Genomic DNA, 115,343 nt, shown 5'->3' on the forward strand with positions numbered 1-115,343 from the left:
CTGACGGCCTGACGGCCTGACGGCCTGACGGCCTGACGGCCTGACGGCCTGACGGCCTGACGGCCTGACGGCCTGACGGCCTGACGGCCTGACGGCCTGACGGTCAGACGGTCAGCGGCCTGTCCGCGGGCTGGGCCGGCTGGGCCGAATGGGTCGCCTGGGAGGGCTGCGGGGCCTGCGGTTCGTGGGTCGGCTGCGTGCCGCCGACGGCGTCCGGCACGGCCGGCACGGGAGCGGGGAGCTCCAGGTCCGCGCGCTGCAGCGCCGAGTGGGGACGTACCGCGCGCGGTCCGGAGACCACCGCGTAGTCCTGGCCGAGGAACGGCGGGACGAGATCGCCCGGCTCCTCGCCCAGCGCCAGCCGCACGGCGGCCCACGGCGCGTTGATCCCGCACTGCGAGAGCTGGTGCAGGCCGCCCGCCGGACGTGTGTTGACGTCCATCAGGACCGGCTCGTCACCGAGCATGCGGAACTGGATGTTCGTCAGGTAGTGCAGCCCGAAGCCCTCGGCGAGGACCCGCGCCGGCTCGATCCACGACGGGTCGAGCGTGAAGCCGCGCCGCCGCCCGTTCTTCGTGCGGCCCACGGCCATCCGGACCCGCCCGTCCGGGCCGGTGAGGCAGTCCACGGACACCTCCGGTTCGCCCAGAAGGGGCATGACCAGCCAGTCCACCGGCTCGTCGGCACCCCGCAGCGCCTGCAGGACCAGGTCAAGGGGCATGTACGGGCTGGGGAAGCCGCTCAGGTGCATGAGCGAGAACGGGGTGCGCGTGATGATGCGGAAGCCGACGCCTCCGGCTCCCGAGGCCGGCTTGAAGCACGCCTTGTGACCCGCCGCCTCCAGCTCGTCGACCGCCGCGATCAGCTCGTCCGCGGTACGGACCCGCCACCACGGCGGCACCGGCACGCCCAGCTTCTCGACGGCCTCGTACGCGACGACCTTGTCCTGGAACGTGTGGACGGCCTCGGCGGGCGGCGCGAGCAGCGCGGTACCGGCCGCGGCGAACTCCTCGCGGTGCCCGGCGAGGGCCGTCTGGTGCAGGACGGGCACGAAGACGTCGATGGCGTGCCGGGCGCACTGGTCGAGCGCGTACTCGACGTAGGCGGCCGGGGACAGTCCTTCCGGCTCCATCGCGGCGGTGTCCGCGGCGGCCAGGATGGGAGAGTCGGGATCACCGTGGGTCGCGTGGATCTCGACCGCGCGGCCACACGGATTTCGCCGCAGCTGATCCATGAAGAACACGTTCTCCGCATACGTGCGATTGAGCCAGACGCGTACGCGAGAGACCATGCAGGCCGCCTTTCAGGGTTCGCGGACACGGCGAAGCAGGCCGTGCCCGGCCAGGAGGGTTGGTGGGTACACAAAACCGCCGTTCGAAAACGGGAGTTCGTGGCGGTTGTGTATGGCCGATCATAAGGCTTCCTGAGCGATGCTGCTGCTACGGGCGTGTTACGACTTCGCCGGACGGGCCCGCCACGGCTCCCGGGGCACGCCGGGGCCCAGGCGTCCCGCGGCCCCGACCGCCCCCTAACGGAGGCGGCAGACCTTGTACCGTGGAGCGCGCATGTGTTCTGGTGTTCTCATCCGGACGGCCGTATGGCGTCCCGGGCTGTCGAGGGGGCGTGAGGGTGACGACGGCTGACCGTCAGGGCCGGCTGCTGGCCATCAGCGACCTGCACATCGGATATACGGAGAATCGCGCCCTCGTCGAGGAGATGCGCCCCGAGACCGACGACGACTGGCTCCTGGTGGCCGGGGACGTCGCGGAGACGGTGGCCGACATCCGGTGGGCCCTGGAGATCCTCGCCGGCCGCTTCCGCAAGGTGATCTGGGCACCCGGCAACCACGAGCTGTGGACCCACCCCTCGGACAGCGTCACGCTGCGCGGGGTCGCCCGCTACGAGCACCTCGTGGCGCTCTGCCGCGAACTGGGCGTGATCACCCCGGAGGACCCGTACCCCGTGTGGGAGGGCCCCGGCGGACCGGTCGCGGTGGCCCCGCTCTTCCTCGGCTACGACTACTCCTTCCTGCCCGCGGGCTGCTCCACCAAGGAAGAGGGCCTCGCGTACGCCCACGGGACCGGCGTGGTCTGCTCGGACGAGCACGTGCTGCACCCCGACCCGTACCCCAGCCGCGAGGCGTGGTGCCGGGCCCGGGTGGCCGAGACCGAGCGCAGGCTCGCGGAGATCCCCGCCGAGCTGCCCACGGTGCTCGTCAACCACTACCCGCTGGACCGGCACCCCACGGAAGTCCTCTGGTACCCGGAGTTCGCCATGTGGTGCGGCACCCGGCTCACCGCGGACTGGCACCGCACCTACCGGGTGGCCGTCATGGTCTACGGCCACCTGCACATTCCCCGCACCACCTGGCTCGACGGCGTCCGCTTCGAAGAGGTGTCGGTGGGTTACCCCCGCGAGTGGCGCAGGCGTTCGGAACCGCCGGGCAAGCTGCGCCGCATTCTGCCGATGGAGGTCGGACCCGGTGATCGAGGAGCTGCTCCCGGAGTCGGTCGTGGCCGTGGAGGCACACGATGACGAACGCGCCGAGGGCACCCAGGGCACGGCGCCGTATCCCGAGCTGTACCCCGAGGAAGAGGCGCTGATCGCGCGCGCCGTCGAGAAACGGCGCCGTGAGTTCGCCCTCGTACGCGGCTGTGCGCGGCAGGCCATGGAGAAGCTCGGCGTGCCTCCGCAGGCCGTCCTGCCCGGCGACCGGGGAGCCCCGCAGTGGCCCACCGGGCTGATCGGCAGCATGACGCACTGCGAGGGCTATGCCGGCGCCGCCCTGGCCCGCGCCACCGACCTCGCCTCGCTCGGTATCGACGCGGAGCCGCACCGGCAGCTTCCCGACGGCGTGCTGTCGTCGGTGGCGCTGCCCGACGAGGACCGGCGGCTGCGCGTCCTCGCCGGGCGGTACCCCGCGATCCACTGGGACCGGCTCCTGTTCAGCGCCAAGGAGTCGGTCTACAAGGCGTGGTTCCCCCTGACCGGGAAGTGGCTCGACTTCTCCGAGGCGGACATCGAGGTCTTCATGGATCCCGGGCACACCACGTCCGGCAGTCTGCGCGCCGCCCTCCTGGTGCCCGGGCCGGTGGTGGACGGCCGTCGCATCGGCAGCTTCGACGGACGCTGGACGGTGAGCCGGGGACTCGTGGCGACCTCGATGACCGTCCCGCACGGGCAGGGCTGACCGCGGCCGGGGCGTTTCCCGCACCCGGGGAGCGGCGGCCGGCGGAGAGCCGGCCCGCCGCGAGCCGTGCGATGGTTCCGCTCCCGTGTGCGATCGTTCGGTTCCCGTGGGAGAAGTGACGGTGGCTCATCACGTCTGCGGGCACCAGGTGTGCAGCAGCCGGAAGAACGCCTCCTCGTTGCCCTCGAGGCCCGCCGCGGCCAGTGCGCGCTCCGCCTCCGCGAGGGCGGCGGGCGGCACGACGGGTGGCCGGCCCGAACCGGGCGGGGCGTCCAGGGCGGCCCGTACGGTCTGCAGCAGACGCAGATATGCCTGCACGGCGGTGCGTTCGTGATCGGTCAGTACGGCGGTCGGCATCGGACGGCTCTCCCGGTTCGGCTCGGCTACGGCTCTTCGGTCGTGCACACGCCACCGCACAGCGGTGGCGCTGGGTCCAGCTTGCCGTCCGCCACTGACAATGCCCTTTCCGCGCGCTTTCGTTCGCCCGGTCGGCCGAGAGGAAGCCGCGCGGAACCCGGCGGGAGACCACACCGAAACCCCTGGTCACGCACGGGAATTACGCCGGAACCGGCCCGTCGGCCGGGGGAGACGTGCGGGGATGCACGGTGTCGCGGGTCCGCCCTCCGGGCGGACGACGGGACTTCGCGGACACGACCTAGCCGGTCCGCTCCTGGCCGGTCCGCTCCGGGAACTCGCTCCGCGGCCCGGCCGCGGACAGACCCTGGGCGGCCGCGACGACGGGCGAGCGCCGCAGGGCGAGGGACATCCGCACGAGGTCGCGCGGCCCCTCGACGCCCACGGCGGGGGACGCCGGCGGGGGTGGGACGGGCGGGACGGGCGAAGGGGCCGCGGGGGCGGGGGAGTCCGGGGAGCTCACGGAGCCGGGGAACTGCGGGGACCGCGGGGAGTTCGCCGCGGCGGTCGCCTCCACGGCGACCCCCGTACGCGTTTCTGTCCCCGTCTCCGTCTCTGTCCCCGTCCTCGCTCCCGTCTGGGTCATCGCGAAGTCGATGAGTCTGCCCTCCGGGTCGGCGGCACGCGCCCGCACCGCCGCCGCAACCATCGCCGCGTCGGCCTCGGCCCGGGCGTCGGCGGGTCCCGAGCCCGCCGCGAGCGCCGCGTCGTGGGCCCGCGCCCGCAGGTCCGCGTCGAAGTAGGGATACAGGCTGAGCATGCCGTCGTGGATGTCCGACTGCCGCCGGGTGACCCGCAGTTCGACGGGCGACCACCAGGACATCCGCACCGCGCGGCCCGCGTACGGCGAGACGGGCCGCAGTTCGCGCCACAGCGGCCCCAGGCGGCGGTACGTCGACCAGGTCGACCAGGTGTCCCCGGCCCGCTGACAGGCCAGCGGGAAGCAGAAGCCGACCGCGCTGATCTGCGCCCCGGCCGCGGCGAGGCCGGGGGCCACGTCGGAGCTGAGGTGGTCGAGGTTCCCGCCGTTCCAGCGCGCGACCACCGCGGTGAACTTGGTCGTCAGATAGGCGATGTTGCACACATGGCCCGCCACGATGATCAGGAGCCCGGCCCGCAGCCGGCCCTGCACCTGAAGGGCCCAGCGACCGCACATCACGTTCATCGCGACGCCCGCCACGGCCAGCGCCCCGAGGTAGAGCACGATCATCTCGCGGACGTACGGTTCACGCGCGTAGTACGTGTCGAAGTCCCGCAGCCGCTCGACCGGCGCGTCGCCGAGGGCGAACAGCACGACGAGGGCCACGATCACCACGCCGTACCCGGAGATCCAGCGCCGCGACATCCGGCGGGTCAGCTCGGGCGGCCCGCCACGCCAGTTGACGATCAGTACCAGACAGGCCGCGCTGAACGCGCTCAGCAGACAGTAGACGAGCGGCGCCGAGACGTTCGTGACGCCGAGGATGTCGTTGACCTCGGCGATGGTCGGCGGCGCCGCGAAGAAGAAGACCAGCGCCGTCAGCGCCAGCACCGAGCACACGGACCGCAGCAGCGGATCACGCCAGGAGCGCAGCAGCGAGGGGCCCTTGACGGCGAGCACGGCCGTCATGGCGACAGCGGGAAGGTAGTAGCTCGACCCGTCCATGGTGTGCCGCTGCCTCAGCCCTGCGGCCCGCGGTAGCCCAGGGACGCCTCGATCCGGCCCGCAAGCCCCTCCCGCCGTACGGGCCCGCGCGGCGCCGAACCGGCCAGCCACCCCCGGCACCTGCTCGCCAGCAACAGCCCGAAGCCCTCGGCGTCCTTCTCGTCGGCCAGGTCGAACCGGGTGCGCGCGGCCACCTTCAGGACGGTCGCCCGCAGGTCGGCGTCGTCCGACAGCAGCCGGGCGGCGACGGCCGCGCCCGCCACGTGATGGCCGCGGTGTCCCGCGCTCATGTGCCACAGCTCATGGCCGAGAATCACCAGTTGGTGATCGGGCGCGGTGCGCTCCTCGATGACCACGAGGTCCTGTTCCGCCATGTCGAGCCAGAGCCCGCTGGCGGTGCCCGGCGGGAAGGCCGCCGTACGGAAGCGGACCGGCCGGCCGCGCCGCCTGCTCATGCCCTCGCACAGGGCCGCGTACAGGTCCCCCGGCTCCGCGGGGGCCGGCAGCGAGAGTTCGTCCACCAGCTCGCCGCACAGGCGGCGCATGTGCCTTCCGATGCCCATCGCAGTCCCCCGGATCACGACTCGGGCCGCTTGACGCTCTCCAGGAGCATGTCCAGCCACTCGGCGACCTTGTCCCGGTGCTGGTCGGTGGGCAGCTGCGCGGCCCGCCAGGCGATGCCGCGCACCCCGTGGTCCTGCAGCAGCCGCTCCAGCGGGTCGTCCGCAGCCGCCGGGTCCGCCCGGCGCTCGCGGTCGGCGAGCCGCTGCAGCAGATCCTGCTCGGTGCGCTGCAGGGCGCCGGCCAGCGCCTCGGGGTCCTCGGCGGTCAGGAAGCCGGCGTGCACGCGGAAGAAGCGCTGGATCGCGTCGCAGTGCTCCATCGTCGGGCGCCGGTCGCCGTTGATGAGCGCGCCCGCCTGCTGGCGTGACATGCCCGCCCCGTCGGCGATCTCCTGCTGGGTGTACCGACGGCCGTTGGGCTTCAGCCGGGTACGGCGCAGCAGGTCGAGACGCTGCAGGAAACGGGCCTGCAGGTCGGGCTCGCCCGCGGGCCGCCCGCTCAGCAGGGACCGCACCACGACCTCGGGGACCCCCGACGCGGCGGACAGCCGGCGCACGTCGAACACCTCGCTGTGCGGTGCGCCGAGCCGGTCCGCCAGACCCGCGACCCGGGCCACGACGGCCGGCAGCGGACCCGTCGCCGCGGCGCCCGGAACCTCGAAGCCATCCGTCACCGACAGTTCTCCTACGTCTCTATCGACCGACCGCTGAGGGGGAACCGGATCCCTCGGAGGTGAAGTCCCTGTGCGGATCCGTGATGTGCAGCGTGAACTGCCCGAAGACCGGAGAGTAGCCCTTGGTCGAACTCCCATCCAGGTGTCGCCACAACTGTGGCGTGATTCAGCCGTCAACCGGCGCCGAATGCCACGATAGTTGACACCGCTCCAACCGGGGTAGCAGGATCACGACGCCGCGTGAAGGCCGCATAGGCAAGAGGGGTGGACCTCCCGATGGCATACCAGGCAGAAGGGCCCCGGCCGAGGCCGCGGCCCGTCCCCGTGAGTCTCGAGGCCCAGGCGTATCTCCAGGACTACGCAGCACTGCTGGACGCCGTTCCCTTCCCGTCCGTCGTCGTCGACCACCGCTGGGACGTCGTCCTCGCCAACGGTGCGTTCGAGACACTTTTCCGCGCGGTCGGCCCCCACCCCACCGCCATGCCGGGCGACAACTTCCTGCGCTTCGTGCTGTTCCACCCGGACGCGGGTTCGGTCCTGGCCGAGCACGAGTCGAGCTGGTGCCTGCCGATGCTGGCGAACTTCGCCGCCGCCGTGGAGCGGCACGGCCACGACCACGGACTCCAGTCGATCCTGCGGGACATCGCCCAGGACCCCATCATGGACGCCGCCTACCGGCACGGCCTGCCGCACTGGATCCGCTCGGTCGGCCCGCAGGCCGTCGAGCACGACGGCGCGGTGCGGCCGCTGCTGCACCCCGACCCGCGGTGGGGGAGCACGTGCCGGATCGTCGGCGAGACCCCCGACACCCTGCGGGACCTGGGCTACACGCGGCTGACGCTGGTCCTGCGCGAGGCCCGCCGCCCGACGCCCGCGACCCGCCGGACGAGCCGGACCGGCCGCGTACGGCGCACGGCGGGTCACCTCAGCGTGGTGCCGGCCGCCGAGGCGTGAGGCGGCCGACGACGTGAGGCCGCCCTGGGGCGGCCAACCGCACGGGGCCCGCTCAGGGCGCCGGTGTGTCCGGTGTGCGGTCCTTGACCAGGCGGTCGACGGGCGCCCCGCGTTTCGCCGCCTGGATCTGTTCGTACACATGGGTGCGCAGTTCGGCGAAGCGCGGCGCCACCCGGGTGTGCAACTGGTCCCGGTCGGCGGGCAGGTCGATCTTCACCTGCTCCTGCACGACGGTCGGCGAGGACGAGAGGATCAGCACCCGTTCACCGAGGTAGACGGCCTCGTCGATGTCGTGCGTCACGAAGAGGATCGTGATGCCCCGCTGCCGCCACAGCCCTCGCACCAGGTCCTCCAGATCGGCCCTGGTCTGCGCGTCGACCGCCGCGAACGGCTCGTCCATCAGCAGCACTTCGGGCTCGTACGCCAGGGCGCGGGCGATCGCCACCCGCTGCTGCATGCCGCCGGAGAGCTGCCACGGGTACGCGCCCGCGGCGTCCGTGAGGCCGACGGACTCCAGGGCGTCGGCGACCAGCTCCCGCCGCCGGGCACCGCTCAGCTTCTTCTGCCGCAGCGGCAGTTCGACGTTCTCGCGCACCCGCATCCACGGGAACAGGCTGCGCCCGTACTCCTGGAAGACGACGGCCATGTCCGGCGGCGGCCCGGTCACCCGGCGCCCGCCCACCAGCACCTCGCCCGCCGTGGGCGTGAGCAGCCCGCCGACGCACTTCAGGAGGGTCGTCTTGCCGCAGCCCGAAGGCCCGACCAGGCACACCAGTTCGCCGGCCGCCACCGTGAAGGTGAGGTCGCGCACCGCCTCCACCCGCCGGCCCGAACCCTCGTAGACCTTCTTCAGGCCGCTGACGTCGAGCATGGACCGCCCTTTCGCGAGGTTCACGACGACCGCCGGGAGGCGTCGCGCAGACCGTGGTACCAGCCGAGCGCGCGCCGCTCGACCAGCCGGAAGACGACCGACAGGACGAACCCGAGCAGACCGAGCAGCAGGATCCCGGTCCACATGTCGGGGATGGCGAAGCCGCGCTGGAACTGGACGATGGTGAAGCCGAGCCCGTTGCTGGCGGCGAACATCTCACTGATGACCATCAGGATGATGCCGATGGACAGGGCCTGGCGCAGCCCCGCGAAGATCTGCGGGCTCGCCGCGCGCAGCACCAGGTGCCGCAGGCGCGCGGCGCCCGTGATGCCGTACGAGCGGGCCGTCTCGGACATCACGGAGTCGACGGCCCGTACGCCCTCGACGGTGTTGAGCAGGATCGGCCAGACGCAGCCGCTCGCGATCACCGCGATCTTCATCGTGTCGCCGATGCCCGCGAACAGCATGATGACCGGCACGAGCACGGGCGGCGGCACCGCGCGCAGGAACTCGAGCACCGGTTCGCACACCGCCCGCACCCGCCGGTACGAGCCGATCACGGTGCCCAGCGCCACGCCCGCGACGGCGGCGCAGGCGTATCCGGCCGTCAGCCGCAGCAGGCTGGGCACGACGTCCTCGCGCAGCCGCTCACCGGTCCACACGTCCGGGAACGTGCTGAGGATCGTACGCAGTGGCGGCCAGTAGACGTCGGTGCTGTCGTCCGACGCGAACCACCACACCACGACGAGCACGGCCGGCAGCGCCACGACGAGGAGCACCCGCGACAGGACACGTTCCGGGCCGCTCACACCGCCACCTCCCCGCGCACGGACTGGTGCCAGGCCAGCGCCCGCCGCTCGACGGTCCGCGCGCCCACGTTGATCAGCAGCCCGAGCAGACCGGTGACCACCACCAGCGCGTACATCTCCGGCACCGCCTGCGAGGTCTGGGCGACCGCGATCCGCGCGCCCAACCCCGGTGCGCCGATGACGAGTTCGGCGGTCACGGCGAGGATCAGCGCCACCGCCGCGGCCAGCCGCACCCCCGTCATGACGTACGGGAGGGCCGTGGGCCACAGCACGTGGCGGACCCGCGCCCAGGTGCCCAGGCCGTACGAGCGGGCGGTCTCCTCGGCGACCGGGTCGACGTCCTGGACGCCGTACATGACCTGGACGAGGACCTGCCAGAACGACGCGTAGACGACCAGCAGGAGCACCGAGCGCAGTTCGGTGCCGTACAGCAGCACGGCGAGCGGGATCAGCGCGACCGACGGGATCGGACGCAGGAACTCGATCGTCGACGCGGTCGCCTCGCGCAGGTACGGCGTGACGGAGATCAGCACTCCCGCGAGGATGCCCGCGGCCACGGCGACGGCCAGCCCGATCGCCCAGCCGGTGAGGGTGTCCCCGAGCGCGGTCCAGAACGCCTCGTCGCCGAGCTCGGTGACGAGCGCGCCGGCGATACGGCTGGTCGGCGGGAAGTAGTCCTCGTCGACGAGGCCGAGCCGCGGCACCGCCTCACCGAGGGCGAGGAACGCCGCGAGCCCGGCCGCGCCCAGGAGGACGCTCTCGCCCCTCACGGCAGCAGCTTGTCCAGGTCCGGCGCCTGCTCGAACAGGCCGTCCTGCTCGCCCAGTTCGGCCAGCCGCTCGATGGAGGAGCGGTCCGGCTCGGCCGGCCACCGGGGCAGCGTGAGCGTCTCCACGAGGGGCCCAGGGATCTTCGTGTACGTGGTGATGATCTCGCGGACCTCCTCCGGGTGGCTGTCGGCGTACTCCAGGGACTCGGCGGTCGCCTCCTGGAACTTCCGCACCGTCTCCGGCTCCTGCTGGGCGTACTTCTGGGAGGTGAAGTACATGGCGACGGTGAGGTCGGGCGACACGTCGAAGAAGAGCGACGCGATGGAGGTGCCGCCCTTGGCCTTGATACCGGCGAGCGCGGGTTCCACGACACAGGCCGCGTCCACCCGGCCGCCGTCGAGCGCCGCCTGCATCTGGTCGAACGGCATCTCCACGAAGTCGACCTTCGACGGGTCGCCGCCGTCCTTGCGGACCGACTCCCTGGTCGAGGTGTCGCAGATGTTGTTGAGCGTGTTGGCGGCGACCTTCTTGCCCTCGACGTCCTTGGCGGACTTGAGCGGGCTGCCCTTCTTCACGGCGAGTTCCGCGAAGTCGGCGCCCTCCTTGCCGGTGGACGCGACGCCGTTGACCACGGCCTTGACCGGCACGTTCTTGGACTGGGCGGTGAGCAGGGACGTCATGTTGCTGAAGCCGAAGTCGAACTGGCCCGAGACGACACCGGGCACGATGGCCGCTCCGCCCTGCGCGCTGGTCAGCGACAGCTCGATGCCCCGCTCGCGGTAGAAGCCCTTCTTCTGGCCCAGGTACAGGGGGGCGACGTCGATGATGGGGATGACGCCGACCTTGACCGTGGTGGTGCCCCCGGACGCCTTGTCCGGTCCGGCGGAGTCCGGCTCCGGGTCGTCGGACGAACCGCAGGCCGTCGCGGCGACGAACATGGCGCCGGTCACGAGGCCGATGAGCAGACGACGCATGACTCCCCCTACTGGGACAGTTCTTCGACAGGCTGTGCGCAGAACGCACAGAAGTGCTCAGCGGGAACGTAGAACGTGGCCGGGGAACAGGTCAATGCCCTTGACGTGTAAGGTCGTTGACAGTCGCCGAAGTGTGCTCCTAGCGTGCGCAGGGCGCACCCCCGTGCGTCCCGTGCGTGCGTCCCGTGGAGGCGATGATGCCTGCTGGAGCCCGCGAACCGCATTTCGTGCGTTCCTTCGAGCGCGGCCTCGCGGTCATCCGCGCCTTCGACGCCGACCATCCGGAGCTCACGCTCAGCGAGGTGGCGCGGGTCAGCGACCTGACCCGCGCGGCGGCCCGCCGCTTCCTGCTGACCCTCTTCGACCTGGGGTACGTGCAGACGGACGGCCGGATGTTCCGGCTCACCCCGCGCGTCCTCGAACTCGGCTACTCGTACCTGTCCAGTTTCACCCTGCCCGAGATCGCCGAGCCGCATCTCGAACAACTCGTCGCGCAGATACGGGAGTCGTCGTCCCTGTGTGTCCTCGACGGCGACGACATCGTGTACGTCGCGCGCGTACCGACGCACCGCATCATGACCGCGACGATCACGGTCGGCACCCGCTTCCCCGCCCAGGTGACCTCGGTGGGACGGGTGCTGCTCGCGCAGCTGTCCGACGAGGAGATCGACACCCGGCTGGCGCGCGCGGAGCTGCGGCCCCTGACGGCCCGCACGATCCGCTCGGCCGAGCTGCTCCGCACCGAGCTGCGCCGGGTGCGCCGGCAGGGGTACGCGATCGTCGACCAGGAGCTGGAGGAGGGGCTGCGCTCGGTCGCCGTCCCGGTGCGCGACCGGGACGGCGAGGTGGTGGCGGCGGCCAACATCCCCGTACACGCCAGCCGCAACTCGGTGGAGTCCGTACGCCGTGACCTGCTGCCGCATCTGCTGGCCACGGTCGCCCGGATCGAGGCGGACCTGCGGATCACAGGTCGAGCACGAGGCGCTTCCCGCGGCACCGGGACACACAGATGAACATCAGGTCACCGGTCTCCCGCTCCTCGTCCGTGAGCACCGAGTCGCGGTGGTCCGGGGTGCCTTCCAGGACCTGCGTCTCGCAGGTCCCGCAGGTGCCCTCGGTGCAGGAGTAGAGCGCGTCGACGCCGGCCTCCAGCACGGTGTCGAGCACGGAGGCGTCCGCGGGGACGGTGAGGGTGCGGCCCGAGCGCCGCAGCACGACCTCGAACTCCGTGTCGCCGCCCGCCTCCTGGGCCTCGGCCTCCTTGGGCTGAAAGCGCTCGACGTGCAGCGAACCCGCCGGCCAGCCCGCGCACCGCTCCTCCACGGCGTCCAGCAGCGAACCGGGACCGCAGCAGTAGACGAGCGTGTCCGGCTCGGGGGTGCCCAGCACGGAGGCGAGGTCGAGCAGCCCGCTCTCGTCCTGCGGGGCGAGGCGCACCCTGTCCCCGTACCGCTCCAGCTCCCCGGTGAACGCCATGGAGCCGCGCGTCCGTCCGCCGTACAACAGGGTCCAGTCCGCGCCCGCCGCCTCGGCCGCGGCCAGCATCGGCAGAATGGGGGTGATGCCGATACCGCCCGCGACGAAGCGGTAGCGGGGCGACGGCCGCAGGGCGAAGTGGTTGCGCGGGCCGCGCACGCGGACCTTGCGGCCCGCCTGCACCTGCTCGTGCACGTGCGCGGATCCGCCGCGCCCGTCGGTCTCGCGCAGGACCGCGACGCGCCACTCGTGCCGGTCGGCGGGATCACCGCACAGCGAGTACTGGCGCTCCAGGTCCGGGCCCAGGACCACGTCGATGTGGGCACCCGGCTCCCAGGCCGGCAGTGCCTCGCCCAGCGGATGGCGGAGAGTGAGGACGAGTACGCCGTCGGCCGCCAACTCGCGGCGCTCGACGACGAGTTGGGCTTCGTACGAAATCATGGGCCGATCCTACGGGGTGTGTGTCCCTCGGGGTGGGCGAGCATCCACTCCCACATCTCGACCGGGTCCTCGGCGGTGTGCTCGGCCCCGCAGTGGCAGGTGCCGTGCAGCACGTCCGTACCGGGCAGCCAGTCGACACGGTAGATCTCACCCGTCGGGCTGGTCACAGGACCTTCTCCACGGGCTTCTCGCCCTCCTCGACCAGCCGGGCCAGGATGCGGCGGGCGGCCAGACCACCGGTGTCGATGTTGATGCTCAGCTCCTGGTAGCCGGTCCGCTCGGTGCCGAGCGTGCGCTGCAGCAGGTTGAGCGCGTCGACGTCCTGCATCACCACGGTGTGGTTGTTGCCCCGCAGGAACTCCGTGACCTCGGGGTCGTCCGTCGCCCAGTCGCGCGAGACCATCCAGAAGTCGTACACCGTGCCGTCGCCGGACGGCGTGATGGCGTACGTGATCTCCGTGTGGAAGCCGTCCGGGTCGCTGCCGTCCGGTTCGGGCACGACACCCACCGGGGCGATCCGGCTGTGCAGCAGGTACAGACACGGCGCGTGGTACTCGATGTCCTGCCAGCGGGTGATCCGCCCCTCGATGCCGGTCGACCTGGCGTAGAAGGGCGGACACTCGGCGTCGTCCATGTGCCGGCTCACCCGCACGATACCGGCGCCCTCGTCCACCTCGGTGGTGATCGGCGTCTCGGCGACCTCGGGGGTGCCGATGTAACCGCCGTGCAGATACGTCTCGTGGGACAGGTCGAGGAGGTTGTCGACCAGGAGGCCGTAGTCGGCGTCGATCGGCTCCATCCCGCTGACGGTGACCCAGCCGGGGGAGTCGAGGTGCCGGGCCCGCGGAATGGTCCCCGGGTCGGCGAGGGCCGGGTCGCCGATCCACACCCAGACCAGGGCGTCCTGCTCGACGACGGGGTAGGACGCGACGCGGGCGGTGCGCGGGATGCGTTGCTGGCCCGGCACGTACACGCAGGCACCGGTGGTGTCGTACGTGAAGCCGTGGTAGCCGCAGACGATCCGGTCACCGTCGAGCCCGCCGGCGGAGAGCGGGTAACGCCGGTGCACGCAACGGTCGTGCAGGGCGACGGGCCGGCCGTCCTCCTCGGTGCGGCAGAGAACGAGCGGTTCCCCGAGAACGGTCCGCCCGAGCAACTCCCGCCCGACCTCCCGGGCGTAGGCGACGACGTACCACTGGTTCCTGGCGAAGGCGGTGGCGTGCGGCATCTTTGCGGCTCCCGTCTGTCTGCGGCGAGGCCATCGTCCGGAAAGGCGGTACGGCACCGCAATACCCCTTCCGCCACCCGGAAGGGGAAGCGCGGTCCCTCACCGCGGGCGGTGCCTGTCCCGTTCGGTCCCCTTCAGTCCTCGACCGCGACCCGTACGCTCCTGACCTCGCTGTCCGCGGCGTCCGGCACGACCATGCCGGCGTCGACGCCCGTGCGCAGATAGCGCAGCACCGCGGAGTCGAGGCGTTCGCCGGGGAGCGCGGCCGGGATGCCGGGCGGGTACGGAGTGAGCATCTCCGCGGTGACGCGGCCGACCGCCTTCTCCCAGGGGACCTGTTCGGTCGGTCCGAAGTACGCGTCGCGCGGCAGCATGACCTGTTCCAGTTCGAGCTGTTCGGGGTCCGGGACCTCGACCTGCTCCGCGGGCCGCAGTTCGTCCGCGTGCCGGGCGACGTCCCGCAGGGCCGAGACGAGAACCCGCGCGGACTCCTCGTCGTCCGCGTGGGTGAGCTGGGCACTGATGCGGCGGTGGTCCGACAGATGGAGGTTGATCCGGTGGTGCTCGCGCAGCCAGTCCGCCGCCCGGTAGCCGCTCGTGCCGAGCGCGGTGATGTCGACGATGACCTGCAGGGGGTCCATGTCGGCCGCGAGGCCGGTCCCGCAGAAGTCGCCCCGCCCGTGTACGTGCATGCCCTCGATGCCGGCGATCCGGTCCCGTACGGAGGCGGCGACGGCCAGCGCGTCGTCGTAGAGGGCCTTGCCGTGCTCGGCCATCTGCCGGCGCCAGCCGTCCAGGGCCGCGTAGACGAGGACGGAGGGGCTGGTCGTGCCGAGGAGGTCCGCGCGGCTCTTCAGCACCTCGGGATCGATGAGCTCGCCCTGGAGGTGGAAGACCGAACTCTGTTCGAGACCCGAGCCCATCTTGTGCACGGAGGTGACACAGACGTCGGCCCCGGCGTCCATGGCCCACGTGGGCAGGTCCGGGTGGAACGGCAGGTGGGCCCCCCACGCCTCGTCCACGATGAGGGGCCTGCCCCGCTCGTGGCAGACCCGCGCGATGGCCGACAGGTCCGAACAGGTGCCGTACGGCGTGGGCGTCGTGACGAGCGCGCCCTTCGCGTCCGGGTGTGCCTCGAAGGCCGCCTCGAACGCCGCCGCGGACGGCGGGTGCGCCAGATGCAGCCGGGAGTCCCACTGCGGCGTGACCCAGACGGGGCGGACACCCGAGAGGATCAGTCCCGAGACCACGGCCTTGTGGGCGTCGCGCCCCACGAGGAGCTTCTCGTGCGGCCCCGCCACCGACAGCATGGCGGCCTTGACCGACAGCGAACTGCCGCAGGTGGAGAAGAAGGTGTGCTCGGCGCCGACGGCGTCCGCCATGAGGGCGTGCGCCTGTTCCAGGACGCCTGCGGAGGACGTCCGGTCGTCCAGCCCCGCGGTCGCCAGCACGTCCGAACGGAAGACCGCGTCCCCGAGGACCGCACGGACCCGGGGGTCGGCGCCGCGTCCCTGTTTGTGGCCCGGCGGGGTGAAGGGGGTCTGCCCCTCGGCGTGATAGGCCGCCAGAGCTTCGAGTACCGGCGCTTTCGAATGGTCCATGTGCTGCGACTGCCCTTGCCTCGTGCGGGGGAAACGGTGCGTCGTCGCAGTTGCGGCCGTGCGGGTGAACGTGCGGAAGAGCGGCTCCGCGGTTCTACAGACCCGCGGCGGACTTCTCCCGCAGACTCCGCCAGGCACGTTCCGCGATCTCCGGCGTGAGCAGCACGTCCGCCGCGGTACAGGCCAGCGCCTCGGCCGAGGCGAGCATGGCGTCCCGCGCCCGCTCACCGGCGGCGGCCTCGGCGAACTCCGGGGTGTGGTCGCTGCCGGACTCGTCCATGATCGCGACGAAGGGGTGGATGGCGGGTACCCGCGTGCTGACGTTGCCGATGTCGGACGAGCCGAGATGCACCCCCGGTACGGGCTCCCGTGCGGGGATGCCGGCCCGTGCGAGGTGTGCCGCGAAGCGCCCGGACAGCACCTCGTTGTTCCGGAAGTGCTCGTACCCGGCCGTCACCCGGGCCGCGTCGACCGTCGTCCCGGTGGAGTGCGCGACGCCCTCGGCACACCGCACCAGGTCGGCCACCAGCTCGTCGAGGGCCGCCGTGGTGGCGCCCCGCAGCCCGAACAGGCCCTCGGCGAAGGCCGGCACGATGTTCGTGGCCCTGCCGCCCTCGGTCACGATGCCCTGGACGTGCGATCCCGCGGGCAGCCGCCGCCCCAGCACGGCCAGGGTGTTGAACAGCTGGACGAGTGCCGCCAGGGCGTCGACGCCCTCGGTCGGGTTACCCGTCGGATGTGCCGCACGGCCGTGGAACCCCACGCGTACCTGGCACTGCGCGGTCAACGGCGCCCACGTCCAGGTGTGCACGCCCGGATGGAACATCAGCGCCGCGTCGACACCGTCGAAGACCCCCGCGTCGGTCAGGGTCACCTTGCCGCCGCCGCCCTCCTCGGCGGGGGTGCCGATCGCGAGGACCGTGCCGCCCACCGGCTCCAGCGCGGCCCGCAGCGCCAGTGCCGCTCCCAGTCCCGCCGCGGCGATCAGGTTGTGCCCGCAGGCGTGCCCGATCTCCGGCAGGGCGTCGTACTCCAGCAGCAACGCGACGCGCGGCCCGTCCCCGTCACCCGTGCGGGCGGCGAACGCCGTGGGCAGCCCGGCCACGTCCCGCTCGACGTGGAAGCCCTCCCGTTCGAGGTGCCCGGTCAGCACCTGCACCGCCCGGTGCTCCTGGAAGGCCAGCTCCGGCGTGCGGTGCAGCTCCAGAGCGACCTCCCAGAGCCGGTCCGCCCGCGCCGCCACCTCCTGCCGGACACGGGCGTAGGCGACGTCGGGCGTGACGCCGGACGTGACCGCCATGCTTCCTCCCCAGATCCGGGCGTCCGGGCACCCGGACCCGCGGGCGCCGTCCGTCAGTTGTCAGTTGCCGGGCTCACCGGACCCCGGCTCGGCCATCCTGCGGTGTGCCTGGGCCTTGGCCTTGTCGGGCAGCACCTTGTTCGCCAGACCCTGGGCCTTGGTCTTGACGGAACCGGCGACGAGCTTGTCCTTGCCGGCGAAGAGGGCGTCGAGACCCTGCCGGGCGACCTGGGCGGGGTCGTCCTTGTCCTGCCGTCCGACCTTCGTGTCGTCCATGTCGGCGCGGTGGAAGAAGTCGGTCCCGGTCGGCCCGGGCATCAGCGATGTCAGGGTGATCCCGGTGTCCTTGAGCTCGTTCTGCAGCGCCTCGGCGAAGGACTGCAGGAACGACTTGGAGGCGTTGTAGACCGCCTGGAAGGAGCCGGGCATCGTCGAGGCGATCGAGGAGGTGATGAGGACGCGGCCCGCGTCGCGGACGGCCATGTCCCGTACGACGCGCTTGGCCAGGTGCACCGTCGACCGGACGTTGAGGTCGATGATCTCCAGCTCGTCCGCCAGATCGGTGTCGGTGAAGGCGCCGCCCCGGCCCACGCCGGCGTTCAGGGCGACGACCTCCAGCGGCCGGCCCAGCGTCGTGGCCGTCGCGAAGAGGGCCTCGGTCTCCTCGGGGACGCGCAGGTCGGCCCGGACCACCTCGACCCGCGCCCCGGCGGCTCGGATCAGCTGGGCGGCCTCCTGGAGCCGCGCGGTGTCCTCGGCGTTGATCACGAGGTCGTAGCCGCGCTCGGCCAACTGTTTGGCCAGCTCGAACCCGATGCCGCTGGAGGCGCCCGTGACGAGGGCCAGGGGCTTGTCGTCGCTCATGTGCAGTCTCTTTTCCGGTGCGGCTCGGTTCTCCGTGGCCAGGTCTCCCGACGCGGGTCGGTTGTCCCCCGAGGTGCGCCGAGGTCTCTTCGTGGCCCGAGGTCTCTTCGTGCGGCCGGATCCCTCGGCGCGGTTCTGCCCGGTGGCGCTGTCCTCAGCGGCCGAGTGCCTTGCTCAGTTGCTGCTTCGTCATCGAGGACCGGCCCTCGATGTTCTTCTTCTTCGCCTCCGCGTACAGCTGGTCCTTGGTCGGTCCCCCGGAACCGCTGTGCGAGCGCTGACCGCCCCGCTGGGACGCGGACTTCGGGTCGCGGGTGGACGTCCTGCTCGCGGTCTCCGACTCTCCCGAGCGGGCCCGCTCCTTGTTGACGGTGCGGGCGGCGATCTCCTTCGCCCGCTTCTCGGAGGTGCCGCGCTTCTCGGCACCCTCCTTGATGTGCTCGTACTGGCGCTCACGCTTCGGGCTGGATCCTGCGGGCACGGCACTCTCCTTCTCGTCGGCGGGCCCACGGGCCACCACGGCCCGCGGTACCTACGGAGTACCCCCACCTCACTCGCAAAACCGGCGCTCCGCCACGCGAGAGCGTCCGGTCGGCGGCCCCGCGAGCGCCACGGCCGGGCGAAGAGCGCCGCGGCGGGGCGGCGGGGGCGCCGGCACCTCACGTACCGCCGTCTTTCACACAGGAGCCACGCGACCCTTCCCTGACGTTTGTTGCTCTTGGAAGACTCCGTTGGCGCACGTTCCCGCATGCCTGGTCATGCCCTGGTCCGTCCGTGTGTCGCCCCGTACCCGTCAGCACGAGAGGTCCCCCCGTCATGACCGAAGTGAATCGGCGCCGTTTCCTGCAACTCGCGGGTGGCACCGCGGCGTTCACCGCGCTGTCGGAGAGCATCGCCAAGGCCGCCGCGATCCCCGCGGGATACCACCGCGGCACCATCGAGGACGTCGAGCACGTCGTCGTCCTCATGCAGGAGAACCGTTCCTTCGACCACTACTTCGGCGCGCTCAGAGGCGTCCGCGGTTTCGGTGACCCGCACCCGGTCGCGCTCGACAACGGCAAGTCCGTGTGGCACCAGTCGGACGGCACCAAGGACCTGCTGCCCTTCCACCCGGAGGCCGACGACCTCGGCATGCAGTTCCTGGAGGGCCTGCCGCACAGCTGGCCCGACGGGCACGCCGCCTACAACGGGGGCAAGTACGACAAATGGGTCCCCGCGAAGGGCGCCACGACCATGGCGTACCTGACCCGCGAGGACATCCCGTTCCACTACGCGCTCGCCGACACGTTCACCGTCTGCGACGCGTACCACTGCTCGTTCATCGGGTCCACCGACCCGAACCGCTACTACATGTGGACGGGCTACACCGGGAACGACGGCAAGGGCGGCGGCCCGGTCCTCGGCAACGACGAGGTCGGCTACGACTGGACGACCTACCCGGAGCGCCTGGAGGAGGCCGGGATCTCCTGGAAGATCTACCAGGACATCGGCAACGGTCTGGACGCGGCCGGCTCCTGGGGCTGGATATCGGACGCGTACCGCGGCAACTACGGCGACAACTCGCTGCTCTACTTCAACAAGTACCGCAACGCGAAGGCCGGCGACCCGCTCTACGACAAGGCCCGCACCGGCACCGACGCACGCAAGGGCGAGGGCTACTTCGACCGGCTCCGGGCCGACGTCCTCGGCGGCAAGCTGCCGCAGGTCTCCTGGATCGCGGCTCCCGAGGCGTTCTCCGAGCACTCCAACTGGCCCTCGAACTACGGCGCCTGGTACATCTCCCAGGTCCTGGACGCGCTCACCGCGGACCCGAAGGTGTGGGCCAAGACAGCCCTGTTCATCACCTACGACGAGAACGACGGCTTCTTCGACCACCTCGTCCCGCCGCTGCCGCCGCGCGACGCCGACCGGGGCAGGTCCACCGTCGACGTCGGCCCGGACCTCTTCGCGGGGAGCGCGACCCATGTCGCCGGCCCGTACGGTCTCGGCCCGCGCGTGCCGATGCTCGTCGTCTCGCCCTGGAGCAAGGGCGGCTACGTCTGCTCCGAGACCCTCGACCACACCTCGATCGTCCGGTTCCTGGAGCGCCGCTTCGGTGTCGAGGAGCCCAACATCTCGCCGTGGCGCCGGGCCATCTGCGGTGACCTGACCTCCGCGTTCGACTTCTCGCGCAAGGACAGCAGGCCGGCCGACCTGCCGGACACCGACGCGTACGAGCCGCAGGACAACGACCGGCACCCGGACTACAGGCCGACCCCGCCGGCCGACCCGAAGCTGCCGAGGCAGGAGCGCGGCCTCCGGCTCGCCCGCCCGCTCCGGTACGCGCCCTGGATCGACGGCTCGGCGGACGCGAAGGCCGGGAGGTTCACCCTGACCTTCGCCTCGGGCAAGAAGGCCGGCGCCTCCTTCCACGTGACCTCGCAGAGCCGCACCGACGGCCCCTGGACCTACACCACCGAAGCGGGGAAGACCGTCTCGGACACCTGGAACTCCGCGTACTCGAACGGCTCGTACGACCTGACCGTGCACGGGCCCAACGGTTTCCTGCGCGTCTTCAAGGGCCCGGGGAAGACGGCCGGGCCCGAGGTCACCGCCCGGCACGACGGCGAGGACATCGAGCTGACGTTCACCAACAAGGGCGCCCGCACGGTGAACCTGGAACTCACCGACGGCTACGGCGGCAGGCCCAGGTCGTTCAAGGTGCGGCCCGGCGCGACCGTGCGGCACACCGTGGACCTGCGCGTGAGCAGGCGCTGGTACGACCTCACCGTCCGGTCCGACGCGGACGGCTCGTTCCTGCGCCGCTTCGGCGGGCACGTCGAGAACGGCCGGGTGGGCGTCAGCGACCCGGCGATCGCCACGGTCTAGCGCGGCCGGACGGTAGCTCCGCCGGAGCCCGGCGGAGCCCCGTGGTGGCGACGGCGCTCACCGTCGGCACGGCGTCGAGGCCGGGCTCGCGGGGCCCCGGCCGACCCGCCGGCCGCCCCGCGCCGAGGTGCGGTGCCCCGGCTTCGGCTGCCGCGGCAGCAGCGAGGGCTCGTACGCGGCCGGCTCGGACCCCAGGGCGAGCACCGCGGCCACGGGATGCTGCTCCGGCCCCACCGCCGAGGACGCAGGCACCGCCAAGGACGCGGGCACCGCCGAGGGCGCAGGCACCGCCAAGGACGCGGGCACCGCCGAGGGCACGGGCACGGGCGGGAGCACCGGTGAAGGCAGGGGCACGGGCGACGGCGTGGCGCGCGACAGGGTCACCACACCCCAGGCCGCGACCGCCGCCCCGGCCCCGGCGAGGAGCAGCCCGGCCGCCCCGCCCTGCAGCCGTTCGCCGAGGAGCGCGAGGCCGATCACCGCGGCGGCGACCGGGTTGGCCAGCGTCACCACCGCCAGGGGCGCGCCGAGTCCGCCCTTGTAGGCGACCTGCGACAGCAGGAGCCCGCCCGCGGCGAAGGCCGCGACCAGCACGGCCACCGCGATCACCTGCCCGCTGAACAGGGGACCCGAGCGGTCCGTCGCGGCGACCGTGACGGTCTGGGTGAGCGCCGAGGCGACCCCCGAGGCGAAGCCGGACGCGGTCGCGTGCCGGAGCCCGGGACGGGTGCCGGGCCGGGCCAGTACGCCGATGAGGGCCGCGGTGGCGCCGGTCACGGCCAGCGCCTGCGGGACGCTCAGCACGTCGTCCGGCGCGGGCCCGGACGCGGTGACGAGCACGGCGCAGAGCCCGGCCAGCGTCAGCGCCGTACCGCGCCACTCGACCGCGGTGACCCGGCGCCCGGCGAGGCGTGCGCCCAGCGGCACCGCGGCGACGAGTGTGAGCGCGCCGAGCGGCTGGACGAGGGTGAGCGTTCCGTACTTGAGGGCGGCCACGTGCAGCAGCGCGGCCCCCGCGTTGAGGCCGACCGACCACCACCAGGCACCGCGGCCCAGCAGGCGCAGCGTTCCGGCGTCCTTGGTGCGGGAGGCGAGGCGTTCCTGCGCCACCGCGGCCGCCGCGTACGCGACGGCGGACACCAGCGACAGGACGACGGCGAGGAGGGTCGCGCTCATCGTCCGGCTCCCACGAGCTCGGGCGCCTGGGGGGCACCGGCCGCGTCCGGTCCGCCCCGGGCCCCGCCGCCGCCCACGGGCTCCTCGGCGGGCCCGGCGGCCGCCGCGGCCCGGCGGGGCGCACGCAGGACGGCCAGGGTGATGCCGAGGAGGGCGGCGGCCACGATCGCGTCCAGCCAGTAGTGGTTGGCCGTACCGACGATCACCAGCAGCGTCACCAGCGGGTGCAGCAGCCACAGCCACCGCCACCGGGACCTGGTCGCGGCGATCAGGCCGATCGCGACCATCAGCGCCCAGCCGAAGTGCAGGGAGGGCATCGCCGCGAACTGGTTCGAGAGGGAGTCGCTCTCGGGCGAGGCGCCGTACACCGTGGGTCCGTACACCTGCCCGGTGTCCACGAGGCCCGTGGCGGCGAGCATGCGCGGCGGCGCGAGCGGAAACGTGAGATGCACCACGAGGGCGGCGGCGGTGATCGCGGCGAGCACCCGGCGGGCCCACACGTAGTGCCCGGGCCGCCGCAGGTACAGCCAGATCAGGAAGGCCGCCGTGGCGGGGAAGTGCACGGTCGCGTAATAGGTGTTGGCGACGTGTACGAGGGTGTCGCCGTGCAGCATGGCGGACTGCACGGAGCCCTCGCCGGGCAGGCGCAGGAACTGTTCGAGGTCCCAGACGCGGCGGGCGTTGGCGAACGCCTCGGCGGTGTGGCCCGTGGCCAGCTGCCGGCCGAGTTTGTAGACGAGGAAGAGTCCCGCGACGAGCAGGACCTCACGGACGAGGGGCGGCCGCGCTCGGGCGGCGCTTTCCTTCTGTGCAGGCTCGGTTGGGCGTTCCATCCCCCGGCCCCTTTGCTTGACGGTCTCGACGCTGCTGATGCGTGGTGAGCCCAGGAGGGGATCCACTCGACACAGGGGTGGGTCCTGTCCAAGGCTCATCGATACGCCAGTGTACCGATACGATGGCGTTCCGGTACACTGGCGTATCGATAGCGTCGGGACGAGTGAGGGGAAAACGCCATGACGTCGCAGGCAGCGGAGGGACCGGAGACGGTCGCACCCTCGCGCCGCTCCAAGATCACGCCCGAGCGTGAGCAGGAGTTCTTCGACGCCGTGCTCGACCAGGTCCGCGCATGCGGCTACGACGCTCTGACCATGGAGGGCGTCGCCGCCAGCACCCGGTGCAGCAAGTCCACGCTCTACCGGCAGTGGAAGACGAAGCCGCAGTTCGTGGCGGCGGCGCTGCGGGCCAACCACTGCCCCAAGTTCATCGGTATCGACACCGGCTCGCTCGCCGGAGACCTGCGCGCGGTCGCCCGGACGGCGGGCGAGCGGTCCGACGAGGACACCCAGCTCATGCAGGCGCTCGGGCAGTCCGTGATGCAGGACGAGGAACTGAAGCGCGCGCTGCGCGACGCCCTGGTCGAACCCGAACTGGACGCGCTGCGGGAGATGATCGGGCGCGCTGTCGAGCGGGGAGAGATCGCGGCGGACCATCCCGTGCTGGAGTTCGTACCGGCGCAGTTGCTCGGCGTGCTCCGCGTCCGTCCCATCCTGGAGGGGCGACCCGCCGACGCGGACTACCTCCTGCGCTACGTGGAAGCGGTCCTGCTGCCCGCCCTCGGGCTGTCGGGACCCACCTGAGACTCAGGCCGCCGTCCACGGGATGACTGGACGGTGACCTGATCGCGCCGCACCGTGGGGACGGGGGCGGCGCGCACCCCCCGGCCGAGTGGGGTACCTCTTGAGCGGAGAGGCGCCCCACCCGGCCGGCTGTGCGCCGGGACCATGACCCGCACGGCCCGCACGCCCCGTACGAGCTACACGTTCTGGCCGTTGCCCCCGCCGCCGGACTCCTTGATGCCCTTCGTGATGTCGTCGATCACGGACTGCTTCGGCGCCCCCGCCCCGACGTCGAGGCCGAAGCGCACCACCACGAGCCGCTCGGCGTCGGCCGGCGCCGGGAAGACCAGCGACTCGACGTAGCCGTCGGCGCCCTTGCTCGTGACGACCTTCCAGCGGACCGCGTAGCCCTTCTGCCCGGCCACGGTCACCGCCTTGGAGGAGAGCTCGTCGTGCGAGGTGATCCCGCCGTAGCTCTTGCCGCCGTAGGACTCCTCGGCGTTCTTGGCGATGTCCTCCTTCGCGGCGGCCTCCGCGGTGGTGGCCTTCAGCTCCAGCGCGAGCGCGGGGGCGGAGTACGCGCCGCCGCGGGTGCAGGTCGCCGAGGTGTCGCCCGGGCACTTGTAGGAGTCCTCGGACGTCACCTGGGCGCCCACCTGGATGGTCGAACCGCTCCAGTCGTCGGGCACCGGAAGGCTGATGCCGTTGACGGGGTCGGCGGCGAACCCCTCCTCGGTCTGCTGAGGCTGCGGGATCGCGCTCTCGCCGCCGTCCTGGCCGCCGGGTCCACCCTGGCCGCCGCCGTCCTGCCCCTGCGGGCCGCCCGGCTGCGTCGGTGTCGGCCGGGCGTCGCTCCGCGCACCGCCGCCCGTGTCGTCGTCGGCGGTGAGCGCGTACACGCCGCCACCGATGCCCGCCAGCACCGCGATGGCGGCGGCCACGGCTATCGCCGTGCGCACTCCGCGCCGCGGCCCGCCCGGCGCCGGACCCGCATAGGGTGCGCCCGGCGCGTACGCCGGGGGACCCCATGCGGCGGCCGAGTCCGCGGGGCGGGTCTGGTCCGTCCATGTCCTGCCGTCCCACCAGCGCTGCGTGGCGGGACCGTCACTTGTCTGCCCGGGGTCGGGATACCAGCCGGGGGGAGTCGCCTGCGTCATGGGTCCACCGTATGAGGCGTGGGTGAAAGCCGGATGAGAGGACCCCGGTTCCGTCCCCCTCGGATCACTCGACCACCAGGCGCACCGGCCGGCCCGCCCCCGCGGGCAGCGGCGGAAATCCGCTCCGCCCCGGCGTGAGCGAGCCGAGCACACTGGCGTGCCGGGCGCCGGTGCTGCGCGGGTCGGTGCCCGGAAGTCCGTGCAGCGTCAGGAACCCGAGGACGGCGAAGGCGTACGCCTCCTTGGCCGCCGCGGGCAGCCCGAGGCCGTCGGAGAGCCGGAGCGGCACACCCGGCAGCTCCGCGTCCAGCATCGCCATGAGGACGGGATTGCGCGTCCCGCCGCCCGAGACGATCACCTCGGTGGCACGCAGGGGACGGACCGCGTCCGCCACCGTCCGCGCGGTGAGCCGGGTGAGCGTCGCGACCACGTCCGCGTCGCTCAGGTCGGCGCAGTCCGCCAGTGCCGCGAGGAGATGGCCCTCGTGGAACAGTTCCTTGCCGGTCGTCTTGGGCGCGGGCCGCGCGTAGTACGGCTCGGCCAGCAGACGCCGCAGCAGCGGCCCGTGCACCGTCCCCCGGGCGGCCAGGCCGCCGCCGGCGTCGAAGGCGCGGCCGGTGCGGTGGCGCACGGCCGCGTCGATGAGCGCGTTCCCCGGGCCGGTGTCGAAGGCGATGCCGTCGGGCGCGGTGACGTTGGCGATGCCACCGAGGTTCAGCGCGAGAGGCGTGCCCGGCCTCCCGCGCAGCCACAGCAGGTCGACCAGGCTCACCAGGGGCGCGCCCTGGCCGCCCGCGGCGATGTCCCGCGGCCGGAAGTCGGCGACCACCGGCAGTCCTGTCTCCTCCGCGATCCAGGCCGGCCGGCCGATCTGCAGGGTGCCGCGCGCCCGGCCCCGGTCGGTCCAGTGGAAGACGGTCTGACCGTGCGAGGCGATCAACTCGGCCGACCCTCCGCAGAGTTCGGCCCGGGCACGGACCGCCGCCCCGGCGAAGGCCAGCCCGACGAGCGTGTCGAGGCGGCACACCTCGGCGAGGGTCGTGCCCGCCGGAGGCAGCGCCGCCGCGAGTGCCTCGCGCAGTTCCGCCGGGTAGGGCTCGCCGATCATGCCGAGTGGCCGCAGCACCAGGGTGTCCCCGTCGAAGCGCAGGTCGGCCGCCGCCGCGTCGATCGCGTCGTACGACGTGCCGGACATCAGACCGATCACCCGCACCGGATCAACTCCCCACCTGTGCGCGCCGGGTGGCCCCCGGCGTCCGTTCCTCACGGAGCGTCAGGAGGGCGAGCGCGCTCACCGCGCAGGTGGCCGCCGCGTAGTACGCCGGAATGTCCACGCTGCCCGTCCGTTCGACCGTCTCCGTGATGATCAGCCCCGCGCACCCCGAGAACACGGCGTTGGACAGGGCGTAGGCGAGTCCCAGGCCCGTGTGGCGGACGCTCGTCGGGAACATCTCCGAGAGCATCGCGGGGCCCGGCCCGGCCATCAGACCCACCACCGCCCCCGCGGCGAACACCGCGGCGCCCTTCAGCAGGTGCGACGTACCGGCGTCCTGCAGCAGGTCGAGCAGCGGGACGGCGAGCACGGTGACCAGCAGCGCGCCCGCCAGCATCACCGGCCGCCGCCCGATCCGGTCGCTCAGCAGCCCCGCCGGGAGGATCGTGACCGCGAAGCCAAGATTGGCGAGGACCGTGGCCACCAGCGCCTGCTGGAAGGTGGCGTTCAGCGAGCTCTGCAGATAGGAGGGAAGCACGACGAGGAAGGTGTAACCGGCGGCGGCCCAGCCCATGACGCGTCCCGCGCCCAGCGCGATGGCCCGCGCCACCGCACGCCCCGGCGGCCGGTCGGGGTGCCGCTCCTCCCCGCCGGCGCCCGCGTCCGCCTGCTCGGCCCGGCGCGCCCGCAGCGCCTGGAACGACGGTGTCTCATCGAGGCGCAGCCGCAGCCACAGCGCCCCGAGCCCCATCGGCAGCGTCAGCAGGAACGGCAGCCGCCAGCCCCAGGAGTTCAGCTGCGCCCCGGTGAGCACGGTCGCCAGCAGCGCCGCCGCTCCCGCCCCGCCCAGCAGACCCAGCGCCACCGTGAACGACTGCCACGACCCGTACAGCCCCCGCCTGTCCGGTGGCGCGAACTCCGTCATCACCGACACCGCCCCGCCGAACTCCCCGCCCGCGGACAGCCCTTGCAGCACCCGGAGGAAGGTGAGCAGCCAGGGGGCCAGGGCGCCCACCGTGTCGTACGTGGGAAGCGCGCCGATCAGGGTCGTGGCGGCCGTCATCAGGGCGATGACCAGGATCAGCACGGGCCGGCGGCCGACGCGGTCGCCGAGCCGGCCGAACAGCGCGGCGCCGACGGGCCGGAAGAAGAACGCGAGCGCGAACGACGCGTACGTCCTGACCAGCGCCTCCACCTCACTGCCGCCCTCCGGCGTGAAGAAGCGGGCCGCGATGACCGTGGCGAAGTAGCCGTAGACACCGAACTCGTACCACTCGATGAAGTTGCCGACCGACCCCGCGACGAGCGCCCTGCGGGAACGCTCCGGCCCACCGCCTCGCAGGCCGGGGCCGGGCGCCGGGGAGCCCATACCGTTCCTCCCGCCCTCGTGACGCCGGTGGACGTCAGTTTCGGTTCGCCGCCTTCGCCGGTCAAGGACCGCCGGTCTGCGGCCGGCCGCACGGTCCGTCGACTCCGGTTCTCCCCGTCACCCCTGACGGCAACAGGTGTCCCGACCAGGCTCCATCGAGCCTTCCGGAGGACTAGGCTCGAAGTCTGTACGCCGTTCGGGCGACCTGGGGAGGTAGCGGGATGACGGAGGCACGGCCGGACACGGCCGCCTCGGCACCGCTCTGGGAGCGCGAAGCGGAACTCGCCGTGGTCGGGGAGGCCGTCGACGCCCTGTGCGCCGGCTCCGCCGCGGGCAGTCTGCTCGTGTTCACCGGCGAGGCGGGCCTCGGCAAGACCGCGCTGCTCGCCCGGGTACGCGCCGTCGCGGAGGACCGCTGCACGGTCTGGTCGGCCCGTGGCGGCGAGACCATCACGTCCGTTCCGTTCAACGTCGTACGGCAGTTGCTGCAGCCCGCCCTCGTGGCGCTGATGCCGGACGAGGCGCGCGAGTACTTCGGCGACTGGTACGACATCGCCGGGCCCGCACTCGGGATCGCCGAGCCGGGCGCGCGCCAGGCCGACCCGCAGGGCGTGTGCGACGGTCTGGTCGCCGCCGTGCGCAGGCTCGCCCGGCGCGAATGGCCCCTGGTGCTGATCATCGACGACGCCCACTGGGCCGACCAGGAGACCCTGCACTGGCTGGCGGCCTTCGCCGAACGCCTCGACGACCTGCCCGTCCTCGTCGTGGTCGCCCGGCGCCCCGGGGACGCCACCGGCGAGAGCGCCCGGTACCTCGACGCGATCGGCGCGCTGGCCCGCCCCATGCCCGGCCTGCGCGCACTGACCCCGGAGGCCACGGCCGGACTCACCCGGGCCACGCTCGGCGAGCACGCCGACGCCCCGTTCTGCCGCGAGGTCTGGGCGGTCACCGGCGGCAACCCCTACGACAGCGTGGAACTCCTCGCCAAGGTCCTGGACACCGAACTCGAACCCGTCGAGGACTCGGCCTCCGAACTGCGCGCACTGAACCGCTCGGCACGCGGCCGCGGACTGGTCGACCGGCTGGAGGGCCTCGGGGTCGACGCCACGAAGTTCGCCTGGGCGGCCGCCATCCTCGGTACGCAGATCTCCGTGGACCTCGCCGCCGAACTGGCCGGCATGCCACGGGAGGAGGCGGAGCGCTGCGCGGCACGACTGAGCGTGGCCCGCATCCTCACCGGAACCGACCGGACGTCCGGCCACCTGACCGACGGGGAGCTGGAGTTCGTCCACCCGCTCATCGCCACCGCCGTCTACCGCTCGATCCCGGACGCGTTGCGCACCGCCATGCACGGCGTGGCCGCCTCGGTCGTCACCGCGTCGGGGCTCGGCGCCGCCGCGGCCTCCCGCCACCTGCTGGAGGTCCATCCCGACGACGACCCCGAGCTGGTCGAGCAGATGCGCGAGGCCGCCCGCGAGCACCTCGCCGTCGGCGCCCCGGACGCGGCCCGCCGGTGTCTGGAGCGCGCCCTGCTGGAACCGCCGCTCCCGGAGGTCCACGCGCGCGTGCTCTACGAACTGGGCTGCGCCACGCTCCTCACCTCGCCCGCGACCACGATCGCCTATCTGCGTCAGGCGCTCACGGTGCACGGCCTCGAGGAGGAACTGCGCGTCGACGCGGTCTGCCGGCTGTCCTCGGCGCTCGTCCACAACGACCAGCTGGAGGAGGCCGTCGCCACGGTCGACGCGGAGGCCGCCCGGCTGGAGCCCGGTCCCGCCCGGATGCGGCTGCAGGCCGTGCACTACATGTGGGAGGGCATCCACGCCGGCGAGGAGGACGCGCCCGGCCGCTCCCGCCGGCTGGCCGAGCTCGTGAAGCCGCTCACCGGCCGCGACAACTCCGAGCGCGCCCTGCTCATCCTGCGCGCCTTCGACGCCATGACCCGCGGGGAGAACGCCGAGGAGGTCGCCGAACTCTGCGACCGCGCGCTCGTCAACGGCCGCCTCGCGCCGGGCCTCGGCTGGACCGACACCGAGTGGAGCTTCGAGCTCCTGATGATGCTCGGCATCTCGTACACGTACGCGGACCGGCTCGACCGTGCCGAGAGCCTCTTCACCCAGGCCCAGCGGACGTACGAGTCGGCCGGCTGGAGCGGCGGCCACCTGGCCCTCTCGCACGCCTTCGGCGGGTACGTGCTGCGCAGGCGGGGCCGCCTGAGAGACGCGGAGGAATCCCTGCGCGAGGCGCTGCGGCTCGCCGACCGGGTGGGCCACGGGCTGCCGATGCACTGGTCGGCGGCGTGCATGCTCATCGACACGCTCCTCGCCCGCGGCCATGTCGGAGCGGCCGAGGAGATCGCCGAGCGGTACTCCTTCGAGCCGCCCCACCCGTCCACGATCGTCCTGCCGGACACCCACTCGATACGGGGCCGGCTGCTCATCGCCACCGGCCGCGTCGAGGAGGGCGTGAACGAGCTGGAGACCGCCGAGAAGATGTCCGAGTCCCGCGGCGGACACAACACCGTGATGGCGCCCTGGGCGGGCGAACTGGCCCGGGCCCTCGCCGCGGAGGACCCGCGGCGCGCCGCGGAGGTGGCCGCCGACGCCCGTGTCCAGGCCGAGCGCTTCGGCACCGACACGGCCATCGGCGAGGCCCTGCGGTGCGCTGCCGCCCTGGAGACCGGCCAGCGCTCGGTTGCGCTGTACGCCCAGGCGGTCACGTACCTGGAGGCGTCCCCCTGCGCCTACGAACACGCGGCGGCCCGCGTCGAGTACGGCATCGCGTCCCGCTCCACCACGGAGATCACCCGCGGCCTGACCCTGGCCCGCTCCTGCGGCGCGGACACCCTGGCAGCCCGGGCCCAAGAGGCCCTGACCAACACAACAGCCCCGTAAGGAACGCGGGGAACGGCACGCCCAACCCCAACGCACCCGCACCCAGAACCAAACCCGCACGGGACGCGCCCGTAAGGGGCGCGGGGAACGGCGCGCGCAACCACGACGCACCCGCACCCAGAACGAAACCCGCACGGGGCGCGCCCGTAAGGGGCGCGGGGAACGGCGCGAGCAACCACGACGCACCCGCACCCAAACACACACCCGATCCCCGCCGGAGGCGCACCCCGCCTAAGAGCCGGGCCGCTCCGCGGCCAACACCCGCTGCGCCACCGCGAACGCGGAATTCGCCGCAGGCACCCCGCAGTACACCGCCGTCTGCAGCAGAACCGCCCCGATCTCCTCCGGAGTCAACCCGTTGCGCCGCGCCGCACGGACATGCATCGCCAGCTCGTCATAGTGACCGTGCGCCACGAGCGCGGTCATCGTGATCATGCTGCGTTCCCGCCGCGCCAGCGTCTCGTCCGTCCAGATCTCCCCCCACGCGTACCGCGAGATGAAGTCCTGGAACCGCGAGGTGAACGCGGACTGCCGCGCCTGCGCCGCATCCACGTGCTCGTCACCGAGCACCTCCCGCCGCACCGCCATCCCCCGCTTGACGTCCCCGTCGAAGTGCGCCCGCAACGCGCTGAGCACGGCCCGCGGCCGCTCGGCAGGCGCCAGGTGGGAAGCACCCGGGATCTCCACCAGCCCGGCCCCGGGCACCGCGTCGGCGATCTCCCGCAGATGCGCGGGCGGCGTCGCCGGATCCTCGCGCCCGGCGACGAGCAGCGTCGGCGCGCCGATGCGCGGCAGCGACGCCCGCAGATCGAACGCGGCCAGCGCGTCACAGCACGCCGCGTACGCGTCGGGGTCGGCCGTCCGCTGGTCCTCGACCAGCCGCGGGACGGTGAAGCCGGGCGTGAACCACCGGGCACCGGCGCTCTCGGCCAGCGTGCCGAGTCCCTCGGCCCGGACGAGCGCGGCCCGCTCCTCCCACGGCTGCGCGCCGTTGAAGTGCGCCGAGGAGCAGAGCACGGCGAGCTTCGCCACCCGGTCCGGGTGGTGGACCGCGAGATGCAGCCCGACCGCGCCGCCGAGCGAGACACCGCCGTACGAGAACCGGTCGATGCCGAGGGAGTCGGCGAGCGCCAGCACGAGCGCGGCGAGATCGGCGACGGTCGCGCCCGGCCCGATCAGCCCGGCGGGGGAGCGCCCGTGCCCCGGCAGGTCCCAGCGCACGACCCGGTGGGAGGCGGAGAGTTCGGGCGCGACCCCGTCCCACAGAGCCGTCGACGTGCCGAGGGAGGGTCCGAGCAGCAGCGGGGGAGCGGAGGCGGCCCCCTCGGCACGGTGGTGCAGCAGCGTGCCGTCGGCCGGGGCGGTTCGGTCGGTCGAACTGGTCAACGTCGCTCCAGGGCGCGGTCGGTGAGGGCTCCCGCGGAGCCGGTGTACCGGGTCGGATCGGTCAGAGCGGTCAGGTCGAGATCCGTCAACTCGGGTTCCTCGGCGAGGAGTTCCCCGAGCGGCCGGTCCTCCGCGGTGGCCCGCCGGGCGGCCCCGGTGAGCAGTTCCTTCGCGCGGGCCCGCCCGAGCACCGGCGCGAGCTCCGCGGACAGCCGCTCGGAGACGATCAGACCGTGCGTGAGGTCCAGATGGGCGCGCATCGTATCGGCGTGGACCCGCAGGCCCCCGGTCAGTTCGGCCGCGTCCCGCGCCGCCCCGCCGACCAGCCGGAGCAGGTCACGCAGGGGCTCCCACTCGGCGTGCCAGGCGCCGGCGGGCCGTTCGTCCTCGGCCGCCATGGACCCGTACAGCGTGGCCGCGAGCTGCGGTGCCCGGCGGGCCGCGGCGGCGATCAGCGTGGCACGCACCGGGTTCGCCTTGTGGGGCATGGCGGAGGACCCGCCGCCCGAGCCCTCGCTCAGCTCCCGGATCTCCGTACGGGAGAGGGTGAGCACGTCCGCGGCCGTCTTGCCGAGGGCACCCGCGGTGAAGGCGAGGGCCCCGGCCAGGTCGGCGACCGGTGCCCGGAGCGTGTGCCAGGGCAACACCGGTGCGGCGAGGCCCAGTTCACGCGCGTACGCCTCGACGAGTGCCTCCGGGTCCGAGGCGCCGTACGCGACGAGGGCCGCCAGCGTGCCCGCGGCGCCTCCGAGTTGCGCCGGCAGGTTGTCCCGCAGGTGCTGGAGGCGGTCCCTGGCGTCCAGCACCAGCGAACGCCAGCCCGCCGCCTTCAGACCGAAGGTGGTCGGTACGGCGTGCTGGGTGAGCGTCCGCCCCGGCATGACCGTGTCCCGGTGTACGCGGGCGAGGCGGGCCAGCGCGCTCTGCGTGCGGGCGAGGTCGGCCAGGATCGGGTCCAGCGTCCGTACCGCGACCAGCATGGTGGCGGTGTCCATGATGTCCTGGCTGGTCGCGCCTCGGTGGACGAAGGCCGCGTGTCCGGCGCCGACCGCCGTGCCGAGGTCGGCGACCAGCGGGATCACCGGGTTGCCGCCGGCCCGTGCGCGCGACGCGAGCGTATGGAGGTCGAAACGGGCCGGGTCGGCCGCGGCGGTGACGGCATCGGCGGCCTCGGCCGGGGCGAGGCCCAGCGATGCCTGCGCCCGGGTGAGAGCCGCCTCCGCGTCGAGGAGCGCCGTGAGGAAGGCGAAGTCCCCCGTCGCGGCCTCGGCCGGGGACCCCACCCGCCCGGGCGCGAGAAGCCCGGTGTCGGATCCGCCGGGCCCGGCGGTGTCGCCGGCGTCGTCTGCTGTCACTGGAACTCCAGGAAGACCGTCTCGCCCTCGCCCTGAAGGCGGATGTCGAAACGGTACGTCCGGTTCGTGCCCCCGGCCGCGTGCCCCGCCGCACCCCGCGCCGCGTCCCCGGTCGCGATCAGCGTGGCGCGCCGCCCGGCGGGCAGCGAGTCCAGCAGCGGGTCCGCCCCGTCGGCGAGGTACGCGCGGGTGAAGAGGTGGTGCGTCAGCCCGCGCGCGAACACGCACACGCTGATGTAGGGCGGTCCGGGGTTGCCGGGCGGCAGCGTGTGGAGCGCGTAGTGCCCGTCGGCGTCCGTGGGAACCCGCCCGTAGCCCGTGAAGTCGACGCCGTTGCGGCCGAGGAAACCCCCGGTCGACGGATCGCGGCGCATCGAGCCGGGGGCGCCCGTCAGCGAGCCGTCGGGGGCGGCCTGCCAGAAGTCGAGCAGGGCGTCGGGGACCGGTGTGCCCGCCCCGTCGAACACGTACCCGTGCAGGGTGATGGCGTCGGGGTGGCCGGCGGGGGCGATCCGGTCCCCGTCGGGAAAGGGGAGCGCGTGCCCGTAGAACGGGCCGATGGTGTGGGACGGGGTGGGGAGCAGCTGCTCGGCCATGCTCAACGGCCTTCCTCGATCCAGGTGGCGGAGGGACCGTCGAGGACGATGTCCCAGGCGTAGCCCATCGAGAACCCGGGTCGCGACAGGTCGTGGTCGTAGGTGGCGATCAGCCGGTCGCGGGCCGCCTCGTCCGTGACGGACCGGAGGATCGGGTCGTACCGGAACAGCGGGTCGCTCGGGAAGTACATCTGCGTCACGAGCCGCTGGGTGAACGCCGTGCCGAAGACCGAGAAGTGGATGTGCGCGGGCCGCCACGCGTTGGTGTGGTTGCCCCAGGGGTAGGGGCCCGGCTTGATCGTGGTGAACGAGTAACGGCCCTGATCATCCGTCAGCGTCCGGCCCACACCGGTGAAGTGGGGGTCGAGCGGCGCCGGGTGCTGCTCGCGCAGATGGGCGTACCGGCCGGCGGCGTTGGCCTGCCATATCTCGACGAGCTGGCCGCGCACGGGGCGGCCGGCGCGGTCGAGCAGCCGGCCCGAGACGGTCATCCGCTCGCCGATCGGCTCGCCCCGGTGCTGGATGGTCAGGTCGCTGTCGTGCTCGGTGATGTCGGTGACGCCGAACACCGGCCCCGACAGCTCGACGGCCTCCGGGTCGCCGCCGCTCACGGCGACCAGCGGCTGTTTCGGGTGGCGCAGCAGGGAGCTGCGGTACGGGGCGTAGTCGCGCCGCGGATGGTGCAGGACCGGGGCGCCGCCGGCGACCGCCTTGTCGTACGCGTCCTGCTGGTCCCTGATCTCGACGTCGATGTCCGACTGCGCGGGCGACGCAGCGGGGGCGGGGGACGGGGTGCGAGCCATGAGGGTTCCTAACGCTCCAGGACGAGGGCGAGGCCCTGGCCGACGCCGATGCACAGGGTGGCGACGCCGACTCCTGATCCCTTGCGGGCGAGCTGGTGGGCGACGGTCCCGGCGAGGCGGGCACCGGAGGCGCCGAGGGGGTGGCCCAGCGCGATGGCCCCGCCCTGCGGATTGAGGACGGCCGGGTCGAACTCGGGCCACTCGGCGACACAGCCGAGCACCTGGGCGGCGAACGCCTCGTTCAGTTCGAGGGCCGACAGGTCGTCGAAGGACCTGCCCGCCTTGGCGAGCGCGCGGTTGACGGCCTCCACGGGGGCGAGTCCGAAGTAGTCGGGGTCGAGCGCGGAGACACCGGAGGCGGACACCCGGGCGAGCGGCTCGCGGCCCGTGGTGGCCAGGCCCTCCTCGTCGACCAGGAGCAGGGCCGCCGCGCCGTCGTTGAGCGGCGAGGCGTTGCCCGCGGTGACCGTGCCGGCCTCGGTGCGGAACGACGGCTTGAGCCGGGCCATCGCGGGGAGGGAGGCGTCGGCGCGTACGCATTCGTCGGCGGCGAAGGACAGCGGGTCGCCCTTGCGCTGCGGAACGGCGACCGGGGCGAGCTCGGCGTCGAACAGGCCCGCGGCCTGGGCGGCGGCCGCCTTGCGGTGGCTGGCCAGGGCGAACTCGTCCTGCTGCTCGCGGCTGATCTTGTGCTTGTCCGCGATGAGTTCGGCGGACTCGCCGAGCGGGACGGTCCACTGCGGGTCCATCCTCGGGTTGACCATGCGCCAGCCGAGGGTCGTGGAGTACAGCTCGGTGTGCCCGGCGGGGAAGGGCCGGTCGTTCTTCGGCAGGACGTAGGGGGCGCGGGTCATCGACTCGACACCGCCGGCGAGGGCGACCGAGGCGTCGCCGACCGCGATGGCGCGGGCGGCCTGGACGACGGCCTCCAGGCCGGACGCGCACAACCGGTTGACGCTCACGCCCGGTACGGAGGTGGGCAGGCCGGCGAGCAGGGCGGCCATGCGGGCGACGTTGCGGTTCTCCTCGCCGGCGCCGTTCGCGTTGCCGAAGTAGACGTCGTCGATCCGGGCCGGGTCCAGCTCCGGTGTCCGGGCGAGCAGTTCGCGCAGGGCGTGGGCGGCCAGGTCGTCCGGGCGGACGCTGGCGAGAGCGCCGTTGTACTTGCCGAACGGGGTACGGACGGCGTCGACGATGTAGACGTCCTTCACGACTGCTTCTCCTCGGTGAGTGGCTCGGCGAGTGCCATGCCGGCTGCCTCGGTGGGTTCCTCGGTGAGCTCTTCGGCGACACGGACCTCGGCGGCGGTCCTCGCCACGATCTCCTCGGCCGTGACACCCAGTGCCGTCTCGACGAGTACCAGGCCGCCGCCGGTGACGTCCAGGACGCCGAGGTCGGTGATGACGCGGTCGACACATGCCTTGCCGGTCAGCGGCAGCGTGCACGTCTCCAGGATCTTCGGCGACCCGTCCTTGGCGGTGTGGGTCATCACCACGATCACGGTACGGGCGCCGTGCACCAGGTCCATGGCCCCGCCGATCCCGGTGATCATCTTGCCGGGCACGGCCCAGTTCGCGAGGTCCCCGCCCGCGGAGACCTGCATCGCGCCGAGGACGGCGACGTCGATGTGCCCGCCGCGGATCATCGAGAAGGACAGCGCGGAGTCGAAGTAGGAGGCGCCGGGCAGGACCGTGACGGTCTCCTTGCCCGCGTTGACGAGGTCCGGGTCCACCTGGTCCTCGGTCGGGTACGGGCCGGTGCCCAGGATGCCGTTCTCGGACTCCAGGATCACCTCCACGCCCGGCGGGAGGTGATTGGGGATCAGCGTCGGCAGCCCGATGCCGAGGTTCACGTACTGGCCGTCCCGCAGTTCGCTCGCGGCCCGCGCGGCCATCTGTTGACGCGTCCAGGCCATCAGCTGCTCACCGCCCGCTGTTCGATCTTCTTGTCCGCCGCCTGCTCCGGGGTGAGGACGACGACCCGCTGCACGAAGATGCCCGGCACGTGCACCGCGTCCGGGTCGATCGCGCCCGGCTCGACCAGTTCCTCCACCTCGGCGATCGTCACCCGGCCCGCCATCGCCGCGAGGGGGTTGAAGTTACGGGCGGACTTGTTGAAGACGAGGTTCCCGTGCCGGTCGCCCTTCGCCGCGCGGACCAGGGCGAAGTCGGTGCGGATGCCGCGCTCCAGCACGTACGGGGTGCCGTCGAAGTCCCGTACCTCCTTGGGCGGCGAGGCCAGTGCGACGCCGCCGCCGCCGTCGTAGCGCCAGGGCAGCCCGCCGTCGGCGACCTGGGTGCCGACCCCGGCCGGCGTGTAGAAGGCGGGGATGCCGGCGCCGCCGGCCCGCAGCCGCTCGGCCAGGGTGCCCTGCGGGATCATCTCGACCTCCAGCTCCCCGCCCAGGTACTGCCGCGCGAACTCCTTGTTCGCCCCGATGTACGAACCGGTGACGCGAGCGATGCGGCCCGCCGCCAGCAGGACCGCCAGGCCGGACTCCATCGCCCCGCAGTTGTTGGACACCACGCCGAGGCCGGTGACCCCGCGCTCGTACAGCGCCTGGATCGTCACGTTCGGCACACCGACGAGGCCGAAACCGCCGACGGCGAGTGTCGCCCCGTCGGACACGTCGGCCACCGCCTCGGCGGCGGTGGAGACCACCTTGTCCATCTGCGCAGCCCTCTCTTTCCCGAGCGTCCCGCGGCTCCAAATTAGTCAGGGCACTGAGTATTTCCGCGAGGTTCCCCACACGCTGCCATTCCGGCCGTGCGTCGTCAAGACCCTCCCGATACCGCCAGCTCAGGTGCTCGGTCCCGGAAACGGGACAGGGAGGTCAGCTCCCCGGTATCGTTCAGTGCACCGACGAACAAGGAGCGCACATGGCCGCGGTGGACCTCTCCAGCCACCCCGGGCACCTGGCCCGGCGGCTGCAGCAGGCGCACTACCTGCTGTGGAACACGATGGTCTCCGAGGAGATCACCTCGCCGCAGTTCGCGGTCCTGAACGCGCTCGTCGCCGAGCCCGGTCTCGACCAGCGCACGGTGGGGGAGCGGGTGGGCCTCGACCGGTCCACCATCGCGGAGGTCATCAGCCGGCTCGGCCGCCGCGCCCTCCTGGACAAGGTCCGCGACCCCGAGGACGGCCGCCGCTTCCTGCTGCGCCTCACGGACGACGGCCTGCGCGTCCACCGCAAGCTGACGGTGCGGACGGCCCGGATGAACCAGGTCTTCCTGGCCCCGCTCTCCGGTGACGAGCAGGCCCTGTTCTTCGACCTGATCCAGCGCGTCGCGGACGCGGCGGAAGGGCTCCGCAACCCCGGGACGCCGGGAGAGCCGATCGCCGGCCGGCGGTGAGCTCCGGTGGAGACCCGGTCGGCCGTCCACGGGGGTGCGTCGTGGCCGGCCGCGCCCACGCGGCGGAGGGTCACGCCTTCGCGAACACCACCCACACCTGACCCCCGGCGAAGTTCATCGGCGCACCGTCCGCCGTCGTGAACTCCGTGCCCCCCGTCGCCAGGGGACGCTTCCAGACGGCGTCGAAGGACCTGCCGTCACGCAGCACCTTCGCCGTGCCCGAGCCCACGGTCTCCGTGTAGGGCGTCTTGTTGCCGAGGTAGTCGTGATACCTGGACGCCCGGATCTTCACGTACTGCACGACGACCGTCGAGGCGGCCACCCGCTTCCGCTCGGCGGTCACCGTCGGCGCGCCGTCCATCGACACCAGCCAGCGCCGCTGCTCAGCGGACCAGTCGAAGGTGAAGCGGGCCGCCGGGAAACGGACCGTACGCGTGGTCTCGGCCGTGCCTCCCGCGGGCGCGGCACCGTACCGGAACCCCGTGGTCAGCGCGTCGGCCCCGGGCGCGGACGCCAGCAGCCGCCGCGGGCGCAGATAGAGATTGTGCGGCAGGGGCTTGTCCGTGCCCCGGTAGTACGCGGCCGTCCTCCTCTCCGGCGGGGCGGCCCGCAGGGGCGCCTTGTCGAACAGGGGCAGCAGCCTTCTCTGCGCACCCGAGAAGGCGAGGGTCGGGTCGTGGAACTGGCGCAGCAGCTCCAGGTCCGACTCGCGCGCGCTGCGCACCGGGCCGACGACCCGCGGCAGGCGGGTCGCGTACACCGCCATCAGCCGGCTGAGACCGCCCTCCACCTGCTCGGCGTACACGAGGTCGGCGTCGTCCAGGCCCGTCTGGGGGCGGGCCCCCGGCACGTTGTCGATCTTCACGACGAGCGGTGAGGCGGCCCGGGGCGCCGGGCTCGCCGGAGTGCCGCCGCCGGTGCCGCCGGTGCGGGACGGCGGATCGCCGCGTCCGTCGTCGGGCGATCCGCCTTCCGTGCAGGCCGTCGCCGCGGCCCCCACGAGCAGGGTGGCCAGCAGTGCCGCCGTCATGGCGGAGCGTCGCGTACGCCCCGTTCGTCTCAAGCCCACCGTGCCCCGTTTCATCGTTTGTCGGGTCATAGGTTCAACCGACGCCCATGGCCGCCCGGCCCGGTCGGGTACCGGGTCAGGGTGCGGGCCGGAACCCGGTGGGGCGGGGCGGGGTCGCGAGCGACTCGGGCAGGTTCCCCCGGAAGGGGCAGGCCGACGGAGCCGTTCAGCCCTGGGGCCCCAGGATGTCCGCCAGGTCGTAGCCGACCGGCTCCTCGAGCTGGGCGTACGTGCAGCTCTCGGGTGTGCGGTCGGGGCGCCAGCGGCGAAAGCGCGCCATGTGCCGAAAGCGCGCCCCGTTCTCCATGTGCTCGTACGCCACCTCGCACACCAGCTCCGGCCGCAGCGGCACCCAGGACAGGTCCTTCTTGCCCGTCCAGCGGCTTGGCGCGCCGGGCAGCCGGGCCGACTCGTGCGCCGTCTCCTCGGTCCAGGCCGCCCACGGGTGCCCGGCGGCCGACTCCATGCGCAGCGGCGCCAGCTCCGCGATCAGTTCCGCGCGCCGTTTCATCGTGAAGGCCGCGCAGACTCCCACGTGCTGCAGTGTGCCCGCCGCGTCGTGCAGGCCGAGCAGCAGCGATCCGACGACGGGCCCGCTCTTGTGGAGCCGGTAGCCCGCGACCACCACGTCCGCGGTGCGCTCGTGCTTGATCTTGAACATCAGGCGCTCGTCCTGCCCGTAGCGCAGGGTGAGCGGCTTGGCGACCACCCCGTCGAGCCCGGCGCCCTCGTACTGCTCGAACCACCGCCGCGCCACCTCGATGTCGGTGGTCGCCGGCGCCACGTGCACGGGAGGCGTGCTGTCGGCCAGCGCCATGGTCAGCAGGGCCCGCCGGTCGGCCAGCGGGACGCTCAGCAGCGGCTCGTCGGCCAGCGCGAGCAGGTCGAACGCCACGAACGACGCCGGGGTCCGCTCGGAGAGGGTCCTCACCCGCGAGGCCGCCGGATGGATCCGCTCGGAGAGGGCGTCGAAGTCCAGCCGCCCACCGCGCGCGACGACGATCTCGCCGTCCACCACGCACCGCTCGGGCAGCCGCTCCCGCAGCGCTTCCACCAGCTCGGGAAAGTATCTGACCAGCGATTTCGTGTTCCGGCTGCCGATCTCGACCTCGTCCCCGTCACGGAAGACGATCGCCCGGAACCCGTCCCACTTCGCCTCGTAGTGCATGTCCGGGGGAATCCTCGCCACCGACTTGGCGAGCATGGGCTTCACGGGCGGCATCACCGGCAGATCCATGCTCCGATTCTGCGCGGCGCCACCCGTATCCGCCTGATATGAGAGGTGCCGCCGTACAGATCGGATATGCGCGGTGTGCGAGGTGCGCCTACCGTGGCTCGCATGGCAGACGCGGTGGAGCTGGAGGCGGCGGGCAGGACGGTACGGCTGTCCAGTCCGGACAGGATCTTCTTCCCGGAGCGGGGCTTCACGAAGCTGGACCTCGCCCAGTACTACCTGGCTGTGGGCCCCGGCATTCTGCGCGCCCTGCGGAACCGGCCCACGACCCTGGAGCGCTACCCGGAGGGCGTCGGCGGCGAGTCCTTCTTCCAGAAGCGCGCCCCGAAGAACATGCCCGACTGGATCCCCACCGCGCACATCGCCTTTCCCAGCGGCCGCAGCGCCGACGAGATGTGCCCCACCGAAGTGGCCGCCGTCCTGTGGGCCGCCCAGTTCGGCACGCTCACCTTCCACCCCTGGCCGGTGCGCCGCGACGACGTCGACCGGCCCGACGAACTGCGCCTCGACCTCGACCCGCAGCCGGGCACCGACTACGCCGACGCGGTCCACGCCGCCCACGAACTGCGCGAGGTGCTGCACGAGTACGGGGACCTGCGCGGCTTCCCGAAGACCTCCGGCGGGCGCGGTCTGCACGTCTTCGTACCGATCTCGCCGCGCTGGACCTTCACCCAGGTGCGCCGGGCCGCGATCGCCGCCGGACGCGAGCTGGAGCGCCGGATGCCGGACCGGGTGACCACGGCCTGGTGGAAGGAGGAGCGGGGCGAGAAGATCTTCGTCGACTACAACCAGACGGCCCGCGACCGCACCATCGCCTCCGCCTACTCGGTACGCCCCCGTCCGCACGCCCCCGTGTCGGCGCCCCTCACCTGGGACGAGGTCGGCGAGGCCGTGCCGCGGGACTTCGATCTCGCGACCATGCCCGCGCGCTTCGCCGAACTCGGCGACGTGCACGCGGACATGGACGACCACGCCTACTCCCTCGAAGCCCTGCTCGAACTCGCCGACCGCGACGAGCACGATCACGGACTCGGCGACCTGCCGTACCCGCCCGAGTACCCGAAGATGCCGGGCGAGCCGAAGCGGGTACAGCCGAGCAGGGCCAGGAAGGACAGCGGTACCGCGACCAACAGCGGTACCGCGACCACCTGAGGGCTGCGGCCGGCTCACGGCCGCAGCCCCCGGTGCGTCACAACTCCTTGATCCGGACGTCCCGGTACGACACCACGTCCGTCGTGCCGTGCACCTGGAGCCCGATGTAGCCGGAGGAGAACCGCCGCCCGTCCGTGCCCGGGTCGTCCGAGCGCGGCGGGGTGAAGTCCTGGCCGCCGGTGTTGTCGAACTCGTTGATCAGCACGCCGTTGCGGTAGATCGAGTAGTGCTGGTCCACCACGCGGATCTCGTAGTCGTTCCAGGTGCCCTTCTGGGTGACACCGGCACCGGCCAGGCCCACCCGGTCGAAGCCGTAGACCGAACCGGTCTTGTACATGTCGCCGGTGGGGCTGTCGAACTCCTGGATCTCGTGCCCGTACTTGATGGCGACCCACTCGGGCCGCGACTCCTCCGGGTGGTTGTGGACCTGCGGGAACCGCACGAACACACCGGAGTTGGCGTTGCCCGTGCCCGGCGCGTCGTCACGCCACTGGAGCTTCAGCGAGAAGTCCCCGTACTTGCGTTCCGGGAACCACAGCATGCCGAGCCCGGGCTTCGTGGTGCCCGAGGTGATGGTGCCGTCGCCGTTCAGGCCGAACGAACCGCCGCCCACGTGCTGCCACTTGTCGAAGGTCGCCTGCGTACCGTCGAGGATCGTCCGGTACCCCTCGGTCTGGCCCGGCTCACCGATGCCCGACTGCTTCGCCGCCTGGTTGATCAGCCTGTACTCGCGCTGGACGAGGACACCGTCGTCGAGAAGGGTGTCCAGGACCTTCTTCACGTGCTTGAGGAACAGCGCGTGGGACGTCCACTCCTTCTCGTCCTCGATCAGCTCGTTGATGCGGCACCGGCTGTCGGTGATCCGGTTCGGCACCCCCGAGTCGACCGTGCCGACGAAGACCGTCAGCCGCTCGTCGTACTCGGCGCAGTTCGGCGCGGGCACTCCGCCGCCCGGAGCGACGGTGAAGCTCACCGTCCGGGCGTCCGAGGTGTTGCCTGCCTTGTCACGGGCCCGGTACGCCACCGTGTGCGCGCCCGCGCGGTCGACCACCACGGGGGCGGTGTACGCGAGGTACGGGCCGCCGTCGAGCGAGTACTCGATCGCCTCCACACCCGAACCGCCGTGGGCCTCGGTGGCGGTCACCGTCACCTTGGCGCTGTTGATGTACGCCCCGGCCGAGTTCTTGCTGCCCTCGACGCTGACGCCGGTCACCGGGGGAGTGGTGTCCTCGACGGGCGGCGGGACGACGGTGAACGACACGGACTTCTCGGCGGCCGCGTTGCCCGCCTTGTCCGTCGCCCGGAACCGCACCTTGTGGGCGCCCGTCTCGTGGACCATCACGGGCGCCGTGTACGGCTGCCAGGCGCCGGTGTCACCGAGCGCGTACTCGATGGTGTTGACGCCGGAACCCGTGTCGGACGCCGTCACCGTGACGGTCGCCATGGCGACGTACTCCCCTTGCGGGTTCTGCTCACCGCTCACCGCGGCCGACGTGTCCGGCGGCGTCCTGTCGTCCGTGGACGGGGCGGCCACCGAGAACTCCTCGGTCTTCTCCGCGGAGAGGTTGCCCGCCTTGTCGAGCGCCCGGTAGCGGACCTTGTGGGCGCCGACCTGATCGACCACCACGGGAGTGGTGTACGGCTGCCAGGCGCCCGCGTCGCCGATCGCGTACTCGACGCGCTCCACGCCCGAACCGGCGTCCGTCGCCCCGATGGTCACGGTCGCCGAACCGACGTACGCGCCCTCGGCGTTCTTCGTCCCGCTCACCTCGGCGGAGGTCTCCGGCGCGGTGGTGTCCTCGCCGGTGCCCTCCGTGACCACCAGGATGCCCTGCATCTGGCCGTGGCCGGGGATGGTGCAGTAGTAGCGGTACCGGCCCGGCGTGAGCGTCACCTCGGCCGTGTGCCGGCCGCCCTGGTCGTCGTTCGGGTTGGCCAGGATGTTCAGCGGGACGTCGTTCTGGTACTCCGGGTCGGACACGTCGAACGTCAACGTGTGCGGCATACCCATGGTGTTGCCGGTCGCCTCGCTGTTCTCGAAGACGATCGTCGTCGGGCCCGCGACCGCCGTGGCCGGCGCGGACGTGTACTTGGTGATGTCGTCACCGGCCGTCCAGGTGAGCGTCTGCGCGGCGGCAGCGCTCTTGGCGGGCACGGGATCGCTCTGGCCGGACGCCGAGGTGGCCGCGAGACCCAGCACCATCAGGAGCGACGCCAGCAGCGCCGTCCACAGCCGTCCAGTTCTTCGCCTTCTGATGTTCGCCGTGCTCGTCACTGCGCCTCCCGGGCGAGCTGGTCGGCGGCGGGCGTGGGGCCGCCGCCCTTGTACGTCACCTGCCACAGCGCGGACCTGGAGTCCGAGGTGAAGAAGCCACGGCCGTAGTCGAGGACGTACAGCGTGCCGTCCGGGCCGAACTTCCAGTCCATGAGGTTCTTGATGCCGTCGTTGCCGATGGGCACGATCTTCTTCAGGGACTCGGCGTGCACCGGGATGCCGCCCTGCCCGGCCGTCTTCGGGTCGAGGAGCACGGCGTGCCGCGGCTGGTCGGCGTCGTAGAAGTCGCCGACGAACCACTTGCCGTCCCAGTACGCGGGCCACTTCGCGGCGCTCGCCGAGTTCTCGTCGTAGCGGTAGACGGGCCCGTCCATGGCCGCCTGGCCGCCGCCCTTGAGCCACGGCAGCAGGAACTTCTGCTCCGCCGTCTTGTACGACGGGATGCCGTTGGCGTCACGCGGGAAGTCCGGGCCGCCGCCCTGGGGCGAGTACCAGATGGTGTTCGACGTGACCGGCGGCAGGTTGACGAGACCGTCGTTGTTCGGCGACTCGTTCTTCGGCGCGTTGCAGTCGTACCAGCCCAGCGGCTTCGTCGGGTCGGGCAGGTTGCGGTCCCGGTAGGGCTGCTTGTTGCCCATGCAGTACGGCCAGCCGTGGTTGCCCGGCTTGGTGATCGCGGCGAACGTGTCGTACTTCGCCGGGCCCCAGGTCGTCGAGGGCGACCCGGCGTCCGGGCCGACCCAGCCCGCGTACAGGGTGTCGGTCTTCTTGTCGACGGAGATGCGCGCCGGGTTCCGGACGCCCATCACGTAGATCTCGCCGCGGGTCTTGCCGCCGCCCTCGGCGGTCTCCTTGCCCGTGAAGAGGTTCCCCTCGGGCAGGGTGTACGTGCCGTCCTGCTCCGGGTGGATGCGCAGGATCTTGCCGTTGAGGTTGTTGGTGTTGCCCGCCGTGCGACGCGCGTCCGCGAAGGAGACGCCCTTGTAGTTGGGCTGCGGGTTGTTGCCCGAGTAACCGTCGCTGAAGCCGCTGGAGTTGTTGTCACCGGTCGCGATGTAGAGATTGCCCTTGGAGTCCCAGGCCATCCCGCCGCCCGCGTGGCAGCAGCTGTGGATCTGCACCGGCCACTTCAGAAGGACCTTCTCGCTGTTCAGGTCCAGCCTGTTCGTCGTCGAGTTGTACGTGAAGCGGGAGACGTAACGCTCCGCCATCCGCTTGTCGCGGTCGATCCGGGAGTGCGGCGTGTAGTGCAGGTACACATAGCCGTTGTCCTCGAACCGCGGGTCCAGCTCGATACCGAGCAGCCCCTCCTCGACCTTGATCAGCTCGTCGCCGCCGCCCTTGTTGCCGAAGACGTTGAGCGTGCCGGCCAGCGTGACCTTCTTGGTCTTCGGGTCGTAGACGTGGATCTCGCCCTTGCCCTTGCCGATGTCCGGGTTGTTCCAGTCCGTGATGACCGGCTGCGAGGAGTCGGCGCCGCCGCGGCCGATGTAGAACACCCGGCCGTCGGGCGCGGTGACCAGGCCGTGCGGCTCGCCGATCTGGTCGTTCTGCCCCGGCTGGTTGGGCTGCGTCAGCCGTTCCGCCTTGTAGTTGGCGTTGATCGTGGCCTTGCAGTCGGCCTGCGAGATCCGGGTCGTCCACGCGAGCGCCCCGCGCAGGTGGGAGCGGAACTCGGTCTCGTCGTACGAGGACTCCGTGCCGCCCATGCCGGTGTAGAAGGACCGGCCGCCGTCGTAGTCACGGCACCAGGACACGGGGTGGTCGGCGCCGTTGGCGCTCGTGCCCGGCGTGTACGTCGACTCGCGGACGCGGGCCACGGTGTGCACGTCGCCCGACGGGTTCTTGGTCCAGTTCAGCCACTGGTCGGGGCGCTTCCACTGGAGCGGGAGGTCCTTGGTGGCCGGATGCCGCCGGTCGCCCACCTCCACGGTCGCGCGCTGTACGTTCGTCGGGCTGCCGGCCGCCGGACGGGCGCCGACGAGTCCGGTGAACCAGTCCGAGTACGGCTCGGCGCGGGCCGCGTCATGGATGCCGAGGAAGCCGCCGCCGGCCTCCATGTACGCCTCGAGACCGGCCTCCTGCTCCGGTTCGAGGACGTCGCCGCCGCCGGTCAGGAAGACGACGGCGTTGAAGCGGCCGAGCTTCGTGTCGTTGGTGAAGACCGAGGCGTCGTCCGTGGCCGTCACCCTGAACCGCCCGGCCGCGGGACCGGTCTGGCCGATGTCCTCGATCGCCTCGATACCGGCGTTGACGACGGGCGACTCCTCGCCGCCCGCCGCGGACCCGTGGTAGATCAGTACCCGCACGTCGGAGCCGCCGGGCGGCGACTTGATCGACATCGTTGTCAGCGACGGATCGGGCGCCGGGCGCGCGCTCGCGGCAGGCCCGGACAGCACCCCCGCGGCGACGACTCCGGCAGCCACCGCGGCCACCCAGCCTCTGCGTCTGCCTCTGCTCAACTTCCGTACGGTCAGTGGCGTTTGATGCGGTGTGGGCCGCATGTGGTCACCCCATCCTCCTCGGTCACAGCAACAGCGCCATGGAAGCTAGACCTTTTCTCGGAACTCGCCAATAGCTATGACCGGGATCGCACGAACTTTGTCCTGAGTGTGGATAAACGAAGCCGATGCCACTACCGTCTCCCCAGTTCGTCTCTGTCACTCGGTTCCGTCAGAACTGTCAGATCGTCAATTCCGTTCTGTTGATCGCGTCGCAGGTTGGGAGAGTTCGGCATGGGCACCACGGACGACATGGACACCTCCGACGCAATGGACAGGCGTGGCTTCAGCCGTCGGATGATGCTGGGCGGGGCCGCCGTCGCCTCGGTCGCGACATCGTTGTCTCTCGTCGCCGCGCAGGACGCGCTCTCCGCCGACAGTGCGGACCGGGCCGACCGTGCCGCCGCCGGCGCGGTCCGTACCGCCCCCGCGGGCGGCGAGGTCAGGCGTCTGAAGCTCTACATGGAGAAGCTCCCCGACGGTCAGATGGGGTACGGGCTCGAGAAGGGCGCGGCCACGATCCCCGGCCCGCTGATCGAGCTCAACGAGGGCGACACGCTGCACATCGAGGTCGAGAACACGATGGACGTGGCGGCGAGCCTGCACGTCCACGGCCTCGACTACGAGGTGTCCAGCGACGGCACGAAGCTCAGCGGGTCGCACGTCGAGCCGGGCGACACCCACACGTACACCTGGCGCACACACGCCCCGGGCCGGCGCGCGGACGGCACCTGGCGGGCGGGCAGCGCGGGCTACTGGCACTACCACGACCATGTCGTCGGCACCGAGCACGGTACGACCGGGATCCGCAAGGGCCTCTACGGTCCGGTGATCGTCCGTCGCAAGGGCGACATCCTCCCGGACAAGACCCACACCATCGTCTTCAACGACATGATGATCAACAACAGACCCGGCCACGACAGCCCCAACTTCGAGGCGACCGTGGGCGACCGGGTCGAGTTCGTCTCGATCACGCACGGCGAGTACTACCACACGTTCCATGTGCACGGTCACCGCTGGGCCGACAACCGCACCGGCATGCTGACCGGCCCCGACGACCCGAGCCAGGTCATCGACAACAAGATCGTCGGCCCCGCCGACTCGTTCGGCTTCCAGGTGATAGCCGGGGAGGGCGTCGGCCCGGGCGCGTGGATGTACCACTGCCACGTCCAGAGCCACTCCGACATGGGAATGGCGGGCCTGTTCCTGGTGAAGAAGACAGACGGCACGATCCCGGGCTACGACCCCCACGAACACTGACGGCTCCGCCGGAAGCCCCGCGCACCGATAAGGGGCGCGGGGAACGGCGCGCTCAGCACAGACGGCCCGCAGGTGGCAGCGGGCCGGCTTCTAGGGGCGCGGGGAACTGCGCGCCCGGCCACGACGGACCCGCACCTGACAACCACCCCGCTTTCAAGGGGCGCGAACAACGGCGCACCACGCACCTGGAAGCGCTCTCAACGACCCGTCGAACGAGGGCTATCCTGAGGCATCCGCCGCCCTGAGGAGCCCCGAGGTGCCCGAGCAGTCGACACAGCCCCGCCCGACCCTGGAGGCCGTGGCCGCCAGGGCCGGCGTCTCCCGGGCCACCGCGTCACGCGTCGTGAACGGCGGCGAGGGCGTACGCGAGCCCCTGGTGGAACGGGTCAGGCAGGCCGTCGAGGAACTCGGTTACGTCCCGAACCAGGCCGCCCGCAGCCTCGTCACCCGCCGCCACGACGCGGTGGCCGTGGTGATCGCCGAGCCGGAGACCCGCGTCTTCGCGGACCCCTTCTTCGCCCTGCAACTCCGGGGCATCAGCAAGGAACTGACGGCCCACGACTCACAACTCGTCCTGCTCCTCACGGAGGGCCGCGACGACCACGCCCGCGTGGCGCGCTACCTCGCCGGCGGCCACGTCGACGGCGCGCTCGTCTTCTCGCTGCACCTCGACGACCCCCTGCCCGGCCTGATCCGCGGGGTACCGACCGTGTACGGCGGACGCCCCGGCTGGAGCGACGGCTCGCACGGCGTCGTCTACGTCGACTGCGACAACCGGGGCGGTGCCCGCGAGGCCGTCCGGCACCTCGTCGGGCTCGGACGCACGCGCATCGCCCACATCACCGGTGCCCTCGACCAGACCTCGGCGGTCGACCGGCTCGACGGATTCCGTGACGTCAGGACGGACGCCGACCCGGGGATGGTCGTGGAGAGCGACTTCACCCTGGGAGGCGGCGAACGGGCCATGCGGGAGCTTCTCGACCGCCGCCCCGACCTGGACGCCGTGTTCGCCGCGAACGACCTCATGGCCGCGGGCGCGCTGCGGGTTCTGCGGGAGCGGGGGCGGCGGGTGCCCGAGGAGGTCGCCGTGGTCGGGTTCGACGACATGCTGCCGTTCACGGAGCAGGCCGATCCGCCGCTCACCACGGTGCGGCAGGACATCGAGGAGATGGGGCGGCTGATGGCGCGGTTGTTGTTGCGGGGGCTGGATCGGGCCGCGTCCGCGGGGGTCGCGTCCGCGGGGGTGGGGGACGGGGCGGCGGAGGCGGCGCCGGCCAGTGTCGTGCTGCCTACGACGCTGGTGCGGCGGGCTTCCGCGTAGCGCTCCGCGCAGCGGTCCGCGGGGGCGTCGTGTTTCGGGTGCGGGTCCGATCGGGCTGGGCGCGCCGTTCCCCGCGCCCCTGAAAGACGGCCGCTTCCGCCCGCGGGTCCGTCGTGGCTTGGCGCGCAGTTCCCCGCGCTCCTGAAGACGCGCAGTTCCCCGTGCCCCTGTCCTGTAAGGGTGTGCTGTGCCGGGCGGGGAACGGCGTCAGGGTTGTGGTGGGGTGTTGCTCAGTACTGCGAAGTGGGCGCCGTCCGGGTCGGACAGTTTGGCCAGGCGGCCGACGCCCTCCACCGACGTGGCGGGCATGCGGACCGTGCCGCCCAGTTCCCCGGCCCTGCTGACCACGGCGTCCGCGTCCGTGACCGCGAAGTACGGCAGCCAGTACGCCTCCGGCTCCGTCGGGTCGTCGGCCAGCGGGACGGCCCCGCCGAACATGGCGTCCTCACCGCCCTCCGACGGGTTGAGGCAGGTGTAGGTGCCGCCGGGGAACGGCATGGCCGAGGTCTCCAGACCCAGTACGGAGTGGTAGAACGCGGCCGCCGCGGCGATGTCCGGTGTGTGGAGCTCCACCCAACACAGCGAACCGGGGTCGCCGGCCAGGTCGAGGCCCCGGAGCGCGGCGGGCTGCCAGATGCCGAAGGTGACGCCCGCCCGGTCGGCGAGGACGGCCATCCGTCCCTTGTCCATGACGTCGTCGGGCGGCATCAGCACCTTGCCCCCGGCCCGCTCGGCCGCCTGGGCCGTGGCGTCGGCGTCGGAGCTCTGGAAGTAGACGGTCCATGACGGCGGGCCCTGCTCGGGGGTGGTCCGCATACCGCCCGCCGTGGTCTTCCCGGCCAGCCGGAAGAAGCCGTAGCCGCCGGAATCGGGTCCCGCCGACTCCAGGTCCCAGCCGAACAGACCGCGGTAGAAGGCCGTGGCGCGGTCGACGTCGCGCATGCCGAGATCGACCCAGTTGGGCGCGCCGGTGACGAAACGGGTGGTGAGCATGATGCCCTCCTCTGAGGAGTCCCGTTGCCTGCACTGCCGAGTCTCGCACCGCCCACTGACAACCGCTGCCGGAGTCCCGTGCGGGGACGCGGCTCTCAGCCGGCGGCCGCCGTGCTCGCGGTCAGCGCCTCGCGCAGACGGAGGTCCGCCCCGCCGAGGGTCGGGCCGGACGTCAGCTGTCCCGCCAGATGCCAGTAGCGGGACATCACCGGGTGGTCCGCCTCGGCGAGGCGCACGGCGAGGGTGCGGCGGAAGGCGGGGCTGTCGCGGGTGCCCCAGGCGCGGGCGTGCGCGGTGACGTAGCAGTCCAGTGCCTCGCCCAGGCCGTCCGCGCGGCCGGTCCGCAGCGCCGCCTCCGCCAGAAGGTACGCCTCGTGCAGACCGCCGTAGAGGAGGTCCGGGTGCGGGGTGGCGGCGGGGCGGTGCGACACGAGGCAGTGGTCGGTGGCGGCCGTCGCCAGGGCGTGGATGCGGGCGAAGGCGAGGACCTGCTCCGGAGTCGGGTCGGCCGACGGCTGGGGGACGGCCGCGTCGGTGACGGCGGCGCGGAGCCGGGCGGAGAGGCGGACCGGCAGCAGACGGCGCCAGTAGTGCGCGAGGGCGGAGGTGCTGGGCGGGGTGCCGACCGCTCCGATCAGCTCCAGGCGTTCCGCGAGCTGCTCCGGGTCGCCGTCCTGGAGCGCCCGCAACGCGGCCTCGCGCCAGCGCAGCGCGGCGAGTGCGGTGCCGAGGCCGTCCAGCCGGCGGGCCACGACGGCCTCCAGGGTGTCCCCGCGGCCGAGGACCCGGCCGATCTCGGGGACGGGCACGCCGAGTGAGCGCAGCGCGCGGATCGTGCGCAGCCGGGCCACCGCCTCCGGGCCGTAACGGCGGTGACCGCCGCCGCTGCGCGAGGTCTCGGGCAGCAGACCCCGCTCGGAGTAGAAGCGGACGGTCTTGACCGTGGTCCCCGTCCGCGCGGCCAGCTCGCCGATGCTCAGGGTGTCGTCCGGGATGCCGTCTCGGGCGCCGTCCGATGGCAACGGTTGAACCTCCTCCAGGGGGAGTTCCTAGGTTACCCACGACGAACCCACCCCCTGGAGGTACTGATGTCCGTCTTCATCCTGGTCTCCGGCCCGTTCACCGACGGCCGCGTCTGGAACGAGGTGGCCGCGCGACTGCGGCAGTCGGGCGCCGACGCGCACCCGGTGACGCTGAGCACGCGGCCCGAGGCCGGTGTGCAGACACACGTCGAGGACGTGGTCCGGCTGATCGACTCCCTCGGACGCCCTGACGGAGACGTCGCGGATCCCGTCACGCCACCCCGGCAGGTGGTGCTGGTCGGGCACGACTACGCCATCCATCCCGTGCTGGGCGCGGCGGACCTCCGGTCCGAGAGGGTCGCGCGGATCGTCCATCTGGACGCCGGGATGCCGCAGGACGGCGACGCGGCGCTGGCCCTGGTCCCGGACCCGTCCGTGCACGAACTGCTGCGCGCGCAGGAGGACGGTCCCCGGCCGGTCCCGGTCCCGGCGCCGGGACCGGCCGAGTGGCAGCGGTGGGGCAGCACGGAAGGGCTGTCGGCCGGGCAGTTGGAGCTGCTCAGCCGGCTGGCCGCCCCGCAGCCGCCCCGCACGCTGACACAGCCGCTGCGGCTGACCGGCGCCGCCGCGGCCGTGCCGCTGAGCGGCATCCTGTGCACGGCGGGAGGGACGACGGTGGAACTGGTCGAGGCGCTGGTACGCACCGGGCCGCCCCAGTTCCGCAGACTGGCCGATCCGCGGGTGGGCTTCTTCGAACTGGCCACCGGCCACTGGCCGATGCTCTCCTGCCCGGACGAACTGGCCGGGGTGCTGCTCCGCGCGGCCGCCGACGAGGGCCGGCGGCTGACCGTACCCGAGGGCGGGTCCCCGCTCCTCGGCCCCTTCCTGCTCGACGCCCCGGAACGGCCGCGGGTGCGCGACGGACGCGTGGACCTCCACCTGCCGGAACCGCAGGGAGCACCGGGCCCCTGGCCCGCGGTGCTGTTCGTGCACGGCGGGCCGGTGCCGTCAGGACACGTCCCGGCGCCACGCGACTGGCCGTTCTACCTCGGCTACGCCCGCTGCACGGCGGGCCTCGGCGCGGTGGGCGCCGTCGTGGAGCACCGCCTGCACGGCCTCACCGACTACGCGCGGGCCGCGGACGACGTGGCGGAGGCCCTCGAACTGCTGCGGGCCGACCCCCGTGTGGACGCGGGACGCGTCGCCCTGTGGATCTTCTCCGGTGCCGGCCTGCTCGCCGCGGACTGGATCGCCGCACCGCCCCCGTGGCTGCGGTGCCTGGCCCTCACCTACCCGATCCTGGCGCCCCTGCCGGGGTGGGGTGCGGTGGGACCCCGCTTCGACCCGGTCGGCGCCCTCCGCGCCGGGACACCGCCGCCGCTCGTGCTCACCCGGGCGGGCCTGGAGACACCGCAGATCGCCGCCACGGTGGAGGAGTTCCTGACCGCGGCCGAGGAGACGAAGGCCCCGGTCGAGGTGATCGACGTCCCGCACGGCCGCCACGGCTTCGAGACCCACGAACCGACGGGCGAGTCCCGCGAGGCCGTGTCCCGGGCGCTGCGCACGGTCCTCGCGCATCTGACGCGGCCGTCGTGACCGGTTCCGCAAGGGTCGGGATCCCGCGCGCGCCGGTGTGCGTCCGCTCGTCACAGGGAGCATCATCGGGTCCTGTACCGCCTGCGGCCTCGCGTTCCGGCGCCGGTCGCCGGGTGGCGGAGCGCGACCGGGCCGGCGCGCGTTGAGCCGCCGTTGATCGGACGTTTTTCGGCGCACGGCACCATCGCAGCCATGCACAACGACACCACCGCCGCACCCGACCTCTCCTGGCAGGAACAGGCACTGTGCGCCCAGACAGGATCCGACTTCTTCTTCCCCGAGCCGGGCAGCTCGGTACGGGAGGCGAAGCAGATCTGCGGACTGTGCGAGATGCGCTCCGCGTGCCTCGAGTACGCGCTCAGCCATGACGAACGCTTCGGCGTCTGGGGCGGCCTGTCCGAGAAGGAGCGGCTCGGCCTCCGACGCGCCCAGCACTAGGGAGCCCGGGAGCCCCGGGAGCCCGGGAGTCGGGCAGACGCGGGCAGCGGGCCCGTACCCCGTGAATGCGGCGCGCCTCACGGTTCCCGGCAGGCACAATCCACGGCATGGTCCACACTCCGCGGCAGCAGGCCGAGCACCTGCTGAACGCCCTCGATCCCCTGCCGTATCCCTTGCGCACGCGTGAACTCGCCGCCCGAATACGGGACCTGCGGGACGCGCGCCCGCTGTTGGACGAGTTGCGGTCCCGCGGGCCCTACGAGCGCGGGCTCGCGGTGATCGGGGCGGCCGTCGCCCGGGACGCGGAGTGGATCGGGGCGCGGATCGCCGACCCGGACCCCTTCGTGCGCGGGCACGCGCTGCGTGCGGCCGACTGTCTCCGCGTACCCGACTCCGCGTACGGGGCGGCGCTCACCGACGCGCCCGAGGTGGTGCGGCGGGACCTGCTGCGTGCCGTGGTCGCGGGGCGGCGCACCGCGCTCGCGGACCGGCTCGTGGAACCGCTGCGGAACGCATGGGGCGACGCGGAGGCGGCCCGCCTGCTGCCGGGGTGCTCGCCCGCGACGGTCGCCCGGCTGCTGCCCTCCCTGTTCCACGCCGTACGGGGCTGGACGTCCCTCGGCGGGCGGCATGCCGGAGCCCTGCTGGACGCGGTGGAGGGCGAGTTGACGGCACTGCCCCCGTCGCTGCGCGATGCCTGGTGGCAGCGGTACGCACGGGCCGTGACGGTCACCGTGCCCGCCGAGCCGTTGCGTGCCCTGGACCTGGTCGAGCGCTTCGCGCCGGGCCACCTCCCGCCACAACTCCGGGACCGGCTGGGCGCGTTCGCGGCCGTCGCCCCACGACGCGTGCTCCGCCTGCTCCTCGCGGGTGACGGCATCCCGTACGGCGTCGTGCGCAGCCGCTCGCTGCTCCGCCTGCTGGCGCGGACACCGGGGCCGGAACTCCGGTCCTTCGGCGCCGCGTTGGCCGAGTCGGGCGACCTCGCCGCGCTGCTCGCGGCGCTGCCACCCGCTCGCCGCCACCCCTTCTACACCGAGGTGATGGCCGGGCGCGGTCTCCCCGGCACCCCGGTCGACGCCGTCCTCCTCGACGCCCTGCCGCGCAGTCACGTCGCCGGGGAGGCGCGGCGGATGGCCGCCGCGGCGCGCGGGAGCGGCGCCGCATGGGACACCGTCCTGCTCGCCGAGTCCCGGCTGCCGGTCGCCGAGGTACGCGACCGGCTGGTGGAGGCGACCCGCCGCCCCGCCGCCGAGGACCGGGCCGTGGCCTGGCCGTTGCTGATCGACAACGCCGCCCGCTCCGGCGACCCCACGGCCGTCGTCGCCGCACTGGAGGAGTCGGCACGGCTCCGCAACGAGCGGGACCCGGTGCGGCAGCCCGCCCTGTGGGCGCTGTCCCGCATCCCGCCCGCCCTGTTCACCGAGGACGCCGAGCCGCATCTCGACAGGATCGTCGCCGACGCCCTCGACGCCCGGGACTCCTCGCCGGCGACCCGCCGCAACCTGAGCGAACTCGCCCTGTCCGTCCTCCGGGAGCACGCCGCGGGGACGTCCAGGGACCTGGTCAACTGGGCGCTGCGCACCCTCGTGCGGATCTCCGGCAACACCGGCGCCGCCGATCTCGGCCGGCTCGACGCGACCCTGCGCCGGGGACAGGAGCACCAGGTGTACGAGGCGCTACGGCCGTGGATCGAGGCCGGGGCGGAGAAGGCCGACTACAGCCTCGCCTTCGCGCTGGTCCGGGCCGTGGGACGGCGCGCCGCCACGATGACCGAGGTGCAGGAACTCCTGTGGCAGGCCATCCGGTTCGGGAACGACACGACCGTACGCACCGCTGTCGGTCTGTGGCTGCAACCGCCCGCGGGCCGGGACGAGCGGGCCGCGCGCGTCCTCGCCCTCGACCCCTCGGCAGGCGCGCTGCGACCCGTCCTCGCCGTCGTCACCCGGCGCCGTACCGACCTCCTCGACGTCCTCCTCGCGGACACCCCGCCGTACGGGCGCTTCCTCACCAGGGGCAGCCCGTGGAACGTGCCGGTGAGCCGGGACGTACGGCGCTGGCTGCCACGCCAGCAGCAGGCCGTGGCCCGCCGGTCGGCCGGGACGGCGGCGGACACGGGGCTGCCCGCGTCCACCCGGGCGGCCGCCGTCGAACAGGCCGCGCGGGTACCGGGCCGGGGCGCCGAACTCGTCCGGCGCTGGACCGGCTCCCGGAACACCGTGCTCGCGGAGGCCGCGCTCGGCGCGCTCGCCCACACCGACCGGCCCGGTGAGGCGCTCCCCGAACTGCTCGCGCACGCGGGTGACGACCGGGCGCGTGTCGCCGTGTACGCGGCCACGCGGGCGTCCCGGCACGCGGCACCCTCCGGGCTCGCGGACCTGCTGCGCGAGGTGCTGTTCGCGCCGGACACCAAGGTGACCAGCCGCAAGGAGGCCGCCCGGCTCGTCGCGACCCGGCTCCCGGCCCCGGAGGCCGCGCGCCTCCTCACCTCGGCGTACCGGCGGCCCGGCGCCCACCCCGACGTGCGGGCCGCGTGCGTCGCCTTCGCGGGCACGCTGCTCGCGCAGGAACCCGTGTGGACGCTGCTGCACGACGCCGCCGGGGCCGAACCCGTGCTCCGCGCCGCCGTGCTGCGCGTCGAGCCCCTCGACCTGCCGGAACGGCACCGTGAGCGGTACGCCCGGCTCGTACGCGACGTGTCCACGACCGACGACCCGCCGACCGCCGTCCTCGCATACGCCGCCCTGGCCCGGTGGGCGCCCTGGTGCCCCGACGCGCCCACCGTCCTGGCCGCCGCGGCGGCGGACCTGTCGAACCGCACGGGCTGGCGTGCCGCGGCCCAGGGGCTGGTGACCGCGGCGGCGGGTTCGGACAGGGGAGCCGGCGGGGTGCGGGACGCCCTGCACGCACTGGTGCGGGCCGAGACGGCCACGGACACGGACACCGGTGACCCGGACGGCGCGCCCGGGGCCGGGAGCCAGGACGCGGGACCGGCGGGAGGCATGGCGAAGGTGATCCCCCTGCGCGGCGCGTCCACCGCCGCCCCCACCCACCCGGACACCGGACCTCACCGGGACCGGTCCGACACCGCCGGCGCCGGACCCTACCGGGACCAGCCTGAAGGCGCCGATGCCGGGCCCCGCAGGGACCGGCCCGATACCGCCGATGCCGGAGCCCGCAGGGACCGGTCCGATACCGCCGATGCCGGACTCGACCGGGACCGGCCTGGTACCGCCGATGCCGGACTCGACCGGGACCGGTCCGATACGGCCGGCGCCGGGCCCCGCAGGGGCCGGTCGGATACCGCCGATGCCGGACCCCGCAGGGACCGGCCCGATCTCCCCGCCGCCGAGTCCGGCCCGGCCCCGCTCGATCTCGTCGGGGCCGGGCGCCGTCGGGAGCAGGCCGCCGGGACCGATGCCGAACCCCGGCGGGACCGGCCCGCGCGGCAGCGCGTCGACCATCTCGTCGGGTGTCTCGCGCGGCAGGCCCGGATCGACGCCGCGCCCGTGCGCGCGGCGGCCCTCGGCGCCGCCGACCTGCTCGCGCGGTACGACGCGTTCGTGCCGCAGGCCGCCGCGCTCACGGTGGTCCACTGCGACCTGGACACGGAGGCCGGGCAGGTGGACGCGGCCCTGACCCGGCTGGCCGCGCTGACACAGGGGCGGCCGGCGCTCGCGGCCAGGACCGCCCGGGAACTCGGCGAACGGCTGCGCCGCGGGACGCACGAGGGCGACGCCGGGGTCCTGCTCGGCGCCGCCCACCGCCTCACCGCGCACGGTGGTCACGGCGAAGGGCTGCTCGCCGTGGCCCTCACGGCCGCACTCGGCGCCCGCACGGACTGGGGACCGCCATGGCGCGCACAGCTGAGAGCACTGCGCCGCCACCCGGTGGCCGACGTCCGCGACGCGGCGCTGGCCCAGGTGACGGTGTACGAGTGAGCGATGCCCTGGTCCCGGCGCGCGCCGGGACCGGGGCATCCAGTCACACCGGGGTGCTCACAGCGCGGCGGCGCGGGCCGCCATGCGGGCCTTGCGGGCCGCGAGCTTCTCGTCGAACTTACTGGCCTCGGCGTCCAGGCCGCCCATGTAGAGACCGAGCTCTTCCTGGGCCTTGAGCCCCTCGGGGCCCAGGGCGTCGATGTCGAGGACCTTGAGGTGACGCAGTACCGGCATGAGCACGTCGTCGTGGTGGATCCGCATGTTGTAGACCTCGCCGATCGCCATCTGCGCGGCGGCGCGCTCGAAGCCGGGCATGCCGTGTCCGGGCATCCGGAAGTTGACGATGACGTCCCGCACGGCCTGCATGGTCAGGTCGGGGGCGAGCTCGAACGCGGCCTTGAGCAGGTTGCGGTAGAAGACCATGTGCAGGTTCTCGTCGGTCGCGATGCGCGCCAGCATGCGGTCGCAGACCGGGTCGCCCGACTGGTGTCCGGTGTTGCGGTGCGAGACGCGGGTCGCGAGTTCCTGGAAGGCGACGTACGCGACGGAGTGCAGCATCGAGTGGCGGTTGTCCGACTCGAAGCCCTCACTCATGTGCTGCATACGGAAGGCTTCCAGCTGGTCCGGGTCCACGGCGCGCGACGCGAGCAGGTAGTCGCGCATCACGATGCCGTGCCGGCCCTCCTCGGCGGTCCAGCGGTGCACCCAGGTGCCCCAGGCGCCGTCGCGGCCGAAGAGGGAAGCGATTTCGTGGTGGTAGCTGGGCAGGTTGTCCTCGGTCAGGAGGTTCACGACCAGCGCGATGCGGCCGAGCTCGGTGACCTTGGACTGTTCCTTGTCCCAGGCTTCGCCGTCCTCGAAGATGCCGGGGAAGTTGCGACCGTCGGACCAGGGCACGTACTCGTGCGGCATCCAGTCCTTGGCGACCTTCAGATGACGGTTGAGCTCGGTCTCCACCACTTCTTCCAGCGCGAACAGCAGCCGTGCGTCGGTCCAGTCGGAGGACGGGCTGCCGAGATGGGGAGAAGTGATCGTCACGGGGGCTCCAGGGGGACGTGAATTCTGAGCGGTGTTTCTGAGCGGGTACCCAACCTACGGAATCGTAGGCTACGTATCCGTAGGTTACGATGCCGTAGGTTAAGTGCGCCATAAGAGACGCTGATCAGCGGCGATCCGTCCGCAGATCGATCCGGCGGACACATGAAGTCCATTCACCCGGCGGACGCGCAGGTCGCGGGGCTGTGGACGGGGCCCCGCCGGGTCCTCAGCCGTACAGCTCGCGCAGCCGGACCGAGAGGCATGTCACACAGCCCTCGAGCTTCTCGAACTCGCTGATGTCGACGAGGACGGGTTCGAGGCCGAGGCCCGCGTACAGCTCCGCGGTCTTGGGGGCGCTCGCGGCCATCAGGAGCCGTCCGCCGCCGAGCAGGACGACGTGCGAGCCGGCCTCTTCCGGCACCGCCAGGAAGCGCGGGAACAGCGACGGCGTGTCCACCAGTGGCCCGTGCCCGACGACGGTGCCGTCCGGCAGCGCGGTGACGGCCGACTTCAGATGCAGCACCTTGCTCACCGGTACGGCGACGACCCGGGCGCCGAGCGGCTCGAACGTGGCCCTCAGCTGCTGGATGCCGGCTCCGTTGGTGCGGCCGCCGAGACCCACGTAGACCGTGTCGCCGACCTTCAGGACGTCACCGCCGTCGAGCGTGCCCGGCTCCCAGACCCAGTTCACCGAGCAGCCGAGGCGGGCGACCGCTTCCTCGACACCGGCGGTCTCGCCGCGCCGGGACTCCGCGCCCGGGCGGCCGATCAGGGCCACGTTGCGGAAGACGACCACCGCGTCCTCCACGAACACGGAGTCCGGGCAGTCGTCGGCGGGCTCCACCTCGACGGTCTCCCAGCCGTGCGTACGCAGCGCCTCCGCGTACGCCTCCCACTGTTCGAGCGCCAGGCCGAGGTCGACGGGCGTGCGCTCCAGGTGCGTGACGAGACCTTCGGCCAGGCGGGGGCTGGGACGGCGGATGAGGGCCTTCTGGCTGGGCACGTGCGGGGCTCCGTCTCGGCAGGGTGTGTCCGCACATCATGCAGCCCCCACCCACGCGACAACAGCCCCCCGCCCCGCCCCGCAAGGGGCGCGGGGAACGGCGCGGCCCGCCCCCACCACACCCGCACCCGGCAACGCCCCCGCTAGGGGCGCGGGGAACTGCGCGACCAGCCCCCACCCACCCGCACCCCACGAACAACCGTCAACGCCCCCCCGGAAGGGGCACCGCGCCGGTCGTCACACCCGTGCGGACCGGTGGGGGCCGGCCGCGCAGTTCCCCGCGCCCCTCAGGAGCGGGGCTCCGCCACCGCCTCCGATGTCGTCTCCGTCAGCTGCCCGTCCAGCGACAGCCACCGCGTGATGCCGATCGACTCCAGGAACGGCATGTCATGGCTGGCCACGATCAGTGCCCCCTCGTACGACTCCAGGGCACTGGTCAGCTGCCGCACGCTCGCCATGTCGAGGTTGTTGGTCGGCTCGTCGAGCAGCAGGAGCTGCGGTGCGGGCTCGGCGAGCATCAGCGCGGCCAGCGCCGCCCGGAAGCGTTCGCCGCCGGAGAGCGTCGCCGCCTTCTGGTCTGCGCGGGCGCCCCGGAACAGGAAGCGGGCCAGCCGGGCCCTGACCCGGTTGTTGGTGGCACCCGGCGAGAACCGGGCCACGTTCTCGGCGACCGTCAGCTCGTCGTCGAGCACGTCGAGACGCTGGGGCAGGAAACGCAGCGGCACATGGGCCCGCGCCTCCCCGGCGACGGGTTCCAGCTCCCCGGCGACCGTACGCAGCAGCGTCGTCTTGCCCGAGCCGTTGCGCCCGATCAGCGCGACCCGCTCGGGCCCGCGCAGATCCAGGGAGCCCGCCGTGCCCGCACCGTACGCCGGCTGCAGATCCAGCAGCGTGAGGACGGTACGGCCCGGCGGTACGGCCGTGTACGGCAGGTCGACGCGGATCTCGTCGTCGTCCCGCACGGCGTCCACCGCGTCGTCGAGCCGCTCCTTCGCCTCGGCGAGCTTCTCCTCGTGCATGATCCGGTGCTTGCCCGCGGACTCCTGGGCGGCACGTTTGCGCGCCCCCATGATGATCTTCGGCTCGCGCTTCTGCTCGAACATCTTCTGGCCGTACCGCTTGCGGCGGGCCAGCTTGACCTGCGCGTCGGCCAGTTCGCGCTTCTGCTTCTTCAGGTCGGACTCGGCGACGCGCACCATGCGCTCCGCCGCCTCCTGCTCGGTGGCGAGCGCCTCCTCGTACGCCGAGTAGTTGCCGCCGTACCAGGTGACCTCGCCGGAGCGCAGGTCGGCGATCTGGTCGACCAGGTCGAGGAGTTCCCGGTCGTGGCTGACCACGACCATGACCCCGGACCACGCCTCGACGGCCGCGTACAGCCGGCGGCGCGCGTACAGGTCGAGGTTGTTGGTGGGCTCGTCGAGGAGCAGCACGTCGGGCCGGCGCAGCAGCAGCGCCGCCAGGCGCAGCAGGACCGACTCGCCGCCCGAGACCTCGCCGATGGTGCGGTCGAGCCCGATGTGGCCGAGGCCCAGTTCGCCGAGCGTCGCCACGGCGCGCTCCTCGACGTCCCAGTCGTCGCCCACCGTCTCGAAGTGCCTCTCGGACACGTCGCCCGACTCGATGGCGTGCAGCGCGGCGCGCCGGGCGGCGATGTCCAGCACCTCGTCGACCCGCAGACCGGTGTCCAGAGTGACGTTCTGCGGCAGGCGGCCGACCTCGCCCGCGACGCGGACGGTGCCGTCGGAGGGGGTGAGTTCCCCCGCGATCAGCTTCAGCAGGGTCGACTTCCCCGAGCCGTTGACGCCGACGAGCCCGGTCCTGCCGGGGCCGAACGCCGCCTGGAGGTCCTCGAACACGGGAGTGCCGTCCGGCCAGGCGAAAGAGAGGGAGGTGCAGGTGACGGAAGTGGGGGCACTAGACATATGGGCCTCACAGTGCTGGATGCGGTCAGGGCGACACGTATCGAGACACCGGGGGGCGACGGCCGGAAGGACGGAGTCCTGCGGGGCATCCTGGGAACATGGGAGGAGCCCTGTTCCACGGGACGGCTCGGAGCCGAGGTCGCACGCAGCGCACACACGGGTAGGTGTGTGACGCGGTGTCTCATGACCTCAGACGAGCAACGTCCTTCTCCATTCGACGGCAACAGGACCGCTTTACACCGTAGGAGGGGGCCTTGCCGCTGTCAACGAATTAAAGACCCAGGCCCTCTGACCTCCTCCTCCCGACCTCCCCAGAGCCCCTGCCTGCCCCCTGAGCCCCCGACCCCGACCGCCCGAAGGAGACTCCGTGTTCACCGGCCCGCTCTCACTGCCCGCCCGTCTCTATCTGCTGGCCTGGGACACCACGAAAGGCAAGGTCACCGGGGCGTCCCAGGTCCCCCATCTGGTGCGGGCCGGCGCCCTCACCGAGCTGGCGCAGCGCGGGCTGCTGGCCGACACGGAAGGCTCCGCCACGCCCACCCGTCCCGACGGCCGGACCGGTGACCCGGTCCTCGACGGCCTCATGGAACTCATCGAGGAGTCCCGGCCGCACAAGTGGAAGACCTGGGTGAGCCTGCGGGCCCGCATCACGCTGGACGCCGTGGAGGCCCAGCTCGCCGCCGACGGGTATCTGCGCGCCGAGAAGACACGGGTACTCGGCGTCTTCCCGTCCGTGGACTACGAGATCGACCGCGTCGCCGCCGTGGACAGACTCCGCGAGGAGGCACGGCTGGTGCTGGCGGGACCGGTGCCCGTGGACGAGGTGTCCGTGCGGGACGCCGCGCTCGTCGCGCTGGCCGCCGCGGCCGAGGTGCGTCCGCTCGTGGCGGGTACGGAGCGCCGGCAGTACGACGAGCGCGTGGCCGCCCTGGGCGAGCGCAGCGCGACGGCGAACCCGGCTCTCCGGGAGGCGATCCAGGAGGTGCGCTCGGCGGTGACCGTGGCGCTGGCGGCACCGGGGGTGCCGGGGGAGTGAGAGAACCGGTCCGCCGGGACGTCGGGCCGGTGGAGCGTCAGCAGGAGTCGCGCAGCAGTTCGGCGAGGTCGTGGTCCAGATCCTGGTGCAGGTGCTCCAGGCCGACGGGCACCAGCTCCGTCGAACTGTCCAGGAAGTGCCGCAGTTCCCCGGCGCGCACATGGATCACGGCGGTGCCCTCCGGAGCGTGGAACTCCAGGACGATGCGGTCGTATCCGTACGGCCGCACCCGCACGTCGCCGTGTCCCACCTCCTCCTCGAGTCCCGAGGCGAGCAGCTCGCGGGCGAAGGTCCAGCACACGTCCACGCCTTCGAGCGTGGACGGCGCAGGGAAGGACATGCGGACGGCGAAGGGATCGGCGGGGTCGTAGCCGAGTGTCGCGGGAATGCTCGGCATCCGCGGCGCGGCAGCGACCAGGCGGGCCTCGACGGGCTGCTCGATAACGATGGACAACGCCTTGCTCCCTTGTGACGTGCGAACGAACTGCGGACGGATGAGCCGGGCACTTGTAGAGACGTCGGAACCGGCCAATCCGTGCCTGCGAAAACGCATGAACTCCGAGTGACCTCCGTCACCGCCTTTCAATCACGGGAGTGATCGCTGATTTCCCCAGTGGTCGCTGAAACCTCCCGGGGCGTCTGGACGTGGCCGGGGGAGTGGGGCTAGCTTCGCCCGCCATGAGGGGCTTGGGGAAGACGCGACGCACGAGACATGGGGAATTCACGAGGCGCCTGCTGGCGGCGGGGGTGGGCGCCGCGGCGGTCGCGGCCGTACTCAGCGCGCCGGCACAGGCACACGGACCGTCAGGACACGGGCCGAATGGCGCAAAACCGCCGCACTGGGAACTCAAGGACAGCGGCACGGACGCGCGCTTTCGCGGACTGGCCGCCGTCAGCCGCGGCACCGCCTGGCTCGCGGGGGCGAGGGGCACCGTCCTGCGCACCACCGACGGCGGCGCCAACTGGCGGAACGTGTCGCCGCCCGGCGCCGCCGGACTGGAGTTCCGTGATGTCGAGGCGTTCGACGGCAGGCGTGCCGTAGTGCTCGCCATAGGTGAGGGCGAGGCGTCCAGGATCCTGCGGACCGAGGACGGCGGCGCGACCTGGACCGAGTCCTTCCGCAACACCGACGCGAGAGCCTTCTACGACTGCATGACCTTCTTCGACCGGCGCCACGGTCTGGCGATGAGCGACCCGGTGGACGGGAAGTTCCGCATCCTGTCCACCGGCGACGGCGGCCGCTCCTGGAAGGTGCTGCCCGCCGCCGGCATGCCCGCGGCGCAGCAGGGCGAGGCGGGCTTCGCCGCCGGCGGGCAGTGCCTGGTCAGCGCGGGGCCCCGGGACGTGTGGCTCGCCACCGGCGGAGCGGCGCGCGCGCGTGTGCTGCACTCCTCCGACCGCGGTCTCACCTGGACCGCCGCCGACACCCCGGTCCCGGCGGGCGACCCGGCCCGCGGTGTCTTCGCCCTCGCCTTCCGCGACCGGACGCACGGCATCGCGGTCGGCGGCGACTACCGCGCCGACCGGAGTTCGCCCGAGGCGGCAGCGGTCAGCGGCGACGGCGGCCGCACCTGGACGACGGCCACCACCCCGCCGCCGGCCTACCGCTCCGGCGTCACCTGGCTCCCGCACAGCCGCACCGCCGCCCTCGCGGTCGGCCCCACCGGCACCGACCTCACCACGAACGGCGGCCGCACCTGGCGCACCCTGGACGCCGGCTCGTACGACACCGTGGACTGCGCCCCCGACCTGTCCTGCTGGGGCTCCGGCGAGAAGGGCCGGGTGGCACGCCTGGAACGCTGACCCGACGGAACCGGGCCCGGTCCGGCGCGCCCCGCCCGCCGGTCTAGGCTCGACGGCACCATGACGACCGTACGCATCCCCGCGGGCTGGCCCGCCACCGAAGAGCGGGCCCGGGCCGTGCAGGACGAGTTGCGGGGACGGGTGGTCCTCGACGAGCCGGGACCGCCGCCCGGAACCGGCCGGGTGACCGGCGTCGACGTGGCGTACGACGACGAGCGCGATGTCGTCGTGGCCGCGGCCGTCGTGCTCGACGCGGCGACCCTCGGCGTGGTCGCCGAAGCCACGGCCGTCGGCCGGGTGCCCTTCCCGTACGTGCCCGGACTGCTCGCGTTCCGGGAGATCCCGGCCGTCCTCGCCGCCCTCGACGCCCTGCCGTGCGCACCGGGCCTGGTGGTCTGCGACGGCTACGGTCTGGCCCACCCCCGCCGCTTCGGCCTGGCCAGCCACCTCGGCGTCCTCACGGGCCTGCCCACGATCGGGGTCGCCAAGAACCCCTTCACCTTCGCGTACGAGGAGCCGGGAGCCCCGCGCGGCTCCTCCTCCCCGCTGCTCGCGGGCGAGGAGGAGGTCGGCCGGGCGCTGCGCACCCAGGCGGGGGTCAAACCGGTGTTCGTCTCGGTCGGCCACCGGGTGACGCTGGAGACGGCCTGCGCCCACACGCTCCACCTCGCGCCGCGCTTCCGCCAGCCCGAGACGACCCGGCACGCGGACGCGCTGTGCCGCCGCGCGCTGCGGGAGACGACGGTCACCGAGGGCGACGGCGGACAGTGACACCGTGCCCCGAAGCCCGCCGCCGGTCCCGGCCGGCCGGGATGGTCTGCACGGTCATGGGGTGGCCGCTCCGAGCAGCTCCTCGCGCGAGATGACGTCGGCCCCGGTGGCCGGCACCGTGCAGGCGTAGGCCCCGGCGACGGCGCCGAACAGTCCGCAGCGCTCGGGCGGTTCACCCGTCAGCCGTCCGTAGAGATAGCCGGCCGCGAAGGCGTCGCCGGCGCCGTTCGAGTCCACGACCGGCGCGGCCGGTGTGACGGGCGGGATGTGCGTCAGTTCGCCGTCGAACAGCTGGTACGCGCCCTCGGCCCCGGCGGTGGCGACGACCACCTCGGCCCGCCCCCGGCCGGCGATCTGCCGCATGGTCCTCTCCGGATCGGCCAGCGCGGTCGTCGACACGAAGACGATGTCGGCCTCGTACGCGAACTGTTCCTGGTAGGGCTGCGTGCCGTCCCAGTTGTGGAGATCGGTCGAGAGGGTCACCCCCATCTCACGCAGGAGCGGGAGGGCGTGCGCACAGGGTTGGGTGATGGAGACATGGACATGGCGGCTCACCGAGGCGAGGGCCCGTACGGTCTCCGGAGGCAGCCGGTCGTCCTCGTGTCCGCGCGTGCCGTCGTACAGCGACAGCCGCCGCCCGTCCGGCCCGACGAGGTTCACCGCACGTTTGGTGCCGGCCGGCTGGGGGACCTCGGTGAGCGCGATGCCCCGGTCCCGGTGCAGTGCCCGGACCAGATCACCGTGGTGGTCCGCGCCCAGCATGTCGAGATGGTGCGTCCGCAGGCCCAGGGCGTGCACCCCGAGCGCGACGAAGTCCCCGGTCTGCCCGGCCCGCGCCTCGATCGAGGGCACCAGGTGGCTGTCGGCGTACGGCAACGGCAGCTCGGGCACGTACACGATGGTGTCGACCCCGGCACCCCCGAGGACCAGTACGTCGATCTCGCTGTTCAACGGCACTCCTTCGAAGACATGGGCCCGGTACGGGGCGCGCGGGGAGCCGCGCGACGGAAGACGACGGCGCGGCGGGCGCGAACCGTCCGCGATCGGCCGGCGCTACCGCGTGGCGGCCACCCGGAAGCTGATCCCGGCCTCCTGGAGCCGCTCGACGAGCGCGTCTCCCATGGCGGCGGCCGTCGTCACCTGCCCCGCGGTGGACGGCAGCTCGTCGAGGACGAGACACAACGCGGACTCGGCCAGCATCTTGGCGGTGTCCCCGTATCCGGGGTCCCCGCCGGCCACCTCGGTGAAGACCCGCTTCCCGCCCCCCTCGCCGACGAACCGGACCGAGAACCAGCTCGCGGCCCGCTTCTCCTCGCTCGGTCCGTCCCCCGGCTTCAGCCGGTTCGACAGCCAGCGCCGCACGGGCGGCACCTGCGCCGCCGCGAAGACCGCCCCGGCGCCCGCCACCCCGCCGACCGCCGCGGGGAGTGTCTCGACCGCCGCGTAGTGGCGGTAGCGGAAGTCGGGCCCGTAGCGTTCCAGCGCCCGCGCCGACCGCAGTACGATCCGCGCGTCGATGGTGGGCAGCGGCAGCGCCCACGCGCCGACCTCCCCGGCGTAGCGTGGCCTGCCCGACGGCGCGGACGCCCGGCGCCCGACGAGCCGCGGCTCGTGCCGCCCGCGGTCGCGCGCGGCGGCGATCATGTGCCGTCCGCGCGCGAACTGGCCGAGGGCGGAGGCGAAGGTGCCGCCGGAGAACATTCCCCCGACCCGTACGAACCCGTCCACGGTCAGCGGCACGCCCTCAGGGAGCTGCCGCACGGTGAAGTAGGCGCCCAGGTCGTGCGGGATCGAGTCGAAGCCCGCCGCGTGCACCAGCCGGGCACCGGTCTCCCGCGCGCGTGCGTCGTGCCGCACGTACATGAGGTCCACGAACTCGGGCTCACCGCAGAGGTCCAGGTAGTCGGTGCCGGCGTCCGCGCAGGCGGCGACCAGCTCCTCGCCGTACCGCAGGTAGGGGCCGACGGTCGTGGCCACCACGCGCGCGTTCCCCGCGAGTTCGCGCAGGGAGGCCGGATCGGTGACGTCGGCCCGCAGCACGGGGAGCTCGGCGCAGGCCGGGTCGATCGCCGCCAGGCGGTCCCGCAGCCGCTCCAGTCTCCCCGTGTCGCGGGCCGCGACGGCCCAGCGCAGCCCTTCGGGCGCGTGGGCTGCGAGGTACTCCGCGGTGAGCGTCCCGACGAACCCCGTGGCTCCGAAGAGCACGATGTCGTACGCGCGTTCCGTCGTGTTCTGCCTGCTCATGGCACCTCTCAGCCGTCCAGCCCGCGCCGTTGTCGGTGGCCGAGGCTAGCGTGACCCACGGGGAGCCGAACGGGAACCCCCACATTTGACTGAGCGCTTGCTCGCCGAGGGCTTGTGCCAGAAGGGAACGCGTTCCTAACATCACAGGTGTTACATCGGTTGTGTCACAGTGCGGGGGCTCGATGGCAGAGGCGGGAACGGCGGGGCACGGCCCGCTGGCCGGGGTGCGCGTGGTGGAGCTGGCCGGCATCGGCCCCGGCCCCTTCGCCGCCATGCTCCTCGCCGACCTGGGCGCGGACGTCGTGCGGGTGGACCGGCCGGACGGCGCCGGCCTGGCGATCGACCCGGCGTACGACCTCACCAATCGCAACAAACGCTCGGTGATCGTCGACCTGAAGTCCCCCGACGGCGCCGAGCGCGTCCTCGCCCTGGCCGAGCGCGCCGACATCCTCGTCGAGGGCTACCGCCCGGGCGTCGCGGAGCGCCTGGGCGTCGGGCCCGACACCTGCCACGCCCGCAACCCCCGCCTCGTCTACGGACGGATGACCGGCTGGGGCCAGGACGGGCCGCTCGCCCCGCGGGCCGGGCACGACATCGCGTACATCGCGCTGACCGGCACCCTCGGCATGATCGGCGCCCCGGACGAGCCGCCGGCCGTCCCCGCCAACCTCGTCGGGGACTACGCGGGCGGCTCCCTCTACCTCGTCGTCGGCGTCCTCGCCGCCCTCCACCACGCGCGCGCGAGCGGCACCGGACAGGTCGTGGACGCGGCGATCGTGGACGGCACGGCCCACCTCGCCTCGATGATCCACGGCATGCTGGCCGCCGGCGGCTGGCAGGACCGGCGCGGCGCCAACCTCCTGGACGGCGGCTGCCCGTACTACGGGACGTACGAGACGGCGGACGGGCGGTACATGGCGGTCGGCGCGCTGGAACGCCGGTTCTACGAGGAGTTCACCGAGCTGCTCGGCCTGCGGGAGTACGCCTCGGCGCACCGGGACCTGTCCCGCTGGGGCGAGCTGCGCGAGGCGGTCGCGGCCCGCTTCAGGACCCGTACGCGCGACGAGTGGACCGCGGTCTTCGAGGGCTCCGACGCGTGCGTGGCGCCCGTGCTGTCGCTGCGCGAGGCACCGCACCACCCGCACCTGGCGGCCCGCGGCACCTTCACCGGGCACGGCGGCATCACCCAGCCCGCCCCCGCACCCCGCTTCTCCGCCACCCCCACCGCCGTCCGTGTCGGGCCCGCCCTGCCGGGCACCGGCACCGCGGACGTGGCCCGCGACTGGGACGTACCGGACCTCCTCAGGGGCACCCCCGAGCCGGAGGGCACCCCCGAACCGAAGGACACCCCTGAATGAAGCGGCAGATCTTCACGCCCGAGCACGAGGCGTTCCGCGAGAGCGTGCGCACCTTCCTCGCCAAGGAGGTGCTCCCGCACCACGAGCAGTGGGAGAAGGACGGCATCGTCTCGCGCGAGGTCTGGCTCGCGGCCGGCCGGCAGGGGCTGCTCGGTCTCGCCGTCCCCGAGGAGTACGGGGGCGGCGGCAACACCGACTTCCGCCACAGCGCCGTGCTCGCCGAGGAGTTCGCGCGCGCGGGAGCCGCCGGGCCGGCGCTCGGCCTGCACAACGACATCATCGGGCCCTACCTGACGGGACTCGGTACCGAGGAGCAGAAGCGGCGCTGGCTGCCCGGCTTCTGCGACGGCTCCCTGATCACCGCGATCGCGATGACCGAGCCCGGCGCCGGATCGGACCTGCAGGGCATCACGACGCAGGCCGAGGACCGCGGCGACCACTGGCTGCTCAACGGCTCCAAGACGTTCATCTCCAACGGCATCCTGGCCGACCTCGTGATCGTCGTCGCGAGGACCACCCCCGAGGGCGGGGCGCGCGGGCTCTCCCTGCTCGTCGTCGAGCGCGGCACGGACGGGTTCGAGCGCGGCCGCAACCTCGACAAGATCGGCCTGAAGGCCCAGGACACCGCCGAACTGTTCTTCCACGACGTACGCGTCCCGAAGGAGAACCTGCTCGGTGAGCTCGACGGCGCCTTCGTGCACCTGATGACGAACCTCGCGCAGGAGCGGCTGAACATAGCCGTCGTCGGCATCGCCGCCGCCGAACACCTGCTGGAGATCACCACCGAGTACGTCAAGGAGCGCGAAGCCTTCGGGCGGCCCCTGTCCAAGCTCCAGCACATCCGCTTCGAGATCGCCGAGATGGCCACCGAGTGCGCCGTCACGCGGACGTTCGTCGACCGCTGCATCGTCGACCACGCGGCGGGCGAACTCGACGCGGTGCACGCCTCGATGGCCAAGTGGTGGGCCACCGAACTGCAGAAGCGTGTCGCGGACCGCTGTCTCCAACTGCACGGCGGCTACGGCTACATGACCGAGTACCGCGTCGCCAGGGCATTCACCGACGGCCGCATCCAGACCATCTACGGCGGGACGACCGAGATCATGAAGGAGATCATCGGCCGTTCCCTGCTCGGCTGACCGTCCCCGTTCTCCGGGCTCCTCCCGAAAGGCTCACGAGTGACCACCGAAGCGTACGTGTACGACGCGATCCGCACCCCGCGCGGCCGCGGCAAGGCGAACGGCGCCCTGCACGGCACCAAGCCCGTCGACCTGGTCGTCGGACTCATCCACGAGATCCGGGCCCGCTTCCCGGGACTCGACCCCGCCGCGATCGACGACATCGTGCTCGGCGTCGTCGGACCGGTCGGCGACCAGGGCTCCGACATCGCCCGCATCGCGGCCATCGCCGCCGGCCTCCCGGACACGGTGGCCGGTGTCCAGGAGAACCGCTTCTGTGCCTCGGGCCTGGAGGCCGTCAACCTGGCCGCGATGAAGGTCCGTTCGGGCTGGGAGGACCTCGTCCTCGCCGGCGGCGTCGAATCGATGTCCCGGGTGCCGATGGGCTCGGACGGCGGCGCCTGGTTCGCCGACCCGATGACCAACCTCGCCACCGATTTCGTACCCCAGGGCATCGGCGCCGACCTCATCGCCACCATCGAGGGCTTCTCCCGCCGGGACGTCGACGAGTACGCGGCCCTGTCCCAGGAACGCGCCGCCGCGGCCTGGAAGGACGCTCGCTTCGAGAAGTCCGTCGTGCCCGTCAGGGACCGCAACGGACTCGTCGTCCTCGACCACGACGAGCACCTGCGCCCCGGCACCACGGCCGACTCCCTGGCCCGGCTCAAGCCGTCCTTCGCCGACATCGGCGACCTGGGCGGCTTCGACGCCGTGGCGCTGCAGAAGTACCACTGGGTGGAGAGGATCGACCACGTCCACCACGCCGGCAACTCCTCCGGGATCGTGGACGGCGCCTCGCTGGTCGCCGTCGGTTCCAGGGAGGTCGGCGAGCGGTACGGGATCACGCCGCGCGCGCGGATCGTCTCCGCGGCCGTCTCCGGCTCCGAGCCCACCATCATGCTGACCGGACCCGCGCCCGCCACCCGCAAGGCGCTCGCCAAGGCCGGGCTGACCATCGACGACATCGACCTCGTCGAGATTAACGAAGCCTTCGCGGCGGTCGTCCTGCGCTTCGCCAGGGACATGGGCCTGTCCCTGGACAAGGTCAACGTCAACGGCGGCGCGATCGCGCTGGGCCACCCGCTCGGCGCGACCGGCGCGATGATCCTCGGCACGCTCGTCGACGAACTGGAGCGCCAGGACAAGCGGTTCGGCCTCGCCACGCTGTGCGTGGGCGGCGGCATGGGCATCGCCACGGTGGTCGAGCGCCTCTAGGCAGGCGCGGGAGACCCGTCCTGCCCTGCCGGGCGCGGCACGTCCGGCACCGCCGGCCTCCGCCGTCCCGCTTCCCGCCGTCCCGCCTCCTGCCTTCCGCCGCCCCGCCGTCGCGCCTCCCGCCGTCGCGGCGGACAAGACTTTGACACTTACGGAGACCCCCAGATGACCGAGAGCACCACCATCCGCTGGGAACAGGACGAGACCGGTGTCGTCACCCTGGTCCTCGACGACCCCGGCCAGTCCGCGAACACCATGAACCAGGCGTTCAGGGAGTCGCTCACCGCGGTCGCCGACCGGCTGGAGGCGGCGGTCGAGGCCGACCCGCGGTCCGTGCGCGGCGTCATCCTCACCTCCGCCAAGAAGACCTTCTTCGCGGGCGGTGACCTGCGCGACCTCATCCGGGTCACGCCGGAGACGGCCGAGCAGCTCTTCGAGGGCGGCCTCGCGATCAAGCGCGACCTGCGCCGCATCGAGACCCTCGGCAAGCCCGTCGTCGCCGCCATGAACGGCGCGGCCCTCGGCGGCGGCTACGAACTGGCGCTGGCCTGCCACCACCGGGTCGCCCTCGACGCGCCGGGCTCCAAGATCGGCTGCCCCGAGGTCACCCTCGGCCTGCTGCCCGGAGGCGGCGGCGTCGTCAGGACCGTACGCCTCCTCGGCATCGCCGACGCACTCCTCAAGGTGCTCCTCCAGGGCACCCAGTACAGCCCGCGGCACGCCCTGGAGAACGGCCTCGTCCACGAAGTGGCGGCCACCCACGAGGAGATGCTCGACAAGGCCCGCGCCTTCATCGACGCCAACCCCGAGTCCAGCCAGCCCTGGGACAAGCCGGGCCACCGCATCCCGGGCGGCACCCCGTCCCACCCGAAGTTCGCCGCGAACCTGCCCGCCTTCCCCGCCAACCTGCGCAAGCAGACGGGCGGCGCGCCCTACCCGGCGCCCCGCAGCATCCTCGCCGCCGCCGTGGAGGGCTCCCAGGTCGACTTCGAGACCGCGCAGGTCATCGAGGCGCGCTACTTCGTGGAGCTGGCCGCCGGCCAGACCGCCAAGAACATGATCCAGGCGTTCTTCTTCGACCTCCAGGCCGTCAACTCCGGCGCCAACCGCCCGAAGGACATCGCGCCCCGGCAGGTCCGCAAGGTCGCCGTCCTCGGCGCCGGGATGATGGGGGCCGGCATCGCGTACTCGTGCGCCCGCGCCGGCCTCGACGTCGTCCTCAAGGACGTGTCCGCCGAGGCCGCCGCCAAGGGCAGGGGCTACTCCGAGAAGCTCTGCGCCAAGGCCGTCTCCCGTGGCCGTACGAGCCAGGAGAAGGCCGACGCGCTGCTCGCCCGCATCACGCCCACCGCCGACCCCGACGACCTCGCGGGCTGCGACGCGGTCATCGAGGCCGTCTTCGAGGACCCGGCGCTCAAGCACAAGGTGTTCCAGGAGATCCAGCACGTCGTCGAGCCGGACGCGCTGCTGTGCTCCAACACCTCGACCCTGCCGATCACCGCCCTCGCCGAAGGCGTCGAACGGCAGGGGGACTTCGTCGGGCTGCACTTCTTCTCGCCCGTCGACAAGATGCCGCTCGTCGAGATCATCAGGGGCGAACGCACCGGCGACGAGGCCCTGGCACGCGCCTTCGACCTCGTACGGCAGATCAGGAAGACCCCGATCGTCGTCAACGACTCCCGCGGCTTCTTCACCTCCCGCGTCATCGGGCACTTCCTCAACGAGGGCGTCGCGATGGTCGGCGAGGGCATCGAGCCCGCCTCCGTCGAACAGGCCGCCGCGCAGGCGGGCTACCCGGCCAAGGTGCTCTCCCTGATGGACGAGCTGACGCTCACCCTGCCCCGCAGGATCCGCGCCGAGACCAGGCGGGCCGTCGAGGAGGCGGGCGGCACCTGGACGACCCACCCCGCCGAGGCCGTCATCGACCGCATGGTCGACGAGTTCGGCCGCACCGGACGCAGCGGCGGCGCCGGGTTCTACGAGTACGGGGAGGACGGCAGGCGCGCCGGGCTGTGGCCCGGACTGCGCGAGCACTTCACCCGCGAGGGCACCAGGACCCCCTCCGCGACCGTGCCCCCCGAGACCGTGCCCCCCGAGACCGTGCCCTTCGACGACATGCAGGAGCGCATGCTGTTCTCCGAGGCGCTGGACAGCGTCCGGCTCCTGGAAGAGGGCGTCCTGACCTCGGTCGCCGACGCCAACATCGGGTCCCTCTTCGGGATCGGCTTCCCCGGCTGGACGGGGGGCGTCCTGCAGTACATCAACGGGTACGAGGGACGCGGCGGGGCGGCCACCGGGCCGGCCGCGTTCGTGGCCCGCGCGCGGGAGCTCGCCGAGCGTTACGGCGAGCGGTTCGCGCCGCCCGCGCTGCTCGTGGAGAAGGCGGAGAAGGGGGAGCTCTTCAGCGACCGCTGACCTCGTTGTCCGGCTGCGGCGGCGTGGGGGCCGAGCGCGCAGTTCCCCGCGCCCCTGAAAAAGGGGGGCTGCGCCCCGGCTTTTCGCCCTTGAGAGGCGCGCCGCCGCAGACGAACACGGCCGAGCGCCGCCGACGGCGCCCGGCCGCCCGGAAGGCCGCTCCACAGACCGGAAACGCCCTCTTGCCGCCCGCCTGACGGCTCATCACACTCGCCGCATGGAGACGCGTACCGCCCTGGTGACCGGCGCGGCACAGGGCCTCGGGCAGGAGTTCGCCGTCGCACTCGCGGGACAGGGGTACCGGGTCGCGGGGCTCGACCTGGTTCCGCAGGGGGAGACGGCCGACCGCATCCTGGACTACGTGGAGCTGGTCGCCGACGTCACGGACGAGGCGCAGATCCGCGACGCCCTGGAGCGGGTGCTCGAACAGTTCGGCACCCTGCACGTCCTGGTCAACAACGCCGGGGTCCACCCGGAGACGGCCTTCGAGGACACCACGCCCGAGGAGTGGCGGCGGGTCATGCGGGTCAACCTGGAGGCGCCGTTCCTGATGGCCCGGGCGGTGCTGCCGTACCTGAAGGCGGCGGGCCGGGGCCGCATCGTGAACATCGCCTCGGCCGCCGTCCTCACCGCCCCGCCGGCGATGGTGGCGTACACCGCGTCGAAGGCCGGGCTGATCGGCTTCACGCGCTCGCTCGCCTCGGCGCTCGGGCCGTACGACATCACCGTGAACGCGATCGCGCCGAGCATGGTCCGCACGGGGACCGCCGAGCGCCCGGCCGGCGCGGACGGCGGCTTCGAACACGTCCGCGCCCGGCAGGCCGTCCCGAGGATCCAGGAGCCGGCCGATCTCGTCTCCACGCTGCTGTACGTGGTCGACGAGGGCAGCGGCTTCCTGACCGGCCAGACCCTCAACGTGGCCGGCGGCTCGGCCTGCCTCTGAAGCACGGCCCGACGCAGGGCCCCCCGGATGTCCGCTCAGGAGTCCCCGAGCCACTTCCGCAGCTCCTCGTTGAGGGACCGCTGGAACGTCGTCAGCAGAGCCTGCACGACGAGCGGTTGCATGTGCGCCGACAGGTCCTTCACCGCCTCGACCGACTCGTGCCCGGACACCTCGTCCCGGAACAGTACGGCGAGCTCGTGGGCCGCGGCGCGCGTGTGCTTCATCAGGACCGTGCGCGCGGCGAGGATCGTCTCGTGCGCCATGGGCACGTCGAGCAGCCGGACGCCGAGCCGCAGCAGCCCGAGATCCACGCGGTACGCGTCCGGGCCCGCCGTCTCCCGCAGGACACTCATCGCGGCGAGCCGGTCCAGGTCCTCCGTGCCGAGGGGCCGGCCGGCCCGGCGCTCCAGCTCGGCCCGGCTCATCTCCTCGGCCGCGTCAGGAGCCCAGGAGGCCACCACGGCACGGTGGATGGCCAGGTCGTGGGCGCTGAGCCCGGCCGGCAACTGCTGCAGATAGCGCTCGATCCCCGCCAGCGTCATCCCCTGGTGCTGCAGCTCCTCGATGAGCGCGAGGCGCGACAGGTGGTCCTGGCCGTAGTGCCCGACCCGGCGCGGCCCGATCACGGGCGGCGGCAGCAGCCCCCTGGTGCTGTAGAAGCGGACCGTCCGCACCGTGACACCCGCCCGCGCGGCCAGCTCGTCGACGGTGAGTGCCGGCTCCTCGACATCCGTCGCCATCGCTGCTCCTCCGGTACCGACCCCACCACCTGCTGCGGTGGCACAGTCATACTGTCTCACCCGACAGGTGAAAGATCCCCGGGGCGGGGCCCCGGCGGCACCTGGCGGGGCCGTGACAGCGGGCGGGGCCGGTCCCGCGCACCTTTCACGCCACACCCGGGCAGAAGCCCTCCGGCTCCGATCGGCCCCCTTTTGCGCGGGAGTTGACCGGAGTACCTTCCCGCGCATGCGGACACCTGCGCGCTACATGCGCCTCATCACCTGGAGATCGCTCACCACGGCGGCCACCGCCGCCCTGATGGCCACGCTCCTCACCCCGGCCGCGGCCCAGAGTGCCCCCCGGGAGAGCACGCCCGTCTACTCGTACGACACCGCGGTCCGCGAGTCCGTCTGGGTGGACACCGGCCTCGACGGCGACGGCGACGGGCGGACCGACCGCGTCGCCGCCGACATCGTCCGCCCGCGCGAACCGGCCCAGCAGGGCCGCAGGATCCCCGTGATCATGGACGCCAGCCCGTACTACTCCTGCTGCGGCCGGGGCAACGAGAGCCAGCGCAAGACGTACGACGCCGACGGCCACGTGGTCCAGATGCCGCTGTACTACGACAACTACTTCGTGCCGCGCGGCTACGCCTTCGTGGCCGTCGACCTGGCCGGCACCAACCGCTCCGACGGCTGCGTGGACGTCGGCGGCCGCTCCGACGTCCAGTCCGCGAAGGCCGTCGTCGACTGGCTGAACGGCCGGGGCAAGGGCTACACCTCCCGTACGGGGAGCACGAGGGCCGAGGCCGGCTGGAGCAACGGCAGAACCGGCATGATCGGCAAGAGCTACGACGGCACCATCGCCAACGGCGTGGCCGCCACCGGGGTCGAGGGCCTGGAGACCATCGTCCCGATCGCGGCCATCTCCTCCTGGTACGACTACTACTTCGCCCAGGGCGCCCCGCTCTACGACTCCGGCCCGGAGTGGCTGTCCGACTACGTCGAGAGCCCCGAGGCCCGCGCCAGGTGCGCCGCCGTCCAGCAGAAGATCGTCGACGGGGCACCGCGCACCGGTGACCTGACGAGGTTCTGGGCCGAGCGCGACTACGTGAAGGACGTCCGCAAGGTCGACGCCAGCGTCTTCGTCATCCACGGCATGCAGGACCTCAACGTCCGCCCGAAGCACTTCGGCCAGTGGTGGGACGGCCTCGCGAAGAACGGCGTCGACCGCAAGATCTGGCTCTCCCAGACCGGCCACGTCGACCCCTTCGACTTCCGCCGCGCCGAATGGGCCGACACGCTGCACCGCTGGTTCGACCACGAACTCCTCGGCTACGACAACGGCGTCGACGACGAGCCCATGGCCGACATCGAGCGCGCCCCCGACCAGTGGGTCACCTCCGACGTCTGGCCGCCGCGCGGCACCGGCACCGCGACCCTGCGCCCGGGCAAGGGCGAGCAGGCCGGCGTCGGCACCCTCGGACTGCGTACCGGATCGGGCACCGAGACCTTCACCGACGACCCCCAGCAGGACGAGAGCGACTGGGCCGCCGAGATCGACCGGTCCACGTCCGCCAAGGCCGGCTTCGTCACCAGGCCGCTCACCCGCGACGTCCGCCTGTCCGGCTCGTCCGAGGTGACCGTCACCGCCACACCGACCACGTCGAGCGCGCACCTGTCCGCGGTCCTGGTCGACCTCGGCCCGGACACCATCCGTGACTACGCCGCCCCGGGCGAGGGCATCACGACCCTCACCGGGCGCACCTGCTGGGGCCCGAGCACCACCGGCGACAGCTCCTGCTACCGGGAGACCGAGGCCAGGACCACCGACGTCGAACACACGGTGTTCAGCCGCGGCTGGGCCGACCTCGGCAACCACCGTTCCGACACGAAGGGCGAACCCCTCACACCGGGCAAGCGGTACACCATCACCCTCGACCTGCACGCGAGCGACCACGTCGTCCCGAAGGGCCACCGGCTCGCGCTGATCGTCGCCGGCACCGACCAGGGCCTCATCGACCCGCCGTCGACCACCCCGACGCTCACGCTCGACCTCTCCCGTACGTCGGCCCGGCTGCCGCTCGTCGGAGGCACCGCCGCCTTCGCCCGCGCCACCTCGGGATCCTCGTACGTCACGCCCGACGCCCTCCTCGACGGAGTCGGCGCACCCCGGGCCACCCAGCGCATCCCCGGAGGCGGCGAACGATGACCCCACGCCGGACCGCCCTCACCCTGACGTCGGCCGTACTCACCGCGCCCGTCCTCGCCGCGTCCCTCCTCACGGCACCGGCCCGGGCCGCCGAACACCCGCCGCGCACCGGGTTCGAACAGAGTGCCGGAGCGCGCTGGACCACCCAGCCCGAGGAGCAGACCTTCCTCACCGCGGTCGACCGGGCGAGCGACCGCGTGTCGCTCAGCCGGATCGGCACCACGAAGCAGGACCGCCCCGTCCAGCTCGTACGGGCCGGCAACCCGCACGCCGCCACCGCCGTGCTGCTCGTCTGCAGCCAGCACGGCGACGAACCGTCCGGGCGCGAGGCATGCCTCACCACCGTCCGCGACCTCGCGTACGCCAAGGACGCGGGCACCCGCAGGTTCCTCGACCGCACCACGGTGCTCGTCGTGCCCACCGCCAACCCGGACGGCCGGGCCGCCGACACCCGCGGCAACAGCGACGGCGTCGACATCAACCGCGACCACCTCGCCCTGCGGACGGCCGAGGCCCGCGCCCTGGCCGCCGTCGTCCGCGACCGGAAGCCCGACGTGGTCTACGACCTGCACGAGTACGGGGCCACACCCCCGTACTACGACAAGGACCTCTTCGACCTCTGGCCGCGCAACCTCAACACCGACCCGGCCGTGCACGACGAGGCGCAGAAGCTGTCGGGGGCGTACGTACGGCCCGCGGCCCGTGCCGCCGGTCACTCGACCGGGACGTACGGCATCTGGACCGACCCGGTGACCGGCGACCCGGTCCAGCAGGTGGCGGGCGACGGACAGGAGCGGATCCTGCGCAACATGTCCGGCGTCAAGCACGGCGTCGGACTGCTCATAGAGAGCCGCGTCGACCCGCTGACCGAGGCCGAGCAGGCCGACCCGGCACTCAACAACTGGCGCCGCGTCCACTCGCAACTGGCGGCACTGGACGGTCTGTTCGCGTTCGCGGACGAACGGCGTGGCCGGATCCGGGCGGCCACGGCGGCGGCCCGGCTGGCCGGTCACCTGGACACCGGACCGGTCTACACGGGGGGCGCCGACAACGACCCGGCCGAACCGTCCGAGACCATCGCGGACCCGCCCTGCGGCTACCGGCTGACGGCGGACCAGTACGCGGACGTCGGGGACGAACTGGCCCTGCACGGCATCAGGGCACGCCGGGCCCCGGACGGGGCCGGCGCCCTGGTCCCGCTGCGCCAGTCCCTGCGCGCCCTGGTCCCGCTGCTGCTCGACGAGCGGGCGCCGTACCACCTGACGGTCGGGGAGCCCGACACCCGCTGCTGAGGCGGTTGCGATCGGCGGCACCTGTGGTAGGTCCTAGGCACACAAAAAGATATGTGTGGCCGAATGCTTTCCAGGGAAGGTGCCGCCGATGACCGAAGATCTCAAGGACAGAGGGGGCCGGGGCGATTCGTCGGGCGTCCCCGGCGGCCCGGGCCACCCGCACACCGACCGTCTGGTGTTCGGCGTCACCGCCGCGCTCACCGTGGCCTTCGTGATCTGGGGAGCCGTCGCCACCGACTCCCTGGAGAGCGCCTCCACGAAGATGCTCAACGGCCTGATCCACAACGGCGGTTGGGCGTTCATGCTCGCCGCCTCGTGTTTCGTGGTCTTCGCGCTGTGGCTCGCGGTCAGCCGCTACGGAAGGATCCACCTCGGTGCCGAGGGCGAGGAGCCCGAGTTCCGCACCGTCTCCTGGGTGGCGATGATGTTCAGCGCCGGCATGGGCATCGGCCTGATGTTCTACGGCGTGAGTGAACCCCTCTCGCACTACACGACGCCTCCGCCGGGCACCACGCCCGCCGACTCCGCGGAACGCATGGAGACGTCGATGGCCACCACCCTCTTCCACTGGACGCTGCACCCCTGGGCGATCTACGCGGTGGTCGGCCTCGCCATCGCCTACAGCACCTACCGCAAACGCCGCCGCCAGACCATCAGCGCCGTCTTCACCCCGCTCATCGGCGAGAAGCACGCGAACGGCTCGGCGGGCCGGGCCATCGACATCCTCGCCATCATCGCCACGGTCTTCGGATCGGCGGCCTCGCTGGGCCTCGGCGCCCTCCAGATCGGCTCCGGCTTCACGGAACTGGACTGGCTCGACAAGGTGAGCGACGGCCTGCTCGTCGCGATCATCGCCGTGCTGACCGTGGCGTTCGTCGCCTCGGCCGTCTCCGGCATCGAGAAGGGCATCCAGTGGCTGTCCAACATCAACATGGTGCTGGCCCTGCTGCTCGCCGTCTTCGTGTTCATCGCGGGCCCCACGATCATCGTGCTCGACCTGCTGCCCACCTCGATCTTCTCCTACCTCGGTGACCTGACGCAGCTCGCCGGCCGTACCGAGGCCAGCGGCGGCGAGGGCGTCGCCGACTGGCTCGGCAGCTGGACGGTCTTCTACTGGGCGTGGTGGATCTCCTGGACGCCCTTCGTCGGCATGTTCATCGCCCGCATCAGCCGCGGCCGCACCATCCGGCAGTTCGTCGGCGGCGTCATCCTGGTGCCCAGCACGGTCAGCCTCGTCTGGTTCGCGGTCTTCGGCGGCACGGCGATGAAGCTCAAGGAGGGCGGCGCGCTCGGCGACGAGGCGACCGCCGAAGGACAGCTCTTCGGTGTCCTCCAGGAGTTCCCCATCGCGACGGTCACCAGCCTGCTCGTGATGATCCTGGTCGGCATCTTCTTCGTCTCGGGAGCCGACGCCGCGTCCATCGTCATGGGCACGCTCTCCCAGAGGGGCGCACTCGAACCGGGCCGGTTCGTCGTGGTCTTCTGGGGTGTGGTCACCGGAGCGGTCGCCGCGATCATGCTGCTCGTCGGCAGCGGCGAGGGTGACGCGCTCACCGGCCTGCAGAACCTCACCATCCTGGCGGCCGCGCCCTTCGTCCTCGTCATGATCGGCATGTGCATCGCCCTCATGCGCGACCTGCGCAGGGACCCGGTCATCGTCCGCAACGAGATGGGCTCGGAGGCCGTCGAACTCGCCGTGATCGAGGGCCACAAGAAGTACGACGGCGACTTCGAGATCAGGGTCGGCCCAGGAGCCGGCACCGAGACGAACGGCGACCCCTTGGGCCACGACCACACATAGCCGCCCCCCGGGGGGGCGTCGGTGCGGCCACGTCGTGGCCGAGGCTGCGCAGTTCCCCGCGCCCCTAGGTACCTAGGGGCGCGGGGAACTGCGCAGCCTTTTGTCTTTAGGGGCGCGGGGAACTGCGCAACCCCAGCCACAGCGGACCCGCGCCTACAGGAGCCCCAGAACGACCTCCGCACACCCCCACGCCACGGTCACCCCACCCCCACCGTGCCCATAGTTGTGCACCAGCAGCCCGCCGCCCGAGACATCCCGTTCGAGCCGCACAGCGCCCCGCACGGGCCGCAACCCCACCCGATGCCCCAGCACCCGCGCCCCCGCGACCTCGGGCCGCAACACCGCACACCGCTCGACGATCCCCGCCGCGACCCCCGGGTCAGGGGTCAACGACCACGCGTCCTCCTCCGTGGTCCCGCCCAACACCAGCCGCCCCGGCTGGGGAAAGAGATACGTCGTGGTCCCGGCCACCGCGTCCGTCGACACGAGCCACGTCCGCACCCCCGGGTTCTCCACGATCACCAACTGCCCCCGCACGGGCCTGACCGCCGCGTCCCCCACCAGCTCCCGCGCCCCGAGTCCCGCGCAGTTGACGACGACGCCCGCCTGCGCCCCCGCCTCGGCGAGGTCCGTCACGGTGCGTGTCTCGACCGTCCCGCCCGCCCGCAGGAACCGCGACCGCAGCCACCCCAGATGCACCGGCATGTCGATCAGCGGCAGCCGCGCCCACAGGCCCGAACCCCGGTACTCCTCCGCCGTGGACGCCCGCAGCCCCGGCAGCCGCGCCGCGGCCCACGCCCCCTGCTCGTCCAGCCGCGCCTCGCCCATTACGCCCTCGACCATGCGTACGCCCGTCTCGCCGGACCGCGCCGCCAGCTCCTCGTACACGGAGAGTGATCGCAGCGCCCATTGCCGCGCGAGATCCCGCGGCTCGATGGCGTACGGCCACCACAGCGCCCCCGCAACCGCCGAGGTGGTCCGCTCGGCGGGCTCCCGCGTCCAGATCCGTACCCGTCTGCCGCTCTCGGCGAGAACGAGGGCCGTCGTGAGACCTATGACCCCGCTGCCGACCACGATCACGTCACCGCTTCGATCTTCCGCCACGCGGGGACGGTAGCGGAATATGTCATGCCGTGCTCAGAGACCGCCCACTCTGGGGATACTCACACCATGTCTGCCGAGTACGCGACCTTCGGCCTGGCACCGGCGATGCGTGCCGGTGGAGTACTGGCCAACGGTGACTACCAAGCGCACCGGGACTTCGTGGACTTCATCGTCGACGGACGCCCGCTGCTGTACCAGCTCTCCGACCTCGACGCCGTGTCCCCCCTCGCCTCCGACGTACCGCCCGCGATCTTCACCGCCCAGGTGCGCAGCCTGCTGCTGGAAGCCGACCCTCCGCTGGAGGGCGGCCGCTACGTCATATACGGCTGCCCGGAGTGCGAGGACCTCGCCTGCGGCGCCGTGACCGCCGTGATCGACCGGCACGGCGACGACTTCGTGTGGCGCGACTTCGCCTGGCAGACCGACGACCTCCCCGACCTCGAACGGAACGGCTACCACGGCATCGGGCCCTTCCTCTTCCGCGGCGACGAGTACCGTGCCGCGCTCGGCTCCCTGCTCGCCGGGCCCGCGGGGCTCACCGGCCCCACCGGCGAACGCCGCCGGGTCCTGCTCATCGGTACCCGGGCAGCCGTCCTGGCCAAGCTCGCCGCGGCCCTGCGCATCATCGGCATCGGCGCCGACATCACCCGGGACGCCACCGCCGTCCCCGCCGACGAACTGCGCACCTACGGGGCCGTCGCCTTCGGCCGCGCCGTCACCGAGCAGGAACGTGCCGCCGTGCGGCACTCCTTCGACCGGGCCGGAGTCGACGTCGCGTACGTCGAGGGGCTGGCCCCGATCGTCCCGCTGCTGGTCGCCCAGATAGAGAACGCCCTGGACCGCAGCCCCCGGGAGCAGCGCCGGCTGACCCGGCTGGTGGCCGCCGACGGCGAGGCCGGCATCGAGGTCACCTCACCCTGCCGGGTCCAGCTGACCGCGTACCGTCTGGACCGCCTCTACCGCACACACATGCACGAGGTCTTCGACGGCGTCCTGGAGGCGGGCCGCCACCGGCTCGCCCTGGACGAGAAGGCGACCAGAGGGGAGTCGTTCATCGTGGCGCGGACGTCCGGCAGCGTCCTGGTGGAGGCGATGGCCCGCTGACACGGGCGTACCGGCGTGCGCACAGGCGTACCGGCGTGCGACACGGGCGTACCGGCGCGCGAGCGCAAACCCCGGCGCGGGCGTCCGGACACGGCGATTAGGATCGGCCCCCTGATGACTGCCACCCTCGTCGCCAAGAACCTCGCCGCCGGCCACGGCGACCGCACCCTCTTCGCCGAACTCGACCTCGTCGTCGCGCCCGGCGACGTGATCGGTCTCGTCGGTGCCAACGGCGCGGGCAAGTCCACCCTGCTCCGGATGCTCGCCGGCCTCGACAGGCCGGAGGAGGGCGAGCTGCGGCTGTCACCGCCCGCCGCCGCCGTCGGGCACCTGCCGCAGGAGCCGGAGCGCCGCCCCGGCGAGACCGTCGGTGCGTTCCTGGCGCGCCGCACCGGCGTGGCCGAGGCCCAGCGGGTGATGGACGAGGCCACGCAGGCGCTCGTCGACGGGGCGCCGGGTGCGGACGACGCGTACGCGGACAGCCTGGAGCGCTGGCTCGCGCTCGGCGGCGCCGACCTCGACGAGCGGGCCGAGGAGGTCGCCGGCTCGCTCGGCCTGGCCGTCGGCCTGGACCAGCCGATGACCTCGCTCTCCGGCGGCCAGGCGGCCCGCGCCGGACTCGCCTCCCTGCTCCTGTCCCGCTACGACGTCTTCCTGCTCGACGAACCGACCAACGACCTCGACCTGGACGGCCTGGAGCGCCTCGAACGCTTCGTCTCCGGCCTGCGCGCCGGCACGGTCGTCGTCAGCCACGACCGCGAGTTCCTCACCCGCACGGTCACCAAGGTCCTCGAACTCGACCTGGCGCAGCAGCAGATCACCCTGTATGGCGGCGGCTACGAGGCGTACCTGGAGGAGCGTGAGGTGGCCCGCCGGCACGCCCGCGAGGGCTTCGAGGAGTACGCCGACAAACGGTCCGCGCTGGAGGGCCGCGCCCAGATGCAGCGCTCCTGGATGGACAAGGGCGTCAAGAACGCCCGCCGCAAGGCGAACAACGACAACGACAAGATCGGCCGCAAGTTCCGCAGCGAGGCCAGCGAGAAGCAGGCCGCGAAGGCCCGCCAGACGCAGCGCATGATCGAGCGGCTCGACGTGGTGGAGGAGCCGCGCAAGGAGTGGGAGCTGCGGATGGAGATCGCGGCGGCCCCGCGGTCGGGTTCCGTGGTCGCCTCCCTGCGCGACGCCGAGGTCCGGCGGGGCGACTTCGCCTTCGGCCCGGTCACGCTGCAGATCGACTGGGCGGACCGGGTGGCGGTCACCGGCGTGAACGGCGCCGGCAAGTCCACGCTCCTCGGCGCCCTGCTCGGCCGGGTGCCGCTGGACTCCGGCCATGCCTCACTCGGCTCGGGCGTGGTCGTCGGCGAGGTCGACCAGGCCCGCAAGCTGTTCCACGGCACGGAGGCCCTGCTCGACGCGTTCTGTGCGGCCGTCCCCGACACCGAGCCCGCCGAGGTCCGCACGCTGCTGGCCAAGTTCGGCCTCAAGGCGGACCACGTCCTGCGCCCGGCGGCGAGCCTCTCCCCGGGCGAGCGCACCCGATCGGCCCTGGCGCTCCTCCAGGGCCGGGGTGTGAACCTCCTGGTCCTCGACGAACCGACCAACCACCTTGACCTTCCGGCGATCGAACAGCTCGAATCGGCCCTGGCCTCCTACGAGGGCACCCTCCTCCTGGTGACCCACGACCGCCGCATGCTGAACGCGGTCCACACGACCCGCCGCCTGGAGGTCACAGCAGGAAAGGTGACGGAGCACTAGGCGGCCGAGGGGACGCCCCGTCAGGGGCGCGGGGAACTGCGCGACCAGCCCCCACCGGGCCCGCACGTCACGACGGCGCGGGCCCGGCAGCCCATGACTCAGCCCCGCCCCTTACGTCCCTTCGGATCAGCGAGCCCGGCCCGCCGCAAGGCATCAGCCATCGCACTGTTCCCGGGCCCGGGCGCGGGCGCCGCCCCCCGCCCCCCGCCGCCCCCGCCACCACCAGCGGAGCGCCCCCGCTGCTGAGGCGGCCGCCCGCCACCCCGCTGCGGGCGCCCGGAGCCACCCTCCTGCCCCGCCGGCGCGGCCTCGTCGTCCAGCCGCAAGGTCAGCGAGATCCGCTTGCGCGGAATGTCGACCTCCCGCACCTTCACCTTCACGATGTCCCCGGACTTCACCACGTCCCGCGGATCCTTCACGAACGTCTTCGACATCGCCGAGACGTGCACCAGACCGTCCTGGTGCACCCCCACATCCACGAACGCCCCGAACGCCGCCACGTTCGTGACGACCCCCTCGAGAACCATCCCCGGCTCCAGGTCGGCGATCTTCTCGACGCCGTCCTTGAAGGTGGCGGTCTTGAAGGCGGGCCGCGGGTCGCGCCCCGGCTTCTCCAGCTCCTTCAAGATGTCCGTCACCGTCGGCAGACCGAAGACCTCGTCCACGAAATCGGTCGGCCGAAGCGAGCGCAGCGCCGCCGTGTTGCCGATCAGCGAGCCCACCCCGCTGCCCGCCGTCTTCACCATCCGGCGGACCACCGGGTACGCCTCGGGGTGCACGGACGACGCGTCCAGCGGATCGTCACCGCCGCGGATCCGCAGGAAGCCCGCGCACTGCTCGTACGCCTTGGGACCGAGCCTGGCCACCTTCTTCAGCGCCGTACGCGAGGTGAACGGGCCGTTCGCGTCGCGGTGCGCCACGATGTTCTCGGCGAGCCCGGAGGTGATGCCGGAGACCCGGGCCAGCAGGGGAGTGGACGCCGTGTTCACGTCCACGCCGACGCCGTTCACACAGTCCTCCACGACCGCGTCGAGGGAGCGCGAGAGCTTCACCTCGGACAGGTCGTGCTGGTACTGGCCGACACCGATCGACTTCGGGTCGATCTTCACCAGCTCGGCGAGCGGGTCCTGCAGGCGCCGCGCGATGGAGACGGCGCCGCGCAGCGACACGTCCATGCCGGGCAGCTCCTGCGAGGCGAACGCCGACGCCGAGTACACGGACGCCCCCGCCTCGGACACCATCACCTTGGTGAGGTTCAGCTCCGGGTGCTTCGCGATCAGTTCGCCGGCGAGCTTGTCCGTCTCGCGGGACGCCGTGCCGTTGCCGATCGCGATCAGCTCGACCGCGTGTTCCCTGGCGAGGCGGGCGAGCTTGGCGATGGCCTCGTCCCATCGGTTCGCCGGGACGTGCGGGTGGATGACGTCGGTGGCGACGGCCTTGCCGGTGGCGTCGACCACGGCCACCTTCACCCCCGTGCGGAAACCGGGGTCGAGGCCCAGCGTCGCGCGCGTGCCCGCCGGGGCGGCCAGCAGCAGGTCGCGCAGGTTCGTCGCGAAGACATCGACCGCCTCGTCCTCGGCGGCCGTGCGCAGGCGCAGCCGCAGGTCGATGCCCAGGTGGACGAGGAGCCGGGTGCGCCAGGCCCAGCGGACCGTGTCCGTGAGCCACTTGTCGGCGGGCCGGCCGCGGTCGGCGATCCCGAAGCGCTGCGCGACGATCCCCTCGTACGAGGACGGGCCGGGCTGCTCGGACGGCTCCTCGGGCTCCAGGACGAGGTCCAGGACCTCCTCCTTCTCGCCGCGGAGCATGGCGAGGACCCGGTGCGAGGGCAGGTCCTTGAAGGGCTCGGCGAAGTCGAAGTAGTCGGCGAACTTGGCGCCCGCCTCCTCCTTGCCCTCCTTCACCCTGGCGGCCAGCCGGCCGCGCACCCACATGCGCTCGCGCAGTTCGCCGATCAGGTCGGCGTCCTCCGAGAACCGCTCGGTGAGGATGGCGCGGGCGCCGTCCAGGGCGGCCTGCGGGTCGGCCACGCCCTTGCCGGCGTCGACGAAGGCCGTGGCCGCGGCGACCGGGTCGACGGAGGGGTCCTTGAGGAGACCCTCGGCGAGCGGCTCCAGACCCGCCTCACGGGCGATCTGCGCCTTCGTGCGCCGCTTCGGTTTGAAGGGCAGGTAGATGTCCTCCAGCCGCGCCTTGGTCTCCGCGGCCCGGATCCGCGCCGCCAGCTCCTCGGTGAGCTTGCCCTGCTCGCGCACCGAGTCGAGGATCGCCGAGCGGCGGTCCTCCAGCTCCCGCAGGTAGCGCAGCCGCTCCTCGAGCGTGCGCAGCTGCGCGTCGTCGAGCATCTCGGTCGCTTCCTTGCGGTAGCGGGCGATGAAGGGCACCGTCGAGCCGCCGTCGAGCAGGTCGACGGCCGCCTTGACCTGCCGTTCCCGCACGCCGAGCTCCTCGGCGATCCTGCCTTCGATGGACCCTGCGAGGGAGGGCAGCTCTGTGGTCACGATTCCCGTACCGCCTTCTTGACTGGGGTTGCGCGGCAATTGTGGCAGGTGGCACCGACAACGGGGGATCAAGGGCGGCCCGGACGCGCGAGGGACCGGACACGCCGTCGGCGTGTCCGCCCCCTCCAGCGGTATCGGTCGACCGGTCGGTACGGAGGGAAACCGGGGCACCCGTCCGGTCCGTCATGCCCCTTCGGCGGCCGACGGGCTCCAGGTGAACACGGGCGGCCGGCGTTCCAGGAAGGCGGCGACCCCCTCCGCGGTGTCTCCGCCGTCCCGCGCCTGCCGCGCCCAGTGGGCCTCCCGGTCGGTCCGCCCGTCGGCGAACTCCTTCGCCGCGGCCTGCGTCAGCTGCGAGCGGGACACCAGGACCCGGGCGAACTCCGTGACGCGCTTGTCCAGTTCGCCGCCGGGCAGCACCTCGTCCACCAGGCCGGTTCGCAGCGCGCGCCCGGCGTCGATCAACTCGCCGGAGAACAGGAGGTACTTGGCGGTGGCGGGCCCCACGAGGGACACCAGCCGCCGGGTGGAGGAGGCCGCGTAGACGATCCCGAGCTTCGCCGGGGTGATCCCGAACGACGCCTGCTCGTCCGCGAACCGCAGGTCGCACGCCGCCGCGAGCTGGCACCCGCCGCCCACGCAGTAGCCGCGTACGGCGGCGAGTGCCGGCTTCGGGAACGCGGCGAGCGCGTCCTCCGCCCGCACGGCGAGCCCCTGCGCCTCCCCGGCGGAGTTCCGCAGCGAGGAGATGTCGGCCCCGGCGCAGAACGTCCCGCCCTCCCCGGTGAGCACGAGCACGCGGACGGCCGGGTCGGCGGCCAGCGCGTCGAGCAGCGGCGGCAGCGCCCGCCACATGTCCGCGGTCATGGCGTTGCGTTTGGCCGGATGGTGGATGACCACGGTGGCGACCCCGTCGGCGACGCTGTGCAGCAGCTGCGGCTCCATGGCCGGATGCTATCCGTCCCCGTCGAACGTACGATCAAGAAGGGGGCGGGTACGCGTGAGGGCAAGGGGGCAGGCAGGTCCGAGGAGGCGCCGATGGCCAGGTCCAGGCTCAAGTCCGCAGCCAGGGGCACGTCCGCGGGCGGGCCCGTGGACGAGACCGCGAAACTCAACCGGAGCTTCGGCTGGCTCGCCGCACTCGGTGTGATCCTGGTGCTCGCGGGACTGGTCGGCCTCGTCTACACCGGGCTGGCCACGCTGACCTCGATGCTGCTGTTCGGCTGGCTGCTGCTGATCGGCGGCGTGGTCGGCCTGCTGCACGCGGTACAGGCCCGCGCCTCCAACTTCTTCTGGCTCGGTGTGGTGGTCGCGGCCCTGAACATCGCCGCCGGCATCGTGATCGTCACCAAACCCGAGGCCGCCGCCGAGGCGCTGACCATGTTCGCCGCGCTGCTGTTCCTGACCGGCGGGGTCTTCCGGCTGGTCGGCAGCCTGGTGGTGCGCGGCCCCCAGTTCGGCTGGTCCCTCGTCCAGGGAGCCTTCGGTCTGCTGCTCGGCATCCTCGTCCTGGCGTCCTGGCCGAGCAGCAGCAAGTACGTCATCGGTACGTTCTTCTCGCTCGCGCTGCTCTTCGACGGGCTCGGCCTGGTGGCGACCGGGTACGGCGGCCGGCGCATCGTGAGTCTCGTCTCCGACCAAACCCGTACAACCGGACAAGTTCCGAACTCGCCACAAGGCGGGCAGAAGCCAGCACAGAACTGACTTCGCTGTGCGTAATCGGTCAGGAAGCGCCGATACTCGCTGACTTCAGTTCAGTTATCCGGTACGGACCAGCGCGTTACCAACACTCGACGTGTGGTGACAATCGAGCGCAAGGGCGGCGACCGGACGATGGACGACCAGGGGCGGGGGGCCGGTCCCCGTCCTGAAGACGGCGGGGAGGCGCCCCCGGGCAGGAGACCACCCGGCCCACTGCCGTACGAGGGAGTCTGGCGGTTCACCGCTCCCGCCACCGACGCCTCGGTACCGCAGGCGCGGCACGCGGTCCGTGACCTGCTGGTCCGCCAGGGCGTACCGGTCGCGGACGACATCGTCCACGGGCTGCTGCTGATCGTCTCCGAGCTGGTGACCAACGCGGTCCGGCACGCGGCGGTCCTCTCGCCGACGCTCGCCGTCGAGGTGGCCGTCGGCGCCGAGTGGGTGCGGGTCTCCGTCGAGGACAGCCACCCCTACCGTCCGACGGCCCTGGAGGCCGACCACGGCCAGACCGGCGGCCGCGGTCTCCTCCTGGTCCGCGAGATCACCCGGGAGGCCGGCGGGGTGTGCGACGTGGAGCACACGGCGGCGGGCGGCAAGGTGATCTGGGCGGCCCTGCCCCTCACCGCCACGCGAGCGGTCTGAGGGACACGGCCCGTAGCCGGAACCGCCGGAACCGCCGGAACCGCCGGACCGCCGGACTGTCGGAACTGCCGGCGGTCGTGCCGGCCGCGTGGTTCCCCGCGCCCCGCAGCGGGCGCGGTTCGTCCGCCGTCGCCGGCCCGCGGGCTCACCAGCCGGCCGCGTCCCCGGTCAGCTCCCGGATCGCCGGCCGGGCGGCGTCCAGCACCGTCATGAACCACGCCGAGAACGGATCCCGCGCATGCCGCTCGGCCAGCTCGGCCGCGCTCACGAAGTCCGTCGACCCGACCTCCTCGGGGTCCGGCCGCAGCACCGACTGCACCATCCCGACGAAGAGGTGGTTGAACTCCTGCTCCACCAGGCCCGAGTCCGGGTCCGGGTGGTTGTAGCGGACCGTGCCCGCCTCGGCCAGGAGCGACGGCGAGACCCCCAGCTCCTCGAACGTGCGGCGCGCGGCCGCCGCGAAGGGCGCCTCACCGGGGTACGGGTGACCGCAGCACGTGTTGGACCACACACCGGGGGAGTGGTACTTGCCCAGCGCCCGCTGCTGGAGCAGCAGTCTGCCCCGCTCGTCGAAGAGGAAGACGGAGAACGCCCGGTGCAGCTGCCCGGGCGGCTGATGGGCGGTGAGCTTCTCCGCCGTGCCGATCGTGCTGCCGTCCTCGTCGACCAGTTCGAGCAAGATGGCTTCAGCGGTGCCGTTCGACGAACTGTGCGTCGCGGTGGCAGGAGTGATCGGCATACCCATCCTTCGCATCGGTCTTCGAGCCCCAAGTCTGCCGTACCGAACCGGCACTCCCGGCACCACGCGGGGTCCCGCACATCCGGTTCCGTCGCGCGGCCGAACCGGACATCACGCCCTGTACCGGCCGGACACCGAAAGGGGCCGGACACCCGATCGTTCCCGCCGCCACCGCCATGAAACCGTCCAGACCGGGAGCCATCGCCCCGTCACCCGTGCCGGGGAACCGGGCCGTACGCCGTAGCCCGGCGTCGGGGTGCCGCGCCGCCGGCCGCCCTCCCCGCGCGCGTGGCGCCTCCGCCACCGCTCGTACGCCGGTCCGTCGCGCTCCCGCGCGGGGCGCCCTGCCGGAACGTCACGAGTGGTGCAGCTGCCAGCCCTGCCACGCCGACTCAACCATCTCGCGCACCCCGCGCCGCGCGCTCCAGCCCAGTTCCTCGGCGGCCAGCGCGGCCGAGGCGACCGCGCGCGGGGCGTCACCGGGACGGCGCGGCTCGACCAGCACCGGACGGGTGTCACCGGTGACCTCGCCGATGAGGGTGACGAGTTCACGCACCGAGACCCCCTCGCCGCGGCCGATGTTCACGGTCAGATCGCCCGGGGCGTCCGTCGACGCCAGCCGCCGGGCCGCGGCCAGGTGCGCCTCGGCGAGGTCGGCGACATGGATGTAGTCGCGCACGCACGTGCCGTCCGGCGTCGGGTGGTCGTCGCCGAAGATCCGGGGGGACTCGTCGCGCGTGAGCCGGTCGAAGACCATCGGGACCACGTTGAAGACGCCGGTGTCGGCCAGTTCCGGCGCGGCGGCGCCCGCCACGTTGAAGTAGCGCAGGCACACGGTCCTGATGCCGTGCGCACGGCCCGCGGCCCGCACCAGCCACTCGCCCGCGAGCTTCGTCTCGCCGTAGGGACTCAGCGGGGCGCACGGGGTGTCCTCGGTGATGAGGTCCACGTCCGGGTTGCCGTAGACGGCCGCGGACGAGGAGAAGACGAAGCGCTCCACACCCGCCTCCGCGACCGCGTCCAGGAGCGTGGCGAGCCCCCCGACGTTCTCCTGGTAGTACCGCGTGGGCCGGTCCACGGACTCACCGACCTGCTTGCGCGCGGCCAGGTGCACCACACCCGTCACCGCGTGCTCGGCGAGGACCCGCTTCAGCAACTCCCCGTCCAGCGACGAACCCTGAACGAGCGGAATCCCGTCGGGCAGCCGCGCGGACACCCCGGCCGAGAGGTCGTCGAGCGCGAGCACGCGCTCCCCGGCCCCGGCCATGGCCCGCGCCACGTGTGCCCCGATGTATCCGGCCCCACCTGTGATCAGCCATGTCATGGACGCCCACCCTATGCCGGTCCGCCCTCTCACGAGGCCCGGTGGCTATGCCGGGAATTGCGCCGGAATAAGCCGTGGTTTGTGGGGCGGGGCACGAATCCACGATGATGATCGCGGCGGACGCGCCGATCAGAAGGTGTTGATCGGACCGTGAACGGGCGGTGAACGGACGCTTCCCATCATCCGATAGCCTCTGCCGAATGCCGCCCGGCCGTACCCGGCCCGGGGCGCACCCCCACCACGCAGCAGCCCGGCGTCGCGCACGCCGGAACCCAGAGGAGTGAGTTCGTCTGCCGACCGCCATCCTCACCGGTCAGCCGGTCCCCGGGTCGTCGCTCGAGGGCGATCTACGGTCGCTCGGCTTCGACGTGCGGGCCGCCGCCGACGCGGCCGACGCCGAGACGCTCCTCGCCGCGGTCCCCGCCGACCAGCGGGTCGCCGTCGTCGACGCCCGCTTCGTGGGGCACGTCCACGCGCTGCGGCTCGGTCTGACCGATCCCCGCTTCGAGGCCGCCGCGATCCCCGGCGCGGTCACCGCGCGGCCCGCGGCGCGCGCGGCACTGGGCCGGGCGCTGCGCGCCGCCTCCGGTGACGCGTCGAACGGCTCCGTGGTGGTCGGCATCGTCGCCGACCGCGTCGCCGAGGCGCTCGACACCGATCTGCACCGCCCCGAGCTGGGCGGACTGGTCGCCGAGGTCCCGAGGGACCCCCAGGCCCGCAACGAGGCCCGGCAGGCCGTCGCCTCGGTGGACGACGAGGCGATCCGGCTGCGTACGGCTGTGAAATCCCGCGACGGCTTCTTCACCACGTACGGCGTCAGCCCCTACTCCCGCTACCTGGCCCGCTGGTGCGCCCGCCGCGGTCTGACCCCGAACCAGGTCACCACGGCGTCGCTGCTCACCGCGCTGGTCGCGGCCGGCTGCGCGGCCACCGGCACCCGGCCCGGCTTCGTCGCCGCGGGCCTGCTCCTCCTCTTCTCCTTCGTCCTGGACTGCACGGACGGCCAGCTCGCCCGCTACTCCCTGCAGTACTCCACGCTCGGCGCCTGGCTCGACGCGACCTTCGACCGCGCCAAGGAGTACGCCTACTACGCGGGCCTCGCCCTCGGCGCCGCCCGCGGCGGGGACGACGTGTGGGCGCTGGCCCTCGGCGCGATGGTCCTGCAGACCTGCCGGCACGTCGTCGACTTCTCCTTCAACGAGGCGTACGCGGGCAGCACCGTCGGCACGGCCGCGAACACCAGCCCCACCGCCGCCCTCTCGGGCCGGCTCGACAGCGTCGGCTGGACGGTCTGGCTGCGCCGGATGATCGTCCTGCCCATCGGCGAGCGCTGGGCGATGATCGCCGTGCTCACCGCGCTCACGACGCCCCGCATCACCTTGTGCGTCCTGCTGATCGGCTGCGCCTTCGCCGCCTGCTACACGACCGCCGGCCGCGTGCTGCGCTCGGTGACCCGCAGGTCGCAGCGGACCGACCGGGCGGCCCGGGCGCTCGCGGACCTCACCGACTCGGGACCGCTCGCGGAGTCCCTGACCCGCCTCGCCCGCGGGGTGGCGGGCCGCGGCCCCGCGGTCGTCGCCCTCGCCGCCGGTGCCACCGTGGTATTGACCGCATGGCTGGCCCCGTACGGGAGTTGGTGGCCCGTCCTCGGCGGAGCCGTGTACGTGCTCCTGGCGCCCGCGGCCCTCGCGCGGCCCCTCGGCGGCGCCCTCGACTGGCTGGTACCGCCGTTCTACCGCGCCGCCGAATACGGCACCGTTCTCGTACTGGCGGCCAAAGCCGAGGTGAACGGAACCCTTCCCGCGGCTTTCGGGCTGGTGGCCGCGGTCGCCTACCATCACTACGACACGGTGTACCGCATCCGCGGTGACGCCGGCGCGCCGCCGCACTGGCTGGTGCGGGCGATCGGCGGGCACGAAGGCAGGACACTGCTGGTCACCGTCCTGGCCGCGCTGCTCGCGGCAGAAGATTTCAAGGTCGCGCTCACGGCACTCGCCGTGGCCGTGGCCCTGGTGGTGCTCTTCGAGAGCATCCGCTACTGGGTGACCGCCCACAGGCGCGGCGCACCCGCCGTACACGATGAAGGAGAACCCGCATGATCGGCCTCGTGCTGGCTGCCGGCGCCGGACGGCGTCTGCGCCCCTACACCGACACCCTGCCCAAGGCTCTGGTGCCGGTCGGCCCCGAAGGCGACGAGGACAGCATCACCGTGCTCGACCTCACCCTCGGCAACTTCGCCGAGATCGGCCTGACCGAGGTCGCGATCATCGTCGGCTACCGCAAGGAAGCCGTCTACGAGCGGCGCGAGGCGCTGGAGCGGAAGTACGGCGTCAAGATCACGCTGATCGACAACGACAAGGCCGAGGAGTGGAACAACGCCTACTCCCTGTGGTGCGGCCGTGACGCCATCAAGCACTCGGTGATCCTCGCCAACGGCGACACCGTGCACCCGGTCTCCGTCGAGAAGACCCTGCTCGCCGCCCGCGGCGACGGCAAGAAGATCATCCTCGCCCTCGACACGGTGAAGTCCCTCGCCGACGAGGAGATGAAGGTCGTCGTCGGCCCCGAGGGCTCCATGACGAAGATCACCAAGTTGATGGACCCCGCCGAGGCGACGGGCGAGTACATCGGCGTGACCCTCATCGAGGGCGACGCCGCCGACGAGCTGGCCGACGCGCTGAAGACGGTCTTCGAGGCGGACCCGCAGCAGTTCTACGAGCACGGCTACCAGGAGCTCGTGAACCGCGGCTTCCGCATCGACGTGGCCCCCATCGGCGACGTCAAGTGGGTCGAGATCGACAACCACGAGGACCTCGCCAAGGGACGCGTGATCGCGTGCCAGTACTGACGAGGCTCATCCCCTCGCCGGTCGTCGTCGACATCCGTCCGGGCGCCCTGGACGACCTGGCGGCGGTCCTCGCCGACCAGCGCATCTCGCACTCCGGGAAGCTGGCCGTCGCGATCAGCGGCGGCTCGGGCGCCAAGCTGCGCGACCGGCTGACCCCGGCGATGCCGGGCGCCACCTGGTTCGAGGTCGGCGGCGGCACCCTGGACGACGCGATCAAGCTCGCCGACGCCATGAAGAAGGGGCACTACGACGCGGTCGTGGGCCTCGGCGGCGGCAAGATCATCGACTGCGCGAAGTTCGCCGCGGCCCGGATCGGCCTCCCGCTGGTCGCCGTCGCCACGAACCTCTCGCACGACGGTCTGTGCTCCCCGGTCGCGACCCTCGACAACGACGCGGGCCGCGGCTCGTACGGCGTGCCGAACCCGATCGCCGTGGTCATCGACCTCGACGTGATCCGTGAGGCCCCGGTCCGCTTCGTGCGCTCCGGTATCGGCGACGCCCTGTCCAACATCTCCGCGGTCGCGGACTGGGAGCTGGCCAACCGCGAGAAGGGCGAGCAGATCGACGGCCTCGCCGCCGCGATGGCCCGCCAGGCCGGCGAGGCCGTACTGCGGCACCCGGGCGGCGTCGGCGACGACGGCTTCCTCCAGGTGCTCGCCGAGGGCCTGGTCCTCACCGGCATCTCGATGTCCGTCGCGGGCGACTCCCGCCCCGCGTCCGGCGCCTGCCACGAGATCAACCACGCCTTCGACCTCCTCTTCCCCAAGCGCGCCGCCAGCCACGGCGAGCAGTGCGGTCTGGGCGCGGCCTTCGCGATGCACCTGCGCGGTGCCCACGAGGAGTCGGCGTACATGGCGGAGGTCCTCCGGCGCCACGGGCTCCCCGTGCTGCCGGAGGAGATCGGCTTCACCCTGGACGAGTTCGTCCGGGTCGTGGAGTTCGCTCCGTCGACCAGGCCGGGCCGCTACACGATCCTCGAACACCTCGACCTGTCCACCGACCAGATCAGGGACGCATACGCCGACTATGCAAAAGCCATCGGTAGCTGAACTCCGCCCGGTCGTCCACCCCCCGGGGGTCAAGGACCGGCGGAGCGGCGAGCACTGGGGAGGCCGGCTCTACATGCGCGAGATCTCGCTGCGCATCGACCGGCACCTGGTGAACACCCGGGTCACGCCCAACCAGCTGACCTACGTGATGACCGTCTTCGGCGTGCTCGCCGCCCCGGCCCTGCTGGTGCCGGGCATCCCGGGCGCCCTGCTCGGCGTGCTGATGGTCCAGCTGTACCTGCTCTTCGACTGCGTCGACGGCGAGATCGCCCGCTGGCGCAAGCAGTACTCGATGACCGGGGTGTACGTCGACCGCGTGGCCGCCTACCTGTGCGACGCCGCGGTCCTGGTCGGCTTCGGCCTGCGCGCCGCCGATCTGTGGGGCACCGGGCGGATCGACTGGCTGTGGGCGTTCCTCGGCACCCTGGCCGCCCTCGGTGCCGTTCTGATCAAGTCCGAGACCGACCTCGTCGGGGTCGCCCGGCACCAGACCGGCAAGGCACCGGTCCAGGAGTCGGCGTCCGAGCCGCGCTCCTCCGGCATGGCACTGGCCCGCCGGGCCGCCGGCGCGCTCAAGTTCCACCGGCTCGTCCTGGGCATAGAGGCATCCCTGCTGATCCTGGTCCTCGCGGTCCTGGACACGGTCCGGGACGACCTGTTCTTCTCGCGGCTCGGGGTCGCGGTCCTGGCCGGCATCGCGCTGCTGCAGACCGTGCTGCACCTGGTGTCCATCCTCGCGTCGAGCAGGCTGAAGTGAGCACGGCCCTGAAGGTCGGCGCGGTGATCATCACCATGGGCAACCGCCCCGACGAACTCCGCGCCCTCCTCGACTCGGTCGCCAAGCAGGACGGCGACCCGGTCGAGGTGGTCGTGGTGGGCAACGGCTCGCCCGTCCCGGACGTCACGGGGTCCGTGCCCGGCCTGCGCACGGTCGAGCTGCCGGAGAACCTCGGCATACCGGGCGGCCGCAATGTCGGCATCGAGGCGTTCGGCCCCGGCGGCACCGACGTGGACGTCCTGCTCTTCCTCGACGACGACGGCCTCCTCGCACACCACGACACCGCCGAACTCTGCCGGCAGGCGTTCACGGCCGATCCGCGGCTCGGCATCATCAGCTTCCGCATCGCCGACCCCGAGACCGGGATCACCCAGCGCCGCCACGTGCCGCGGCTGCGGGCGTCCGACCCGATGCGCAACTCCCGCGTCACCACCTTCCTCGGCGGCGCCAACGCGGTCCGTACGAAGGTGCTCGCCGAGGTCGGCGGACTGCCGGAGGAGTTCTTCTACGCCCACGAGGAGACCGACCTCGCCTGGCGGGCCCTCGACGCGGGCTGGATGATCGACTACCGCTCCGACATGGTGCTCAACCACCCCACGACCGCGCCCTCGCGGCACGCGGTGTATCACCGGATGGTCGCCCGCAACCGCGTCTGGCTCGCCCGCCGCAACCTGCCCGCCCCACTGGTCCCCGTGTACCTCGGCGTGTGGATGCTGCTCACCCTCGCCCGTCGCCCCTCCGGCCCCGCCCTGCGGGCATGGTTCGGCGGCTTCAAGGAGGGCTGGACCAGCCCGTGCGGGCCCCGGCGCCCCATGAAGTGGCGTACGGTATGGCGCCTGACCCGACTGGGCCGGCCGCCCGTCATCTGACAAGCTCGATGTCTGAGAGCATTCGGGCCGTACCCCGGTCCCTGTCTTTGGCCTACGCCCCACCAGGCCGCGCATCCTGAGGACGAAAGTTTCCACTTGTGAGTGAGACAACGCATGACGGCGGCGTCGCGGTGAGCGCCCCTCCGTCCCCCGACGAGGGGCTGTCCGCGGCGGACCTCGCCGCCAAGTACGGGCTGGCCGTGAGCGGCGCCCGGCCCGGGCTCGTCGCCTACGTCCGCCAGCTCTGGGGACGGCGTCACTTCATCCTCGCCTTCTCGCAGGCGAAGCTCACCGCCCAGTACAGCCAGGCCAAGCTCGGCCAGCTGTGGCAGGTGGCCACACCGCTGCTGAACGCGGCCGTGTACTTCCTGATCTTCGGCCTGATCCTGAAGGCCGACCGCGGCATGGAGCGCGAGGTCTACATCCCGTTCCTGGTGACGGGCGTCTTCGTCTTCACCTTCACCCAGAGCTCGGTGATGGCGGGCGTGCGCGCGATCTCCGGCAACCTCGGTCTGGTCCGGGCGCTGCACTTCCCGCGCGCCGCGCTGCCGATCTCGTTCTCGCTGCAGCAGCTCCAGCAGCTGCTCTTCTCGATGATCGTGCTGTTCGTCGTGGCGGTCGGCTTCGGCAGCTATCCCCGGCTGTCCTGGCTGCTGATCGTCCCGGTGCTGGTGCTGCAGTTCCTCTTCAACACCGGTCTCGCGATGATCATGGCCAGGATGGGCTCCAAGACCCCGGACCTGGCCCAGCTCATGCCCTTCGTGATGCGTACGTGGATGTACGCGTCCGGCGTCATGTTCTCGATCCCCGTGATGCTCGACGAGCACCCCGAGTGGATCGCCGACATCCTCCAGTGGAACCCGGCCGCCATCTACATGGACCTGATGCGCTTCGCGCTCATCGACGGCTACGGCTCCGAGAACCTGCCGCCGCACGTGTGGGCGGTCGCGGGCGGCTGGGCCCTCCTCGTCGCCGTCGGCGGCTTCGTGTACTTCTGGAAGGCTGAGGAGCGCTACGGCCGTGGCTGAGCAGAACACCGGGAGCCCGATCCCGACCGTCATCGCGGACGAGCTGCACATCGTCTACCGCGTCAACGGCGCCAAGACCGGCAAGGGCAGCGCCACCGCGGCCCTCAGCCGCATAATCAAGCGCGGCGAGGAGCGGGGCGTCCGCAAGGTCCACGCCATCCGGGGTGTCTCCTTCAACGCCTACCGCGGTGAGGCCATCGGCCTGATCGGCTCCAACGGCTCCGGCAAGTCCACCCTGCTGCGGGCCATCGCCGGACTGCTCCCCGCCGAGAAGGGGCACGTCTACACCGACGGCCAGCCCTCGCTCCTCGGCGTCAACGCGGCCCTGATGAACGACCTCACGGGCGAGCGGAACGTCATCCTCGGCGGACTGGCCATGGGCATGTCCCGGGAGCAGATCAGGGCGCGCTACGAGGAGATCGTCGACTTCTCCGGCATCAACGAGAAGGGCGACTTCATCACCCTGCCGATGCGCACCTACTCCTCCGGCATGGCCGCCCGGCTGCGCTTCTCCATCGCGGCCGCCAAGGACCACGACGTCCTGATGATCGACGAGGCCCTCGCCACCGGTGACCGCAAGTTCCAGAAGCGCTCCGAGGCCCGGATCCGGGAGCTGCGCAAGACGGCCGGCACGGTGTTCCTGGTGAGCCACAACAACAAGTCGATCCGTGACACCTGCGACCGCGTGCTGTGGCTGGAGCGCGGTGAGCTGCGCCTGGACGGCCCGACCGACGAGGTCCTGAAGGAATACGAGAAGTTCACGGGCAAATAGCCCGAACCGCACAGCAGGACGCAGGGCCCCGTCGGAACGGTTCGACGGGGCCCTGCGTCTGCGAAGGAAGAGCCAACTCCCGTTCCCCGTAGGAATCTTGACGCCAATCGGTGTGTTCTTGTGATGTGCGGGACACCCCGACGGGGCGTAGCGGGTTGTACAACGTAAGCTGTACCGGTGCTGATTCGCGGCAAGTGGGGCGATAATGCGCGACACCCGGCATAGGGTCTGTCGCGCGGACCACCGGGCGGCGTGTCCGAAATAGGCACTATTGGGTCAGCAGTGTAGAACGGGAGATGTGACGGCGATGGCTACGCAAACTCTCCAGCTCCGCTGTGCGTGTGCCGTCTGCGCGTGTGCGGTCCCCGGCCCGGGCAGCGAGCGATGACGCCAGTCGGGACGGCGCGCGCCGGTGACCCGGAGCGCGGCACCCTCGACAAGGCCGCGGACGAGAACTTCCCCGTGGCGCCGTTCTTCCTGCCCAGGGCCTGGCGCGCCGACCTCATGGCCGTCTACGGCTTCGCCCGGCTCGTCGACGACATCGGCGACGGCGATCTGGCCCCCGGCGGCGCCGACGCCCGCCTCCTCGGCGTCTGCGCCGAAGAGGCCGGAGACCGGCTCGTCCTGCTCGACGCCTTCGAGGCCGACCTGCGCAGGGTCTTCGACTCGACCCCGCGCCACCCGCTCCTGCGCCGCCTCCAGCCGACGGTCCGCCGCACCGGCCTGACCCCCGGGCCCTTCCTCGGCCTGATCGCGGCGAACCGCCAGGACCAGCTCGTCAAGCGCTACGAGACCTACGACGACCTCCTCGCCTACTGCGAGCTGTCCGCCAACCCGGTGGGCCGTCTGGTCCTGTCCGTCACCGGCACCTCGACCCCCGAGCGCGTCCGCCGCTCCGACGCCGTCTGCACGGCCCTGCAGATCGTCGAGCACCTCCAGGACGTCGCCGAGGACCTCGGCCGCGACCGCATCTACCTTCCCTCCCAGGACATGAAGCGTTTCCACGTCCGGGAGACGGATCTCGCCGCGCCCACGGCAGGCGCATCGGTGCGCGCACTGGTTGCATACGAAGCAGAACGCGCCCGCAACCTCCTGAATGAAGGCACCCCCCTCGTGGGTAGCGTCCACGGCAGGCTCAGACTGCTGCTCGCGGGGTTCGTGGCAGGGGGAAGGGCGGCGATCCGGGCGATCGCCGCCGCCGAACACGACGTACTTCCCGGCCCGCCGAAGCCCGGCAAGATCCAGTTGCTGCGCGAGGTGGGAGTGACTCTGCGAGGAAAGGGGTGATCCGGACCGTGGAGTCGGAACCACACATGTCCGCACCGGTACTCGCCGCTTACGGTTACTGCGAGACGGTCACCGGGCAGCAGGCCCGCAACTTCGCGTACGGCATCAGGCTGCTGCCGACGCCGAAGCGGCGTGCCATGTCGGCGCTGTACGCGTTCTCCCGGCGCGTCGACGACATCGGAGACGGCGCGCTCGCGCCCGAGGTCAAGGCGGTGCGGCTGGAGGAGACCCGGGCGCTGCTGGCCCGGATCCGCGACCGGTCCGTGGACGAGGACGACACCGACCCGGTGGCCGTCGCCCTGCGGCACACGGCGGACCACTTCCCGGTCCCGCTCGACGGCCTCGACGAACTCATCGACGGTGTCCTGATGGACGTCCGCGGCGAGACGTACGAGACCTGGGACGACCTGAAGGCGTACTGCCGCTGTGTCGCCGGAGCCATCGGCCGGCTCTCGCTCGGCGTCTTCGGTACGGAACCCGGCGCGCGCGGGGTCGAGCGGGCGCCGGAGTACGCGGACACGCTCGGCCTCGCACTGCAACTCACCAACATCCTCCGGGACGTTCGCGAGGACGCCGAGGGCGGGCGCACCTACCTGCCGGCGGACGACCTCGCGAAGTTCGGCTGCTCGGCCGGCTTCAGCGGGCCGCACCCGCCGGAGGGCTCCGACTTCGCGGGCCTCGTGCACTTCGAGGTGCGCCGGGCCCGCGCGCTCTTCGCGGAGGGCTACCGGCTGCTGCCGATGCTCGACCGCCGCAGCGGCGCCTGTGTCGCCGCGATGGCCGGCATCTACCGCCGCCTCCTGGACCGCATCGAGCGCGAACCGGAGGCCGTCCTGCGCGGCAGGGTCTCGCTCCCCGGACGCGAGAAGGCGTACGTCGCGGTGCGCGGCCTCTCCGGTCTCGACGCCCGGCACATCTCGCGCCGGACTGTCAGGAGGCGCGCCTGATGGACACTCCGCCCCAAGATGACGCAAGTCCCTGGAAACGGGACGCAACCCTCCGGCCGGGGACTGCGTCCCTGACTGCAACGGCCGGCCGTGCCACGTTCCACCGGCACGGCCCGGCCGCGGGGGAAGGTGCACGATGAACGACACCACGCAGGACGAAGGACGCGATGCCGACGCGGCGAGCCGCCCCGCGACGGCCGTGGTGGTCGGCGGGGGGCTCGCCGGAATGACCTCGGCGCTCGCGCTGGCCGACGCGGGAGTACGGGTGACGCTGGTCGAGGGACGGCCCCGCCTCGGCGGGCTCGCCTTCTCCTTCCGGCGCGGCGGACTCACCGTGGACAACGGCCAGCACGTGTACCTGCGCTGCTGCACGGCATACCGCTGGTTCCTCGACCGCGTGGAGGCGGCGGACCTCGCACCGCTGCAGGACCGGCTCGACGTCCCGGTCCTGGACGCCCGGGCGAAACCGGGGCGCCGGCTCGGCAGAATCAGCCGGACGGCGCTGCCCGTCCCGCTGCATCTGGCGCGCGGGCTCGCGACCTATCCGCATCTGTCGCTCGCCGAGCGCGCCAAGGTCGGCCGCGCCGCACTGGCGCTCAAAGGACTCGATCCCGCCGATCCGGCGCTCGACGCGCAGAGCTTCGGCGGCTGGCTGGCCGCGCACGGTCAGTCGGACCGGGCCATCGAGGCACTGTGGGACCTCGTGGGGGTCGCCACCCTCAACGCGGTGGCCGGCGACGCATCGCTCGGGCTCGCCGCGATGGTGTTCAGGACCGGGCTGCTCTCCGAACCGGGTGCCGTCGACATCGGCTGGGCACGCGTCCCGCTGGGAGAACTGCACGACCGGCTGGCCCGCAAGGCGCTCGACTCCGCGGGCGTCCGTACCGAGGTCCGTACACGCGTCACCTCCATCTCCCCTCACGGGAACGGACGTTGGCGCGTCCAGGTTCCCGGTGAGACGCTCGACGCCGACGCCGTCGTGCTCGCCGTGCCGCAGCGCGAGGCGCACGATCTGCTGCCCGCCGGCGCACTCGACGCCCCGGAGCGGCTGCTGGAGATCGGCACGGCGCCGATCCTCAACATCCACGTCGTGTACGACCGCAAGGTGCTCAGCCGGCCGTTCTTCGCCGCGCTCGGCTCGCCGGTGCAGTGGGTCTTCGACCGGACCGAGGCATCCGGTCTCCCGCGGGGCCAGTACCTCGCGCTGTCGCAGTCGGCCGCGCAGGACGAGATCGACGAACCCGTCTCGGTGCTGCGCGAGCGCTATCTGCCGGAGCTGGAGAGACTGCTGCCCCACAGCAGGGCCGCGGAGGTCCTCGACTTCTTCGTGACCAGGGAGCGTACGGCGACGTTCGCCCCGGCCCCCGGCGTCGGACGGCTGCGGCCCGGCGCCCGCACCAAGGCATCCGGTCTGTACCTGGCCGGCGCGTGGACCGCCACCGGGTGGCCCGCGACCATGGAGGGTGCGGTCCGCAGCGGCGTGCGTGCGGCCGGCGCCGCCCTGGGCGGGCCCCGCGACCACCTCCTCGAGCTCTTCGAGGAGGCGGCGTGACGCTCGATCAGAGCGCGGCCAGCGCCCGCACCCCCCGCATCGCAAATAGAGGAGAGACTGTGCCCACTGTGCCCCCGGCATCGAAGGCTGCCGACGCGGTGGACGTGACCGCGCTCCTGGAGCGCGGCCGGACCCTGGCCTCACCGGTACTGCGGGCGGCCATCGACCGCCTCGCACCGCCCATGGACACCGTCGCCGCCTACCACTTCGGCTGGATCGACGCCGAGGGCAACCCCGCCGAGGGCGACGGTGGCAAGGCGGTGCGGCCCGCCCTCGCCGTGCTGTCCGCCGAGGCCGCCGGCGCCGCACCCGAGGTGGGCGTGCCGGGCGCGGTCGCCGTCGAACTGGTGCACAACTTCTCGCTCCTGCACGACGACCTGATGGACGGCGACGAGCAGCGCCGCCACCGTGACACCGTCTGGAAGGTGCACGGCCCCGCCCAGGCGATCCTCGTCGGCGACGCCCTGTTCGCGCTGGCCAACGAGCTGCTGCTCGAACTCGGCACGGTCGAGGCGGGCCGCGCCACCCGCCGCCTCACCACCGCCACCCGCGCCCTCATCGACGGGCAGGCCCAGGACATCTCCTACGAGCACCGCGACCGCGTCAGCGTCGAGGAGTGTCTGGAGATGGAGGGCAACAAGACCGGCGCCCTGCTCGCCTGCGCCTGCTCCATCGGCGCGGTCCTCGGCGGCGCCGACGACCGCACGGCGGACACGCTGGAGACGTACGGCTACCACCTCGGCCTCGCCTTCCAGGCCGTCGACGACCTGCTCGGCATCTGGGGCGACCCGGTGGCCACCGGCAAGCAGACCTGGAGCGACCTGCGCCAGCGCAAGAAGTCCCTGCCCGTGGTGGCCGCGCTCGCGGCGGGCGGCCCGGCCTCCGAGCGCCTCGGCGAACTGCTCGCCGCGGACGCCAGGGCCAGCGACTTCGAGAACTTCTCCGAGGAGGAGTTCGCCGTGCGCGCCGCGCTCATCGAGGAGGCCGGCGGTCGCGAGTGGACCGCCCAGGAGGCGCGCCGCCAGCACACCGTCGCCGTCGAGGCGCTCGACACGATCCACATGCCGGACCAGGTGCGGGCCCAGTTCGTGGAGCTCGCCGACTTCGTCGTCGTACGGAAGAGATGATCACTATCGGTCGAATAGCCCTCGCGTAGTCGCCGGCCGGTGCTGCGGGAACACGAGCACCGGCCGACGGCGGACCCACAGCAGAGAAACGACACTGCACGAAGGGGAAGCCATGACAGCGACGACCGACGGAAGCACCGGGGCCATGCCGCCCCGCGCTGCCTCGGCCAGCGACATCCGGACAGAATCGACTCCCGCGGCGGCCGGGACAGCCGATGTACAGGACGCCGCCGCGCGCGCGATACAGCGCGCCACCGACTTCCTGCTCTCCCGGCAGGACGCCGAGGGCTGGTGGAAGGGCGACCTCGAGACCAACGTCACGATGGACGCCGAGGACCTGCTGCTGCGTCAGTTCCTGGGCATCGGGGACGAGGACACCACCCGGGCCGCCGCACTCTTCATCCGCGGCGAGCAGCGCGAGGACGGCACCTGGGCCTCCTTCTACGGCGGACCCGGCGAACTCTCCACGACCATCGAGGCGTACGTCGCCCTGCGGCTGGCCGGGGACGCGCCGGACGATCCGCACATGGCGCGGGCGTCCGCCTGGATCCGCGGGCGGGGCGGCATCGCGGCGGCGCGGGTCTTCACCCGGATCTGGCTCGCCCTGTTCGGCTGGTGGAAGTGGGACGACCTCCCCGAACTTCCGCCGGAGCTCATCTGGTTCCCGAAGTGGGCACCGCTCAACATCTACGACTTCGGCTGCTGGGCCCGGCAGACCATCGTGCCGCTCACCGTCGTCTCGGCGAAGCGCCCGGTACGTCCCGCGCCCTTCGCCCTGGACGAGCTGCACACCGACCCCCGCAACCCCAACCCGGTCGGACCGCCGGTGCCCGCCGTGAGCTGGGACGGGGTGTTCCACCGGCTCGACCGCGCCCTGCACGCCTACCGCAAGGTGGCTCCGCGCAGGCTCCGCAGGGCCGCGATGAACACCGCGGCCCGCTGGATCATCGAGCGCCAGGAGAACGACGGGTGCTGGGGCGGCATCCAGCCGCCCGCCGTCTACTCGGTCATCGCGCTGTACCTGCTCGGCTACGACCTGGCGCACCCCGTGATGCGCGAGGGGCTGGCCTCCCTGGACCGCTTCGCCGTGTGGCGCGAGGACGGGGCCCGGATGATCGAGGCGTGCCAGTCACCGGTGTGGGACACCTGTCTCGCGACCATCGCGCTCGCGGACGCGGGTGTGCCCGTCGACCATCCGCAGCTGGTGCGGGCCGCGGACTGGATGCTCGGAGAGGAGATCGTCCGCCCCGGCGACTGGGCGGTCAAACGGCCGGACCTGCCGCCCGGCGGCTGGGCCTTCGAGTTCCACAACGACAACTACCCCGACATCGACGACACGGCCGAAGTGGTCCTCGCGCTGCGGCGCGTGCGGCACCACGACCCGGAGCGCGTGGAGAAGGCCATCGGGCGCGGCGTGCGCTGGAACCTCGGCATGCAGTCGAAGAACGGCGCGTGGGGCGCCTTCGACGTCGACAACACCAGCCCCTTCCCCAACCGGCTGCCGTTCTGCGACTTCGGCGAGGTCATCGACCCGCCGTCCGCCGACGTCACCGCGCACGTCGTGGAGATGCTCGCGGTCGAGGGGCTCGCCCACGACCCGCGCACCCGCCGGGGCATCGAGTGGCTGCTCGCCGAACAGGAGGCGAACGGCTCCTGGTTCGGCCGCTGGGGCGTCAACTACGTCTACGGGACGGGGTCGGTGGTCCCCGCGCTGATCGCCGCCGGACTGCCCGGCTCGCATCCCGCGATCCGCCGGGCCGTGGCCTGGCTGGAGACCGTGCAGAACGACGACGGCGGCTGGGGCGAGGACCTGCGCTCTTACCACGACGCCGCCGAATGGAGCGGGCGGGGCGCCTCGACCGCCTCCCAGACCGCGTGGGCGCTGCTGGCCCTGCTGGCGGCGGGGGAGCGGAACGGCGGGGCCGTCGAGCGCGGGATCGCCTGGCTCGCGGAGACCCAGCTGGCGGACGGCTCCTGGGACGAGCCCTACTTCACCGGCACCGGGTTCCCGTGGGACTTCTCGATCAACTACCACCTCTACCGGCAGGTCTTCCCGCTCACCGCGCTGGGCCGGTACGTCAACGGCGAACCGTTCGCCGACCTGCAGAGCTCCTTCGGCAGGGCGAGCTGATGAGCGCGGCACCGGGCGCCGACCCGCTGCTGATCGCCTGCGCGCTGGGCATCGAGAGGCTCGCCCTGCGCACCGGCGCCGACCCGGTCGGCGCCCCGGGCCCGGTCACCGTGCTGCGTACGGGCATGGGACCGCTGGCCGCCGAACGGGCGGTCAACAGGGCACTGGCCGGGCCCGCCCTGCGCGGGGCGGCCGTCCTGGCCACGGGCTTCTGTGCCGGGCTCGCCCCCGGTATGCGTCCGGGGGACCTGGTCGTCGCCGAGGAGACCCGCGGCCCGCACGGCATGACGCCGTGTGTGGGCACGGACCTGCTCGTCGGGGAACTGACGCGTGCCCTGCCCGGGCGCACGGTCCACACGGGACCGCTCACCGGTTCCGATCACGTCGTCCGCGGTCACGAACGGGCTCATCTGCTCGCGACCGGTGCGATCGCGGTCGACATGGAGTCGGCGGCCACGCTCCACAGTGCCGTCCGCGCGGGCGAGCGCCCGGTTGCCGCCGTACGGGTGGTCGTGGACGCACCAGAACATGAACTCGTCCGGATCGGCACGGTGCGCGGTGGAATATCGGCCTTCCGCGTTCTTCGTTCCGTCCTTCCCGTCTTCCTCGAATGGCACCGTTCCTTGCTGCTCCCCAGGAGGTGAGCCAGATGGCCATGCCGCTCCGCCAGACCATCAAGGTCGCGACGTATCTCTTCGAACAGAAACTCCGCAAGCGGGACAAATTTCCGCTGATCGTCGAACTGGAACCGCTCTACGCCTGCAACCTGAAGTGCGAGGGCTGCGGCAAGATCCAGCACCCGGCCGGAGTGCTCAAGCAGCGCATGCCGGTGGCGCAGGCCGTGGGAGCGGTTCTGGAATCGGGGGCGCCGATGGTGTCCATCGCCGGCGGCGAACCTCTGATGCACCCTCATATCGACGAGATCGTGCGGCAGTTGGTGGCCAAGAGGAAATACATCTTCCTGTGCACCAACGCCATGCTGCTGCGCAAGAAACTGGACAAGTTCACGCCGTCTCCGTACTTCGCGTTCGCCGTGCACATCGACGGCCTGCGGGAGCGGCACGACGAGTCCGTCGCCAAGGAAGGGGTGTTCGACGAGGCCGTGGCCGCCATCAAGGAGGCCAAGAAGCGCGGCTTCCGGGTGACCACCAACTCGACCTTCTTCAACACCGACACCCCGCAGACGATCATCGAGGTGCTCAACTACCTCAACGACGACCTGGAGGTGGACGAGATGATGATCTCGCCCGCCTACGCCTACGAGAAGGCACCCGACCAGGAGCACTTCCTGGGTGTGGAGCAGACCCGCGAGCTGTTCAAGAAGGCGTTCGCGGGCGGGAACCGGCGCCGCTGGCGGCTCAACCACTCCCCGCTCTTCCTGGACTTCCTGGAGGGCAAGGCCGACTTCCCCTGCACGGCGTGGGCGATCCCCAACTACTCGCTCTTCGGCTGGCAGAAACCCTGCTACCTGATGAGCGACGGGTACGTCACGACGTACAAGGACCTGATCGAGAAGACCGACTGGGACGCCTACGGGCGCGGCAAGGACCCGCGGTGTGCCAACTGCATGGCGCACTGCGGCTACGAGCCGACAGCGGTCATGGCCACCATGGGCTCCCTCAAGGAGTCCCTGCGGGCCGCCCGCGAGACCGTCTCGGGAAACCGGGGGTGACGGCATGACCGCCGTCTCCCTCGGCGTCCCCGAGGTGCCGGTCCGGCCGATAGCGGAGCGCCGCGTCTCGCGGCGGATCCAGGTCGGACCGGTGGCGGTCGGGGGCGGGGCACCCGTGTCGGTGCAGTCGATGACGACGACCCGGACGTCGGACATCGGCGCCACGCTGCAGCAGATCGCCGAACTCACCGCGTCCGGCTGCGAGATCGTCCGCGTCGCCTGCCCCACGCAGGACGACGCGGACGCGCTGGCCACCATCGCCCGCAAGTCACAGATCCCGGTGATCGCGGACATCCACTTCCAGCCGAAGTACGTGTTCGCCGCGATCGAGGCGGGCTGCGCGGCGGTACGGGTGAACCCCGGCAACATCAAGCAGTTCGACGACAAGGTCCGCGAGATCGCGCGGGCCGCGAAGGACCACGGCACCCCGATCCGCATCGGGGTCAACGCCGGCTCGCTGGACCGGCGGCTGCTCCAGAAGTACGGGAGGGCGACACCGGAGGCCCTGGTCGAGTCGGCGCTCTGGGAGGCGTCGCTCTTCGAGGAGCACGACTTCCGGGACATCAAGATCTCGGTCAAGCACAACGACCCCGTGGTCATGGTCAACGCCTACCGGGAGCTGGCCGCCCGGTGCGACTACCCGCTGCACCTCGGGGTGACCGAGGCGGGGCCCGCCTTCCAGGGGACCATCAAGTCGGCGGTCGCCTTCGGGGCGCTGCTCGGCGAGGGCATCGGCGACACCATCCGCGTGTCCCTGAGCGCGCCGCCCGCCGAGGAGTGCAAGGTCGGCATCCAGATCCTGGAATCGCTGGGGCTGCGGCAGCGACGGCTGGAGATCGTCTCGTGTCCCTCCTGCGGGCGGGCCCAGGTGGACGTCTACAAGCTCGCCGACGAGGTCACGGCGGGTCTGGACGGCATGGAGGTGCCCCTGCGCGTCGCGGTCATGGGCTGCGTCGTCAACGGGCCGGGAGAGGCGCGGGAGGCGGACCTGGGGGTCGCCTCCGGCAACGGCAAGGGCCAGATCTTCGTCAGGGGCGAGGTCATCAGGACGGTCCCCGAGTCGAAGATCGTGGAGACCCTCATCGACGAGGCGATGAAGATCGCCGAGCAGATGGAGGCGGACGGCGTCGCATCGGGCGAGCCGCAGGTCACAGCGCCGGGGAAACCCACCGTCACTGTGAGGTAGCTACACACGGACCGAGAGGGGGCCGAGCGTGACGATTCTGGAGACCATCCGGGGACCACGCGACCTGAAGGCGCTGTCCGAGGCCGAGATAGGCCGAGTGGCCGAAGAGATCCGGGAGTTCCTGGTGCACGCCGTCGCCAGGACCGGGGGGCATCTGGGACCCAACCTGGGAGTGGTGGAACTGTCCATCGCGCTCCACCGGGTCTTCGAGTCCCCGGTCGACCGCATCCTGTGGGACACCGGCCATCAGAGCTATGTGCACAAGCTTCTGACGGGTCGTCAGGACTTTTCCAAGCTGCGCGGCAAGGGCGGCCTCTCCGGCTACCCCTCGCGGGAGGAGTCCGAGCACGACGTCATCGAGAACAGCCACGCGTCCACCGCGCTCGGCTGGGCCGACGGGCTCGCCAAGGCCCGCCAGGTGCAGGGGGAGAAGGGGCACGTCGTCGCGGTCGTCGGCGACGGCGCGCTCACCGGCGGCATGGCCTGGGAGGCGCTGAACAACATCGCCGCCGCCAAGGACCGGCCGCTGATCATCGTCGTCAACGACAACGAACGCTCGTACTCGCCGACCATCGGCGGGCTCGCCAACCATCTGGCGACCCTGCGGACCACCGACGGCTACGAGAAGGTCCTGGCCTGGGGCAAGGACGTCCTGCTGAGCATGCCCGTCGTCGGCGGCACCCTCTACGAGTCGCTGCACGGCGCCAAGAAGGGCTTCAAGGACGCGTTCGCGCCGCAGGGCATGTTCGAGGACCTGGGGTTGAAGTACGTCGGGCCGATCGACGGGCACGACGTGGGCGCGGTCGAGTCGGCCCTGCGGCGCGCGAAACGCTTCCACGGACCCGTGCTCGTCCACTGCCTGACCGAGAAGGGGCGCGGCTACGAGCCGGCGCTCGCGCACAAGGAGGACCACTTCCACACGGTCGGCGTGATGGACCCGCTCACCTGCGAGCCGCTCGCGCCCTCCAACGGGCCCTCCTGGACCTCCGTGTTCGGCGACGAGATCGTGCGCGTCGGCGAGGAACGCGCGGACGTCGTCGCCATCACGGCGGCCATGCTGCACCCGGTGGGCCTCGCGAAGTTCGCCGAGAGGTTCCCCGACCGGGTGTGGGACGTCGGTATCGCCGAGCAGCACGCCGCGGTGTCCGCGGCCGGGCTCGCGACCGGCGGGCTGCATCCGGTCGTCGCCGTGTACGCGACCTTCCTCAACCGGGCCTTCGACCAGCTCCTCATGGATGTCGCGCTGCACCGCTGCGGAGTGACGTTCGTGCTGGACCGCGCCGGGGTGACCGGAGTCGACGGGGCGTCGCACAACGGTATGTGGGACATGTCCGTCCTCCAGGTCGTGCCGGGGCTCAGGATCGCCGCCCCGCGCGACGCCGGCCAGTTGCGCGCCCAGCTGCGTGAGGCGGTCGCCGTGGACGACGCGCCGACCGTGCTCCGCTTCCCCAAGGAGTCGGTGGGCCCCGACATCCCGGCGGTCGACCGGGCGGGCGGCGTCGACGTGCTGCACCGCGGCGAACGGTCCGACGTGCTCCTCGTCGCCGTCGGCGTGATGGCACCGGTGTGCCTGCACGCGGCCGAGCTCCTGGAGGCCCGGGGCATCGGCTGCACGGTGGTGGACCCGCGCTGGGTCAAGCCCGTCGATCCCGCGCTGCCCGGGCTCGCCGCCGGACACCGCATGGTCGCGGTGGTCGAGGACAACAGCCGGGCCGCCGGGGTGGGGGCGGCCGTCGCACTCGCCCTCGGTGACGCCGAGGTCGACGTCCCCGTACGCCGGTTCGGCATCCCCGAGCAGTTCCTCGCGCACGCCAAGCGGGGCGAGGTGCTGGCCGACATCGGTCTGACCCCGGTCGAGATCGCGGGCCGCATCAGCGCGAGCCTGACCGTACGGGACGCCGGCCGGGACGCCCGCCCGGCTGCCGCGGAGGCCGGCCTCGTTGACGTGGCGCGGGCTCCCGGCGGACGGGCCGCCACGAAGCGGGCGCGGAAGGCGCCGGCCGACGGGCAGGGCGCCGCCGGACGCAGGACCGACGGGTCGGCGGGCGGCAACGGGAAGCGGGGGGCCGCCGGGAAACCGGCCGCGAAGAAGCACGCGTCCAAGGAGAAACAGGAATGACGACCAGCGACCCCCAGGAGTTCGACCTCGCCCGCCTCCTCGCCGAACGCGGGGCCGAGCGCTACGAGCTGCACGCGAAGTACCTGAACCACCAGCTCCCGCGCATGCTGCACACCATCGGCTTCGACAAGGTCTACGAGCGGGCCGAGGGCGCCCACTTCTGGGACGCTGACGGCAACGACCACCTGGACATGCTCGCCGGATTCGGGGTGATGGGCCTCGGCCGCCACCACCCCGTCGTCCGCAAGGCGCTGCACGACGTCCTCGACGCCGGGCTCGCGGACCTCACCCGCTTCGACTGCCAGCCGCTGCCCGGGCTGCTGGCGGAGAGGCTGCTCGCCCACAGCCCGCACCTGGACCGGGTGTTCTTCGGCAACAGTGGCACGGAGGCCGTCGAGACCGCGCTGAAGTTCGCCCGGTACGCCACCGGGAAGCCGCGCGTGCTGTACTGCGCGCACTCCTTCCACGGCCTGACCACCGGGTCCCTGTCCGTGAACGGCGAGGACGGCTTCCGGGACGGCTTCGCCCCGCTGCTGCCCGACACGGCGGTCCCGCTCGGCGACCTCGACGCCCTGGCGGCCGAGCTGCGCAAGGGCGATGTCGCCGCACTGATCGTCGAACCGATCCAGGGCAAGGGCGTGCACGAGTCGCCGCCCGGCTACCTGCGCGCGGCCCAGGAGCTGCTGCGCGGGCACCGGGCGCTGCTCATCGTGGACGAGGTACAGACCGGGCTCGGCCGGACCGGGGACTTCTACGCCTACCAGCACGAGGACGGCGTCGAGCCGGACCTGGTCTGTGTGGCGAAGGCCCTGTCCGGCGGCTATGTGCCCGTGGGCGCGACCCTCGGCAGGGACTGGATCTTCAAGAAGGTCTACTCCTCCATGGACCGCGTCCTCGTGCACTCCGCGAGCTTCGGCTCCAACGCGCAGGCCATGGCGGCCGGCCTCGCCGTGCTGTCGGTCATGGAGAACGAGCAGATCGTGGCGAACGCCCGCGCCACGGGCGAGCTCCTGCGGACCCGCCTCACCGCCCTCGTCGACACGTACGAGCTGCTCAGCGACGTCCGCGGCCGTGGGCTGATGATCGGCATCGAGTTCGGCCGCCCCACCTCCCTGAAGCTGCGCGGCCGGTGGACGATGCTGCAGACCGCGCGCAAGGGGCTGTTCGCGCAGATGGTGGTCGTGCCGCTGCTGCAGCGGCACCGCATCCTCACCCAGGTCTCCGGCGACCACCTGGAGGTGATCAAGCTGATCCCGCCACTGGTGATCGACGAACAGGACGTGGACCGGTTCGTGGGCGCCTTCACCGCCGTGATGGACGACGCGCACAGCGGGGGCGGACTGATGTGGGACTTCGGGAAGACACTGGTCAAGCAGGCGGTCGCCAACAGGTAGGGCGTACCGGATCACGGCCTTTTGCCTCCGGGGCAAGGAATTTGCCCCGGAGGCAAAGCTGCGGCTCAATGGAACACATGAGCCCTGCCAAGGGTACGAGCCCTTCCGAGCCGGTGGCGGCCGGGGGCCGGCTGCCCGCCGTCGCCCCCCGACTGCGCGCGCTGCGGCGCCGCGCCTCGCTCACCCTGGAGTCCGCGGCCCGCGCCGCCGGGCTCTCGCCCGCCCATCTCTCCCGGCTCGAGACCGGGCAGCGGCAGCCCTCGCTGCCCATGCTGCTCGCGCTGGCCCGTATCTATGCGACCACCGTGTCGGACCTGCTCGGTGAGACGGTCACCGAGCGGGACGCGGTCGTGCGCTCCGCCGACATGGAGCCCACGCAGGCGGGCGGCTGGACGTACTGGCGGGCCGGTGCGGCCGGACGCGGTATGCAGTCCCTGCGGGTGCACGTCCCCTACGGGGCGCAGGGCGACATCGTGCGGGTCCACCCCGGCGAGGAGTGGCTGTACGTCCTCCAGGGGCGGCTGCGGCTGCGCCTCGGGGACACCGCACACGTCCTCGCGCCCGGCGACAGCGCGCACTTCGACTCGCTGACCCCCCACCGGATCGCCGCCGCGGACCGGGACGGGGCCGAGCTCCTCTTCGTGCACACCCTGCTGCAGAGTCCGACGACCGCGCTGTGTCTCGGACCGGCGACGACCTCGACGACGATCCCCACGACCCCGGCGACGCATCAAGGAGACGGCTCATGAAGGACCTGGAGGAGAAGTTCCCGCGCGCGCTGTGGGTCCGGCTCATCATCTACGTGGCGGTCGGGCACGTCTTCGCCGCCTTCATCTACCTGCTGTTCACCCTCGGAGCGCAGAACCAGTAGCCCGGCCTCCGATGGGGTCAGTCGAGGAACCGGTCGCGCAGCCGCTCGCGTATCGCGGGGGTCACGCCGAGCGCCTGCTCCAGGTACGCGTCGACCCCGCCCCACGTCTCCTCGATCGTCCGGAACGCCGCCGCCAGGTACTCGGCGCGTGCGTCGAAGAGCGGGCTGAGCAGCTCCATCACCTCGGGTGTGTACGCGGAGGCGGCGGAACCGGCGCGGCGGACCTTGTAGCGGCGGTGCGTCGCGTTCGACTCCAGGTAGTCCGTCAGGACGGCGTCCCGCTCGACGCCGAGGGCCAGCAGCGTCACCGCGACGGAGAGGCCGGCCCGGTCCTTGCCCGCCGCGCAGTGCATCAGGGCCGGGACGCTGTCCTCGGCCAGCGCGTGCAGCACCTGCCGGTGCTCGCTCGTGCGCTCCCTGATGATCGTGCGGTAGGACGTGATCATGCGGTTCGCCGCCCGGCCGTCGGCGAGCAGTTCGCGCAGCTGGTCCAGGTCCCCGCTGCGGACCATCTTCCAGAACTCGGCGCCGTCCGCCGGGTCGGTCAGCGGGAGGTTCACGTTCCGCACGCCGGGCAGTTCGACGTCGGCGCCCTCGAGCTTCATGTCCGCCGCGTTGCGGAAGTCGAAGATCGTGTGCAGGCCCAGGGAAGCGAGGAACGCGGCGTCCGACGCCGTCGCGTGCGCGAGGTGACCGCTGCGGAACAGCCGCCCGTACGCCACCCGCCGGCCGTCCGTCGTCGGCAGGCCGCCCACGTCGCGGAAGTTGCGCACGCCGGCCAGTTCGGGCTCGGTCGACGGGACCTGCTGCGTCACGGGGGCTCCCTCCATCCGCTGCCGACGCGGCTCGTCGACGAGGTGCGTGTCCGACGATACGACATCGGTTCGTAGGCCAATGAGTTGTCCACAGGCGTTGCCCGAAGGGCGGGTCGGCCCTGATGATGTTGGGGCTTGAGCGTGCCTGTTCGAATATGTGAGGGCTTGATGGTAGAGATCGGCGCAGACGGTCGTACGTGGCTTCTGTCGGGACCCACGAGCAGCTACGGCCTGCGGCTCGATGGCGAGGACGAGCTGCTGCATCTGCACTGGGGCCCGCGGATCGCCCTTGCCGACGCCGAGGCGCTCGCGGCGGGTCCCGGCCCGGAGTACTGGCCGTTCGAGGCGACCCTCGACGGTCACGAGGAGTACCCGGTCGAGGGCGGCCCCCGCTTCGTGCGGCCCGCCCTGTCCGTGCGGACGCCCGACCGGCGCGGCACCGAGTGGCGCTTCGAGGGGTACGAGACCGACGGAGCCGACGCAAGGGGCGGAGCCGGCGGAACCGGTGGGGGCGAGCTGCGGCTGCGGTTCTCCGACTCGGGGCTCAACATCACGCTGCACTACCGGATGCGGGCCGGGTCCGACGTGGTGGAGCGATGGGTGACCCTCGCCAACGAAGGACCCGCCCTGGAGGTGCTGCGCGCCGACTCCGCTACCTGGACGCTGCCGCTCCGCGACGGGTGGCGGCTGTCCCAGCTGCACGGACGGTGGGCGGCCGAGTCCCGGCTGGTGCGATCGGAACTCACCTACGGCGAGAAGATCATCGGCAGCCGGCGCGGGCACACCGGCCATCAGCACCTGCCGTGGGTCGCCCTGGACGCGGACGGCACGGCGACCGAGGAGCTGGGCGAGGTCTACGGGTGTGCGCTCGCCTGGTCGGGGACCTGGCGCATCGCGGTGGCGCAACTGCCGGACGCGCGCGTGCAGATCACCGGCGGCGCCGGGTACGACGACTCGGGCCTGTTGCGACTGGAGCCGGGGGAGAGCTTCGTCACCCCGGTCTTCGCGGGGCTGTGGAGCGACGGCGGCTTCGGCGGGGCGAGCCGCGCCTGGCACGCGTACCAGCGCGCGTACGTGATCCCGGACGCGGACCGATACCGGCCCGTGCTCTACAACTCCTGGGAGGCCACGGAGTTCGACATCTCCGAGGAGCAACAGCGCGCCCTCGCCCGCCGGGCCGCCGACATGGGGGTCGAGCTGTTCGTGGTCGACGACGGCTGGTTCGGGGCGCGCACCAGCGACCGGGCCGGGCTCGGGGACTGGACGCCCAATCCGGACCGCTTCCCCGGCGGCCTCAAGCCGCTGGGCGACCACGTGCACGGGCTCGGGATGCGGTTCGGTGTCTGGGTCGAGCCCGAGATGGTCAACGCGGACAGCGACCTGTACCGCGCGCACCCGGACTGGGTGCAGTTCCAACCGGGACGGAAGAGGACGGAGCTACGCAATCAGCTCGTCCTGAACCTCGCCCGCGAGGACGTCCAGGAGTACCTGTGGGACCAGCTCGACACGCTGCTCTCCAGTGCCCCGATCGACTACGTGAAGTGGGACTTCAACCGCTGCTTCACCGACGCGGGCTGGCCGGGCGAGGCGTACCCGCAGAGGCTGTGGGTGGACCATGTGCACGCTCTGTACGCCCTGTTGGACCGGCTGCGGGCGGCCCATCCGGGAGTGGCCTTCGAATCCTGCTCGGGCGGCGGCGGCCGGATCGACCTCGGAATCATGTCCCGTACGGACCAGGTGTGGACATCCGACAACACGGACCCGCTCGACCGGCTCGCCATCCAGCACGGGTTCAGCCAGGTGCATCCCGCGCGGGTGATGGCCGCCTGGGTCACCGACAGCCCGAACACGCAGCTCAACGGACGCGTCAGCTCGCTGCGTCTGCGGTTCGTCAGCGCGATGACCGGCGTGCTGGGAGTCGGCGGCGACCTGACCCGGTGGAGCGACGGGGAACTGGCCGAGGCGCGGGGCTGGGTGGAGCTCTACAAGGAGATCCGGCCCGTCGTGCAGGGTGGTGACCTGTACCGGCTGCGGGCGCCCGAGGGCGGCCTGAGCGCCGTGCAGTACGTCCGTGGCGCGGAGGTCGTCGTCCTGGCCTGGCTCCAGGCGCAGCACTACGGTGAACCGCTTCCGCCGCTCAGGCTGCGCGGCCTCGACGCGAGGGCGTCGTACGAATGCCTCGAAACGGGCGAAGTGCACCGGGGTGCGGTGCTGTTGCACCACGGGGTGCGGACGGGGCTGCGTGGGGACCTGGATGCGGCAGTTATCCGACTGCGTCGCATGTGACTGTTGTGTCCGTAATGGAGCTTTCGTTCCAACTCGCCCTCGGGTGAGGGCTCCTGGGGCGGCCGTGGTGAGCAGTGTCATAGTCGTGACGTTCCGCTGTCGCCATGCTCGCGTAAGTCCGCTTTGTTTCCTGGGGCGCAGCGGACGCGGCGGTCCCCCGGTTCACACACGGTGACGGGTAGGCACACCTGGGATCAAGAAAACGGAGCACACAGGAAACCCCAGAGGTTGTTCCCGCCTCTCCATGTCGCTTACGTTCACCTCCAATCCGGACGGACGCCCAATCCTGCCGCCGCCCGGAATCCGCACTCACCCGTACGAGGCAGGAGCGGGGGACCCACAGGTACGACGCCTGTTCCGGTCTCCGGAACGGCTAGGGGTTAAGCCGCGCGCAAGCACGGCCGGGCATCTCCAGCTCGCACCCGACAGC

96 protein-coding genes and 1 riboswitch (1 of these 97 only partly in view) are annotated in these 115,343 nt (G+C 72.3%); of the genes, 50 read left to right on the forward strand and 46 right to left on the reverse strand.

The window, feature by feature from the left end:
- Positions 1-103: 103 nt before the first annotated feature.
- Positions 104-1,291, reverse strand: a complete 1,188-nt coding sequence (locus ACFYXC_RS06555) for an ATP-grasp domain-containing protein (protein ID WP_389547663.1) — start codon at positions 1,289-1,291, stop codon at positions 104-106.
- Positions 1,292-1,629: 338 nt separating this feature from the next.
- Between ACFYXC_RS06555 and ACFYXC_RS06560 the strand changes: the two genes are divergently transcribed.
- Both ACFYXC_RS06560 and ACFYXC_RS06565 read left to right on the forward strand, forming a co-directional pair.
- Positions 1,630-2,535 carry a metallophosphoesterase family protein gene (locus ACFYXC_RS06560; RefSeq protein WP_389547666.1) on the forward strand — a complete coding sequence of 302 codons (906 nt, stop codon included), beginning with the start codon at positions 1,630-1,632 and terminating at the stop codon, positions 2,533-2,535.
- Positions 2,483-3,190 carry a 4'-phosphopantetheinyl transferase gene (locus tag ACFYXC_RS06565; protein ID WP_388905064.1) on the forward strand — a complete coding sequence of 236 codons (708 nt, stop codon included), beginning with the start codon at positions 2,483-2,485 and terminating at the stop codon, positions 3,188-3,190. The genes ACFYXC_RS06560 and ACFYXC_RS06565 overlap by 53 nt, the downstream gene beginning before the upstream one ends.
- Positions 3,191-3,319: 129 nt before the next feature.
- On the opposite strand, the gene ACFYXC_RS06570 is transcribed toward ACFYXC_RS06565, so the two are convergent.
- From ACFYXC_RS06570 to ACFYXC_RS06585, 4 genes are all read right to left on the reverse strand, one after another.
- Positions 3,320-3,547 carry a hypothetical protein gene (locus tag ACFYXC_RS06570; RefSeq protein WP_388905066.1) on the reverse strand — a complete coding sequence of 76 codons (228 nt, stop codon included), beginning with the start codon at positions 3,545-3,547 and terminating at the stop codon, positions 3,320-3,322.
- A 298-nt stretch (positions 3,548-3,845) separates the two neighbouring features.
- Positions 3,846-5,249, reverse strand: a complete 1,404-nt coding sequence (locus tag ACFYXC_RS06575) for an MAB_1171c family putative transporter (RefSeq protein WP_389547670.1) — start codon at positions 5,247-5,249, stop codon at positions 3,846-3,848.
- Positions 5,250-5,263: 14 nt separating this feature from the next.
- Complete coding sequence (locus tag ACFYXC_RS06580) at positions 5,264-5,812, reverse strand: toxin-antitoxin system, toxin component (protein WP_389547673.1); 549 nt, start codon at positions 5,810-5,812, stop codon at positions 5,264-5,266.
- A gap of 14 nt (positions 5,813-5,826) precedes the next feature.
- A complete protein-coding gene (locus ACFYXC_RS06585) occupies positions 5,827-6,486 on the reverse strand; it encodes a helix-turn-helix domain-containing protein (RefSeq protein WP_388905070.1) in 660 nt (219 codons plus the stop codon).
- A gap of 276 nt (positions 6,487-6,762) precedes the next feature.
- On the opposite strand from ACFYXC_RS06585, the gene ACFYXC_RS06590 reads away from it, so the two are divergent.
- Positions 6,763-7,440, forward strand: a complete 678-nt coding sequence (locus ACFYXC_RS06590; protein ID WP_388905071.1) for a hypothetical protein — start codon at positions 6,763-6,765, stop codon at positions 7,438-7,440.
- 52 nt (positions 7,441-7,492) lie between these two features.
- Here ACFYXC_RS06590 and ACFYXC_RS06595 read toward each other — a convergent pair whose 3' ends face one another.
- The 4 genes from ACFYXC_RS06595 to ACFYXC_RS06610 are packed head-to-tail and all read right to left on the reverse strand — an operon-like array spanning position 7,493 to position 10,864.
- Positions 7,493-8,311: an ABC transporter ATP-binding protein gene (locus ACFYXC_RS06595; RefSeq protein ID WP_388905072.1), complete on the reverse strand. Its 819-nt coding sequence runs from the start codon at positions 8,309-8,311 to the stop codon at positions 7,493-7,495.
- A gap of 20 nt (positions 8,312-8,331) precedes the next feature.
- Entirely contained in the window at positions 8,332-9,120 is a 789-nt protein-coding gene (locus ACFYXC_RS06600; protein WP_389547678.1) for an ABC transporter permease, read from the reverse strand.
- Positions 9,117-9,890 (reverse strand): ABC transporter permease, encoded by a 774-nt coding sequence (locus ACFYXC_RS06605; protein WP_388905075.1) that lies wholly within the window; start codon positions 9,888-9,890, stop codon positions 9,117-9,119. The genes ACFYXC_RS06600 and ACFYXC_RS06605 overlap by 4 nt, the downstream gene beginning before the upstream one ends.
- A complete protein-coding gene (locus ACFYXC_RS06610; RefSeq protein WP_389547681.1) occupies positions 9,887-10,864 on the reverse strand; it encodes an ABC transporter substrate-binding protein in 978 nt (325 codons plus the stop codon). Before ACFYXC_RS06610 ends, ACFYXC_RS06605 begins: the two co-directional genes overlap by 4 nt.
- A 197-nt stretch (positions 10,865-11,061) precedes the next feature.
- On the opposite strand from ACFYXC_RS06610, the gene ACFYXC_RS06615 reads away from it, so the two are divergent.
- Entirely contained in the window at positions 11,062-11,877 is an 816-nt protein-coding gene (locus ACFYXC_RS06615) for an IclR family transcriptional regulator C-terminal domain-containing protein (RefSeq protein WP_389548404.1), read from the forward strand.
- Here ACFYXC_RS06615 and ACFYXC_RS06620 read toward each other — a convergent pair.
- From ACFYXC_RS06620 to ACFYXC_RS06645, 6 genes are all read right to left on the reverse strand, one after another.
- Complete coding sequence (locus ACFYXC_RS06620) at positions 11,828-12,781, reverse strand: PDR/VanB family oxidoreductase (RefSeq protein WP_389547684.1); 954 nt, start codon at positions 12,779-12,781, stop codon at positions 11,828-11,830. The genes ACFYXC_RS06615 and ACFYXC_RS06620 overlap by 50 nt on opposite strands.
- Positions 12,782-12,944: 163 nt before the next feature.
- On the reverse strand, positions 12,945-14,009 hold the full coding sequence (locus ACFYXC_RS06625; RefSeq protein ID WP_389547687.1) for a Rieske 2Fe-2S domain-containing protein: 1,065 nt from the start codon (positions 14,007-14,009) through the stop codon (positions 12,945-12,947).
- Between the two features lie 134 nt (positions 14,010-14,143).
- Entirely contained in the window at positions 14,144-15,610 is a 1,467-nt protein-coding gene (locus ACFYXC_RS06630) for an aminotransferase class I/II-fold pyridoxal phosphate-dependent enzyme (RefSeq protein ID WP_388905081.1), read from the reverse strand.
- A 94-nt stretch (positions 15,611-15,704) separates the two neighbouring features.
- The gene (locus ACFYXC_RS06635; protein WP_389547691.1) at positions 15,705-16,910 is read right to left on the reverse strand and encodes an amidohydrolase; all 1,206 of its coding nucleotides are present in this window, start codon (positions 16,908-16,910) and stop codon (positions 15,705-15,707) included.
- Positions 16,911-16,970: 60 nt separating this feature from the next.
- Positions 16,971-17,774 (reverse strand): SDR family NAD(P)-dependent oxidoreductase, encoded by an 804-nt coding sequence (locus tag ACFYXC_RS06640; protein WP_388905085.1) that lies wholly within the window; start codon positions 17,772-17,774, stop codon positions 16,971-16,973.
- A 154-nt stretch (positions 17,775-17,928) separates the two neighbouring features.
- Complete coding sequence (locus ACFYXC_RS06645) at positions 17,929-18,255, reverse strand: plasmid stabilization protein (RefSeq protein ID WP_388905087.1); 327 nt, start codon at positions 18,253-18,255, stop codon at positions 17,929-17,931.
- A 335-nt stretch (positions 18,256-18,590) separates the two neighbouring features.
- Here ACFYXC_RS06645 and ACFYXC_RS06650 point away from each other — a divergent pair, with 335 nt between their 5' ends.
- On the forward strand, positions 18,591-20,642 hold the full coding sequence (locus tag ACFYXC_RS06650; protein ID WP_389547695.1) for a phosphocholine-specific phospholipase C: 2,052 nt from the start codon (positions 18,591-18,593) through the stop codon (positions 20,640-20,642).
- Between the two features lie 57 nt (positions 20,643-20,699).
- Here ACFYXC_RS06650 and ACFYXC_RS06655 read toward each other — a convergent pair whose 3' ends face one another.
- Entirely contained in the window at positions 20,700-21,818 is a 1,119-nt protein-coding gene (locus tag ACFYXC_RS06655) for a DMT family transporter (RefSeq protein ID WP_389547698.1), read from the reverse strand.
- On the reverse strand, positions 21,815-22,651 hold the full coding sequence (locus ACFYXC_RS06660) for a phosphatase PAP2 family protein (protein WP_389547701.1): 837 nt from the start codon (positions 22,649-22,651) through the stop codon (positions 21,815-21,817). Before ACFYXC_RS06660 ends, ACFYXC_RS06655 begins: the two co-directional genes overlap by 4 nt.
- A 180-nt stretch (positions 22,652-22,831) precedes the next feature.
- Here ACFYXC_RS06660 and ACFYXC_RS06665 point away from each other — a divergent pair, with 180 nt between their 5' ends.
- Complete coding sequence (locus tag ACFYXC_RS06665) at positions 22,832-23,455, forward strand: TetR/AcrR family transcriptional regulator C-terminal ligand-binding domain-containing protein (protein ID WP_388905093.1); 624 nt, start codon at positions 22,832-22,834, stop codon at positions 23,453-23,455.
- Positions 23,456-23,631: 176 nt separating this feature from the next.
- Here ACFYXC_RS06665 and ACFYXC_RS06670 read toward each other — a convergent pair whose 3' ends face one another.
- From ACFYXC_RS06670 to ACFYXC_RS06680, 3 genes are all read right to left on the reverse strand, one after another.
- The gene (locus ACFYXC_RS06670; protein ID WP_389547704.1) at positions 23,632-24,591 is read right to left on the reverse strand and encodes a DUF2510 domain-containing protein; all 960 of its coding nucleotides are present in this window, start codon (positions 24,589-24,591) and stop codon (positions 23,632-23,634) included.
- 64 nt (positions 24,592-24,655) lie between these two features.
- Positions 24,656-25,804, reverse strand: a complete 1,149-nt coding sequence (locus ACFYXC_RS06675) for an anhydro-N-acetylmuramic acid kinase (RefSeq protein ID WP_389547707.1) — start codon at positions 25,802-25,804, stop codon at positions 24,656-24,658.
- A gap of 4 nt (positions 25,805-25,808) precedes the next feature.
- Positions 25,809-27,173, reverse strand: coding sequence for an MFS transporter (locus tag ACFYXC_RS06680; RefSeq protein WP_389547709.1), 1,365 nt, complete (start codon positions 27,171-27,173; stop codon positions 25,809-25,811).
- A gap of 221 nt (positions 27,174-27,394) precedes the next feature.
- Here ACFYXC_RS06680 and ACFYXC_RS06685 point away from each other — a divergent pair, with 221 nt between their 5' ends.
- Positions 27,395-30,067, forward strand: a complete 2,673-nt coding sequence (locus ACFYXC_RS06685) for an ATP-binding protein (RefSeq protein ID WP_389547711.1) — start codon at positions 27,395-27,397, stop codon at positions 30,065-30,067.
- Positions 30,068-30,298: 231 nt separating this feature from the next.
- Here ACFYXC_RS06685 and pcaD read toward each other — a convergent pair whose 3' ends face one another.
- From pcaD to ACFYXC_RS06720, 7 genes are read right to left on the reverse strand one after another with little or no spacing between them, the layout of a single operon-like run.
- Positions 30,299-31,453 (reverse strand): 3-oxoadipate enol-lactonase, encoded by a 1,155-nt coding sequence (pcaD, locus tag ACFYXC_RS06690; protein WP_389547713.1) that lies wholly within the window; start codon positions 31,451-31,453, stop codon positions 30,299-30,301.
- Positions 31,450-32,808 (reverse strand): 3-carboxy-cis,cis-muconate cycloisomerase, encoded by a 1,359-nt coding sequence (gene pcaB / locus ACFYXC_RS06695; protein ID WP_389547716.1) that lies wholly within the window; start codon positions 32,806-32,808, stop codon positions 31,450-31,452. The genes pcaD and pcaB overlap by 4 nt, the downstream gene beginning before the upstream one ends.
- Positions 32,805-33,404 (reverse strand): protocatechuate 3,4-dioxygenase subunit alpha, encoded by a 600-nt coding sequence (pcaG, locus tag ACFYXC_RS06700; protein ID WP_388905103.1) that lies wholly within the window; start codon positions 33,402-33,404, stop codon positions 32,805-32,807. The genes pcaB and pcaG overlap by 4 nt, the downstream gene beginning before the upstream one ends.
- Positions 33,405-33,406: 2 nt before the next feature.
- Complete coding sequence (pcaH, locus tag ACFYXC_RS06705; protein ID WP_389547720.1) at positions 33,407-34,207, reverse strand: protocatechuate 3,4-dioxygenase subunit beta; 801 nt, start codon at positions 34,205-34,207, stop codon at positions 33,407-33,409.
- Positions 34,208-34,215: 8 nt separating this feature from the next.
- The gene (locus tag ACFYXC_RS06710; protein WP_389547723.1) at positions 34,216-35,418 is read right to left on the reverse strand and encodes a thiolase family protein; all 1,203 of its coding nucleotides are present in this window, start codon (positions 35,416-35,418) and stop codon (positions 34,216-34,218) included.
- Positions 35,415-36,122: a CoA transferase subunit B gene (locus ACFYXC_RS06715; protein WP_389547726.1), complete on the reverse strand. Its 708-nt coding sequence runs from the start codon at positions 36,120-36,122 to the stop codon at positions 35,415-35,417. The genes ACFYXC_RS06710 and ACFYXC_RS06715 overlap by 4 nt, the downstream gene beginning before the upstream one ends.
- Positions 36,122-36,877, reverse strand: a complete 756-nt coding sequence (locus ACFYXC_RS06720; protein WP_389547729.1) for a CoA transferase subunit A — start codon at positions 36,875-36,877, stop codon at positions 36,122-36,124. Before ACFYXC_RS06720 ends, ACFYXC_RS06715 begins: the two co-directional genes overlap by 1 nt.
- 209 nt (positions 36,878-37,086) lie before the next feature.
- On the opposite strand from ACFYXC_RS06720, the gene ACFYXC_RS06725 reads away from it, so the two are divergent.
- Positions 37,087-37,560: a MarR family winged helix-turn-helix transcriptional regulator gene (locus ACFYXC_RS06725; RefSeq protein ID WP_389547730.1), complete on the forward strand. Its 474-nt coding sequence runs from the start codon at positions 37,087-37,089 to the stop codon at positions 37,558-37,560.
- Positions 37,561-37,630: 70 nt separating this feature from the next.
- Here the strand turns inward: ACFYXC_RS06725 and ACFYXC_RS06730 are convergent, their stop codons facing one another.
- Together ACFYXC_RS06730 and ACFYXC_RS06735 are read right to left on the reverse strand one after the other, a co-directional pair.
- Positions 37,631-38,590 carry a DUF3048 domain-containing protein gene (locus ACFYXC_RS06730; RefSeq protein ID WP_389547732.1) on the reverse strand — a complete coding sequence of 320 codons (960 nt, stop codon included), beginning with the start codon at positions 38,588-38,590 and terminating at the stop codon, positions 37,631-37,633.
- A gap of 205 nt (positions 38,591-38,795) precedes the next feature.
- The gene (locus ACFYXC_RS06735; protein WP_389547735.1) at positions 38,796-39,866 is read right to left on the reverse strand and encodes an ATP-dependent DNA ligase; all 1,071 of its coding nucleotides are present in this window, start codon (positions 39,864-39,866) and stop codon (positions 38,796-38,798) included.
- Between the two features lie 102 nt (positions 39,867-39,968).
- Here ACFYXC_RS06735 and ligD point away from each other — a divergent pair, with 102 nt between their 5' ends.
- Positions 39,969-41,015: a non-homologous end-joining DNA ligase gene (gene ligD, locus ACFYXC_RS06740; RefSeq protein WP_389547738.1), complete on the forward strand. Its 1,047-nt coding sequence runs from the start codon at positions 39,969-39,971 to the stop codon at positions 41,013-41,015.
- Between the two features lie 37 nt (positions 41,016-41,052).
- On the opposite strand, the gene ACFYXC_RS06745 is transcribed toward ligD, so the two are convergent.
- Together ACFYXC_RS06745 and ACFYXC_RS06750 are read right to left on the reverse strand one after the other, a co-directional pair.
- Positions 41,053-43,218, reverse strand: coding sequence for an OmpL47-type beta-barrel domain-containing protein (locus ACFYXC_RS06745; RefSeq protein WP_389548407.1), 2,166 nt, complete (start codon positions 43,216-43,218; stop codon positions 41,053-41,055).
- Between the two features lie 68 nt (positions 43,219-43,286).
- Positions 43,287-45,794 (reverse strand): ThuA domain-containing protein, encoded by a 2,508-nt coding sequence (locus ACFYXC_RS06750; RefSeq protein WP_389547740.1) that lies wholly within the window; start codon positions 45,792-45,794, stop codon positions 43,287-43,289.
- Positions 45,795-46,061: 267 nt separating this feature from the next.
- On the opposite strand from ACFYXC_RS06750, the gene ACFYXC_RS06755 reads away from it, so the two are divergent.
- Both ACFYXC_RS06755 and ACFYXC_RS06760 read left to right on the forward strand, forming a co-directional pair.
- Entirely contained in the window at positions 46,062-47,051 is a 990-nt protein-coding gene (locus ACFYXC_RS06755) for a multicopper oxidase domain-containing protein (protein WP_388906344.1), read from the forward strand.
- Positions 47,052-47,307: 256 nt separating this feature from the next.
- The gene (locus ACFYXC_RS06760) at positions 47,308-48,372 is read left to right on the forward strand and encodes a LacI family DNA-binding transcriptional regulator (RefSeq protein WP_389547743.1); all 1,065 of its coding nucleotides are present in this window, start codon (positions 47,308-47,310) and stop codon (positions 48,370-48,372) included.
- Between the two features lie 207 nt (positions 48,373-48,579).
- Here ACFYXC_RS06760 and ACFYXC_RS06765 read toward each other — a convergent pair whose 3' ends face one another.
- Together ACFYXC_RS06765 and ACFYXC_RS06770 are read right to left on the reverse strand one after the other, a co-directional pair.
- Positions 48,580-49,365, reverse strand: a complete 786-nt coding sequence (locus tag ACFYXC_RS06765) for a VOC family protein (protein ID WP_389547745.1) — start codon at positions 49,363-49,365, stop codon at positions 48,580-48,582.
- Between the two features lie 95 nt (positions 49,366-49,460).
- Complete coding sequence (locus ACFYXC_RS06770) at positions 49,461-50,387, reverse strand: MerR family transcriptional regulator (protein ID WP_389547748.1); 927 nt, start codon at positions 50,385-50,387, stop codon at positions 49,461-49,463.
- Positions 50,388-50,453: 66 nt separating this feature from the next.
- On the opposite strand from ACFYXC_RS06770, the gene ACFYXC_RS06775 reads away from it, so the two are divergent.
- From ACFYXC_RS06775 to ACFYXC_RS06785, 3 genes are all read left to right on the forward strand, one after another.
- Entirely contained in the window at positions 50,454-51,983 is a 1,530-nt protein-coding gene (locus ACFYXC_RS06775) for an alpha/beta hydrolase (RefSeq protein WP_389547751.1), read from the forward strand.
- A 192-nt stretch (positions 51,984-52,175) separates the two neighbouring features.
- Positions 52,176-52,421 (forward strand): WhiB family transcriptional regulator, encoded by a 246-nt coding sequence (locus ACFYXC_RS06780; protein WP_388905123.1) that lies wholly within the window; start codon positions 52,176-52,178, stop codon positions 52,419-52,421.
- 107 nt (positions 52,422-52,528) lie between these two features.
- A complete protein-coding gene (locus tag ACFYXC_RS06785) occupies positions 52,529-56,362 on the forward strand; it encodes a hypothetical protein (protein WP_389547754.1) in 3,834 nt (1,277 codons plus the stop codon).
- Between the two features lie 57 nt (positions 56,363-56,419).
- Here ACFYXC_RS06785 and ACFYXC_RS06790 read toward each other — a convergent pair whose 3' ends face one another.
- The 3 genes from ACFYXC_RS06790 to ACFYXC_RS06800 form a co-directional block, all read right to left on the reverse strand.
- Positions 56,420-57,400, reverse strand: coding sequence for an acyl-ACP desaturase (locus ACFYXC_RS06790; RefSeq protein ID WP_388905126.1), 981 nt, complete (start codon positions 57,398-57,400; stop codon positions 56,420-56,422).
- A 226-nt stretch (positions 57,401-57,626) separates the two neighbouring features.
- Positions 57,627-58,403, reverse strand: a complete 777-nt coding sequence (gene ddaH, locus ACFYXC_RS06795; RefSeq protein WP_389547758.1) for a dimethylargininase — start codon at positions 58,401-58,403, stop codon at positions 57,627-57,629.
- A gap of 287 nt (positions 58,404-58,690) precedes the next feature.
- Positions 58,691-60,325, reverse strand: coding sequence for an ABC-F family ATP-binding cassette domain-containing protein (locus tag ACFYXC_RS06800; protein WP_388905130.1), 1,635 nt, complete (start codon positions 60,323-60,325; stop codon positions 58,691-58,693).
- Between the two features lie 367 nt (positions 60,326-60,692).
- On the opposite strand from ACFYXC_RS06800, the gene ACFYXC_RS06805 reads away from it, so the two are divergent.
- Positions 60,693-61,361, forward strand: coding sequence for a GPP34 family phosphoprotein (locus tag ACFYXC_RS06805; RefSeq protein ID WP_388905131.1), 669 nt, complete (start codon positions 60,693-60,695; stop codon positions 61,359-61,361).
- A 37-nt stretch (positions 61,362-61,398) separates the two neighbouring features.
- Here the strand turns inward: ACFYXC_RS06805 and ACFYXC_RS06810 are convergent, their stop codons facing one another.
- Entirely contained in the window at positions 61,399-61,815 is a 417-nt protein-coding gene (locus tag ACFYXC_RS06810; protein ID WP_388905133.1) for an SsgA family sporulation/cell division regulator, read from the reverse strand.
- Positions 61,816-62,039: 224 nt separating this feature from the next.
- On the opposite strand from ACFYXC_RS06810, the gene ACFYXC_RS06815 reads away from it, so the two are divergent.
- A complete protein-coding gene (locus tag ACFYXC_RS06815) occupies positions 62,040-63,164 on the forward strand; it encodes a WD40/YVTN/BNR-like repeat-containing protein (RefSeq protein WP_389547762.1) in 1,125 nt (374 codons plus the stop codon).
- Positions 63,165-63,224: 60 nt separating this feature from the next.
- Entirely contained in the window at positions 63,225-63,935 is a 711-nt protein-coding gene (locus ACFYXC_RS06820) for an endonuclease V (protein WP_389547765.1), read from the forward strand.
- A gap of 54 nt (positions 63,936-63,989) precedes the next feature.
- On the opposite strand, the gene ACFYXC_RS06825 is transcribed toward ACFYXC_RS06820, so the two are convergent.
- Complete coding sequence (locus ACFYXC_RS06825) at positions 63,990-64,886, reverse strand: adenosine kinase (RefSeq protein WP_389547767.1); 897 nt, start codon at positions 64,884-64,886, stop codon at positions 63,990-63,992.
- A 102-nt stretch (positions 64,887-64,988) separates the two neighbouring features.
- Positions 64,989-66,179 (reverse strand): saccharopine dehydrogenase family protein, encoded by a 1,191-nt coding sequence (locus ACFYXC_RS06830; protein ID WP_388905139.1) that lies wholly within the window; start codon positions 66,177-66,179, stop codon positions 64,989-64,991.
- A gap of 182 nt (positions 66,180-66,361) precedes the next feature.
- Here ACFYXC_RS06830 and ACFYXC_RS06835 point away from each other — a divergent pair, with 182 nt between their 5' ends.
- The 5 genes from ACFYXC_RS06835 to ACFYXC_RS06855 all read left to right on the forward strand — a co-directional run bounded on the left by ACFYXC_RS06835 (position 66,362) and on the right by ACFYXC_RS06855 (position 73,288).
- Complete coding sequence (locus ACFYXC_RS06835) at positions 66,362-67,537, forward strand: CaiB/BaiF CoA transferase family protein (RefSeq protein WP_389547770.1); 1,176 nt, start codon at positions 66,362-66,364, stop codon at positions 67,535-67,537.
- Positions 67,534-68,676 carry an acyl-CoA dehydrogenase family protein gene (locus ACFYXC_RS06840; RefSeq protein WP_389547773.1) on the forward strand — a complete coding sequence of 381 codons (1,143 nt, stop codon included), beginning with the start codon at positions 67,534-67,536 and terminating at the stop codon, positions 68,674-68,676. Before ACFYXC_RS06835 ends, ACFYXC_RS06840 begins: the two co-directional genes overlap by 4 nt.
- A gap of 39 nt (positions 68,677-68,715) precedes the next feature.
- Complete coding sequence (locus ACFYXC_RS06845; protein WP_389547777.1) at positions 68,716-69,930, forward strand: acetyl-CoA C-acetyltransferase; 1,215 nt, start codon at positions 68,716-68,718, stop codon at positions 69,928-69,930.
- 165 nt (positions 69,931-70,095) lie between these two features.
- Complete coding sequence (locus ACFYXC_RS06850) at positions 70,096-72,345, forward strand: 3-hydroxyacyl-CoA dehydrogenase NAD-binding domain-containing protein (protein WP_389547780.1); 2,250 nt, start codon at positions 70,096-70,098, stop codon at positions 72,343-72,345.
- A 217-nt stretch (positions 72,346-72,562) separates the two neighbouring features.
- Complete coding sequence (locus ACFYXC_RS06855; protein ID WP_388905147.1) at positions 72,563-73,288, forward strand: SDR family NAD(P)-dependent oxidoreductase; 726 nt, start codon at positions 72,563-72,565, stop codon at positions 73,286-73,288.
- 35 nt (positions 73,289-73,323) lie between these two features.
- Here the strand turns inward: ACFYXC_RS06855 and ACFYXC_RS06860 are convergent, their stop codons facing one another.
- Positions 73,324-74,028: a MerR family transcriptional regulator gene (locus ACFYXC_RS06860; protein WP_388905149.1), complete on the reverse strand. Its 705-nt coding sequence runs from the start codon at positions 74,026-74,028 to the stop codon at positions 73,324-73,326.
- Between the two features lie 226 nt (positions 74,029-74,254).
- Between ACFYXC_RS06860 and ACFYXC_RS06865 the strand changes: the two genes are divergently transcribed.
- The 3 genes from ACFYXC_RS06865 to ACFYXC_RS06875 all read left to right on the forward strand — a co-directional run bounded on the left by ACFYXC_RS06865 (position 74,255) and on the right by ACFYXC_RS06875 (position 79,312).
- Positions 74,255-76,219: a Xaa-Pro dipeptidyl-peptidase gene (locus ACFYXC_RS06865; RefSeq protein WP_389547784.1), complete on the forward strand. Its 1,965-nt coding sequence runs from the start codon at positions 74,255-74,257 to the stop codon at positions 76,217-76,219.
- Complete coding sequence (locus ACFYXC_RS06870) at positions 76,216-77,511, forward strand: M14 family metallocarboxypeptidase (RefSeq protein ID WP_389547786.1); 1,296 nt, start codon at positions 76,216-76,218, stop codon at positions 77,509-77,511. The genes ACFYXC_RS06865 and ACFYXC_RS06870 overlap by 4 nt, the downstream gene beginning before the upstream one ends.
- 88 nt (positions 77,512-77,599) lie before the next feature.
- The gene (locus tag ACFYXC_RS06875; RefSeq protein ID WP_388905153.1) at positions 77,600-79,312 is read left to right on the forward strand and encodes a BCCT family transporter; all 1,713 of its coding nucleotides are present in this window, start codon (positions 77,600-77,602) and stop codon (positions 79,310-79,312) included.
- Positions 79,313-79,465: 153 nt separating this feature from the next.
- Here the strand turns inward: ACFYXC_RS06875 and ACFYXC_RS06880 are convergent, their stop codons facing one another.
- Positions 79,466-80,416, reverse strand: coding sequence for an FAD-dependent oxidoreductase (locus ACFYXC_RS06880; protein ID WP_389547789.1), 951 nt, complete (start codon positions 80,414-80,416; stop codon positions 79,466-79,468).
- A gap of 66 nt (positions 80,417-80,482) precedes the next feature.
- On the opposite strand from ACFYXC_RS06880, the gene ACFYXC_RS06885 reads away from it, so the two are divergent.
- On the forward strand, positions 80,483-81,520 hold the full coding sequence (locus tag ACFYXC_RS06885) for an oxidoreductase (protein ID WP_389547792.1): 1,038 nt from the start codon (positions 80,483-80,485) through the stop codon (positions 81,518-81,520).
- Between the two features lie 114 nt (positions 81,521-81,634).
- Positions 81,635-83,275, forward strand: coding sequence for an ABC-F family ATP-binding cassette domain-containing protein (locus ACFYXC_RS06890; protein ID WP_389547795.1), 1,641 nt, complete (start codon positions 81,635-81,637; stop codon positions 83,273-83,275).
- Positions 83,276-83,373: 98 nt separating this feature from the next.
- On the opposite strand, the gene ACFYXC_RS06895 is transcribed toward ACFYXC_RS06890, so the two are convergent.
- Complete coding sequence (locus tag ACFYXC_RS06895; RefSeq protein ID WP_389547797.1) at positions 83,374-85,776, reverse strand: Tex family protein; 2,403 nt, start codon at positions 85,774-85,776, stop codon at positions 83,374-83,376.
- A 183-nt stretch (positions 85,777-85,959) separates the two neighbouring features.
- Positions 85,960-86,721, reverse strand: a complete 762-nt coding sequence (locus ACFYXC_RS06900) for an enoyl-CoA hydratase/isomerase family protein (protein ID WP_389547800.1) — start codon at positions 86,719-86,721, stop codon at positions 85,960-85,962.
- Between the two features lie 93 nt (positions 86,722-86,814).
- Here ACFYXC_RS06900 and ACFYXC_RS06905 point away from each other — a divergent pair, with 93 nt between their 5' ends.
- Positions 86,815-87,480: an HdeD family acid-resistance protein gene (locus ACFYXC_RS06905; protein ID WP_389547802.1), complete on the forward strand. Its 666-nt coding sequence runs from the start codon at positions 86,815-86,817 to the stop codon at positions 87,478-87,480.
- A gap of 129 nt (positions 87,481-87,609) precedes the next feature.
- Positions 87,610-88,119, forward strand: coding sequence for an ATP-binding protein (locus ACFYXC_RS06910; RefSeq protein WP_389548409.1), 510 nt, complete (start codon positions 87,610-87,612; stop codon positions 88,117-88,119).
- A gap of 145 nt (positions 88,120-88,264) precedes the next feature.
- On the opposite strand, the gene idi is transcribed toward ACFYXC_RS06910, so the two are convergent.
- Together idi and galE are read right to left on the reverse strand one after the other, a co-directional pair.
- Positions 88,265-88,858, reverse strand: a complete 594-nt coding sequence (idi, locus tag ACFYXC_RS06915; protein ID WP_389547805.1) for an isopentenyl-diphosphate Delta-isomerase — start codon at positions 88,856-88,858, stop codon at positions 88,265-88,267.
- A 355-nt stretch (positions 88,859-89,213) separates the two neighbouring features.
- Complete coding sequence (gene galE, locus ACFYXC_RS06920; protein WP_389547808.1) at positions 89,214-90,182, reverse strand: UDP-glucose 4-epimerase GalE; 969 nt, start codon at positions 90,180-90,182, stop codon at positions 89,214-89,216.
- Between the two features lie 290 nt (positions 90,183-90,472).
- On the opposite strand from galE, the gene ACFYXC_RS06925 reads away from it, so the two are divergent.
- From ACFYXC_RS06925 to ACFYXC_RS07020, 20 genes are all read left to right on the forward strand, one after another.
- Complete coding sequence (locus ACFYXC_RS06925; protein WP_389548412.1) at positions 90,473-92,281, forward strand: DUF5941 domain-containing protein; 1,809 nt, start codon at positions 90,473-90,475, stop codon at positions 92,279-92,281.
- A complete protein-coding gene (locus tag ACFYXC_RS06930; RefSeq protein ID WP_388905165.1) occupies positions 92,278-93,030 on the forward strand; it encodes a sugar phosphate nucleotidyltransferase in 753 nt (250 codons plus the stop codon). Before ACFYXC_RS06925 ends, ACFYXC_RS06930 begins: the two co-directional genes overlap by 4 nt.
- Positions 93,018-94,079 (forward strand): iron-containing alcohol dehydrogenase family protein, encoded by a 1,062-nt coding sequence (locus ACFYXC_RS06935; RefSeq protein ID WP_389547812.1) that lies wholly within the window; start codon positions 93,018-93,020, stop codon positions 94,077-94,079. The genes ACFYXC_RS06930 and ACFYXC_RS06935 overlap by 13 nt, the downstream gene beginning before the upstream one ends.
- Positions 94,057-94,836 (forward strand): CDP-alcohol phosphatidyltransferase family protein, encoded by a 780-nt coding sequence (locus ACFYXC_RS06940; RefSeq protein WP_388905169.1) that lies wholly within the window; start codon positions 94,057-94,059, stop codon positions 94,834-94,836. The genes ACFYXC_RS06935 and ACFYXC_RS06940 overlap by 23 nt, the downstream gene beginning before the upstream one ends.
- Complete coding sequence (locus ACFYXC_RS06945) at positions 94,833-95,726, forward strand: glycosyltransferase family 2 protein (RefSeq protein WP_388905171.1); 894 nt, start codon at positions 94,833-94,835, stop codon at positions 95,724-95,726. The genes ACFYXC_RS06940 and ACFYXC_RS06945 overlap by 4 nt, the downstream gene beginning before the upstream one ends.
- A gap of 98 nt (positions 95,727-95,824) precedes the next feature.
- Positions 95,825-96,754, forward strand: coding sequence for an ABC transporter permease (locus tag ACFYXC_RS06950; protein WP_388905173.1), 930 nt, complete (start codon positions 95,825-95,827; stop codon positions 96,752-96,754).
- On the forward strand, positions 96,747-97,526 hold the full coding sequence (locus ACFYXC_RS06955) for an ABC transporter ATP-binding protein (protein ID WP_389547816.1): 780 nt from the start codon (positions 96,747-96,749) through the stop codon (positions 97,524-97,526). Before ACFYXC_RS06950 ends, ACFYXC_RS06955 begins: the two co-directional genes overlap by 8 nt.
- A gap of 384 nt (positions 97,527-97,910) precedes the next feature.
- Positions 97,911-98,813 carry a squalene synthase HpnC gene (hpnC, locus tag ACFYXC_RS06960; RefSeq protein ID WP_389547819.1) on the forward strand — a complete coding sequence of 301 codons (903 nt, stop codon included), beginning with the start codon at positions 97,911-97,913 and terminating at the stop codon, positions 98,811-98,813.
- On the forward strand, positions 98,810-99,760 hold the full coding sequence (gene hpnD, locus ACFYXC_RS06965) for a presqualene diphosphate synthase HpnD (RefSeq protein WP_388905178.1): 951 nt from the start codon (positions 98,810-98,812) through the stop codon (positions 99,758-99,760). The genes hpnC and hpnD overlap by 4 nt, the downstream gene beginning before the upstream one ends.
- Complete coding sequence (locus tag ACFYXC_RS06970) at positions 99,760-99,900, forward strand: DUF6380 family protein (protein ID WP_388905179.1); 141 nt, start codon at positions 99,760-99,762, stop codon at positions 99,898-99,900. The genes hpnD and ACFYXC_RS06970 overlap by 1 nt, the downstream gene beginning before the upstream one ends.
- A complete protein-coding gene (gene hpnE, locus ACFYXC_RS06975; RefSeq protein ID WP_389547823.1) occupies positions 99,897-101,312 on the forward strand; it encodes a hydroxysqualene dehydroxylase HpnE in 1,416 nt (471 codons plus the stop codon). Before ACFYXC_RS06970 ends, hpnE begins: the two co-directional genes overlap by 4 nt.
- The gene (locus ACFYXC_RS06980) at positions 101,309-102,439 is read left to right on the forward strand and encodes a polyprenyl synthetase family protein (RefSeq protein ID WP_388905181.1); all 1,131 of its coding nucleotides are present in this window, start codon (positions 101,309-101,311) and stop codon (positions 102,437-102,439) included. Before hpnE ends, ACFYXC_RS06980 begins: the two co-directional genes overlap by 4 nt.
- 112 nt (positions 102,440-102,551) lie before the next feature.
- Entirely contained in the window at positions 102,552-104,570 is a 2,019-nt protein-coding gene (shc, locus tag ACFYXC_RS06985; protein WP_389547826.1) for a squalene--hopene cyclase, read from the forward strand.
- A complete protein-coding gene (locus ACFYXC_RS06990) occupies positions 104,570-105,214 on the forward strand; it encodes a 1-hydroxy-2-methyl-2-butenyl 4-diphosphate reductase (RefSeq protein WP_389547829.1) in 645 nt (214 codons plus the stop codon). Before shc ends, ACFYXC_RS06990 begins: the two co-directional genes overlap by 1 nt.
- 5 nt (positions 105,215-105,219) lie before the next feature.
- On the forward strand, positions 105,220-106,242 hold the full coding sequence (gene hpnH, locus ACFYXC_RS06995) for an adenosyl-hopene transferase HpnH (RefSeq protein ID WP_388905186.1): 1,023 nt from the start codon (positions 105,220-105,222) through the stop codon (positions 106,240-106,242).
- Between the two features lie 4 nt (positions 106,243-106,246).
- Positions 106,247-107,428, forward strand: coding sequence for a flavodoxin-dependent (E)-4-hydroxy-3-methylbut-2-enyl-diphosphate synthase (gene ispG, locus ACFYXC_RS07000; protein ID WP_388905187.1), 1,182 nt, complete (start codon positions 106,247-106,249; stop codon positions 107,426-107,428).
- 28 nt (positions 107,429-107,456) lie between these two features.
- Positions 107,457-109,547 carry a 1-deoxy-D-xylulose-5-phosphate synthase gene (gene dxs / locus ACFYXC_RS07005; protein WP_389547833.1) on the forward strand — a complete coding sequence of 697 codons (2,091 nt, stop codon included), beginning with the start codon at positions 107,457-107,459 and terminating at the stop codon, positions 109,545-109,547.
- Positions 109,544-110,941: an aspartate aminotransferase family protein gene (locus tag ACFYXC_RS07010; protein WP_389547835.1), complete on the forward strand. Its 1,398-nt coding sequence runs from the start codon at positions 109,544-109,546 to the stop codon at positions 110,939-110,941. The genes dxs and ACFYXC_RS07010 overlap by 4 nt, the downstream gene beginning before the upstream one ends.
- Positions 110,942-111,018: 77 nt before the next feature.
- Positions 111,019-111,690, forward strand: a complete 672-nt coding sequence (locus ACFYXC_RS07015; protein ID WP_389547837.1) for a helix-turn-helix domain-containing protein — start codon at positions 111,019-111,021, stop codon at positions 111,688-111,690.
- Positions 111,687-111,812: a DUF6126 family protein gene (locus ACFYXC_RS07020; RefSeq protein ID WP_149511185.1), complete on the forward strand. Its 126-nt coding sequence runs from the start codon at positions 111,687-111,689 to the stop codon at positions 111,810-111,812. The genes ACFYXC_RS07015 and ACFYXC_RS07020 overlap by 4 nt, the downstream gene beginning before the upstream one ends.
- Before the next feature lie 17 nt (positions 111,813-111,829).
- Here the strand turns inward: ACFYXC_RS07020 and ACFYXC_RS07025 are convergent, their stop codons facing one another.
- A complete protein-coding gene (locus ACFYXC_RS07025) occupies positions 111,830-112,627 on the reverse strand; it encodes a tyrosine-protein phosphatase (RefSeq protein ID WP_389547841.1) in 798 nt (265 codons plus the stop codon).
- Between the two features lie 168 nt (positions 112,628-112,795).
- Between ACFYXC_RS07025 and ACFYXC_RS07030 the strand changes: the two genes are divergently transcribed.
- Entirely contained in the window at positions 112,796-114,913 is a 2,118-nt protein-coding gene (locus tag ACFYXC_RS07030) for an alpha-galactosidase (RefSeq protein WP_389548414.1), read from the forward strand.
- Positions 114,914-115,213: 300 nt separating this feature from the next.
- A riboswitch (cyclic di-AMP (ydaO/yuaA leader) is annotated at positions 115,214-115,343 on the forward strand (it continues 27 nt past the right edge of the window).

The sequence above is a fragment of the Streptomyces sp. NPDC002701 genome, from assembly GCF_042889045.1.
GTDB lineage: Bacteria > Actinomycetota > Actinomycetes > Streptomycetales > Streptomycetaceae > Streptomyces.

Excerpts from the sequence above, each read along its gene's own strand:
- ACFYXC_RS06555 (WP_389547663.1), bottom strand. The coding sequence starts at position 1,291 with ATGGTCTCTCGCGTACGCGTCTGGCTCAATCGCACGTATGCGGAGAAC.
- ACFYXC_RS06570 (WP_388905066.1), bottom strand. The coding sequence starts at position 3,547 with ATGCCGACCGCCGTACTGACCGATCACGAACGCACCGCCGTGCAGGCA.
- ACFYXC_RS06575 (WP_389547670.1), bottom strand. The coding sequence starts at position 5,249 with ATGGACGGGTCGAGCTACTACCTTCCCGCTGTCGCCATGACGGCCGTG.
- ACFYXC_RS06580 (WP_389547673.1), bottom strand. The coding sequence starts at position 5,812 with ATGGGCATCGGAAGGCACATGCGCCGCCTGTGCGGCGAGCTGGTGGAC.
- ACFYXC_RS06590 (WP_388905071.1), top strand. The coding sequence starts at position 6,763 with ATGGCATACCAGGCAGAAGGGCCCCGGCCGAGGCCGCGGCCCGTCCCC.
- ACFYXC_RS06595 (WP_388905072.1), bottom strand. The coding sequence starts at position 8,311 with ATGCTCGACGTCAGCGGCCTGAAGAAGGTCTACGAGGGTTCGGGCCGG.
- ACFYXC_RS06610 (WP_389547681.1), bottom strand. The coding sequence starts at position 10,864 with ATGCGTCGTCTGCTCATCGGCCTCGTGACCGGCGCCATGTTCGTCGCC.
- ACFYXC_RS06615 (WP_389548404.1), top strand. The coding sequence starts at position 11,062 with ATGCCTGCTGGAGCCCGCGAACCGCATTTCGTGCGTTCCTTCGAGCGC.
- ACFYXC_RS06620 (WP_389547684.1), bottom strand. The coding sequence starts at position 12,781 with ATGATTTCGTACGAAGCCCAACTCGTCGTCGAGCGCCGCGAGTTGGCG.
- ACFYXC_RS06625 (WP_389547687.1), bottom strand. The coding sequence starts at position 14,009 with ATGCCGCACGCCACCGCCTTCGCCAGGAACCAGTGGTACGTCGTCGCC.
- ACFYXC_RS06630 (WP_388905081.1), bottom strand. The coding sequence starts at position 15,610 with ATGGACCATTCGAAAGCGCCGGTACTCGAAGCTCTGGCGGCCTATCAC.
- ACFYXC_RS06635 (WP_389547691.1), bottom strand. The coding sequence starts at position 16,910 with ATGGCGGTCACGTCCGGCGTCACGCCCGACGTCGCCTACGCCCGTGTC.
- ACFYXC_RS06640 (WP_388905085.1), bottom strand. The coding sequence starts at position 17,774 with ATGAGCGACGACAAGCCCCTGGCCCTCGTCACGGGCGCCTCCAGCGGC.
- ACFYXC_RS06650 (WP_389547695.1), top strand. The coding sequence starts at position 18,591 with ATGACCGAAGTGAATCGGCGCCGTTTCCTGCAACTCGCGGGTGGCACC.
- ACFYXC_RS06655 (WP_389547698.1), bottom strand. The coding sequence starts at position 21,818 with ATGAGCGCGACCCTCCTCGCCGTCGTCCTGTCGCTGGTGTCCGCCGTC.
- ACFYXC_RS06660 (WP_389547701.1), bottom strand. The coding sequence starts at position 22,651 with ATGGAACGCCCAACCGAGCCTGCACAGAAGGAAAGCGCCGCCCGAGCG.
- ACFYXC_RS06665 (WP_388905093.1), top strand. The coding sequence starts at position 22,832 with ATGACGTCGCAGGCAGCGGAGGGACCGGAGACGGTCGCACCCTCGCGC.
- ACFYXC_RS06670 (WP_389547704.1), bottom strand. The coding sequence starts at position 24,591 with ATGACGCAGGCGACTCCCCCCGGCTGGTATCCCGACCCCGGGCAGACA.
- ACFYXC_RS06680 (WP_389547709.1), bottom strand. The coding sequence starts at position 27,173 with ATGGGCTCCCCGGCGCCCGGCCCCGGCCTGCGAGGCGGTGGGCCGGAG.
- ACFYXC_RS06685 (WP_389547711.1), top strand. The coding sequence starts at position 27,395 with ATGACGGAGGCACGGCCGGACACGGCCGCCTCGGCACCGCTCTGGGAG.
- pcaG (WP_388905103.1), bottom strand. The coding sequence starts at position 33,404 with ATGGCCGAGCAGCTGCTCCCCACCCCGTCCCACACCATCGGCCCGTTC.
- pcaH (WP_389547720.1), bottom strand. The coding sequence starts at position 34,207 with ATGGCTCGCACCCCGTCCCCCGCCCCCGCTGCGTCGCCCGCGCAGTCG.
- ACFYXC_RS06715 (WP_389547726.1), bottom strand. The coding sequence starts at position 36,122 with ATGGCCTGGACGCGTCAACAGATGGCCGCGCGGGCCGCGAGCGAACTG.
- ACFYXC_RS06720 (WP_389547729.1), bottom strand. The coding sequence starts at position 36,877 with ATGGACAAGGTGGTCTCCACCGCCGCCGAGGCGGTGGCCGACGTGTCC.
- ACFYXC_RS06725 (WP_389547730.1), top strand. The coding sequence starts at position 37,087 with ATGGCCGCGGTGGACCTCTCCAGCCACCCCGGGCACCTGGCCCGGCGG.
- ACFYXC_RS06730 (WP_389547732.1), bottom strand. The coding sequence starts at position 38,590 with ATGACGGCGGCACTGCTGGCCACCCTGCTCGTGGGGGCCGCGGCGACG.
- ACFYXC_RS06735 (WP_389547735.1), bottom strand. The coding sequence starts at position 39,866 with ATGGATCTGCCGGTGATGCCGCCCGTGAAGCCCATGCTCGCCAAGTCG.
- ligD (WP_389547738.1), top strand. The coding sequence starts at position 39,969 with ATGGCAGACGCGGTGGAGCTGGAGGCGGCGGGCAGGACGGTACGGCTG.
- ACFYXC_RS06745 (WP_389548407.1), bottom strand. The coding sequence starts at position 43,218 with ATGGTGCTGGGTCTCGCGGCCACCTCGGCGTCCGGCCAGAGCGATCCC.
- ACFYXC_RS06750 (WP_389547740.1), bottom strand. The coding sequence starts at position 45,794 with ATGCGGCCCACACCGCATCAAACGCCACTGACCGTACGGAAGTTGAGC.
- ACFYXC_RS06755 (WP_388906344.1), top strand. The coding sequence starts at position 46,062 with ATGGACAGGCGTGGCTTCAGCCGTCGGATGATGCTGGGCGGGGCCGCC.
- ACFYXC_RS06765 (WP_389547745.1), bottom strand. The coding sequence starts at position 49,365 with ATGCTCACCACCCGTTTCGTCACCGGCGCGCCCAACTGGGTCGATCTC.
- ACFYXC_RS06775 (WP_389547751.1), top strand. The coding sequence starts at position 50,454 with ATGTCCGTCTTCATCCTGGTCTCCGGCCCGTTCACCGACGGCCGCGTC.
- ACFYXC_RS06780 (WP_388905123.1), top strand. The coding sequence starts at position 52,176 with ATGCACAACGACACCACCGCCGCACCCGACCTCTCCTGGCAGGAACAG.
- ACFYXC_RS06785 (WP_389547754.1), top strand. The coding sequence starts at position 52,529 with ATGGTCCACACTCCGCGGCAGCAGGCCGAGCACCTGCTGAACGCCCTC.
- ACFYXC_RS06800 (WP_388905130.1), bottom strand. The coding sequence starts at position 60,325 with ATGTCTAGTGCCCCCACTTCCGTCACCTGCACCTCCCTCTCTTTCGCC.
- ACFYXC_RS06815 (WP_389547762.1), top strand. The coding sequence starts at position 62,040 with ATGAGGGGCTTGGGGAAGACGCGACGCACGAGACATGGGGAATTCACG.
- ACFYXC_RS06820 (WP_389547765.1), top strand. The coding sequence starts at position 63,225 with ATGACGACCGTACGCATCCCCGCGGGCTGGCCCGCCACCGAAGAGCGG.
- ACFYXC_RS06830 (WP_388905139.1), bottom strand. The coding sequence starts at position 66,179 with ATGAGCAGGCAGAACACGACGGAACGCGCGTACGACATCGTGCTCTTC.
- ACFYXC_RS06835 (WP_389547770.1), top strand. The coding sequence starts at position 66,362 with ATGGCAGAGGCGGGAACGGCGGGGCACGGCCCGCTGGCCGGGGTGCGC.
- ACFYXC_RS06840 (WP_389547773.1), top strand. The coding sequence starts at position 67,534 with ATGAAGCGGCAGATCTTCACGCCCGAGCACGAGGCGTTCCGCGAGAGC.
- ACFYXC_RS06850 (WP_389547780.1), top strand. The coding sequence starts at position 70,096 with ATGACCGAGAGCACCACCATCCGCTGGGAACAGGACGAGACCGGTGTC.
- ACFYXC_RS06855 (WP_388905147.1), top strand. The coding sequence starts at position 72,563 with ATGGAGACGCGTACCGCCCTGGTGACCGGCGCGGCACAGGGCCTCGGG.
- ACFYXC_RS06860 (WP_388905149.1), bottom strand. The coding sequence starts at position 74,028 with ATGGCGACGGATGTCGAGGAGCCGGCACTCACCGTCGACGAGCTGGCC.
- ACFYXC_RS06865 (WP_389547784.1), top strand. The coding sequence starts at position 74,255 with ATGCGGACACCTGCGCGCTACATGCGCCTCATCACCTGGAGATCGCTC.
- ACFYXC_RS06870 (WP_389547786.1), top strand. The coding sequence starts at position 76,216 with ATGACCCCACGCCGGACCGCCCTCACCCTGACGTCGGCCGTACTCACC.
- ACFYXC_RS06875 (WP_388905153.1), top strand. The coding sequence starts at position 77,600 with ATGACCGAAGATCTCAAGGACAGAGGGGGCCGGGGCGATTCGTCGGGC.
- ACFYXC_RS06885 (WP_389547792.1), top strand. The coding sequence starts at position 80,483 with ATGTCTGCCGAGTACGCGACCTTCGGCCTGGCACCGGCGATGCGTGCC.
- ACFYXC_RS06890 (WP_389547795.1), top strand. The coding sequence starts at position 81,635 with ATGACTGCCACCCTCGTCGCCAAGAACCTCGCCGCCGGCCACGGCGAC.
- ACFYXC_RS06900 (WP_389547800.1), bottom strand. The coding sequence starts at position 86,721 with ATGGAGCCGCAGCTGCTGCACAGCGTCGCCGACGGGGTCGCCACCGTG.
- ACFYXC_RS06905 (WP_389547802.1), top strand. The coding sequence starts at position 86,815 with ATGGCCAGGTCCAGGCTCAAGTCCGCAGCCAGGGGCACGTCCGCGGGC.
- ACFYXC_RS06910 (WP_389548409.1), top strand. The coding sequence starts at position 87,610 with ATGGACGACCAGGGGCGGGGGGCCGGTCCCCGTCCTGAAGACGGCGGG.
- idi (WP_389547805.1), bottom strand. The coding sequence starts at position 88,858 with ATGCCGATCACTCCTGCCACCGCGACGCACAGTTCGTCGAACGGCACC.
- galE (WP_389547808.1), bottom strand. The coding sequence starts at position 90,182 with ATGACATGGCTGATCACAGGTGGGGCCGGATACATCGGGGCACACGTG.
- ACFYXC_RS06930 (WP_388905165.1), top strand. The coding sequence starts at position 92,278 with ATGATCGGCCTCGTGCTGGCTGCCGGCGCCGGACGGCGTCTGCGCCCC.
- ACFYXC_RS06940 (WP_388905169.1), top strand. The coding sequence starts at position 94,057 with ATGCAAAAGCCATCGGTAGCTGAACTCCGCCCGGTCGTCCACCCCCCG.
- hpnC (WP_389547819.1), top strand. The coding sequence starts at position 97,911 with ATGACGCCAGTCGGGACGGCGCGCGCCGGTGACCCGGAGCGCGGCACC.
- ACFYXC_RS06970 (WP_388905179.1), top strand. The coding sequence starts at position 99,760 with ATGGACACTCCGCCCCAAGATGACGCAAGTCCCTGGAAACGGGACGCA.
- hpnE (WP_389547823.1), top strand. The coding sequence starts at position 99,897 with ATGAACGACACCACGCAGGACGAAGGACGCGATGCCGACGCGGCGAGC.
- shc (WP_389547826.1), top strand. The coding sequence starts at position 102,552 with ATGACAGCGACGACCGACGGAAGCACCGGGGCCATGCCGCCCCGCGCT.
- ACFYXC_RS06990 (WP_389547829.1), top strand. The coding sequence starts at position 104,570 with ATGAGCGCGGCACCGGGCGCCGACCCGCTGCTGATCGCCTGCGCGCTG.
- hpnH (WP_388905186.1), top strand. The coding sequence starts at position 105,220 with ATGGCCATGCCGCTCCGCCAGACCATCAAGGTCGCGACGTATCTCTTC.
- ispG (WP_388905187.1), top strand. The coding sequence starts at position 106,247 with ATGACCGCCGTCTCCCTCGGCGTCCCCGAGGTGCCGGTCCGGCCGATA.
- ACFYXC_RS07010 (WP_389547835.1), top strand. The coding sequence starts at position 109,544 with ATGACGACCAGCGACCCCCAGGAGTTCGACCTCGCCCGCCTCCTCGCC.
- ACFYXC_RS07015 (WP_389547837.1), top strand. The coding sequence starts at position 111,019 with ATGAGCCCTGCCAAGGGTACGAGCCCTTCCGAGCCGGTGGCGGCCGGG.
- ACFYXC_RS07020 (WP_149511185.1), top strand. The coding sequence starts at position 111,687 with ATGAAGGACCTGGAGGAGAAGTTCCCGCGCGCGCTGTGGGTCCGGCTC.
- ACFYXC_RS07030 (WP_389548414.1), top strand. The coding sequence starts at position 112,796 with ATGGTAGAGATCGGCGCAGACGGTCGTACGTGGCTTCTGTCGGGACCC.